A 115,343-nucleotide genomic window follows, 5' to 3' on the forward strand; every position below is an offset into this window, starting at 1 on the left:
AATAGCATGGACTTACCTTTGCCATATGCACCTACACTCATCGAAGCTATTCTACCCAACGTAAAGCGTACGTTGCAAGCGGTAGAGACGGTTATGTATAAGAAATAAGCTCGTAGCTTTACACAGTATAAAATCAAAAAAGCGTTGGCCAATGGACCAGCGCTTTTTTGATTTTGTTATAACCAAAAATACCCAGTCGTTTGAAGCGGCTGGGTATTGATTGGTGCAATTGTAGGTAAAACGCCCGAAGTATGATTTTAGTTTAGCCTTTGAAAAATAGTGAGATAGTTTTTCACTATAATCGTATTATGAATAAAGTGTGAATAAAACAGATATTCTCTTGGCTAAAACCAGCTTATTACGCCCTTCTGGACGAACGATTTATGAAGTAACTATTCAGTATACTGGCTCGTTAACGACCATTCGTCAGCGAGAGCCAACGGTCATCTTTTTTTCTAACCTCCGCAAAGCTGTAGATGCTGTTACAGCGGAGCTGGCTTTGAATAACTGGCCTCCTAAGATCAACTACACGGCTGTTTATCGGGGAGTGAAGCAACGCGATTTTTATAGCTGCGATTTCCACATGACTGATATGCGGGTCTTCCGGATTAAAATTGTTCCGCGCATTCTAAATCCAGCTTTGCCCCGATTAGGTATTGATGAAAATCCAGCGAAGTAAGATAGTGATGGGTATTGTCAAGGATGATCAGAGATAGTCAAGCGTTGTGGATAGATAAGGTCACGATCGACAGTCATCAATGTGCATCATTAACTCAACAAATAGCCGAAAGTGAGATGTTGATTCACGAGATGGCAATTTGAGATTGTAGCCAACTGCTACAAATATGATTTCACTTTTAAATAAGCAGGATTAGAAAACGGGCGATTTAAGAAACAGCTATATACCTTATCTAATGGATTCAGATGTTATTTTTTTGCTACGATTTTCATAAAGAGTTTAACCTCGTCCGAAATAGTTCCATCACCAGACTTAAAAAAGAGCTCTTCTGAACTATAACCGATACCCCAATCTGTTCGATCAATGACCAGCGTGCCATTCATCTCAACAGTTCCGTCCATTCCGTCCTTAAAATATATTTGGGCTGGAAAAGTAACGGCCTTCGTGATACCTTCAATAGTCAGGTTTCCTGTAACTTTTATATTTCCTTCATTAACTCTTATACTTCCATCATTTGGAACTTTTGTATTCCCATCATTCCCGGTTTCAACCTTCGTAATTGCGAATGTAGAAACCGGGAATTTTTTGACATCAAAAAATGCAGGTAATTTATTGTGTGGACCTGGAGTATCAAATTTTTGTTCGATTGTATTCATGTCGACTTCAGCTGTACCGCCCACTAAATGACGGTTGTCGATCAACAATTCTCCTTTTACTAGTTCGACGTCCCCTGTACCGGCATCATCACCACGGAACGTAGCACCTTCCCATCCGCCAAGTAACCTAGAGCCTTTCCAGATTACAACACTTTGCTTCGTATCTATGATGTATTTTTTCTGACCCTCTTTATTATAAAAGTCCGTGATGGTCTTTCCATCATACCGATACACGCCGGTCGCATCGCCAACCCAAATACTTCCATCGTTCGCTTCCGAAATCCCATAGAAAGCCTTTCCTGACATAATTTCGGTTACAATGGGCTTATTACTATACAAGGACTTTGCATCATAACGGGAAAGTGCCTGGACCGTCCAATTAGCAGGATTTACTGGACCAGTAGTCCAGATGTTTCCTTTTTTATCTTCGATTATTGCATAAGCACCTCTCTCCGATACCTTAGTAAAGGTACTACCGTCATAGCGATAGAGGCCACCGGTCTGGCTTACTTTAAAGCCATTGTAACCGCTGAGCCAAATAGTGCCTTTTCTATCTTCGATTATGCTCCAAACACCGAGAAAGGGTTCGCCTTTATGGGTTAACGTGGTAAATTTTTTCCCGTCATAAACAAAGGCGTCGCCCCTTGTGCCAACCCACAATTTCCCTGTTTTATCTTCGATGATTGTATTAATCTCATTATTCCAATGCCCTTCTTTATAAAAAAGCGGGGCGTTCGGAGAAGTAAAATTTCGAAACGATTTCCCATCGTAACGACTTATTCCACCTTCAGTGCCGAACCAAATAATGCCGGCTTTATCTTCATAAACAGACGTAACTCGATTATTGGCAAGACCCTGCGTGGTAGTGAAATGTTGAATGGATTTCCCATTGTCATAATAAACGCCTGAATCAGTAGAAGCGAACCAACTATTTCCTCGTCGATCTTCCAGGACATCCCAGAATATGTGCTGACCTAGTTTACTTGTAAGATTAGTAAACGATTTTCCATCGTATCGAAAAACATCACCAAATGATGAGTTGTTCGGGCCAGCAATCAAAATGGTGCCATTTCTGCCTTTTTTTATATTACGAACCATTATGTTAGGCCCTATGTCTTTAATCTCGGACTTGACATTATCTTGTGGTACGTTTGTTTGGTTTTGTCCACAGGAAGTGAGAAAAACAGAGAGTAAGAACAAAGCATATACGCGTGAGTAGTTCATCCTTTTTCCTTTTTTGATACCAACGAATTTCAACAAACCTACCAGTCTTTGTGCTGAGATATGTTGGAGGGCTCGTAAAAGAATGTTAACGAAACGTAAAAGCTGCTTTTACAGACTGCTGTAGATTTTTACCCCTAAGCAGGTGGGCATCTTGAATAAATGTTGCCTATACAACGGCCTCACGAAAACGCTGATTTTTTGTTAGCCTGGGAATCCAAAAAGGCTCGATAACTAACTGGTAGCCTTACCGGGTAGAAGTACTTAAGCCCTTTTTATCTAACATATAAGAGGTGATTTTTTGCGAATTGTTCACGTGAGCCGTTAACCAAAATACGCGTCTGGATACTTCGTTTACCGTGAAGATAGGCATGTAATCTGAGCTAATGACGTAGTAGTAGGTTTGTCCACGCTCAAAAGGAAGGGATTCGACCTGGTCGTTAACCAGCAGCCCTAAGCTATCGGCGTCGGTTTCAAGCAGAACGCACTCCCGACTCTTGATACGAATTGGGTTATCTGGATTCAAGCTTGTCCGTAGCATAATGGGTTTTAGCAGCCCACCACTGGTGATATTGAATAGATAAATTTTAGTGTAAGTTGGCGTCTGAGCGAACCCTACCTGAGCGAGCAACAGCAGCGTAAATAGCCCCACTTTGGTCAATCGATCCATAGTGATAGTCTATGTTTTAACGGGTGAACTAACGCGATTAGTAATGTAACGGAATTGTATAGGTTTTAGATTTGCTGCTAATTAATTTAATGTTTCTTTAAACGCTCCTATGTGAGACGAAGTGGATTCTGCTTAAATAAGGTACTCAGCCAGAAGGATGAGAAGCGATGACATAGCTCGAGTATTGGCAGATACTATATTGCGTTCACAAAGAGCTACAGATTATTCCTAGAAAGGCAAGGTTATCCCGCTATTTCAAGATTACATCTTTGATCTTAATGCGGAATAGGCCACCCGTGAACTGGGCCGTCTCTGGCATACCATTCTCTAGCCGGTTATAGACAGTCATATCTTCCTTAAAGGAAATAGCAAAGCGCCCTTCTACCACACCGGTTGCCTGATCGATCTTCGTCACTCTGATCCAACTAGGCTTTGCCCCCTGGTTGATATAGCGTTTCACTAGGCCGCCGGAATTGCCCACATACGAAAGGTTTGCCTGTTCATTTTTTATAGTGGTACGTTTATTTAGCTTGGCAAGGGTAGTGCGACCTTTTTTGAAGGGAATGTTATAAATCATCAAGATCTGGGTCCGGGTACAGTCGCCGTCAGCGCAACCCGTAGTCGTGTTAGGATTTGGCCCATTACCCATGCCTGGATAATCAATATCCGTATAGACCAGCAGGTTCAACTTCCTGACATTGTCGGGCTGTTGTGTCGATTCCTTGATACGCAACAGTTCACCGGTACCATACCAGGTAGAATCGTTGAGCTTACTGGTCACATTGAATGAACTGTTAGTAGAGAGCCTAGGCTGTCTGGCGCATCCGGCACCGATCAGAAAGAAGAATACGCAATAATTGATAGTCTTCATAGTTGCTTTCTTTGAAACAAGAAGAAGCATACTATTTAAAACTACTTATATAGTTATTGTTTTAGGTTAGCTTTACAAGAGTTAAAAACTCTGTAAATCACTATCTAAGTGCGTGTCTCCTAAAAGGCTCCTGTTTGAGACGAACTAGTTTTTAAGTATTAGCTTCTTAAGGCACGAAACGCCATCATGATGATAGGACTATTCAACCCCAACAAGATTAGATTCTATGTATTAAATGTCATAATCGCTTCCTCATCTGCCAAGCTCCTTTTAATTCTTCTTTAAAATAAGGTAAGTCTAGGCGCGTTTTTTCTTGTAACGAAAAACCGTTGCGTTCATAAAAGCGAATAGCTGCTTGATTCGTATCAATTACGTATAGGATCAATTCCTTTTTGCCCTTGTCTTCAGCTATATGAACGACCATATCCAAAACGGCTTTACCAATCCCGCTTCCCTTCTCGCTGGGCAACACATAAATTTTTTCCAATTCTAACCAAGGTTCCGTCAGCCTGCTGTAACCTAGCTTACAAAAACCAACGGGTAGCTTATCGTTAAAAATGAGATAATAATCAGTCTCGGCGCTTTTAATCGCTTGCCTTAGCTGATCAGGACTAAATTGCTGATCAAGGTACCAATCTAGCCCGCCCTCATGCCAATGATGGGCAAAATTTTGACTATAGGCATTAAGACAAATTTGTTGAAGTTGCTCTAGATCTCCCAATTGTGCTTTATGGATTTCTACTAACATTCGTATACCGTGTTGTTCTAAATTTGGCAATAGATTCACCTGACCAAGTAAATATAGGTTTTTGACTTATATGCTGACCTGCGGCTAGAGACGATTTTGCAGTTCCGCAATAGGTTGCTTTCGACATTGGGAAGTAGAGTAGGAAAGTGGTATATGGCCGGTTAGCAAGTAAACGGCTGTTGACTTAATCTCAACAAACGCTCCTTCGTCTTACAAAGGAGTGTTCATGTGTCTGCTCCTTAAATAGGGCGCTTGATAGAATACTACCGTATCCTCAAAAAGTAAACTAATCATTGACAGTCAACTGATTTATCCGTCAATTGATAGAAGATTTTTCTTTACTCGAAAGCTTCATGATCCGGCTCTACTTCTTCAGCATCTGTTTACTTTTTCTACCTGGCTTACTAGTAGCCCAAGGTAACTATGTGGCCAACACCGCCAGCGGCTCCTCAGCGGCCCCCTATAATACCCTGGTAGGGGTTCAGGCTGGAATAAATATCAACTCATCGGGTCAGGCCAATGTGTTTACGGGCTATCAGGCGGGCTATTCTACTACATCGGGTACGAATAATGTCTTTGTTGGATTAGGTACTGGGTACAATAATAAGACGGGCATTCAAAATGTGGCGGTGGGCCATCAGGCCGGTGTGGGTTCAGGATCAAATAATAACAACAATGTATCGATTGGCTATCAGGCCGGAGTAGGTTCGGGTTCGGTATCGGATGCGGTGAATATTGGCTTCATGGCTGGACATAATAGTACAGCAGTAGCCAATGTATTTATTGGCTCGGGTAGTGGCCAAGCGAATATAACGGGGACTAACAACGCTTTTGTCGGGTACCGGACTGGGTATTCCAATACAACGGGTGTTAATAACGCCTTTATGGGATATCAGGCTGGGTCTTCCAATACGGAGGGTTCTAACAACGCCTTTATGGGATATCAAGCCGGGTCTTCCAATACGGAGGGTTCTAACAATGCCTTCATAGGTGCTTATGCCGGGAATTACAATATGACGGGTAATGGCAATACCTTTATGGGTACTGAAGCCGGGCAGGTAAATACGACGGGGAGTAAAAATTCCTTTTTAGGATTTGGGGCTGGCTTGTCGAACACGACCGGAAACTTAAATGTATTTATCGGTACTCAAACCGGGCAGTATAATGACAAGGGGGAACAGAATACAGCGATAGGGGCCAATGCGAGCTTCCTGAACAAAAGCGGAAACTTTAACGTAATGGTTGGCGATTCAGCAGGATTCAATAACACGGTTTCAGGCAATACCTTCATCGGCTCCAAGGCAGGATACAATAATACCACCGCCACGAGTAATACCTTCCTGGGTTACCATGCGGGGTATAATGTCACCACCGGTAGTAACAATATTATTATTGGTCCCACCTCAGGCACTGCCATTACCAACGGCAACGACAACGTGCTAATGGGCTACAACAGTCAGGCCGATGAAGGCATCTTCAATGGCATCGCCATTGGCTCTGGAAGCCGGGTAGCCGCCAGTAATGCCTTGATTCTGGGCAATGGGGTGAATGTAGGGATTGGTACCTCGGCGCCAACGGATCGATTGGAAGTGGTGAGTCCATCACCCGATAAAAGTGGTATTAGAATGACCAGGCTGACGTCGGCCAGCTCCCCCCAGCGCACCACCGATCAGTTTCTAACCGTGGATGAACGGGGCGAGATTGTCAAAGCCAGGTATCAGCTCCGCATTAACAGTCCAACTGAATGGAGTGATCAGGTCTTCCGGGCAACTTACCCTTTGCGCTCCTTAGCGAATGTCGATTCCTATGTACAGCAGCATGGTCATTTACCCGGAGTCCCCTCTGCCGAGCAGATGGTTAAAGAAGGGGTTGATCTGGTAAGGCTGAACGCTACCTTACTGGAGAAACTGGAAGAGTTGACCTTGTATAGCATACAGTTGGAGAAGACGAATCAACACCTTCGTAAAAAAGATCAGCAGTTAGCATCTGAAAACAAGAAGCAACAACGAGAGATTGATGAATTAAAGAGGCTGATGGTACTAGTACTTCAGAAGAAGTGATGGAGGGTAATCTCACATAAACGCTCCTATTTACAGTACGTTCCGCTTCTCATCAGCCAAGTGAGGAATTGCCTACTCGGCATCGCAGTGGCGCTCCACCTCCGTCCCGTTCCGCTCAACTACTTAGCCTTTAGCGATCGGTTCAGGTTGGTACGGGCCTGGTTTACCGTGAAAACTAAAAGCAGGCCCAATACAGCTCCAGCCAGGAGAAAGGTTATCGATAGGTTCTTCATCTATTTCCATTGATTAGTTAAAAAGGTAACTCAAAACGGGGTTACTTGTTAGCGGTACATCTCCTTAAACGCTCCTACATGAGACGATAGAATCTTCATGTATCTGCTTCTTAAATGGGGCGTTTCAAGCGACACTACCATATTCTCAAAAAGTAGATCAGCTATTGATATTCAGATGATTTATCCGTCAATTGATAGAAGGTTTTACTTTAATCGAAAGCTTCATGATCAAGCTCTGCTTCTTCAGCATCAGTTTGCTTTTTCTACCTGGCTTACTAGTAGCCCAAGGTAACTATGTGGCCAACACCGCCAGCGGCTCCTCAGCGGCCCCCTATAATACCCTGGTAGGGGTTCAGGCTGGAATAAATATCAACTCATCGGGTCAGGCCAATGTGTTTACGGGCTATCAGGCGGGCTATTCTACTACATCGGGTATCAATAATGTCTTTGTAGGCCTGGGGACCGGTTATAATAGTACAGTTGGTATCCAGAATGTGGCGGTGGGCCATCAGGCCGGTGTGGGTTCAGGATCAAATAATAACAACAATGTATCGATTGGTTTTCAGGCCGGAGTGGGTTCGGGGACAGTTTCTGACGCAGTGAATATTGGCTACATGGCTGGGCATAACAGTACAGGGACTTTCAATGTATTTATTGGCTCAGGAAGTGGTCAGGCTAATATATCCGGGGCGCTAATTCCTTTCTAGGCTACGATGCAGATATGCCAATACAACCGGGGAATTTAATTCCTTTTTGGGCTATGTAGCGGGAGCTTTCAATACCACTGGAGGCTCTAATTCCTTTATGGGGGCTTTCGCGGGAAATTCCAATACCACTGGGATTAATAATTCCTTTGTGGGGGCTCACGCGGGACTTAACAATACCACTGGGATTAATAATTCCTTTGTGGGGGCTTACGCGGGATTTAACAATACCACTGGGATTAATAATTCCTTTCTAGGCAACCAAGCTGGCAGTAATGTCACCACCGGCAACAACAACATCATCATTGGCCCTAATTCCGGAACTGCCATTACTACCAGTGATGACAATGTGCTGATGGGCTACAACAGTCAGGCCGATGAAGGCATCTTCAATGGCATCGCCATCGGTTCCGGCAGCCGGGTGGCCAGTAGTAATTCGCTGATACTTGGTAATGGCGTCAAGGTGGGCATTGGAACTTCAGCACCAAAAAACAAACTGGAAGTGGTCGCTGATGAGACGGATAACAGCGGTTTGAGACTTTCTAAACTCACCAGTCAAAGCAAGCCAAGCCAAGCCACTGATCAATTCTTGACCGTCAATGAAAAAGGTGATGTGGTGAAGGCTCGGTATCAGTTACGGATCAATACCGCCAATGAGTGGAGTGATCAAGTCTTTTTACCTACATACCAGCTACGCCCCCTAGCCACTGTTGCTAGCTACATTGCCCAGCATGGCCATTTGCCTAATATCCCCTCGGCCGAAGAAGTGGTTAAAGTGGGTGTTGATTTGGTGAAGATGAACGCTACTTTGCTGGAGAAAGTGGAGGAATTGACCTTGTACAGCATCCAACTTGAGCAAGAACTGCAATTAACTAAGCAAAAGCAGCAGTCCGAGATTGATGAGTTAAAGCGGTTATTGAAACTGGTACTTGAAAAGAAGTGATATGTGATAATCTCAAAAAATGCTCCTGCCTGAGACAAAGAGCGATTTGACTATCTATAATTAGGGCATTTCATGATTCACGCTGCCTCATTCGTTGTTTCTGTCTGCAAGCTTGTTGGGCGGCTTACTCGACACACCACCAGCCGATTAGCGTCAAGCACACAAAGTAGAAACGTGGCTTCATTGAATTATAAGGAGAGGTTCCGCAAACCCAAAAAAATCCAGTGATGAAATATAGTTTAATCGCAGTTCTGCTTATAACGGTGGCCGGTACCCCGTGGTGGCCAGGTAACTCGAAGCTATCAGAAAACGCAACCGCGGTTGGTAATATCAATGAGCCGGACATGGTCACGGTGCATGGCGGTAGGTTTGCTATGGGTGGCCCTGAGAATAACAATGAAAAGCCAATCCATACGGTTACCCTAAGCAGTTTTAAACTAGCTAAGTATGAAACTACGCTGGCACAATGGCAAAACGTCATGGGCAGCAATCCTTCTGGTCGTACCGATTGTATGGATTGCCCGGTAACCGCTGTAGGCTGGGATGATATCCAGACATTTATAACAAAGTTGAATACCTTATCCGGTAAGACCTATCGCGCCTGCCTACAGAAGCCGAATGGGAGTATGCGGCAAGAGGGGGTATAAAGAGCAAGGGATTTGACTATGCCGGTAGTAATGATGTCAATGCGGTAGCTTGGACTTTTGCCAACAGCGGATCCACTATTCATCCTGTTGGACAGAAAGAGGCCAATGAATTGGGCTTATATGATAGGGCAATGTCTTTGAATGGTGCAACGATTGGTATGATGAGACCTATTATGCTAACAGTCCGGAACATGATCCCAAGGGTCCTGCAACAGGGCCACATCGTGTTTTCCGGGGTGGTAACCGGGCCAGCGAACCCGCTAAAAGCCGCGTAGCCTATCGCAACCCCTTCCGGTTAGGCTACGCCAACCTGGGGTTCCGGCTGGCTTCTTCGCTTTAGTATACCGAATACCTTTGGGCTTAAATGAGAGGTCTGCCTATCTAGGGCTTCTTGAAAGACAGGAAAGGAAATCGTTGAATTGTCTTGTCTCAATTATGGCTCCTGTCCAGAATTACTTTCCTTTCCCTCAATAACTTACCGTATCAGTGGTAAATGCTGATATACTCGCCCCTTGAATCTAGTTTCCATCGATATACAACCAACCTCATGAAGCGAACCAGTTTCCTCAAAGTCTGTTTAACCATGGGCACTTCCCTGGCCTCTCCTTTCTTGTGGGCTGCCCAAACCCTCCGAAACGTCCGAGTAGAGAAAGGCTTTAAGGTAGAGGCTGGTAAGGACCGATTTAATCAACCTATTTCCCTTTTTGATGGCGATACATTCATGACAAAAGTATCTACTAAAGATACTAACGCAGATTTATACGTCTACGAATCCCGACGGGTTAAAGAAGGTGGGCCTGCTCTGCATGTTCATTTCGATCAAGATGAATTGTGGTATGTGTTGGAAGGGGAATTTCTGATTAAGGTTGGCGATGTCATTCACCAGGTGAAAGCGGGTGATACCGTATTTGGCCCTCGGAATGTGCCCCATTGTTTTGCTAAAGTAGGATCAGGAGAAGGCCGTTTGTTAATGACCTTTCAGCCAGCAGGTAAAATGGAAGAGTGCTTCCAAAAGATCAGTGCTGGAGCGCTAAAAAACCTGAGTGAAGCCGATCAGGATAAGTTTCGGGAAGCGCATGGATTCAAGCGAGTAGGTCCGCCTATTAATCAGCTCAAACAGTAATGTTGATTGGACAGTACTCTCATCCCAAGCCCGAATCTAAAAACCATATTAAATCTTAACAAACGCTCCCCAAAGGGAGACGCGCGAATATTGGTTATATATATGCATCCTAAAATGGGGCGTTTGTTTTAGATGAGACTCTTCAAGTCGTGATCGCAGCCGCGGACCGTGATTTGTGTCCTTTTTTTAATCGCATACAATGTTCTCTTTTATCGGTTGATTCAACCCAGTTAGCCGATTACCATACTGGTGAGTAAAAAATCTTATACGTGGGCTGAGTGTCACACCTTACACGATCTCATCATTAAAACCGATAGCCCAAGGTCAGCCCAAAGCGGGGAGTAAAACCTTTCCGGCTCATCTGTTCGGGCAGGACTGCCTTGAGAGGGGGACTGCTGGTTGGTAGTTGATAGTGAAGTCCCAGAAACAAATCGACCACTACGCGCGGTGTGCTTGTCTGTACACCAGCCATTGCGCCGGGCATCCAGACGTAAAGCTGCTGGATAGCCCTGACTAATTTACCGCTCGGGTCTCGAATAAGAGTACCCTGACTGTCGAACTGATAGTCGTCGAGCGTGAGCCCGGAATAGCGACCGTATACGCCTGCGTAAAAGCCAGTGGGGGAAAAAGGACGCCGAGGGAAATAGTGCCGGTATTCCAATGTAACCCGCTTATAGTGAAATAATCTCGGCGAGGGGGTGTTGGCGTTGTGATATTCATACGTTTCCGAACCGAAGCCCACCCCACCCACCAGCGATGCACGTTTGGTCAGCATCCGTTCATAAAACACAGATACGTCGCCGACAATAAGACTCAGGGGGTTAATTTTCAGACTATTAGTTCGGTTGACTGCTGAGTCTGCCGTTAACTGGGCGTAGGCCCTACACAGGCTGATGGCACTAAGTAGAACAAACAGGGATATTTTCATTGCGAAATTTGGGTGTCCGTTATGGCCTGTCACCAACAAACTGACATCCGCTATTTTTTGCTGCCGTTGCCTGTTCTGCCCTTGCCAGCCTAACGGCTTCGTACTGGTTGACAATATTACCAGTTTTTGAAAGTTCGGCAACATTAACCTTCTTTAATATCAGCTCTATCCGTTGCGTGTGTTCAACCAGCGCCGACTGCGTAATGATGCGCGTTGAACTAGCAGGAATAAGTTTGGGGAAATGCATAGTGCTAGTTGGTCGCAGATGAATCCGTCTTCTTGGCCATCTTACAGGGCGGATTAAAAAGGGAGGTAGCCATTCTCTGTTTCGGCTTAGCCTTCTAACGACTAAGCCCGGTTACTGTAATTAAAAAAAGCGTTTTGTACGCCTATGCAGGTGCGATCGATACTGTCAGGTACCCAACTAGCAACACTTTTCCGGGGAAGTCTATTTTTCTTGGCGTACGTGCCGGTCTTTGTTCATGGACCGTACAGCTGGCTTAATAGGAATTAATCAATGCCGGCCACAGTTGACAAAAAATATAAAATAAGCATTCATGTGTTAGATATCTCTCTTAAAGGCTCCTTTCACAAGACATTGAATCATGTCAGACGACAAACTTACTCAAGATTATCATATACAGTCAGGAAATGATCAAGCATTGCCTTATGCATTCACAATTCTTGACAACATTTTACCTTTAATACGCTTTCAAGCTCAAATCGAGACTCTTGATTTGGTGAGTTAGGGCACCCGATGAAATAAAGTCAACGCCCGTTTCTGCATATGCCCTCAGATTAGTCTCATCGATACCACCCGATGCTTCAGTTACGAAACGGCCATTGATTAATCGCACCATGTCACGGATACCATCCGGAGTAAAATTATCGAGTAGGATTACGTCGACTTGCCCTACCCGTAATACTTCTTCGACTTCAGCCCGATTTCGGGTTTCTACTTCAATACGCAGATGACGCCCCGTTTCCTTTAGATAGGCAACTGCTTTAGTAATGGCAGCTTCGATACTTCCGGCATAATCAACATGATTATCCTTAATCAGGATCATATCATACAAACCAAAACGATGATTCACGGCCCCCCCAATTTTGGTAGCCATTTTCTCGCAGATGCGGAAGTTAGGTGTGGTTTTTCGGGTATCCAATAATTTGGCCCGTGTACCTTCCAACAGATTTACCAGTTCTCGGGTGTGAGTGGCAATGCCACTCATACGTTGCATGCAGTTGAGTACTAACCGCTCAGCAGTTAAGATATTCCGGGCGTTTCCGCTAACGGTCAGTACAATGTCGCCGGGTTTAATACTAGCGCCATCGTGCAAGAGTACTTCGACCTCAAAAGTCGGATCAACTTCGGCAAAAATAGCTTGGGCTACTTCAACACCTGCCAGAATACCCGTTTCCTTTACGAGCAAACGAGCACGTTTCTGGGCATCCGCTGGTATGGTCGATAAAGATGTATGGTCACCATCGCCTACATCTTCGGCTAAAGCCAATTGAATAAATTCGTGCAGATTCATGGGTGCAAGTTAGCCGTTTATTGTAAACCTTACCCGGCATAGGATAATAGACTACTTGAAACGACGGTCCGCTCAATAAAAGATTCTGTGGATTCTATCGATTCCAGGAGTTTATCGCCCCACCAATGGCTCAGCATTATCAATAGAATCTACAGAATCTTTTTTAACGGGCATTCTGCCTGACTAATGCACTTTCAGAATTCTCCTAATAGTTCGATCAGTACCTTGATTTATTTCAAGCAGATAAATTCCGTATGGGAGTGACGACAGATCGATCTTTTCGGAAAATGTGGTTTCACTTTTTTGCAGCGTAACCTGATGTCGGGAAACGCCCAGATTGGCATCAATCAGCTTGATAGCCACATCGCCTACATACGAGCTATTGAGCTGAACGGTTATATGATCTGTCGATGGATTTGGATAGACGCGTATCGATTCTGTGTCGGGTGAGTCGGCAGCTAATCGCGCGGCAATAGGATCGCCCGGAAAGACGAATATGGGTGTTTCGGTTAGCGTAAGCTTAACCTGGCTATTTGTAACTGGCACTACCTGCAAACCCATGGCATCATAGCCCGCCCTAGGGGTATATACCTTCGCAGTACCTGTTCCAATAGTTAGTGTATACTCACTTGTGCGCCCGACTTCATCTGGAACCCAGAGCACATAGATAGATTGCCCATTAAGTTCGTATCTATCGACGTTCGGATTTGTACTCAATGACTCCTTAAATACATAGTTGCCAATGAGTTTTTTTGCCTGATAGAAATAGTCAGCGGTGGTTTTGCGAGTGAAGTCAGGATTTAAAAAGCCCATTGAGCTGAATTGAGTGGAACTAGCTAGATTCAAATCATAGGTCTGATAAAAATCGACTCGAGCTACTCCTTCCCGACCATATAAAAGGGCCGTCCTCAGATTCCAATCGGCCTGGGTAGTTGTCACTGGTTTATTGCCAATGGCAATGGTGTGGAGTGGACTTCCCTGATTAAGGTCATAACCCGTTTCTGACACATAAACCGGCATATCGTAGCAGGCATCATGCGCTAGTTTCAGAACATTTCGGACTACCTGAGTCGCAACCGATAGTTCAGGCGCTGTTCCCCGTGCCGACGCACCGCTACCACTTTGCATAGAATTAGAATTATCTGGGTAGAGGTGGTAATTGATAACGTCCCAGCAAAGATTGACTCGCCCGTTTGATTTGTACCCCCGAAACTCTTTGCACCAGTCGATCATACCCCGAATATAATCGGTACCATTAGCTATCGAACACAGTCCTCCCATCACGACAGTCATAGTTGGGTCTGCATTTTTAACCCCAACACCATCACCCATTGTATTTTTATGCCCATCGTAAAAAGCCGACATATTAGCGGCATACTCACGACCAGTTTGATAGGCTATTCGCCCACGCCACCACTTATCCCGCTCATTGTCGCACTCAATAAAACTAATTAGCCCAAGACCAATTTTCACAACATTGGGCGGGTCATTGGTCCAACGGGGATTAGTATTTACTTTAACCAAAGCGGGGTTCACCGACTTATTTTTCCCATAGCGGGCAGCATACTGAAACGCCACTTTCGCTTGTTCGATATAGGAGAACGGGTCTGTATAGTCTTTACCATAACGAAGTGGTACATTATCACTTCCTTGCTGATCGGCGGGATAGGTTGCATTCATCCAGGGTGTCATATCTTTCAGGCAAGCCATAACCTGAATGCCATCCGTTTTGCAGCGCTCATACATAAGGTCATAATTCCAGCCACCAGAGTGGGTTGGATTAAAGGTATAATTACCCTCCGTCAACTCCAGTTTTTCCCAATCCATATAGTGACGCATCACCCCGAATGACTGCATAGCTTTCACTTTAGGGGCCGAAATACCCGATACACCTGTCTGATAAAAATCCCATTCAAATCCATTTACACCGATCAGATTCTTAAATGTTGGGGTCTTTTTTGGTAATGCGCTTGCTGGTGCACTACCAGCCTTATACGTTCCGTAGAGTTCGATTTCACGCGGCCATATATCAGTTGCATTGATGACCAGATAACGCGCACCGGTGATCACTTTGTCGAGCAGAAATTTAGCGTCTCCCGCTGTGTTTCGGGTAGGGTATGGACCTACCCAAGTCTCGAATTCCAGGCCCTGAAACTGAGTGAGTTCGATACGTTTCCAGTCGCTGGTGATGATAGACAGTCGCATTGGACTGGCAGAATTACTTCCATTGCCATCATATAACTTAATGGCTTTAATATCCATTGTCTCGCCAGCTTGTAAGGGATAGTAGGCATCATAATTAGACAGAACTTTACCCCAGCCCGATTGCACTTCGTTGGTTGTATTTCCATCAAATAGGGTAGCCAAACTACTGCCAGCATTGTTCAGTTGGTACCATCGACTGGCATCAATCGGAATTTTATCGCCCAATATGACAGGATCAGGCACATCATCAGCCGGGTGTCCATATACTCGAATTTTAATCGGTATTGCGTTACAATACTTATGAATTACGATGGCATCAGCTACTACCGTTGGAAAATTCAGCTCTTGCCATTTCAGGTATTCTCCTCCAGTAAAGGAACCAAGAAGCGTTTTCTGCGTGCCAAAGACGGCATAAATCAACGCAGGCGTACTCGAAAACTCATCTGTACCGTCGTACAACTCCAGTTTAGTCAGCCTGCTTCTGGCGGCTAACTTGAGTGTCAGATCCATCCATCTACAATTCTTATTACTCCAGTCTGCTTGCACCAGGCTAGTCATATTATCATTGAGGTAAGGAGCGTAACTCTGTGTAGTTGGTAGGCTCGATGCAACACTCTTTACAATCACCCGCTCCTGAGCGTACAAAATGGCGTCGAGCGGATCGTCGGGCAATACTTTTCCATACGCTCGAATCTTGACGGGTATATTATTTGCGTATTTATGAATTACGATACTCTCAGCAACCAGCGGCTCCTTCAATGGATAGGATACAAACTCCATGTATTTATCGCCCGTGAAGGTACCAATCAAGGTTTTTGTTTTCTCATTTAACGCATATATCTGGGCAGGTGCCGATTCAAACGTTCCTTCAGCATCATATAAATCCAGTTTAGTCAGTAAACTCTTCTTCGTGAATTTGACCGTAACATCCGTCCATTGAGAATTAGAAGGTTGCCAGTAGCTAGGCACCAGGTTATTTAGGTCATCGTTTAGGTAAGCCGAATAATCCTGACCAGTTACCGGCTTGTCCTTTGCTGAAGAAAATGTTAGCAGGTCGAGTGGACGGGGAATAGTAGTCGTTGTCGTAATGGGCTCGCCAAATGCTCTAATTTTTTGTGGAATATTGTTGCCATATTTATAAATCATAATAGCATCGGCCACAACCGGCTGAAACGGTGTGAGTGTTACCCAGTTCATATAGGTAGAGCCATCAAAAGAGCCAATCAGTACCCGTTGGGTGCCATTCATGGCGTAAAGCAAAGCGGGTTGATCTGGAAACGACCCATCGAAGTCGTACAGCGACAGGCTGGATATCAGACTTTTTTTCTCTAGCTTGAGTTTTACCTGCACCCATTTAGAATTGTCTGACCATGCGCTCTGCACCAGCTTATTAAGGTCGTCGGAGAGCCAGGGGGAATAATCCTGTCCCGTATTTTCGCTAGGAGTAATCGATACAATTTTGAGCCGGACAGGGGCTGGTGCAGTTTTTCCTACAATAGTGATTAACATTAATAAGGCAGCGAGTAGTAATCTAATCATATGGGTTAGTTTATGTTATCTATTTACCAATAAAATATACTCCAATAAACAGCAAACGCCTTGATAATCTGCCGGTTAAAAGCAATACATCAAACCTTGTAAATATAATGATTTTGCAATCCGGTTCTTAAAACCCATACCTCTTTTACTTGCATTCTTCCCAAATTGGTACGAAATTTGTCATCCGCTAAGGAAATTCATGAAGCAACCCCGTGTCATACAACGCCTTTCCAGTCTTGCGCTGGCGATCCTGCTGCTGTTCACAGCTGTTTGGGGTCATGGCAATGTGACCCAGGCTAAGATAGCGGCAGTCCACAAAGCAGTTACCGAACAGGGAAAGTCGGGCAAAGCGACCGATGCTCCTCCCGTTGCGAAACTAAGCGCGGCTCAATTTGAAGCAGTGGTTACACCTGCGATTCAATTGGGTGAGTCAGGCCAGAGCGCCTTTCTGCTTCCTGCACCTACACTCCTGATTTTGCTGCTGTTGAGCGTACCGCTATTGCGGTTTTTCACGTTTCCGCATTTCTATTTCTCTTATTTCAAGCACGTTTTTGGCCATCATATTGCCACAAATGCCCCTTAGAGTACGTGTTTAGGCTAAGTCCAAAGGCCCAACTTATTCCTTTCTTCGAGTCAACGTTTCCCACGAGTTGGCTCCATTAGTTATCACCTTAGTAATTTATAGTCAAATCACGGACGTCGTCCTGTGTATCTCAATGCAAAACAAAACCGGAATTCTCATTCTGACAGGCGTCATTGCAGCCATCTGCATCTACTTCCTGTCATTTACGTTCGTTTCTCGGAACATAAAATCCGATGCCGAGGCCTACGCTACTAACAAGGCGGGTGTAGTTGATCGTAATAAAAAACAGCATTATCTCGATTCACTCTGGAAAGAACCCGTTTATCTGGGAAGTACCCTCCAGGAAGTAACCGAACGCGAATTAGGCTTAGGTCTTGATCTGCAAGGTGGTATGCACGTTGTTTTGGAAGTATCGCCTGCCGATATTCTCCGTAGCCTGTCGGGAAACAACCGCGATCCTAAATTCAATCAGGCGTTGAAACAAGCACTGGAAGATCAGAAAACAAGCAATACCAGCTTTGTTGACCTGTTCGCCAGTGCGTTTAAGAAACTGGCTCCAGATACCAAACTGGCATCTGTATTTGCTACCAGCGCGAACCGGAGCAAAATCAACTTTCAGTCATCGGATACCGAAGTACGGAAGTTGTTGAACGATGAAGTAAACGGCGCTACTACCCGTGCGTTTCAGATTATTCAGGCACGGGTTGACAAATTTGGTGTAGCCAACCCAAACATCCAGCGATTGCCAGGTTCGGGCCGGATTCAGATTGAATTACCAGGCGTTGACAATCCAGATCGTATCCGTCGTCTGTTAACAGGAGCGGCTAAACTTGAGTTTACGGAAGTTTATCGTCTAAATGAACTGGCTCCGGCTATTGAAGGTATCGGTGCTTATCTATTAGCTCAGGAAGCAGCTCGCAAAGCGGCCATCAAAACGACGGCACCTGCTACAGGTTCAGCTGCTAAAGGAACATCGAGCCTCGAATCGCAACTGGCACAGGGTAGCAAGAAAGATTCGACCGCGAAGAATGATACGGCTGCCGCAGCTGCTCAGGGTACGGCTCTGACTCAGTTGTTTTTACCAGTTGGCCAGGACCAATTGGGTGTTTATTTGAAAGACACTGCTCGTGCCAATGCGGTACTGAATGCGCCTGAAGTGAGAGGTCTGTTCCCTGCCGACGCAGTTTTTGCCTGGGATCGGAAGACATTCAAAGCAACGGATGGCAAAGAAATTCTGCCGCTTTATTTTCTAAAAAAGGTTGGAGGCCGTGCTCCACTTGAAGGGGATGTAATCACTGATGCTGCCAATGATTACGATGATCGTGGCCGTCCGGAAGTGACAATGAATATGAACCCTGAAGGTGCCCGTAAATGGAAAAACCTGACGGCGGCAAACGTAGGTCGTCCCGTTGCTATTTTGCTGGATAACCTGGTGTACACAGCACCAAACGTACAAAACGAAATTCCAAACGGACGTTCGAGTATCTCGGGTAACTTCACCGTAGAAGAAACCAAAGATATGGCCAACGTACTGAAAGCAGGTAAGTTGCCAGCCCCAACCAACATCGTTGAAGAAAGCGTTGTCGGTGCTACACTGGGTTCTGAAGCTGTAAGTGCGGGTGTCCTTTCGTCTATTGTGGGTATTTTGTTAGTATTAGGTTTTGTAGTTTTCTACTACAATCGTGCTGGTCTTATTGCTGACCTTGCTCTCATCGTCAACCTGTTCTTCTTATTAGGCGTAATGGCCTCGCTAGGAGCTGTATTGACCATGCCTGGTATTGCCGGGATCGTACTTTCCATTGGTATGGCCGTTGATGCTAACGTACTAATTTTCGAACGGATCAAGGAAGAGCTAGCTGAAGGAAAAGGCTTTAAAGTAGCTGTTGCCGATGGCTTTAAGAATGCTATGTCGTCGATTATCGACTCGAACGTAACGACTTTCCTAACGGGTATCGTTTTGTTTATCTTCGGAACGGGTCTGATTCTTGGTTTCGCAACTACGCTGATTATCGGTATTCTGACTTCTCTGTTCGCGGCTATCTTCATTACCCGCCTGATTCTGGAATACTATATCCGCAATGGTCAGACGCTGACCTTCTCGTCGTCCTGGGCTAAGAATCTGTTTGCAGATTCTAACTTCGATTTCGTTTCGCGTCGGAAATTGTACTACACCGTTTCATCGGTAATCATCGCAGCTGGTATTATTTCGGCTGTTTTCAGAGGCTTCGGTCTGGGTGTTGACTTCAAGGGCGGTCGCTCATATGTTATCCGCTTTGAGAAGGCGGTAAGTACAGATGAAGTACGTAACTCACTGGAAAGTGTATTAGGCTCATCACCTGAGGTTAAAACCTATGGTGGTACGGGTATTGGTTCTAGCCAGGTGAAAGTAACAACGCCTTACCTAATTGACGATAATTCGCAGGGAGCTGACAAGAAGGCCGAAGCTACTATTTACAAAGGTCTGAGCAGCATTAAAGGCAATCCGGCTAAAATCGAGAGCTCACAGAAAGTTGGTCCAACCATTGCTTACGACATTTTAACGTCGGCACTTTGGTCGATTCTGTTAGCCGTAGCGGTTGTATTTATCTATATTCTGATCCGGTTCAAGAAGCTTGCCTTCGGTTATGGTGCGGTTGTGGCCATGTTCCACGACGTACTGATTATCCTGGCTATCTTCACCTTCTTCAACGGTCTGTTGCCATTCTCTCTGGATGTTGACCAGGCCTTTGTGGGTGCCCTGCTGACGATCATGGGTTACTCTATGAACGATACCGTTGTGGTATTTGACCGGGTTCGTGAATATCTTGCCGAAAACAAAGGCAAGAAAGAAAGCATCCCGACCATTATCAACAACGCGCTGAATAGTACGTTGAGCCGCACAGCGGTAACTGGTTTCTCGACCATTCTGGTCTTGTTAGTACTCTTTATCTTCGGTGGCGAAACCATTCGGGGTTTCTCGTTCGCTATGTTAATTGGTGTAATCGTAGGTACTTATTCGTCGCTGTTCGTTGCTACGCCGATTGTGGTTGATGCGCTAAGCCGCGATCAGGAAAAAGATACGGTTGTACCAACGATCAGCGAGAAGAAAACAGGCTTTGACGCAATCCCAGCTGATTTTACAACGGCTGCTCCTGCAACGCCTGAAGAGTTCACCGCTAAAAAGGAGAAGAAAGAGAAGAAGCCATTAATTCGGCCTTCGCAATCGTAATACAAAGGTGAAAGAGTGAAAGAACGAAAGAGTGAAAGAGCGGAGGCCGTTTGGCAATTTTTTCGCGCTCTTTCACTCTTTCGTTCTTTCACTCTTTATTTTTTGTATCTTTCCCAACGTTTTAACCTAAGATTATTTCTCCAAACGACACAATCACCAAACTCTATTTCCCTACATGGAAACTAAATTAAAACCTGTTGATACCAGTGTCTGGCGTAAAAAGCCCCTTGCGGCTTATGAGGCCGACATGAAAAAAAGTGAACTCAAGCGTGTACTCACTCGCTGGGGACTAACCTCACTCGGCATCGGTGCTGTTATCGGGGGGGGGATTTTTGTATTAACAGGTATTGCCGCCCACGACTGGGCTGGTCCAGCTTTAGCCTTGTCGTTTGTACTGGCCGGTGTAGCTTGTACGTTCGCGGCCCTTTGTTATGCAGAGTTTGCCTCTATCCTACCCGTAGAAGGTTCAGCTTATGCTTATTCTTATGGAACCGTCGGTGAAATTTTCGCCTGGCTTATCGGCTGGAACCTGATTCTGGAATACATGATGGGGGCTACAACCGTAGCGGTGAGTTGGTCGGGTTATTTCGAGAAGTTACTCCATCTCTTTCATATTGAGCCACCTATCTGGCTAATGAACGATCCTGTTACAGCGCAGGAAAAAGCAGCAGCGCTTCGTGCTGCGGGCGTGGCTGTTCCTGACTTCTCTTTCGCCATGAATCTCCCTGCTTTTCTGATTGTACTAGTCGTCACGTATATTCTGGTTAAGGGTATTAAAGAAGCCGCCAGCACGAATAACATCATCGTAATTGTGAAAGTAGCGGTCGTTATTTTCGTAATTATTGTCGGTGCGTTTTACGTAGATACCGCAAACTGGCACCCGTTCCTTCCTGAACCAGTTATTGACAGCACAGGGCAACAACACTACGGTTTCAATGGTATTGTGACGGCAGCCAGTATCGTATTTTTCGCTTATATCGGCTTTGACGCTGTTTCGACGCAAGCCGGTGAAGCAATTAACCCCAAGAAAGACGTACCCTTTGCGATTATCGCTTCGCTTGTTATCTGCACAGTGCTCTACATTCTCGTTTCACTTGTGTTAACAGGTATGGTGCCATTCAAGAGTCTTGATTTGAAAGCTCCCGTAGCGCAGGCATTTGCCGATAAAGGTTTAACCTGGGCCGTTTACATCATCACCATTGCCGCTCTGGGTGGTCTAACATCTGTAATGCTGGTAATGATGCTCGGTCAGACACGGGTTTTCCTGGGTATGGCAAAAGATGGTTTGATTCCTCCGGGCTTGTTTGCAGCCATTCACCCTAAGTTTAAAACCCCCTGGAAAAGCACGATTCTGGTCGGTATCATTGTGTCTATCGTTGCTGCCTTAACGCCAATCGATAAAGTATCGGAGTTAACCAGCTCGGGAACACTGCTCGCTTTTGCCATGATTTGCGGTGCCGTTTGGTTGTTGCGGGTTCGGGAACCGAATTTGGAACGGCCTTATAAAACACCCGTTTTACCCTTGATTGCTACATTGGGTATCTGTGCAAACCTGTATCTGATGTACAATCTGCGTACCGATACCAAAATATCGTTTGTGGTTTGGTGCATCATCGGCCTGATTGTTTATTTCACCTACAGTCGGAAGAATAGTCATCTGAATAAGCCACAGGAATAATTCCTGGTTTTAATAGTGCCATTTAATGAAAATGCCCGCTAGCTTTAAGTTAGTGGGCATTTTTCATTAGTCTATAGACTAAACAAGTGTAGTTTTGTTCTGCGATGAATGGACAGGAATTATTCGGGTATGCTTCAGCTCTGGTAGTAGGCTTAGTGATCGGTCTGGCCGGGGGCGGAGGTTCTATTCTAACCATACCCATTTTTGTCTATATCTTCAGCATTCCTCCCATTCTGGCAACGACCTATTCGCTGTTTGTTGTCGGGTCGACTTCATTGATAGGATCAATCAATCATATCTGGAAAAAACAGGTTGACCTCAACGTTACCGCTGCGTTTGCGCTACCTTCGTTCATCTCCGTCTACTTAAGCCGCCGATTTCTGGTTCCTGCCCTACCAGATCCCTTATTTCAATTCGAAAAGTTCCAGTTATCGAAGAGCGACGCCATTTTATACTTCTTCGCTATTGTTATGGTAATTGCTGCTAGAGCTATGATCCGTAGTGACCGCCCGGAGCAAGGTGAAGCCGCCGACGGGCATCCACGTTATGGCAGCCTGGCTCTGGATGGACTAGCGGTAGGCTTACTGACAGGAACTATTGGCGCTGGAGGGGGTTTCATAATTGTACCGATGTTAGTACTGATGGCTGGCTTGTCAATCCATCGGGCCGTAGCAACTTCTGTTTTGATTATTGCTGTTAACTCGTTCGTTGGTTTTTTAGGTGATATTCATCATACAGGCTTAAACTGGAATTTTCTTCTGCCCTTTACGGGTTTATCCATAATCGGGATTTTTGCGGGAATGTATTTAGCCCGCTTCGTAGCCCCTGACCGACTAAAAAAAGGATTTGGCTGGTTTGTGTTGGTGGTTGCACTATACATGATTAGCCGGGAGATTTTATAAAACTGTTCCAGGTTTCGTGTTCCAAGTTTAGACTAATCAATTGAGTCGATTACTCAGATGGAACTTGAAACCTGAAACTTGAAACAGTAATTCATGATCATCGAACAACTATACACGGGCTGTCTGGCTCAGGGAGCTTATTATATCGAAAGTAACGGTGAAGCCGCTATTATCGACCCACTTCGCGAAACGGCACCTTATATCCGAAAAGCGGAAAAAGCGGGTGCCAGAATCAAATACGTTTTCGAGACACACTTCCATGCCGATTTCGTTTCGGGACATATTGATTTAGCTAAGAAAACAGGTGCTACCATCGTGTATGGCCCCAATGCAAACACAAGTTATGAGGCTTATCATGCGAAGGATGGCGAAACCTTTTCACTAGGCGACGTGACCATAAAAGTGCTGCACACGCCTGGCCATACACAGGAATCCACCACTTATTTACTCATTGATGAAGCGGGAAAAGATCATGCTATTTTCACGGGCGATACCCTTTTCATTGGCGATGTTGGCCGCCCTGATTTAGCGATTAAAGGCGACCTAACCGAGCGCGACCTTGCCGGAATGCTCTACGATAGTCTGCATACGAAAATTATGCCCCTTGCCGATGACGTCATTGTTTATCCGGCTCACGGCGCGGGTTCGGCTTGCGGCAAAAATATGAGCAAGGAAACAACCGATAAACTCGGCAATCAGAAACGTTTCAATTATGCCCTTCGCGCTAAATCGAAGGAAGAGTTTATTGAAAAAGTCCTCGATGGACTAACAACGGCCCCAGCTTACTTTGCCGAAAATGCCCGGCTCAATAAAGAGGGTTACGAATCGATTGATCGTGTTATGCAACGCGGCAGTCAAGCACTTTCGCCCGATGCCTTCGAAACAGCGGTTAACGAAACGAGCGCACTGATTTTAGATGTTCGTGATGCCGCGGACTTTGCGAAGGGATTTATTCCCAACTCAATCAACATTGGTCTGAATGGCCAGTTTGCACCCTGGGTTGGCGCGTTGATCCTTGATTTAACCCAACCTATTGCACTTGTTACTCCCGTAGGTCAGGAGAGCGAAACCGTTCTTCGGCTAGCCCGCGTTGGTTACGATAACTGCATTGGTTTTCTGAATGGCGGATTTGATTCCTGGCAACAAGCAGACAAAGAAGTCGACACCATTGAATCCATTTCTGCTGAGGAGTTTGCGCAACGTTGGCAGCAAAACCCTGCCATGCAAATTGTGGATGTACGCAAACCTGTTGAGTTTGCTACCGAACACGTCAAGGATGCTGAAAATCTGCCATTAGACAATTTAAACGATCATATGGCTGCCATCAACCGCACTGAGCCGGTTTATGTACATTGTGCCGGTGGCTACCGGTCGATGGTTGCCAACTCAATCCTGAAAGCGCGCGGTTTCGATAATGTCGTGAACGTAGAAGGCGGGATGGGAGCTATCAAAAAAACAAGCGTACCGATTGTAGTCGATACGCCTGTTTCTCATTGATAATTATATTCCTACGAGACTACTTCTTCTCCGGCATCAGCACCAGCCGAATGTAGTTCGAGCCAAAATATTGATTGGCAGCCGCCTTAGTGCTTTCAACCGTTACTTTGTTGAGTTGTTCGCTTTCGTGCAGGACTTCGTCGGGAGCGTCGCCATTGTAGTACTGATTCTGGAGATAGCCGAGCCAGAATTGGTTGTCTTTCAACTGCACTTCGGTTTCCCGGCGAGTTTCGGCCTTGAACTTAGCGATGTCGGCTGGGAGCGCGCCTTTCTGTTTAAGGTCATTGATTAGCTCCTGCGTTTTAGCAATGAGCTTATCAACGTTTTCGGGGGCACAACCGAAGTTGATGCGGAAGGTATAACGGGGCACCGGATATTTGGCGTAAGCTGCGTTGGCACCAACACCGTAAACACCACTTTCCTCTTCCCGCAGCTTTTCAATCAACTTGATTTCAAGTACTTCGGCCAGCGCGTCTAACTGAGTAGCGGTTTCTGGCGACCAGGTGATGTCGCCTGTGTACACCAGCTGTACGGATGCTTTTGGATCAAGTCCTTTGTAAACGGTTTTGTTGATTTCGCCTTTTGGTGCGCGAATGCCCAGATCCTTGAATTTCTCAGGCTTATCGGTTGCGGGTAAACCACCCAGATATTTTTCGACCAACGGCTTTAGCTGATCTTCCTTGAAATTACCGACGAAATAGAACGTGAAATCACCCGCATTTGCAAAGCGCTCCTGATAAATTTGCAACGCACGATCAAGATCAATTTTATCTAAATCCTCTGGCTTGAGTGGTAATCGACGGGGGTTGTGATTGCCGAGCGTAACCGTTACCGTATCCTGAAACACGCCTTGTGGCGTTGGCGTATTAATTCGGTTTTGTAAGGCACTTCGTTGATTCGATAGAAAACCTTTTACGACATCAGGGTCTTTGCGTGGCTGGGTAAAGTAGCTATACAGCAACTGTAAAGCCGTTTCCAGATCCTTCGGCGCAGCACTACCATTGATGCCTTCGCTCAATTCACCCACATACGGAAATACACTCACCTGCTTGCCCGACAGAAATTTCCCCAACTGAATCTGATTATAAGCCCCCGTACCGCCCATAGCCGTAAGGGTAGACGAAAATCGCGCCGACTGGAAATCCTTCAGATCATAGAGTGACGTACCGCCAAAACTGCTGGCCGAAAATAGAATCTGGTCATTCTTGAAATCCGTGGGTTTCAAGATTACCCGAACACCATTTTTGAGTGTCCATTCTGTTACGCCGATGTCAGCTACTTTCTTTTCATTCACGACAGGCGAACCCGTTGGTTGCGTAGCCAATAGCGGACTATCGATCGTTTTGTCTTCGTAGGCTGTTAGGCCCTTCCCGGCATCATCAATGTAACTCAGAATTTGTGCTTCCGTTGGGAGTTTGGCTTTGTCTTTTTCGGGAGCCATCACAATAACCGCCCGGTTGTCGTTGTGGATAAATTGATCGACCAGCGCATTCACTTCGGGCAGTTTGATACCGTCCTGCTCTTTTTTCAGGAAATCATAATAGAATTCGATACTGGTATACGGCTCTTTATCCGTAAAATTCTGAACGTATTCGTTCACGAAATTGACCGACCGGGTTTTGTTCCGTTCGCTATACGCCTGCTCTACGTTGGTCATAAATTCCTGCTTAGCACGCGCTAATTCGGTAGGCGTAAAACCGAATTGTTTCACCCGAGCATTTTCATCCAAAACGGCCCGAATGGCTTTTTCTACATTACCCTCCTTAGCCACAGCAATGGATGTAAAGGCATCCAGATTACCAAGGAAATCACTGTAATTGCTATAACCGCCCAAAAACGGTGGATCGGCGCGTTGGGTTAGCTCCTGAATTCGGTTGCCCAACATGGTATTAAACAGACCACGTTTAATGCTCTCGCGAAGGTCGTTCAGGGTTTTTTCTTTGATTTCAGGGCGTTTGTAAATCACCTGCACCACCGTGTTGGGTTGTTCAGGATCAGTCACAATAACCACCTTCGTGTCTTTGTGCGCCGGAATCTCGTATTCGGTGCGTGGTTTGGCCGGGCCGCCGTTGCGGTTTTTTACGGCTGCAATCCGTCCGAATTTTTCGCGGATAATACCTTCTACCTGCTTTATATCGAAATCACCCACGGCAATAACCGCCATCAAATCAGGCCGATACCAATCTTTGTAATATTGACGCAGTACTTCGGGTTTGAATGTGGTCAGCACCTGTTCGGTCCCGATGGGCAGTCGTTTTGAGTACTGTGAATTATTCAGCAAAAGTGGAAAATACTTGTCGCGCATCCGCTGACCAGCACCTCGTCCAAGCCGACGTTCTTCCAGGATTACGCCCCGCTCTTTATCGACTTCAACAGGATCGATGGTGGCGTTATGCGCCCAGTCTTCCAGAATCTGAAATGCCTTCGAAAACACATTGGCCGAATCTGTTGGCACAGGCAATTGATAAACTGTTTCGTCGAAACCAGTGTACGCATTCAAATCGGCCCCGAAACGAACCCCCGCCGATTGCAGAAAATTGACCAGTTCATTCTTTGGAAAATTCTTGGTACCGTTAAACTCCATGTGTTCCATGAAGTGCGCCAACCCCTGTTGATTATCAGTCTCCAATACCGACCCAGCCCGAATAACCAACCGCAATTCAGCGCGATTTTTCGGCTCAACATTTTTGCGGATATAATACGTCAGCCCGTTAGGTAGTTTACCTACTTTAACCGCCGGATCGAGTGGAATAAGGGCATTAAGGTTAGGAGTTGCCGCTTGTGAGGTCGGCTTCGAAGCAGGCTTGGCAACGGTTGTCTTAGATTTAGGAACGGGTTGCGCCACTACCAGCGTAGCGCTCATGAACAAACTCAGTGAGAATGGAAAACGTACCATTTGGTCGTTTGAATTAGGTTATGATTTGGGGAACGAATGTACACAACAATAACGATTGGAGAAGGCGAATCGTTTAATGCTTCCAGATCAGGAGAATCGTAACGGCTAGGGAGGCAAGGACTGAAAACCAGCAGATAGCGATAACCCAACGGGTTGGAATTTCCCACATGGGCGCGTGAAGCATCTCTGTTTCCTCGTCAACTTCTACGGTGCCGTAGAAATTTCGTGTACAAAAGTTATCCCAATCGTCATAATCAACGAACTGAGCAAGCGTATCCAAAAAAGAAGCAGAGAGCACAACCGATGATTGCCAGAAGAGTTGTAATTCCTGAGCATCGACAAGCCGATGAGTGTGTTTACGAATAAGCTCACTTAGCTGCACAAAGTCGCGGGAACGCCAATGGGACGATTGTTCCCACCGCAAGACGCGCTCGATCTGCTGTTTGAGGTTATTCGTATGCCGATTCACACGTTAATACTAGTAATTTTTTGGTAATACTTAAAGAGTGAAAGAATGAATGAGTGAATGAGCGCAAAGCTGACGCAAGTTTTTTACGCTCTTTCACTCATTCATTCTTTCACTCTTTAAAAACTCCCGAATAGCTCTCGGGAAATTTGCGCCTTCGTGGCCGGAGCGACTTAGCTTAACCAGTGCAAATCGCTGTAAAACATCAAGTTGCAGCCATTGCTGAATCGTTACGGGACTACACTCCCATTCCAATGCTTTCTGTAAAACCTCATTAGGTACTTCGCCTAAACATTCCCAACTCGCATCAACTGTGCCCAGATCACTTACCTGATGATGGCATCGGGTCTGGATAAGATTGATCAGATCGAGTCGATATTGAGCAATTTCGGCGGGTGTATAACAGGGTTGCGTTGCCAATCGAGCTTTGTCATCAATGGTAAGCTTTACCCATTCTGGAAGCTTTAATTTGATGCCGCATGTATCCAATTTGTAGCGAACAACCATCGGGATGCACCGAAGTGATTCAACAAAGTCGCTCTCAAAAGCGAAGAAAATAGGAGCTATAGCAACTGGTTTCATAGAAAAGTATTTTTACCACAGAGACACGGAGAACGCAGAGAAATCCCGGATTTAAATGATCACGATTGCCCGATTTAATCCTTACTTGATCTGGTGCGACCCCGTTGGGGTCGAATGTTTATAGAGACTAATCCAACTATAGACATTCGACCCCAACGGGGTCGCACTCCAAAACAATCTGAATCAACGTACTCTCTAACACGTAAATCATCTGTGTTCTCCGTGCCTCTGTGTTTAAACAATCTATTTTTTAGCTTACCAACTCTACAGGTAATTCACGCAACTCAGCTTTGGGAGCGTCGCAGGTTGAACATTGATAATCGGCAGGCAACTGATCGAATCTTGTACCTGCCGGAATATTACTTCGTGTATCACCATATTGTTCATCGTAGACCGTAAAACAATGTGGGCATTGATAGATGCTTGTGGCTTTATTGGGCGCAGACTCGGTTTTCTCGGTATCAATCCGTACCGTTTCACTATCTTCTTCCTGCCGTCGGGCATTGAATTTCCGGCACAGGCGATTGAGTTGATTCGGCAAATGAAGCTTAAATAGTCCCTTTTCAAACAGTCGATACGTCCGACTATTGGGGTTAAAGTTTTCGGTAAAATAGATGTCGTAAACACTGAATAAGGCCAATTGTCCTAGCCGAAGCAACGGACGCTTGCGTACCAGAACCGAACCAAAAACTTCTGATTTTGGTCGGGTTTGAATACCAAAACATAAGCCAAACGTTCGGGTATCGTTTTTAGCAAAGTACCGCAGAACGTAGTTTTTTAGCTCGGTTCCTTCATCCGTATGATCTTCCGTTTGCCAGGCAAGCTCGTTGGCAGCGTGGCGCACATTGATATTATGCTTACCCAGCACATACGACCAGGCCGCACGATCTTTCTCAGAAATCCCTTTAATAATGAGCGACTTCCAGGGCGTAACGCATAACTCACCGATACGGGTTTTCAGACAGAGCGCACAAATATCCAGTAGAAAAGCAATCGAAAACTGTTCGTCGCGCCGATATAAACCTAACCACGAACGCTGTCCATACCGGTTAAAGCCTTCGTAATACGGTAAGGAAAACTCCGGCAATTCGACCTCTTCAACGGCAGGTTGTGTAATAAACGACTGCGATCCCGTAATGGCCCGATAAAGTGATTCTTCATCCTGAAGCCCCACTCCTAGCATGGCTTCCTCAACCGCCTTAGCCAGTCGGCCAATATCATTGGTATAGATTAGTTCTGGCCATCGAAAAAGCGTATTCGTTTGTTTCGGTCGGACATATAGATACCAGAAATGAGGATCGGACGAGGCAATGAAATTAAGGTTTCCGGTAAAAAACGGTGTAAAGCTCTGATTCGAATCGGAGAGGTTGACTTTTAGTCGTGGCTGATAATCAAACTGATCGAGCACGGTATGGTATTCACTTTCGCGCAACCACGCCCCCGTCCGAAAAACGTCCTCACCACAATAGGAACTGATAATATTCGGGTACTGCTCCGAATTTAGTTCATAGGCAATCTCGTGCTGCTTCAGGTCTTTTTCCAGAAACCGCATGTCTTCATAATGCACTGTCATGAGCAGCTGCTGACGCGCCCCAAAGCGTACAGTCCGCACCTTGGCTTCATACGCCAGTTTCAGCAGCGTTTGCAACGTACCGGGCGAAACAATCCCAGCGGGCAGATTGACTTTCAGGGTATAATAGTCGCGCATGGGTTTTAAATAGCGAAAGAATGAAAGAGCGAAAGAGTGAATAATGCGACGGGAGCTAATCCGATTATAACGCTCTTTCGCTCTTTCATTCTTTCACTCATTATTTCTAAAATACTCCGCACCTCCGGCCTACACGAACCACACCCCGTTCCGGCACCTGTTTTCTGGCAGAGCTGCTGAAAATCGGTGCAACCAGCCTGAATGGCTCGCTCCAGATTTCCCTGACCGACGGTATTGCAGGAACACACGAGTTTGCCTTCTACTGGATCAACTTTTTTGCTGGCTCGCAGGAGTTGAAGCCGCTTATCCGACAACTCAATGCCGTTGGCAATCAGGTCGCGGAATTCGGCAAATTCGTTTTTATCGCCCACCAGAATAGCTCCAACCAGTTTATCATTGTGAACGATGCACTTTTTATAATACCGTTTCGACTTGTCGATAAAGACGATTTCCTCAAAGTTGACCCCTTGTCCGGCAGGCACCTCGCTAATACCGATACTGCACAGGTGTAAGCCTTCCATTTTCAGAATATTCATGGATAGACTACCTCGATAGGGTTGCGAAATATCGCCCGCCAGAAAACGAGCGACTGTTTCGGCCTGTTGTTCGGCGGCTAACGTAACACCCCACATCTGACCGTTCCACTGAGCCACTTCACCAGCCGCAAAAATATCAGGATCAGACGTTTGTAGATAATCGTTTACCACCACGCCCCGATTACAGGCAAGTCCGGCAGCACGGGCGATTTCAATGTTTGGCTCGGTTCCGATGGCCATAACAACAACCTGACAGTCTAGCTTCCGGCCCGATTTCAGTTGAACGCCTTCTAGCCGATCGGTGCCAGCAAACGTCTGAATTTCTTCGTTGAAATAAACGTCTATGTCCCGATCCAGCAGCTCCAGATACAATAACTCGCTGGCCAGTGGGTCAAGTTGGCGCTCCATAAAACGGCCCGACCGATGAATTAGCGAAACTCGAACACCTAGTTGACGTAGGGAAGCGGCCAGTTCCAAACCCAGTAAACCACCGCCAACCACCACGGCCTGGGGCGACTCTCTGTTCAGAAAAGGCATGAGTGAGTCCGCATCGAGCCGCGAACGCATGTTAAAAATACCAGGCAACTTCGGTACGCCTTTCGGCATAAACGCGCGACTACCTGTGCCTAGCAAAAGCTTGTCATACGAATGCTCTATGCCGTTTGTATCAACGACAATTTTAGCTTTCCGGTCAATGTGGGAGATTCCTACGCCTTTATGAACTGTGATGTTTGTTTCGGCAAACTGGTCTTCACGCAGTTTGACGAGTTGCTCCCAAGTCTGCTCGCCACTGATGTAATCAGGAAGCAAGACGCGGTTATAAAATGGGTAAATCTCTTTGGAGAAAACATGAATTTCATCGTCAGTATTCAAGCTTCGGTACTGATTGATAAAACCCAATCCCGCTGAACCCGCGCCAATGATAATTATCTTCTCAACGGGTTTCCGATAAGGCACGACCTCAACCGCCGAAAACTTAAAATCGGGTTCTTTCGAGCGCGGATCAACGAGCGAACTGGTCAGGTTGTTAGCTCTGTTAAGGTTACTACTGAGCATCTTACCCCAATGCATCGGCAAAAAACATAAGCCGCGCCGAACATCGTCGGTAAGCTGTGCTTTCACCCGAACATCACCACGACGCCCCCGAACCTCAACTAGCTGCCCATCCTGAATTCCGCGTTTTTTTGCATCCTCAGGATGAATTTGCAGGAACGGCTGCGGAATATGCTGATTCAGTTTCGCCACCCGACCCGTTTTGGTCATGGTGTGCCACTGATCGCGGATACGACCAGTGGTTAAGACAAGCGGAAAGTCATTATCTGTCGGCTCCGACGTATTTCCGTCGGGTACTGCATGAATCTGGGCTCGTTTATTAAGCGTATAAAACTGGTTGTCTGTGAAAAGGCGTTTTGTGCCAATTGACCCCTCCGATACGTCGGACCGCCCCGGCCCCTCCCCTTGAACTAAGGGGAGAGGGGAAATACTCACGGCCCCATGCTCTGTACTTTGTGCTGCATAAGGCCACTGAACAGTCCGTTTTTCCTTCAATAGCGCATAGCTCACGCCTGTCACATCGACGTTCGTGCCTGCTGTAATTTGAGTGTATTCCTGATATACTTCTGATGCATTGGCGTAATTGAACTCATCACCAAAGCCCATTTTCTGGGCGAAACGCCAGATGATTTCGGCATCGGGCAGGGCTTCACCGGGGGCATCGAGTACTTTTGGTAAATACGCAATTCGGCGCTCGGCGTTGGTCATGGTGCCTTCTTTTTCGAGCCAGGCAGCCGCAGGTAATACTACGTCAGCAAACTGCACGGTATCTGCCCGATTCGATACGTCCTGAACCACGACGAAACGGGCGTTTTTTAACGCTTTTTCGGCCGCATTAACATCTGGCATACTCACCAGTGGATTGGTGTTGATAATCCAGATGGCTTTCAACCGATCATCGGCCAAGGCATCGAACATCTCTGTGGCGGTCAGACCTGGCTTAGCAGCAATCTTGACGGGGCTATTCCAGAACGCTTCGACTTCGGCGCGGTGGACGGCATTCGTTACCTCGCGGTGAGCGGGTAATATGTTGGCCAGGCCGCCCGTTTCGCGACCACCCATTGCGTTAGGCTGACCGGTTAAAGAAAATGGCCCGTTACCTGGTTTACCAATCCGGCCTGTAATCAGATGCAGGTTAATCAGCGACAGGTTCTTGTTCACGCCCACCACCGATTGATTCAGGCCCATTGTCCAAAGCGATAGAAATCCCTTTGAGCGACCTATCCAGTCGGTTGCGGTTTCGATACTCTCGGCAGAAACGCCACAAATTTCGGCAGCCTCTTCAACCGTACGGAGCATCACCTGATCACGGTAGGCTAGAAAGCCATCGGCATGATTGGTAATGAACTCGTTATCGATGTAATTCTTCTCAATCAGCAATCGCCCAACTGCGTTATTCAGGACAATATCGGTGCCGGGACGAAGGGGCAAGTGGAGATCCGATGAGCGGGCCGTGTCCGTTTTTCGAGGGTCGACGCAAATGATTTTGACATTTGGATTGGCCGCTTTGTGCGCTTCAATCCGACGCCAGAGAATGGGATGGCACCAGGCCGGATTGGCGCCTTCAACCAGAAAGAGATCGGCCTCTTCGATGTCGTCGTAACAAACCGGCACCGAATCTTCGCCCAACGACAGTTTGTAGCCCACAACCGCCGAACTCATGCAGAGTCGGGAGTTTGTATCGATGTTATTAGAGCCGATAAACCCTTTGATGAGCTTATTGACCAGATAATACTCTTCGGTCAGGCATTGCCCCGACACATAAAACGCCACCGAATCGGGACCGTATTTCTGGATAAATGTTTTAAAAACAGCCGCTGTTCGTTCCAGAGCAGCATCCCAACTCACCCGTTGCATCGGCATGTTTCGGTTGAATCGCATCTGTGGATACAGTAGCCGATCCGACTGGTCCATGACCGTGTAATGCAGATTCATGCCCTTCGAGCACAGCATCCCCTTATTTGACGGGTGCTGTTTATCACCCTCAACGGTCAATCGTCCGTTCGATTCCTGCTTGACTACGATTCCACAGCCAACACCACAATAGCAACAGGTCGTTTGATGAGTCATGACTTTTTTGAGTGAAGAGTTAAGAGTGAAAAATGAAGAATATCGTCTGTCGGTTATCCGTTTTTATTCTTCACTTTTCACTCTTAACTCTTCATTAATTATTACGCTGTTTGCAATTCAACATCTGCGGGTTCTATCACTGTTTCTTTACTGAAGTTTACCAGGAATAAGAGTAATCCGGCAGCGGCTACGACACAGCCGATGTACAGAAAGGCCTGCCCATAGCTGATGGATTGTGATTTAAACAAGAAGGCCATAAGCATACCACCGAGGTTTCCACCTGCCCCCACTACGCCCGAAATAACACCGACGGCTTTAGGATTCACAAAAGGCACAATGGCATAGGTGCTTCCATTCGACATTTTCAGGAAAAGAGCAAAGGCAATCATCGACAGAATAGCCATTGGTAGGCTTCCGGCCTGCGCAAACAGCATAATGCCAGCCCCTTCTAATACCAACATACCTGCCAACAGAACTCCCTTGCCACGCATGCCGTATTTATTCCCAACTTTATCGGCTACGATACCGCCAAGTGCACGGGCAAAAATGTTCATTCCCCCAAATAACATAGCCCAGAAGCCTGCCTGCGTTTCTTCTAATTTGAAATTGTCGAAGAAATAAAGGGCCGCTACACCATCAAAGGTGATTTCCATACCGAAGCAGCACGCATACGCCAGTGCAAGCGCCCATACACGGATATCAGCGCAGGCTGCCCAGAAACTTACTTTTTCTGCTTTGGCAACAGAATGCCCAATATCACTGTAGTTGCCAGCGGGAGTATCTTTCGTAAAGCGATAATAGATGAACGCCATCACGAGCATAAACACGCCCGGCACAATCATGGCCAGCCGCCACGCTTCGCCCTTTGTATAGCCGAACCCAACAATGGTTGCCATAATGACTGGCATAGCCAACTGCGTGATACCACCGCCAAGGTTGCCCCAACCACCTGCTACAGCATTGGCCGTGCCTTTGATTTTGGGCGCAAACATCATCGATGTATGAAACTGCGTGATCACGAACGATGCCCCAATCACACCAATCGCCAGGCGGAACAGCAGAAAAGTTGTGTAATCGTGCGCCAGACCAACGAACATAACGGGCAACGACCCAAGCACCAGTAACGCCGTATACGTTTTACGAGGTCCCCAGGTATCGCACAACTGTCCGATAACCAATCGGGCCAGAATAGTAGCTGACACAGCCGCAATAATGGTATTGCCAACTTGTGGTTTCGTCAGCCCCAAATCGGCGCGGATGGCAGGCATCAGTGGAGCTAGCCCGAACCAGCCGAAGAAACAGACAAAGAAAGTAAGCCACGTGATATGGAACGTTCGCATCTGGACACCCTTAAAACTGAAGATATTTAGCTTAGTAAGCGGTTGATTAGCAGTCAGATTCATGGTCTTTTGTGTTTAGAAAACTATAACTGATCGTTTTGGGAGGTCTATTTTTGGGCTGGCTTGGCAGCAAGGAAATCGGGCCGAATGTTGATCATCAGGTACGCCCAGGTACCCGTCTTGCTTTTCTGATCCATCGTACCCTGTTTGGCGTATTCGAGGCTATTCGTTCCATTCATGATGGAGTAGCCAAATTCTACGTTGGTGAACTTGTTCAGGGCGTAGTTGGCAATGAAGTCGTACTCCATACCTAGTTTGGCTGATAACAGCGTGCCTGCGGGTACGTCGGCCATTTTGTTGTAGGTCGCAGCGGCTAAAGCTAAATAATGTATATCCAGCCCCGTTGTCAGGCGCTTGCCAGTGTATTTGAATTTCAGGAATGCATCCTGCACACCTCCTGCGGGCGAGCCAGTTCCGGCGTAGAAATAATCCATCGAGCCCCGGAATTTGTGAGGAGTGCCGTACAATGGATCAAAGCGGCTGGTTTCGCCTGATTGAATTGTCGTGGCATTGTTGCCGGAAAGCACTTCATAACCAGGCCCGAAACTCAGCGAGCCTTTCTGAATCATGAAGTTAGCACCGTAGTGATAGGCGTTTTTGATCGTCAGTCCATCGCGATCTTTTCCGCTTTGTCCATACGCAAAAGCCTGCCACTGTACTTTCCCTTTCCCCAACTGACCAACTAACATAGTGCCGTAGGTTACACGGGAATTCACACCGGCAACGTCATAACGTCGCCCATATACGTAACCCTGCGAAGCGCTACCCAAACTGTCGATTCGGTACTTTTGGAAATCATCTTTAAAGAATAGTGCCGAGAATTTTGTGGTGTTAAACTTGCGCGTCAGATAGAGCATCTGAAACGATTTGAACTGCTGATTCTGGCCGTTCGTGCTTAGGGGGGTCAACAATACAGGTGCTCCCCCTTTGCCCGACGTTGGCAGAAAACCAGCCGGAATAGCGAGGGTTATATTTTGGGTAGACAGGGCCGACGTTGGCGCGTTACCAGCCGTGTAATAATCGCCCACTACGCCAAAAGCATCAGTATTCTGATTAAAGCCAACGCCTAAATCGAGCGCCCAGCCTTTATGCTGCCCTTTCAGGATGGCTGCATCGAATCGGCGTCCCTGCTGAAGCCAGTCCAGATTGCCAATCAGTCGGGAATCATCGTAAACCATTTCCTGGCGACCGATTTTCAACGATAGATTCTGAATCGGCCTGAATTTGATTGTTGTGTCAGCGCTGTTGGCGAGGGTAATGTCTGCCCAGGCTTCATGCACCATCAGCCGGTTTCCATCGGCGTTATTGATTGTAGCGGCATCCTGGCCCCACACCCGAATATCCTGAATAGATGTTTGAATCTGGACGCGCTCCCATTTGTAGCCGAATGTAAGTCGGGTTCGTTGCGAGGTAAAGAAGGCAGCTGGCGCATCTTTCGGAGCCAGATTACCAACACCATTTCGCAACTCGGTTCGCGTACGCAACTGCCCGATCAGAGAAAATTGCGCGAATAGTGTTGACTGGGCAGTCAGCAGAATAACACCTGCTATTGACGCCCGTTTGAGGATACAATGCATACGTAGAAAATGAAGAAAGTGAACGAGAACGGCACTAATGTGGTAGCCTACCCCAACGGAGTAAGTATCTGTAGAACAGACCGAAAGCAATGCCTCAGAAGGCGAGACGGTGAAGATCGGCGGGCAATTGCCCAGCCGGGAGCGTGAAGACGCTAATTTGCTTTACGTAGCTTTTTTCATTTCCTTTGAAGCGTTTGTGTTTTTCGCATAGACAAATCCCGTTTAGCCGATCCAAAGGTGCCCCCACACCGGATCGGCTTTTTTTAGTTATAGAGTTGTAGAGTTACAGAGTTTTAAAGTTGCTGGCGCATCCAAACTTTATAACTCTGTAACCTTACAACTTTAAAACTCTACAACCCCAAAACTACTTCGCATACATTCGGCCAGATAAGCCGGATGCAACGAAACAACTTCGCCGATGACTAGCACAGCGGGCGCCCCCACGCCTTGCTCTGCTGCCAACTGCGGTATACTCCAAACCTGGCCTATTACACACTGCTCATCGGCACGCGTACCGTTCTGTACAATTGCCATTGGCAAATGGCCGCGTCCGGCCTCACAAAAAATTGCACAGATCTCATTTAGTTTACGCATACCCATCAGCACCACAACGGTTGCTTTCGACTGAGCGGCCAGATGAAGATCTTCCGAAAGCTCGCCGTTACGCGTGGTACCTGTAATAACCCAAAAACTCTCACTAACTCCCCGACTCGTTACCGGAATACCCTGCGAAGCCGGAGCCGCTATACTACTCGATACCCCTGAAATTACTTCGGTCTGAATACCATATTGTCGGGTATACGCAAGCTCTTCGTAGCCACGCCCAAATACAAAGGGGTCGCCCCCTTTAAGGCGTACAACATGGCCGTACTCCTGCGCAAATCGGACAATCAACTCATTGATCTCTTCCTGGCTAAACGAGGCTTTTCCTGCCCGTTTTCCCACGTAGATTTTCAAAGCCCGTTCGGGCGCAAACTCCAGTAATGTATAGTTAGCAAGATCGTCGTATAAAATAACGTCGGCTTGCTGAAGCGCCCTGATCCCTTTTAAGGTGATCAATTCGCCGTCGCCGGGACCCGCCCCCACGAGTGTTAGCTTTGGCATCATTTGGCTTTCCGTTTAGTGATCAATAGTGGTATTATACTATTATTAACTAGTTGCCCTTATTGACGATTTATGGTTCAAAAGTAGAGATGAAATTCTTAAAAACAAGTATTTTTCAAAAAAATATGTTTAATAATCAATCTAAAACGGAATAATACATTAGGATTTACCAAAAACACCTTTTATTTTTGACTAGCCTTTTTTGGGAGGAATAAGGCTATTTTATTAGATAAGTACAATAATAAAACGGGGTTTTCACAATGTTATAGTCATAGTCAACTATGAACACAAACAAAAACAAGCATATCGTCGTCATTGGCAACGGTATGGTAGGCTACAAGTTCTGCGAAAAGCTAGTAGCCAAAGAAAAAAATGAGCACCGATTTACACTAACGGTTTTTGGGGAAGAGCCTCGTGTTGCGTACGATCGAGTTCACTTAAGCGCCTATTTCGATGGCAAAACGGCCGACGACCTGACGCTTGCCCCTCAAAGCTGGTATGCCGAAAATGGCATTACGCTCTACCTCACCGACCCGGTTATAGACATTGATCGGGAGCGAAAAGAAGTCCGTTCGCATCATGGCGTTGTAGTACCTTATGACTACCTGATATTAGCTACGGGTTCGGGAGCCTTTGTTCCACCTGTAGCGGGTGTAGAGAAAGACGGTGTCTTTGTTTACCGCACGATCGAAGACCTCGACCTCATTCAGTCTTACGCACGTAAGGCGCGCAGAGGAGCCGTGTTAGGTGGTGGTTTGCTTGGCTTAGAAGCTGCCAAAGCACTACTCGATCTGGGTATGGAAGAAGCCCACGTCGTTGAGTTTGCTCCTCGATTGATGCCCCGGCAAATTGACGATGCGGGTTCAGGTATTCTGCAACGACAGCTTGAATCGCTGGGGCTGAACATTCATCTGTCGAAAAGTACACAGGAAATTACGGGCGATGAGGCCATTACAGGCATGCAGTTTTCCGATGGTTCACGTCTGGATGTCGATATGCTGGTAATTTCGGCAGGGATTCGTCCGCGCGATGAGCTGGCAAAGTCGTCGGGACTGGATACGCACCCGCGTGGGGGCATTCTTGTCGATAATTTTCTGCAAACCTCCGACCCCGCCATTTTTGCCATTGGCGAATGTGCGGTTGTGCATCACATGATATACGGTCTGGTGGCTCCGGGTTATGAAATGGCCGAAGTAGTAGCCTCGCGCTTACTGGGCGAAGAAAAGGAATTCAAGCCCTATGACATGTCGACGAAGCTCAAGCTTATCGGCACCGACGTAGGTTCGTTCGGTGATCCGTTCGCTTCAGAACTCAACTGCAAAACGGTGGTCTATGAAAATAAGGCGAAGGGTGTTTATAAACGGATCAATATATCGGCCGACGGGAAAGAGCTGTTGGGCGGGATTCTGGTCGGTGATGCCGAACAGTATAATATGCTTCTGCAAACCTGCAAGAACAAGACCATTCTCCCTCCTGATCCCGAAGACCTGATTCTCGGGTCGCGAGGTGGCGAAGAAGCGGGCACTGGCGTCATGGGCCTACCCGACGATGCGTTGATTTGCTCTTGCGAAGCGGTAACCAAAGCCATGCTTTGCCATGAGATTGGCGAGAATGGCCATGATACGGTCGATGCACTCAAGAAAGCGACCAAAGCCTGTACGGGTTGCGGAGGCTGTACGCCGATGGTGAAAGATATTATCCAGGGCGTGTTGAAGCAAAAGGGTGTTTATGTCCGAAACATCCTATGCGAGCACTTCGATTTCACACGACAGGAACTGCTGGATCTCGTAAAAATCAATAGCCTGAAAACCTTCAATGCCGTATTGGATCACATTGGCAAAGGTGACGGTTGTGAAGTCTGCAAGCCCGCAGTTGCCTCAATTCTGGCAAGCCTCTGGAACGAGAACATTCTGGAAAAAGGTCGGGCTACCATTCAGGATTCCAACGACCGCTTTTTGGCCAACATTCAGAAAGGGGGAACGTATTCGGTAGTGCCGCGCATTCCGGGTGGAGAAATTACGCCTGATAAATTGATCGTAATTGGGCAGGTCGCCAAAAAGTATGGCCTCTACACAAAAATCACAGGCGGGCAACGGATTGATCTGTTCGGCGCATATGTCGGCGATTTACCCATCATCTGGGAAGAACTCATTGCCGCTGGTTTCGAGAGTGGTCATGCCTACGGAAAATCGCTGCGCACCGTAAAAAGCTGCGTAGGTAGCACCTGGTGCCGCTATGGTGTACAGGACTCGGTTTCGTTTGCTATTGAGGTCGAGGAACGTTACAAAGGCGTTCGGTCTCCACACAAAATTAAATCGGGGGTTTCGGGTTGTATCCGCGAATGCGCCGAGGCCCAGAGTAAAGACTTCGGGCTTATTGCGACTGAAAAGGGCTGGAATCTATACGTTGGTGGCAATGGTGGTTCCAAACCCCAGCACGCCCAGCTACTCGCTTCTGATGTAGACAAGGAAACCTGCATTCGCTACATTGACCGATTCCTGATGTTCTACATCAAAACGGCCGACCCGCTCACTCGCACCGCTACCTGGCTCAACAAACTGGAAGGTGGCATGACCTATTTGCGCGCTGTCGTCGTCGATGATGTACTGGGCATAGCCAACGATCTGGAACGAGAGATGCAACTACTAGTCGATACATTCAAATGCGAATGGAAAGAAGTGGTCGACAACCCACACCTCCGCGCACGGTTTGCTCACTTCGTAAATGTGCCCGAGCAAAAAGACCCAACCATTCAATTTGAGTCGTTGCGTGATCAGAAGCGGGCAAAAGAGTGGGTTTAGTAACGTGATGTCAGTTTCTTAAAACTGACATGGGCGGTTTCTTAAAACCGCGATGATTATACACGCGGTTTTAAGAAACCGCTCGGTGTCGGGTACTTCTACCCGACACCACACACAAAAATCTTTTTCATTCAATGGAAACACATACACTATATAAAGACGAATTGACCTGGCATCCAGCTTGCCAAACCGATCATGTTCCCGAAGATGGGGGCGCCTGTGTATTGCTTGGAGGTCGGCAGATTGCCATTTTTAACTTTTCCCGTCGGGGCGAGTGGTATGCAACTGATAATGAGTGCCCCCATCGCCAGCAAATGGTTTTATCCCGCGGCATGATCGGTAGTCAGGGCGATGAACCGAAGGTAGCTTGCCCATTCCACAAAAAGACCTTCTCGCTCAAAACGGGCGATTGCCTGAACGATGACGGGCATACAATTGCTACGTTTCCCATCAAAGTGGTCGACGGAATGGTGTATATTGGGGTTTAAGTAGCTAGGTAAATGTCTCAACTTGATCAACAGGTCGCAGGTCGATTAACACGATTTTATATGCTGGCACTCGCTGTCATTGCCGTATTGGCAGTGAGCGGCTTGCTGTTTATCAAGTATACCATCAGCACCCACTATGATGATAGCCGGATCGTGAACGTAGCGGGCCGACAGCGGATGTTGAGCCAACGTCTGACGAAGCTTGCTATGTTACGAATTGAGGGACTTACAACTGCCGATACCGTTTCGTTTGATTCGTTGCTCCGCTCCTGGAGTCAAAGCCATATTCAATTACGAAACGGGATGCTGCACATGGAAAAGGAGTATGTCGTTCGAAAGAGTAGCCGACTCGATAGCATGTTTACGCGTGTTGCTCCCATATTTGAATCAATTTACCAGAGCTTTTCCCGTATCAACGACCCAAAACGTACGTCTGATGAGAAGAAGGCAGCACTACAAATTATTCTGCGCGATGAGTTTCCGTTTATTCAGCAGATGAACGACATCGTTTTTCAGTTCGATACAGAAAGCTTTGATCAGGTAAAACGTCTTGAACAAATTGAATGGCTGCTCACCCTCGCAACCTTACTAACACTATTGATTGAAGGGCTGTTTATTTTTAGGCCAGTGGTTAATCATACCAGGCACGTGGTTCGTCGGCTTGCCCGATCAGAGAAAGCCTTACAGTTGGCCAACAACCATATGGAAATTACCAACCGGGAGCTGGAATCGACGAATCAAAATTTGGCAGCCTCAAACCGAAAACTAGTTGAAACGCAGCAGGAGCTACTTCGCACCACCGAAGAAAAGTATCAACTACAGTTGGCTGAAGATACGATTCGGTCGGCGGCACTGCTCGAAGGGCAGGAAGAAGAACGCCGTCGTTTTGCCCGTGAACTGCACGATGGCATTGGCCAGATGCTTACGGGCCTGAAACTCCATGCCGAAAAATTAAAAGCAACTTCGTTTACTGACGAAAAGCAACGAACACGCTTCGCCGAACTCTGCGACCTTATTGGCGACACAATTCAAACAACCCGGCAGGTTTCCTACAACCTGATGCCATCGACGTTAAGTGATTTCGGTCTGGGCCCAACGTTGCAGCTTCTGGCAGAACAAACAACTCGCTCATCTGGTATTCCAATTAGTTTTACGGGGCCTAATGACGCCAAGCGACTAAGTCCGGCCACGGAAATTGGCTTATATCGCATTACTCAGGAAGCGCTGCACAATGCCCTAAAGTATGCCGAAGCGCAAACTATAAAGATTATGTTGCAACAGAATGCCCATAAGCTAGTGTTAAGCATAGAGGACGACGGAAAAGGGTTTGCTCTGAAACCTGAACCAGCTAGCGAAAAAGCCCTCCCGAGCAATAACGGTCTTGAGAATATGCGAACCCGAACCCGATTGCTCAATGGCGATTTCGTCATAACGTCGAAGCCTAAAAAAGGAACGAAGATCCGCGTCAGTGTCAATTTATCAGATAATCTTAACTAGCTATGTCGATACGAATTCTCATAACCGATGATCATTCTGTGGTAAGAAAAGGGATTCGGATGCTACTGGAAGATGAAACTGATATACAAATTGTAGGCGAAGCCTCCGACGGAGATGAAGCCATTGACCTGCTTTCAAGCCTCCAGACGGATGTCTTGTTGTTAGACATAACTATGCCCCGGATGTCGGGCATCGAGGCCCTGAAGGTCATTACTCAGCAGTACCCCAGAGTTCGGACAATTATGTTCAGTATGCACAACAACCCGGATTATATCATCAAGGCGGTACAGCACGGGGCAGCAGGTTATCTCCTGAAAGACACTGGGTTAGAAGAAATATTACGGGCTGTACGAACCGTTTTTACGGGCGATTTGTACTATCCGCCCAATGCCTCATCGGTAATTATCCAGCATTTAGTTTTACCGAACAATACCCAACGCAAGGACGTCAAAGACCCCAAACGAACATCTATCTGGAATAAAATCACATCGCGAGAAGCTCAGATTCTAACCTGCCTGATCGATGGCATGAGCAGCCCTGAAATAGCTAACCGGTTTGGCATAAGTCCAAATACTGTTGCGAACCAACGAGCGAGCATTATTCGTAAAGCAAGTGTAAAAAACACAGTTGATTTGATACGTATCGCTCTGGAAGAACGAAGCAGGTAAATCGACTACTATTATTGAATACAACGTCCCTGTCTATTCCGATTGGGACGTTTCTGTTTAAGTGATGTGTTAATGACTATCCCAATTCGTGCATTAGGAATAAAATCACTTCACCTATAGCAAATCACTTTTATTTTTGGGACTATTTCATTCTATTTTGGGACTATTTAATGCATAGATACGTACACATATAGTTAATAGCATCAAAATTATCTTAACTTGGAAGGCTATAATTTTTTATAGGCCCAATTAAATTACCCCAAAGTCTATATTATCTCATCTTACCTCATAGCCGCCGTATCGTATGAAATGTGCATCTTTACCCCTCCTGCTGGCAATTGGGTTGATGCTTTGGCTTAGTACTTACAACCCCGTACTGGCCCAGACTCTCCCTCAGTCTAGCACGGCTCTTTGTGGTATTGTAGACTTAACACCCGACCAGGCCCAATCGTTGGTGAAGGAGGCTAATCAGGCTCTGCAACGCAAACGAGCCACCAATCCATCGGCATTTACATCCATAATGTATGTCCCTATCCGTCCACACATTATTCGCCGAAGTAATGGAACGGGGCCGTCGTTAACCATGACCGGGCTGAACCAGCAAATGGCCTATACAAATAGTCATTACCTGTTAAATGGATTTGGCATCCAGTTTTATTTTGCCGGTTCAACGCCCGATTATATTGATAACGATCAGTTATACGAAAGCTTCCCTTATGGTGAAGGTTCAGTGGTGGATGGGCGTGATGCTTACAATGCCATGAACCAGTATTACGTATATCAATTCTCCGCTTTTATTAGCGGCTACGCTCGCTATCCAACCAATGATATCATATCAACACGCTCGTTCATCGCAACAGGCGATGGATCAAGGTCCCAATTCTTGGGCAACCAGACGATTCCCCATGAGCTAGGACACAGTTTTAATTTATATCACACATTTGGCAATAATAACGGCACTGAGTTTACGGATGAACTAGTTACCAGAGGTGCCGGAGCAAATTGTAGCACTGCCGGTGATCTAATCTGCGATACGCCTGCAGATCCGTATACGCTTAACGATAACCCTTCGATACTTATAAATGGTTGCATAGTTTATAATCAGGACAGACCGTACCGCGATGCCAATGGCGATCCTTATTCGCCGTCGGTAACCAACATTATGTCTTATTATTTCAGTAATTGTGGAACCGATTTTACCCCTGGCCAATACGATCGCGTACAGGCGGGATTAGCCCTGCGTCAGACCCACACCGCTTATACCCTCGATGCTCCTCCTACACCCGTAACGGCCCCCAGTAACCTGACAGGTACTTTCAGCAATAACGCCATCATACTGACCTGGCAGGACAACGCCAACAATGAAATGGGGTATTTCATCGAACGCTCAACTTCGCCTACCAGCGGTTTTTTACCGATTGATGGGGTGGCCCCTGATGTAACGACTTTCACGGATGCTCAAATTGTACCTAACCTGGTCTATTACTATCGTATTCGACCATCCAATACCACCACTGGTAGCCTGAGCCCCACTGCAACTGTCACGGCAGCTCCTCCGCCATTAACTGGATTAACTACCACCAACATCAGCATATACAGTGCGCAGTTGAATTGGACTAGTGCTGGAGCAGGGGTTACTTACGATGTGCAGTGGCGAGTAGTTGGTAGCAATACCTGGAATACGATCAATTCAGTACAAACCAACAATTACATCCTCTATAGCCTAACCCTTAACACCAACTATGAATGGCAAGTCAAGACGACTTCCGGGACAGTCTATTCTGCTCCAGCGAGTTTTACTACCCCTTGTCCAACTCCAAACCCCTATAATTCCTCTATTACCCGAACTTCAGCCGACCTCTCATTGGGCGGCATTTACCCCCAAACCTATACCCTACAGTGGCGACCACAGGGAAATCCCAACTGGACAACCATCAACACTGGGATCAGCTCGTTTTATTCCCTAACGGGCCTCACCTCCAGCACGGTCTACGAATACGAGGTACAGGCAACCTGCCCCGGTACAACGCCTGTCACAACAGCCTATAGTAGTCCTCTATCCTTTACTACGCTTAGCTGTCAGACACCCACTGCTCCTGGAGCAGCTTATGTATATTCAACAGCGGCTAGATTAGGCTGGAATGTCCCTAATTTCGAACCGACAGCCACCTACAGCTTCCGCTACCGACCAGTGGGTCAGCCTACCTGGACGACGATCGACGGTCTGACCAGCACCTCGTATTCACTAACGGGCTTGTCCACCAATACGGCCTATGAATGGCAGGTGCAACGAGTCTGCACACCCACCGAAAGTTCGACTTTCACTGCCCCCGTCAGCTTCACGACCGGTTGCCGTATACCGACCAACTTAAGCAGCTCCCCAACAGCCTCGGCAGCTACCCTGTCGTGGTCAATCAGCAATTCGCTTGAGCCTGGGGCCAGTTTCGAAATTCAATACCGGGTTATAGGTAGCTCTACCTGGGCCACTGTTGTAAGTACTTACTATGGGGTTTCAACCATATGGGGAGGGGGGGTTAGCGGGTTAACCGTTGGCACAACCTACGAATGGCGGGTGCGTACGGTTTGTAACGCGACCAGCCAGTCCGATTATTCAGCCACAGCTACCTTCACTACCGTATGTAATGCTCCTTTAGCTTACAATCTCTCCGTCGACCAGCTCACCAGTACATCGGCTAGACTGTACTTGTCAACCACAAGCGACCCTGACACCCGGTTTGATATTCGTTTCCGACCCGTTGGATCAACCAACTGGGCGACCCTCAGTATCCCGGCGTCAACAGCTACCTCTAAATCGTATTCGCTAACTGGGCTGACCAACAATACCCAATACGAATGGGAGGCTCGAAGTGTGTGTTCCGAAACGCAAAGTTCAAGCTTTACTCCTGGCCCCGCCTTCACCACACAGTGCCGTATTCCTAGTGGTCTGAATACCACTATCAGGGCTACCTCTGCCCTTGTATCCTGGGCATCGGTAGGGATCGATGTCAGTTACGAAGTCCGCTACCGCACCACGGGAAGCCCTAACTGGATTACCATTAGCAATCTGACCACATCATTTGTGGACTTGACGAGCTTACCTACCAATACAGCCTATGAATGGCAGGTCAAAACGCACTGTAGCGATGGAGCGTCCTCCGATTTCTCGGAAATCAGCACCTTTACCACCTATAGTTGTGAGTACCCCACCAACCTGTTTGCCTTCGGACTCACACCCACATCGGTCCAACTGAACTGGGCTTATCTTCAGGCAGATACCCAGAGTCGATACGAGGCTCGGTACCGGCCAGTTGGAACCAGTGACTGGATAACCATCAGTAACCTGACTAGTATTGATCTGCATGGCACATACGTACTAACCGGATTGACTACGGGCCTTCAATATGAGTGGCAAATTAAAACGCTCTGTTCCCCCACCGAAAGCTCAGCCTTTTCCTATTCACTCTTTTTCTCCCCCTGTGCAGGGATGTACACGGTAAAGGCCGGAAGCTGGGATGACAATACGGTTTGGTCCTGTAATCGAGTACCGATGAATACAGATGTGGTGCAGATTAAACATATCGTAACGATCCCGGCCTATTATGTAGCCAATGCCCAACAGGTGAATGTCGATGCGGGACAAAAATTGACTTATAGTACTAACTCCCAACTAAAACTCGGGTTATGATTCAATTGGACTTTCGCAAAAAGCTGTGCCACGATCTACACCTTAATAATCACGTTTTTCCGATACATCCACCAGAGAATACCAAACCAGATCAGTACAAATGTGAGCGCTCCTGCCAATGATGCATTTTTAGGGTCGGTAAAATGTGGCGCAATAAAGGTTCGGTAGAGATATTCTTTTGAGCCTATTTCGGTGCCGTCGGGCTGAGTAACGTGAATCAGATTCATGATACGCGGAATCAGTCCCGACAGAAAAAACACGGTAATGGCATTCACTCCAAAGGCAACAAATGGCAACACGCCCCGCTTATAATGCTGAACATCGATTAGCCAATAGCACAATGCCAGACCAAGCATCGCCAGGCCACCTGCCAGCAGTACAAATGAACTAGTCCAGAGTGCTTTGTTAATTGGAAACAATCCGTCAAGGATTAAGCCACCTAAGGTTATTAGACAACCCGATGCAAAGAGCCAGGCGACTTTCTCGGCCACCGGCCGATTGCCTCGCAACCACGTTCCGGTAAGTAAACCCAAAAGACCTGTACCAATTGCGGGTAACGTACTCAACAAGCCTTCAGGATCCCAGACTTTCGCAGGTTTGTACACGTGCGCAGGCGTTAGAATCGTTCGGTCGAACCAGGCCGCCAGATTTGTCTCTGGCTCCAGATTGGCATAGCCCACGCCCGGAACCGGAATGACCGTCATGAGAAACCAATAGCCCAGAACCAGGCTACAGAAAATATAAACCTGCTGGCGAGGAGTTGTTTTTAGAAAAATAAGTGAGCAGGCCAGGTACACCAGGGCGATACGTTGCAGCACCCCTGGAATCCGAACCAGCGAGATATCGAACTTAGGAAAGAAGTTCAGAAATAATCCTAGCAAAAACAGCGTTACGCTTCGTTTTACAATCTTCCCGATTACGCCTTTTTCCATACCCTCAGTCCGACCAAGCGCAAACGTAATCGACACGCCGACAATGAATAGGAAGAACGGGAAAATCAGATCGGTAGGCGTCCAGCCGTTCCAGGGCGCGTGCTCAAGGGGCGCATAAATGTGGCCCCAATCGCCAGGATTATTGACCGTAATCATAGCCGCAACGGTCAGGCCACGAAAAAAATCAAGCGAGAGCAGGCGTGATGAACCAGTTGGGACAGATTGAGTATTAGCACGGCTTGTCGAAACGGAAGATTCCATAAGTCAGGAAGGTTTCCCCGAAGATACAACAAGGAAGGGAAAGGAATCAACTAAACACCTTCGCCAGCTTTTTCTCTAAATCTTTCTCCAGCTTCAACAAACCCTCGGTATTTGGCAGATAGGTTAAGGCGCGATGGTGCCGGAGGTCGAACGGAATGTCGCTGGTAGATTGGGTGATGGGAATCACCAATTTTCCCAGTGTATGAGCAACGCCCGTTTCGTAAAACACATTCGGATTTCGGTCGGTGAAATCGGTTATAACGGCTTTTGATGTAAAAATCAGATCAAATACATCCTGAATCAGGATGCTATTATCCCAAATATCGTCGGCCCGTTTGCAGTCGATGCCAAGTCGGGCGCACACATTCCGAATAGCCGTGTAGGTACCCGAAAATCGGCTTTCGAACGGCATCATTACTGACAATACATTCGACTCAACCGATTTAACCGGAATACGAAATACGTCAGGCGCAAACGTAATGACCCGTTCGGGTGTGATCGTCTGAACAGTTGAAATAAACTCCGGGATTTCGCGAACAGACCGATTCATCGTCGATTTTTTGACTTCAACAAATCGTTCGATTTCATATAGATTGCTGGTGCTTTCACTAATTAGCTTGGACAATACCTGTAAGCTATTTCCCTCATAATCATCATCTTTAAAATCCAGACTACGAAGTAATCGAGGGTGATCCTCAATCAACTCAAGGCTATCCGTCAAATAACCTACCTTGATCCAGTCAGATTTACTAAAATGATCCTGAATAAATTCGTGCAGAGCAAAAAGTCGAAATGTTCTCTGTTTGTTTTGTCTGGTCATAAGACTGAAAGAGAGGTTACTGGTGTTAGATTATAATATAACTATTATATAAAAATGCAATTATATTCAAATTTTATATTACATCAACTATACGGATAGATTTTTAACAGATTTGCTATTTTTTCGCGAATCAACCGCTCTGGATTTTTTACTAATAGACGAATTGGTAAGTGTGCAATCGATTCATTATCCCAACAGATGCAGCTTATTAACGGCAAGTGGTTATGCTTAGTAAAAGCGGCTCAGACGAGAAAGTTGAGAGATCATTTTTGTTAATAGTATTCTTCTCCACCTGAGGGCTTTAGTAGTTCATATTGCATATTGTATTTCTAATGAAGACTATGCATTGGCGCCAATCCTTTCTAAAAACACGTTTTGCTAAGCTTGGACTATTAGTCTGGTTTTCAGCCAGTGTTGCCCTTGCCCAGACGCCACTGGCTTCTCTGACGGGCCGGGTTCTCGACGCTAAAACAGGCGAACCGCTTCCCTTTGCTACCGTTTACCTCAACAATAGTTCTCAGGGCACAAATGCAGATCAAAATGGCGTCTACAAACTGGCATCTGTTCCATTGGGCAATCATGAATTGGTAGGTTCGGTACTCGGTTATCAGACCACTCGCCTGCCACTACGTCTGACAGACACACGCCAACGCACGTTAGATATCAAACTGGAACCCGCCGATCAGTCTTTGGCTAGTGTAACGGTTACGGCGCGGCACAATCAGAGTTGGGCGCGCCAGTTACGTACATTTAGTCGTGAATTATTGGGCAATCAACCCCAGGCCAGACAATGCCAAATCACTAACCCGAACGTACTGTCCTTTCAGGAAGAGAAAGGGCATTTGCGTGTTCAGGCGAGCGAGCCACTGATTATTGAAAACCGGGCACTAGGCTATCGACTGTACTATGACCTGCTCTATTTTGATCTTTATCAGGGTAAGATGCAGTTTGCCGGGGCAAGTCGGTTTGAGGAAATAAAAGCGCCCGATACTCGCCAACAAGCCCGCTGGCAGGCCAATCGGATGAACGTCTACCGGGGATCTCTGCAACATTTGCTGGCTAGTTTGCTAACGGGTACTCATGAACAAGCCGGTTATCTTGTCTACCGCACACCGTTAACGAATGAAGGCGTTAACCGGGCGCTACCCTTCGTAAAAACACGCGATCGACAATACATCAGCCGTGAACAAACGGCAACGTTGTTCAAACCAGGAGAACTTCCATTTGAACGACGATTAGTTTCCGATCAGCCGCTGGAAGTGTATTATAACCGGGTCTATGCCGCTAACTCACCCTATCGAGACTCGCCTTATGCGTACTCTATGCTGATTTTACCCAAAGGATCGCTCGAACTTACGACCAATGGGTGGATCACGCAGGGAAATGGGTTGGACGTACGCGGCTATATGGGCAATGACCGGTTGGCAACCTTATTACCAGCAGACTGGGCACCAACCGACGGCGAGATGCTAATTAGTGAAAGCGTCGCTGCGGGGCGGCCTGGTCGAGCCGATGCCAGACTGGATACCTTAGTCGCTAATCGCCGACGACAGTATGAGCGAACCCCGCCAGTCGTCTATGTGCAGACCGATAAAGCATTTTACTGCACTGGTGATCAGCTGTGGCTCAGCGCTTATGTAATCGACCCTGCCCGTCAGCTTCCTATAGCCGGACGTACCGGAACGCCCCTGCATCTGGAACTCGTTACGTCTGGTGGCCAACGAGTGCAGCATCAATGGCTGCGATTAATCGATGGGCGAGCTGCAGCCAGTTTTCGTTTGGCCGATACCCTATCGTCGGACACTTATTTCCTACGAGCTTATACAGACCTGGATCAACCGGCAAATGGACCGGCTTTTGAGTGCTCATTTCCAGTCTATAACCTTAGTCAACTCAACACTAAACAGTCAGTTGGCAAAAGCGACCTCGCCAAAGTCGTGTTCAAAAGCGCCGGGAAGCCGTTATCAGACTCGCTTGATGTACAGTTTCTGCCCGAAGGTGGGCGCTGGCTGGCGGGTGTTGTCGGGCGATTAGGCATTAAAGCACTTCGACCCAACGGGAAGGGCAGCTTGGTTAGCGGACGTATCGTTGATCAGACTGGACTCGAAGTAGCGCGGTTCAGTACCAATAGTCTTGGTATGGGACAAGTGTCTCTGAGTCCACAGTCGGGTCAGCATTACCGCGCCCTCATTGATCTAAACGGAGCTACACAGACCGTACCTTTACCCGATGTTGAATCAGAAGGCTGGGCACTGGCAGCCGATGCAGTTTCGGATAGTAGTCGTGTGATAATCAGCATCCGGGCTACAGGCCGTTACAGTCAGCAACCTGTCTATCTTACCTTGCAAAGTCGGGAACAACTAGCCTATCGGCAGAAATGGTTACTGACCAAAGGGGAAGCCAAATTTACCTTATCGACTGCGGCACTACCGCCAGGTGTATGTAGACTGACAGTCTGGGATACAACCAACCAGCCCCGCGCCGAACGTCTGATATTTATTCCAGAACGATCTGAGCGAATTCAGATGCGGGTCACGACGGCCAAACCCCAATATGAACCCCGGCAGGAAGTTGTCATCGGGCTTCAGTTTCGTGATTCGGAAGGGTATCCCGTAGCAGGAAGTTGGTCGGCGGCTGTGACCGATGCTGATCAATTACCGGCAGATACCAACCGAGTGGATTTACGAACGTACATGCTGCTAACGAGTGGATTGCGCGGTACAATTGAATCGCCGGCTTATTACATAGAGCCAGAACACCTGGGCGACCTGGACAACTTACTGCTTACTCAAGGCTGGCGACGATTACCCTCGGCTTCAGTGGTTGATTCTACAGGAGGCTGGACATTGAGTGGGCACGTCCGCGACAAACAGGGAAATCTCCTAACCCAAAAAACCATGCTGTTATGGCTGGGGAAGGGTGATCAACAGCAAATACGATCTGTCACTACAGATAATCAGGGGCAGTTCCAGGTAAGCAGCCTCTTGCTAACCGATTCGGTACCAGTGCAGGCCCGTGTTTTCTCCACTGGACTGGCAGGAGCTGCCATTACATTCGATACGCCTGGTGGGCATTTTAATACCCCTGTTTTGACGGATTCTTATTCATCTCTACCAACCAATTTACTGACTCAGGCAAGTAGTCGTCAGGCAGCATGGCCAGCTCTCTATCGTGACTCAACTGCGCGTCAACTAGCCGAAGTTACGGTGCGGGCAATGAAACCCCCTCCAGAGCGGCCCATTGACGTAGAGCGGTCTAGTTTGCATGCGGGTTACGATGCAGTCATTCGGGTAGATGAGAATAGTCCTTCGTTTGCAAATGTTTTTGAATTAATGATGGGTCGATTGCCCGGAGCCTCCATAATTCCTAATCCTATGGGGGGAGGCTATAGCGTTACAATTCGTGGTCCCAGTTCCTTTGGCAATAGTGGTCCGCTCTATTTGCTGGATGGTGTATATGCTGACCAGACTGTACTCTTACAGGTAGATCCTCGTACGGTGAGTCGGGTAGAGTTATTGAAAAACCCGACTACTGCTGGCATCTATGGGGCTCGTGCAGCCGGGGGCGTTATTGCTGTCTATACAAAAAAAGGAAATAACGATCAGCTGGCCAAGCCCAGTAGCACAGCAGTTACGGTATTTGGCTTTGTCACACCCCGCGAATTTTATGTACCACGCTACGAATCATCTCCCGTTGACACGCATCAGGATCGCCGGGATATGCTGTTTTGGCAACCATTGGGCCAGACGGATACCGACGGATTAGGCCGCTTAATTTTTCCGCTCAGCGATACAGCTAAACGGCTACGAATCGTTCTCCAAGGCCTAACCAATGAAGGAGTGCCCATGGCATTTACCTGGGAGTTACCGGTACGATAAGTAAGTTGGGACATCAAAGAAACAGCCCGCATATCGCTTCTGACAATATGCGGGCTGTTTCTTACATTTTGAGGGACTTAAAACCGCCAGCGTACGAATGCCTCCATAGCTTCGTACTCAGCTAATCCTAAGCGGTTATATAGACCGGCGGTGGCACTGTTGCGTTCTTCAGCCCGTTGCCAGAACTCGCGCGAATCGGTACCTTGGTATACAACGCCATCTTTCTGCGACTGGTGCTTGAAAATACCAAGCCGTTTTTTCATTACCTGGTCTGGCGACATGGGAACGGCCATTTCGATTTCGTGAATATCCCACTCGGCCCAGGCACCCCGATAGAGCCATACCCAGCAGTCTTTCATGAAATTCTTGTGCTTTAACCGGCGAACCGATTCCAGAATGGCATCTAAACAAACTTTGTGTGTTCCGTGCGGATCGGCAAGATCACCAGCAGCATAGATTTGGTGCGGTTTTACCTCTTCAATCAGCGCCATCGTAATCTTGATATCTTCTTCGCTGAGCGGCTTCTTGGCTACCGTTCCCGTTTCGTAGAATGGCATGTTCATGAAATGCGCGTTCTCAACCGGAATTCCTACAAATCGGCAAGTCGATTTGGCTTCACCCATCCGGATCAGGCCCTTCACGTAGCGTACTTCAGCAGTGTCCATTTCGGAGTCTTTTTTCTCACGTAACGAAGCAGCTGCATCCTGGAAAATCCGGGTCGCTTCGGGGCTTTTGATACCGAATTTCGTATTGAAATCCACTACGTAATCTGCGAAACGTAGCGCTTCATCATCGGCCACGGCAATGTTACCGGACGTCTGATAACCCACATGTACCTCGTGGCCCTGATCGCGCAGACGCTGGAAAGTGCCGCCCATCGAGATAATATCATCGTCGGGGTGAGGGCTAAAGATCAGGCAGCGCTTGTGAGCAGGCAAAGCCCGTTCGGGACGGTTGGTATCGTCGGCGTTTGGTTTACCACCCGGCCAGCCCGTGATGGTATGCTGAAGCTGGTTGAAAACGTCGATGTTAATATCATAAGCCTGACCATATTGGGCAAGCAGATCGCTCATCCCATTATCGTTGTAATCGCGGTCGGTTAGTTTCAGAACGGGCTTACCGAGCGTCAGCGACAGATAGGTAACGGCCTTTTTCTTCATCTTGTTGTCCCACACCACCGAATCTACCAGCCAGGGTGTTTTCATGCGGGTCAACTCCGAAGCTGCGGCTTCGTCAATCACGAACAAGGCGTTCGGATGTGTTTGCAGATACGATGCTGGATTTAACTCCGTTACCAAACCTTCTACTGCTCCACGGATAACCGGTGCTTTGCGCTCACCCCAGGCCAGCAAAACTACGCGCCGGGCGCCCAGGATGCTTGAAACGCCCATTGTGATGGCTTTACGCGGTGTTTTGGGGAGTCCTCCAAAATCAACCGAAGCGGCCGCCCGCGTCGAGTTATCGAGCATCATCAGGCGAGTATGCGAGTTAATCAACGAACCCGGCTCATTGAAACCGATGTGTCCATTGCCCCCAATACCTAACAATTGGAAATCCAGACCACCGGCAGCTTCAATTTCGGTTTCATACTGCTTGGCAAACTCAGCGACTTTATCGGTCCGCAGTGTGCCATCGGGAACGTGGTAATTGCCGACAGGAATATCGACGTGATCGAACAATTGCTCCCGCATAAATCGCCAGTAGCTTTGCAGGGAGTCAGGCTCCATTGGGTAATATTCGTCCAGATTGAACGATATAACGTTGTGAAAACTCAGGCGTTCCTCGCGGTGCATGCGAATCAGTTCAGCATAAACCGTTTTAGGAGAAGAGCCGGTTGCCAACCCCAGAATACAAGGCTTTCCTTCGCTTTGTTTCTGGCGAATCAGATCAGCAATTTCCTGAGCCACAGCCCGCGATGCATCCTTGGCATCAGCATAGATGTGGGTCGGAATTTTTTCATAGGTGATGGCCGACTGAATAGGGCCGCCGGTGGGTGATGTTCCTGGCAATTGGCCGTCCGAGTTGTCGAGTAGAGTGGACTCCGTAATCATGATGCGCTATGCGGAGAAAAGATGAGAAGCCACAAAGGTCGAAAAAAATTGGCTAGTTTTCAGGTATTTTAGTGTCTCTATCTAATATTCTAAATTTTTTTATTAACTCCTCTTTTCGCTATCATACAGATTGGTTACGTGCCATCCGATCAGCTTCTGTAGCAATCATCAGGGAATTGAGTCCATTTTGTTCTGTAATGATCCGATGCGATTCGGGGTAATGGATGGCCCTAATCTGGTCGCGGAACATCAGTCGGAGCAACTCGCTGTAAATGTGTTGTTTCTCATCTCCAAATCCGAAACGGAGTTCAATTTGCTGGTACGCGTCGAACTCTTTGTGCCGACCACGTAAGGGTCGGTCTTTCCCCCCGATATTGGCCGTTACATTCAGTTGAGCGCCCGGAAATAGCTCCATAAGTGCGCGGGTAGTTTCTTCATCAACTGCGCAGCGCATGATCATTCGGGTTGGCACCCATTCAAACAGCGTAATGTCGCCCCGCTCAAACAACAGACGCATTTCCTGCCGATCCATCCGCCCGGTTTGCGTAAAGCCATGATAGAAATTGACCAGTTTCTTTCCCGTCACCTCATCACCATATTCGACCGTAGCCTGAACTTGGTCCTCAATGTTGTTACTATTTGGCCGCTTAACTACTTGCGACGCTTTCAGCGTTCCATTGCCCAACCAGCCTGTAAACATGTCGAAGAAGTGAACGCCATGCTCAATAAAAATCCCACCCGATTTAGTCCGATCCCAGAACCAGTGTTCGGGCGAAAGGCCCTCATCACCCGCGTAATTTTCAAAATACCCATGTAAAAAATCGCCTAATAAGTTTTTATCAATCAGGTGCTTGACGCGAGCAAACATCGGGTTGTAGCGCTGCATCAGGTTGGTAACCATCAGCAGACCTTTCGCTCGGGCGGTCTCGATCATCTCGCGGCCTTGTTCGGGATTCATCGCCAGCGGTTTTTCGCAGATGACGTGTTTACCTGCGTTAAGGGCCAACATAGCCTGTTCGTAATGCAGAAATGGAGGAGTTGCGATATAGATCAGATCTACGTCTGGATGATTGACCAGTTCGTCAATACTTGCCAAATTTTCAGCCCCAAATCGCTTGGCAGCGACAATGGCTTCTTCTCGTTTTGATCCGGCAATGGCGATTAATTTTGTATGTGGGGTTTGCAAAAACTGCTGAACGGCGAACAGCCCAAAACCTCCCATACCCACTACCCCTAGTCCTATTGTGCGATCTTCCGACGCAGTTGTTTTCATAGCGTTGTCTGTTGTATTCACAAAAACAACTGCCAGAATGGGTTTATGTTAGGAAAATGAATCTCCTAAATTCAATCAGTGTGTAGCTTAATCGAGTGGTCGCGTCCAATAAATCATGGGTTTAGCGGTTTCGATTGTCTCGTTTCGGTCGGGCCAAACGAATTCACTTTGCAGGGTTTCGTCACGCTGGTAACCCCGTTTTGTCCAGAAATTATCAAGTGGTCGATAGTTCGCTGGACGAAGAGGATGCTCGTCGGGACGCTGCACCGCGCAAAAGCAAGTCAATTTGTACTGACCAAACTGCCGGGCATGCGTTTCGCGCTCTGTAAAGAATTGATGTCCAAGGCCAAGCCCACGATAAGCTGGTAACAAAATACTTTCGCCAAAATAGAAGACTGTATCAGGATCGTAGCCTGCTTTCAGGAAAGGGGCCTGCACCTCGGCGGTTTCGTTACGTAATGGCAAAGCGGTAGTCGCGCCAACCATCTGTTCACCATCGTAAACGGCGAACAGGAATGATCGGTCGGCGCGGGCATAGGTTTCCAAATAGATTTTCTCGTACTCAACCGATCCCTCATATAAATAAGGAAAGTCGTAAAAGACAGCGATTCGCAGGGCCGCTAGCTCATCGAAAACCGTTTGGAAAGCTGGCCCTGTTAATCGGCGGAAGATTAGGTTGATATTTTGCAATGGAAGACGTGAATTACAATTTGGGACGCGAGTAAATCGATTTGAATCCCTTAAATATCTATTAGCCCACAGCTAAGCTATGGGCTAATATTTCTTCAAATCAACTGACTTTATCCCAAAACCAGCGACTCCCAGAGCGGTAAATTGTAATACGTTGTAACGCGGGTAATGAGCCCATCGGAAACGTCAAGAAATGAACCGGCAGGCAGCACATACGTTTGACCAGTGGCGGCAGGCAAATCGCCATCCGTTTTTTTGTATACCCCGTTCACCACGAATTCGCAGGCAGCCCGAGTGCCGGTTGGCTCCGTCATCACGACAATATCGGTCAGAGTTTCGTCGTAGCAATCGTCCATATGCTGGAGAAACTGACGAAATATATCTTTGCCAATACGTGTAGCTCCCTGATTACTGTCGTGGCGAACTTCTGGGTGGAGCAGGCTAAGCATAGCTTCCCAATCTTTGCGATTAAAGGCGTCGTAGTAACGTGAAACGGCATCTAGAGCAGTCATAAAAAGCGTTTTTGGCAAAGATAAGATGTGGTTAACTAATTGTTCCCTACACAAAATTCAAACTCCCATTAATCAGAGCTTTCTGGTAATTCACCTCATCAAACTGATACAGGTACGGAGATTTGTGTGCTCCTCCTGTTCGGCGTTCGTCCAATCGAGTCAGAATATTTAATCCCGTTATTTTTTTATGAAAATTGCGGGCGTCCAATGATCGATCCAGAACCGCTTCATAGAGTCGCTGTAATTCGGGTATTGTAAATTTTTCGGGCATCAGATTCAGGCCAATAGGTTGCCAGTTCAACTGAAGCCGAAGTGTTTTCAGCGCCACGTCAATTATATGTCGATGGTCATATAGCAGCGAGGGTAAATCGGCTACATCCCACCAGCAGCATTCATCGGACATAAAATCGACCGCAGGGGTTACTTTGGTGTAGTCGACTAAAGCATAATAACCCATTGAGATAGTCCGGTCCGGCCAGTTAACCCCATATTTCATTGGCATTTTTAACCGCTGCCACGTATCGTCGGTATCGTACCGAACCGCATCGCCAAATAAATGAAACTGCTGCAGAAATAGTTGATCCAGGCCCGTTCGTTCACGCAACACCCGTCCGGCCGCCGTATCTACCGACTCAGTCTTATAAATGAATCCACCTGGTAGACTCCACTCATTCGTGTCTTTCCACTTCAGCAGAAGTACTTTCAGCCTTGTATCGTGAAATCCGAAAATAACGCAATCGAGCGATAGGCCCGATACACACTCTTCGGTTACTCGTTCATAGTAAGCCTTTAATTGGTCGATATAAGTCATGAGCAAATTAAAAAATTCTTTTCGCCGTTTTATCGTTGATTGCAACGAATCGTCATTGTGTATAATTTACGGTTTCATTGCGAATATATCTTCCTTTCCTAAATCTTATTCCTATGCGTCTCACTCGACTACTCGTAGCAGCTTGCCTGTTACTGGCCATCCGACTGGTTGGTCAGGCACAAAAACTTGCTCCCGGACCTCAGGTACTAACGTTTTTCTCCGACGTTGATGATACCGAGCAGCCTTATGGCTTGTATCTACCCAAAAACTACAATCCCAAGAAAAAATACCCACTGGTGGTTATGTTACACGGCGCAGGCTCTAACCATCGGTTGGAGCTACGACGGGTGTTTGGCAAGAGTAATGCGAATGGCGAAACCGACATTGAGGCAAGCCGCTATTTTCCAGAATGGGCCGATGTAAATTATATTGTTGCCTCTCCTTTTGCACGAGGAACTGCTGGTTATCAGGGTATCCCAGAAAAAGATGTGTACGACGTATTAGCGGATGTAAAAAAACGCTTCAATATTGATGAAGACCGGACGTATCTAACCGGCCTGTCGATGGGCGGTGGCGGCACGCTCTGGATTGGCCTGAGTCGCCCTGATATTTGGGCTGCCATTGCTCCTGTTTGCCCTGCTCCACCTAAAGGCACGGATGAGTTAGCTGCCAATGCGACAAATTTCCCCGTTCATTTATTTCAGGGAGATGCCGACCCGGCGGTGAAACCCGAAGGCACACGACAATGGGTCAAGAAGTTTCAGGATTTGGGGGTCAACGTCACGTATAAAGAATATCCGGGCGTTAAACACGACAGTTGGGTTCAGGCTTACGAAAATGAGTTTATCTTCGGTTGGTTCGATCAGTTCAAACGCAATCGCTTCCCCGAACGCGTACGGTTTTCAACCAAACAGTATAAATACACCAACGCCTATTGGGTTCAGGTAGATCAGTTAACACCCGGTACGTTGGCAAGTGTAGATGCCAAATTCTCCGGCTCAAATCATATCGATGTCACCACGACCAATGTAGGTGCCTTGACACTCAAACTAACCGGCCACCCAAATTTTAAAGTAAAAAAACCTGTCGATGTCGTCATTGATGGAAAAACGATTAGCACACAGGCAAGCGACAACCTTACATTAGTTAAGCGCGATGGTGGCTGGGAAGCAGCAACCGCCTATCAACCAACAGCCAAGCGAGCTGGTGCTGAAGGACCACTCAGTGAAGCGTTTGCCAGCAGACATTTGTATGTATACGGAACAGCCGATAATCCATCGGCCGATGAATTAAAAGCCCGCCAGGAAATGGCAACTCAGGCTGCCAACTGGGCCAATTACAGAGGAGAATTTCTTGGACGTATTATGGTATTCCCCCACGTTGTAGCCGATAAAGATGTTCGACCCAGCGATATAGAAAGCGCGAATTTGATCCTGTTCGGCACGAAGGAAACAAATTCGCTCGTTAATCAATACAGCAATCGACTCCCGATCCAATTATCGGCGACCTCGGCAAAAGAGTATGGCTTGTTCTACGTTTTCCCGATGAATAACCACTACGTTGCCGTTAGTTCTGGCCTTCCCTGGTGGTCTGGCGTGCAAAGTGCAAACTATTTTACCAACCGAATTTTTGACTCGATGTCGAGTTTCAACGACTTTGTTTTGTTCAAAGAGTCCAGCAAAACACCCGTCGTCACAGGTTATTTCGACCAGTCGTGGCACGTAGCTGATGCAGATGCCAAAACAATGGCAGCTACGGGCGCGGTAGTAATTCCAGAAGCCAGCACAGCAACCCGCTGATTACTAGAATTGGTTTACTAAAAATCGTATCTTTCCTGTTCAATCCCTATCCGTAATTGGCTATGTCATTACTAAAATTGACAATTAACAATCAGGCACATACGGTCGATGTTGACCCTGAAATGCCACTCTTATGGGCGATCCGTGATGTGGTTGGCCTCACTGGCACCAAGTTTGGCTGTGGTATTGCTCAATGCGGAGCCTGCACGGTGCACTTAGATGGTAATCCTACCCGCTCCTGTAGCGTGCCTGTGTCGGCAGTAGTTGGTCAGAAAATAACCACGATCGAAGGACTTTCTAAAAACGCTGACCATCCCGTGCAAAAAGCCTGGATTGAACATCAGGTGCCGCAATGCGGCTATTGCCAGTCGGGGCAAATCATGTCGGCGGTAGCGTTGCTGAAGCAGACGCCAAAACCAACCGATGACGATATTGATATCGCCATGCAGGGTAATATCTGCCGATGTGGTACGTATGGTCGGATTCGACAGGCGATTCATACCGCTTCTGCCGAAATGCAATCAGCCCCCAAAATGCCAAAATCCACACCTAAAATCGGGAAGCGATGAGCCAGAAACCTACTAGCAGCGACACAAATACATCCCGTCGGGCTTTCCTGAAAGCGGCTGGCCTGACCGGAGCAGCATTTGCCCTGGGGCTTCCTTCTGTCGAAGGCATAGCCAGCCCTGTACTGAATTTAAGTGCCTTACCTGAGTCTGTTGAGCTTACGCCTTATATTATTATCGAAAAAACGGGGCGGATTACATTGATGAACCCCCGACCCGAAATTGGTCAGGGAACGTATCAATCTGTTCCGGCGATGATTGCCGAAGAACTCGAAGTAGCCTTAGACAAGGTCGTTATACGCCAAACCGGGGGTGAAAGCAAGTTTGGGGGTATGTGGTCGCAGGCCGTGGGGGGTAGTGGCTCTATTCGGGGTGGTTACACGCAGATGCGCAAAGTTGGGGCATCGGCTCGTGAGATGCTTATCAAAGCAGCCAGTGACCAGTGGAGCGTACCTGTTGACGAGTGCTTTGCCGAGAATGCGACCGTCATTCACAAGCCAACGGGCAAAAAACTTACCTATGGTCAACTAGCCGAACCAGCCGCAAAACTCCCGGTTCCGAAAGAGCCAAAGCTGAAAGACCCAAAACAGTTTACGATGCTGGGCAAGTCGATGCCCCGGCCCGACGTACCACTGAAAGTAGCCGGGAAAGCCACATTTGGTATGGATGCCAAAGTGGCCGCTATGGTCTATGCTTCCATTGAGCGTTGCCCGGTATTAGGCAGTAAACTGGCGAGTTTCGATGCCAGTAAAGCGCTCAAAGTGAAAGGTGTTCAGAAGGCCGTAAAGGTTGAGCGCGTAGTTGGTAAAAATCGCTATGAAGGTGTAGCCATTATCGCCGATACGTACTGGGCTGCTTTGCAAGGTCGAAAAGCACTCAACGTAAAATGGGATCATCAGGGACATGATACTTTCCAATCGGCTGATTTCGAAAAAAATCTCCGTGAGCTAGCCAAAACCGATGGTGTTGTTGGCCATAATGCAGGCGATTTCGACAAAACGTTTGCCGACGCTCCCACTAAACTTGATGCGTTATACGAAACGCCCATGGTGAGTCACTCTCCTATGGAGCCCATGAATGCGCTGGCCCATTATCAGCCCGGAGACAAAATCGAATTGTGGGTATCATCGCAAGGGGGCGATCTGGTTAGAGACGAAGTCTCAAAAGTGCTGAAAGTTCCAGCCGACAATATCACGGTGCACGTTCTGTTCAATGGTGGAGGATTTGGTCGTCGGCTTACGCAGGATTTCGCCACCGAAGCGGCTCTGCTTTCTAAAGCGGTTGGCAAGCCCGTAAAAGTCGTTTGGACGCGGGAAGACGATACCCAACTAGGGCCATTTCGTCCTATGACTTACTCAGCGATGCGTGGGGCATTGTCTGCCGATGGAAAAGCCATAGCGTTTCAGCACAAAGTCATCTCGCCATCAATCGACGCGACGATGAACGAGAAATACGACAAGACGAAGCCTGATGGCACTATGCTCGAAGCCACCAATGAGCAGAAATATGAGATCCCAAATCTGAATACTCGCTACGTTCATGCCGAAACGCACATTCCGCTAACCTACTGGCGCTCAGTAACGAGTCCGACATTAGCGTTTGCCCATGAGTGTTTCCTCGACGAAATGGCTCATAAAGCCGGGCAAGACCCGTTAGCTTTTCGACTGTCGATGCTTACGAAAGAATCTGATGCCAAACGAGTGCTAACGAAGCTCAAAGAAGTCTCGAATTGGGATAAGGCATTGCCCGCCGGTAAAGGTCGTGGAGTGGCTCAATGGGAGTTTTTCGCGGGTTTGGCTGGTCAGGTTGTCGAAGTATCGAAAAACAAGGCTGGGGGCGTCACGGTTGATAAGGTTTATTGCGTAATTGATCTGGGCACGGTGGTGAATCCCGATACGGTAAAAGCACAGGTCGAAGGTGCAATTGCAATGGCACTCACAGCTGCGACTAAAGACAGTATTACATTCGAAAATGGACGTGCCGTGCAAAAAAATTTCGATGCCAACCGGATGTTACGTATTAACGAAATGCCCCCTATTGAGGTGCATATTTTGGCTGAAGGTGGTCCGACGATCAAAGGCGTCGGGGAACCGGGGTTACCACCGTTAGCGCCTGCTTTGGCCAATGCTGTTTTTGCCGCCACCGGCAAGCGTGTCCGCCGATTGCCATTTGATTTAGAGAAGGTATAAAATTGGTTCAGGTTCCAGGCTCCAGATTTATTGATCTACTTAAATCTGGAGCATGGAACCTGAAAACCTGGAACCAATACCGATGAAAGAAATAAGCCGTATCGTTGAGGTTTTTGAGCAGGTCGATTTCAGCCAGCGGAAAGCGGCTTTAGCAACGGTCGTATGGGTCGAAGGTTCGTCTTATCGGCGACCCGGTGCCCGTATGCTCATTACCGACGATGGGCGCTGGGAAGGCGCAATCAGTGGCGGCTGTCTGGAAGGCGACGCCCTGCGAAAAGCGCGGCAGGTGATGCTCGATGGACAACCCATTGTGGTCACTTACGATACGATGGATGATGGAGCCAATAGCTTTGGGGTCGGCCTTGGTTGCAACGGCATTATTGACGTACTGATCGAACCGATTGAAGCAGGCAGTCCACAAAATCCGATTACGTTATTAAAAGAGTTCACCCAGAAGCGCGACGTTCGGGCGCTGGCTACGGTTCTGAAAAGTGATGACTTGACAGGCTTAGTGCCTGGCAATCGGTTCATGCTCACGGAGGAAACAACTGAATCGATACCTGACTGGCTATATGATGACATGCAACGGGTGTTCAGTACAGGCAAGCCATTGACGCGCTCCTACTCTGTTTTGTCGGGTAATGCCGAGCTATTCATTGAGCGAATTGATCCGGGCATTGAGTTGGTCATCTTTGGTGCTGGTTACGATGTAATTCCCGTAGCCAAACTAGCCCGCGAACTTGGCTGGCAGGTAACCGTCACCGATGATTGCATAGCCCACCTGTCGCCCAAACGATTCCCAGCCGCTACCTGTGTCCTGTATGCTGATCGACAAGCGGTTATCGACCAACTTACCATTACCAATCGCACAGCCACCGTACTCATGTCGCACAATTTTAACTACGACAAGGCTGTACTGGAAAAGCTCCTCGCTACCGATGTGCCTTATATTGGCATATTAGGCCCACGAAAACGATTCGACAAGATGCAGGCCGAATTTGTGAAAGACGGACTAGTCTTCAGTAAATCATCTCTAAATCGAGTTCACGCGCCTATTGGTCTGGATTTAGGAGCCGAAACACCCGATGAAATCGCATTGGCGATTATGGCCGAAATCAAAGCGTTTTTCACGAAAGGAGCAGCAGGTTTCCTGAAGAATAAATCTGGCCCTATTCACGAAAGGCTGTCGGGCAATTCATTGAATCATGGTCGTCAGACGATGGTTGATTCCGATCCCATGAGCCTCGATACAGCCGTTTAAGCATGCACATTGTCACAATTATCCTGGCCGCTGGGGCGTCTACCCGATTAGGTGGCAAACCCAAGCAACTGCTTACAGACAATGGTACAACACTTGTTCGGCAAATTGCCGATGCGGCTTTATCGCTACAGGCTGGCCCAGTGATTGTTGTTTTAGGGGCAAATCAGGAGAAGATTCAGCCCGAGCTTTTTAATTTACCTGTTTGTATTGCGCTGAACCCCAGTTGGCAAGAAGGCATAGCTTCCTCGCTACGAGTCGGCGTGAATACGCTAGCAGATATAGCGGTCGATTTCTTTTTGGTTGTTCTGACCGATCAACCTTACGTGACAGCCAGTTTGCTCCGGCAATTAATTACCCGTCAGCAGCAGACAGGCCGGGGAATCGTTGCCTGCCGCTACGGAGAAGCTGATCACCTGGGCGTTCCGGCTTTGTTTGACATACGTTATGGTCCCGAGTTTATGAACCTATCAGGCGACATGGGTGCCCGTAAACTTATTAAACAGTATGCTGGCGATTGTGCTGAAATTCCATTCCCATTAGCTGCCATTGATTTAGATACAGTTCAGGATGTAGAAGCATGGCGTTCTGGTAGCTCGGTGCGGGGAGCACGAAGCACGGAATAAACTGAGATACAACGAGCTTTTTTCCCTGCACCAAGCTCCCTGCTCCTTGCCCCTTGCCAACACCCTTCGTACCTTTGCCTCTACAATGGCACGACTTCTGGCAATCGATTATGGCATGAAACGTACGGGTATCGCCGTTACGGATTCTTTACAACTCATTGCGTCGGCACTGGAAACAGTTTCCTCGCACGAAGTATTAAAGTTTCTGAAAGCCTATGTCGCTCGGGAGCCAGTCGAAGCTTTTATTGTTGGCCTTCCGAAAGGATTGGATGGTCTGGACACCGATAACACGCCCAGAGTCAGGAAGTTCGTGACGCATTTGCAGAACGCTTTGCCCGACATTCCGGTTTATTGGCATGACGAACGGTTTACGTCCGTTATGGCCTTACAAGCCATGATTGCGGGCGGAAGCACTAAAAAGGATCGACGCGTGAAAGGTAATATCGATAAAGTAAGCGCGGCTATTATTCTTCAGTCATATATGGAAAGCAAAAAGTAGTGAAGAATGAAGAGTGAAAAGTGAAGAATAAAATCAAGCGTCAGCCTATTCTTCACTCTTCATTCTTCACCCTTCACTCTTCATAAAGATTATGATTCTCCCAATTATTGCCTACGGCGATCCGGTTTTACGGAAGCGAGCCAAAGATATTGACCCCAATACCCTCGACGTGAAAACGTTGAGCGAGAATATGTTCGAGACGATGTACGCAGCATCAGGCGTGGGGTTGGCAGCTCCGCAAATCGGACAAAGCATTCGGATGTTCGTTGTAGACGGTGAGCCTCTCAATGAAGACGAACCCGAAGAAGACATTGATAAAAGTCTGATTGGCTTTAAAAAAGTGTTCATTAACCCCGAAATCATTGAGGAAGCGGGCGACGATTGGGGCTTTGAAGAAGGTTGCCTAAGTATTCCGGGCATTCGGGGAGAAGTGTTCCGGCCCGAAATTATCGTGATTCGCTACCTGGATACAGACTGGAACGAACACGAAGAGGAATACGAAGGAATGGCCGCCCGGATCATCCAGCACGAATACGATCACCTCGATGGTAAGCTATTCACCGATTACCTGCCAACTATCCGTCGGACGCTCATCAAGAAAAAATTAGCCGACATTTCGAAGGGCAAAACGGATGCGGAGTATAAAATGAAATTTCCTAAATAAGTGAAGTAGGTTTAGTGAGTGAAAGTATGTGGAGTAAGTATAATGAATCACTCGTATTGACACTACGGTAATGTACTTACTCCACATACTTTCACTCACTACATCTATTTTTACCAACTTCACCATGAACATTACGCTCCTCCAAACCGAACTTTACTGGCATGACCCTGTGGCCAATCGGGCAATGTTAGAGGAGCGTATTTTCAATCTATCGGAGCCTACCGATCTGATTATTCTGCCTGAGATGTTCACAACAGGGTTCACGATGGATGCTCGTGCTGTTGCTGAACCCATGAACCTGACGACCTTTCGATGGATGAAGCAAATGGCGGCTCAAACGGGCGCGGTAGTGACTGGTAGTTATGTGGTGCAGGAGAAAGGCGGCTATTTCAATCGACTAATCTGGATGCAACCCGATGGTCAATTCGATACGTATGATAAACGCCATCTGTTCCGCATGGCTGGCGAGGACAAAACGTATACCGCCGGAACACGTCGACTTGTAAAAGAGTGGAAAGGCTGGCGCATTTGCCCACTTGTTTGCTATGACCTCCGTTTCCCTGTCTGGAGTCGTAACCACCAGGCGAATTCTACCGATTTCGACTACGATTTATTGCTTTACGTCGCTAACTGGCCAGCCGCCCGGCGCAATGCCTGGAATATATTGCTACAAGGCCGCGCTATTGAAAATCTGAGTTATGTAGTTGGCGTCAATCGAGTTGGACAAGACGCTAACGGGCACCCCTATACTGGCGACTCTGCGGTTATTGACTTCAAAGGTGAAGTGCTGTTTCGGCAATCTGATACGGAAATCGTGCATCACCAAACCCTATCTCTGGATGAGTTACGAGCCTTTCGGGAGAAATTTCCAGCTAATCTGGATGCCGATAATTTTACCATTGAGTAGCGTTAGCAAACTCAGTCACCCATACTTCTTTTAATAGCTACTTAAAAGCTGGTTAATTTTTCATTTCGGCTGGTCAAAATATATCAAAATAGGTTTATTAGCATTATAAAGCTAATAAATCCTATACCATGAAAATCCTTACCTTACTCTTTTCCATTATCTGTAGTTGGTTAATGTGCAGTTCCAGTCTTGGACAACGCTCCATTATCTATAATAAAAAAGGTAGGTTAGTCACCACGGATACCATTAAAGGAATTACGTATTTGGGTAGCCCTTATTTAGGAGATATTATCTGGCATCAGGGTTATTTAATTTATAGAAATCAGCGTGAAATACCAGCTAAAATTGCCTACAATATTGTCTTTGACCAGATATTTTGGCGTCTGAACGATTCCACCGACGTAGTTCAGGCTTTACCCGATGAGTTTACGTTTGAGGGTCGACGATTTATTGCTGATCCGTATAAAGTCTTGAAGGTGAAACGAGTTACCTACTTTGAAGTTTTATATGATGGTAAGACCCGGCTATTCCGTAGATGGACTAAACGGCTGAGACCCATTGATTGGAAGCTATATACTTCTCGTGTTTTGCCTGAGGATCGTTTTGCTGCTGAGTACATTTTAACAGGCGATTTATATATCCAGAAAGAGGGGGAACGACCTAAGTTCATTATCCCTACGGAATATTCGCTTAGCCGATTTTTGCCCAATATGGGGTCGGATTTAGCCAACTTTATTGCCTCTCACGAGCTAACCGATCAGGTTTTAGTCGAGGCATTAATTCAGTACGATAAACGACCTGATAGCCTAACGCATTAGATTAAGTCCAGCAATTCGCGCACATTGCCCAACGTCGTAAACGATTTGCCCAACAATTGACTATCATCTACCCGTTCGTGCTCCCACGTAATGGCATAGGGTATATGTATAGCCCGCCCGCCAATGTGAACGACTGGTAGTATATCAGATTTTAGTGAGTTACCAATCATCAGGAAATCAGTGGGTTCGACATTATATCGCTGTAAAACCCGCTGGTACGCCTGCTCGTTTTTCTCACTAACTATTTCGACGTGCTTAAAATAGTGCCCCAACCCTGAGCGCGCAATCTTACTTTCCTGATCGAAGAGATCACCCTTGGTCAATACCATCAGGTCAAATTTTTGGGCGAGTATATCCAGCACCTCGGGCACTCCATCCAGCACTTCGATGGGAAAGTCGATTAATTTCCGTCCGACATCAATAATCTGCTGAATCTCAGAACCTGTTATAGCGCCATTAGTCAATTCGATTGCCGTTTCAATCATCGAGAGAATGAAACTTTTAGCGCCGTATCCAAATACATGGAGGTTTCTAATCTGCGCATCATAGAATCGTAGCGTAAGCGTTTCCTGATCAATATGGTGCGACAACAGTTCGCATAATTTCTCCTTAACATCTACGTAGTTTGGTTCGTTAACCCATAGAGTGTCGTCGGCATCGAAGGCAATTAATTTCATGGCAACCTATTGGCGTATAAGAAAAGGACAAAAGTAATGGCAGAATTGTGAATCAGGTGATTGGTGAAGTTGTATCTCATCTGATTTTACAGTAATTTGATTTGCGTCATATTTCTGAAATACCCAATTTGCCACCCGTTCCTAACGCTATTTTTCCTTTTTATTACTATGGCATTTACTGAGCAGGATCAGGACCAGATTCTGGTACAGGGCGTATCGCTCGACCAGATTGACCAACAGATAAACTATTTCGTCAATGGCTTCCCGTATCTAAACGTTATTAAAGCCGCTACCATTGGTGATGGTATCGTTCGAGTCGCTGAAGAACAAATACCAGATTATATTCATCGGTTCGATGCTGCTGCTCACGAACGCGATCTGGTCAAATTCGTACCGGCATCAGGGGCCGCTACCCGGATGTTTAAATCCTTATTTGCTGCTCTGGATGGCAAGTCCGACAAATCGGTCGATGAAGTATTCGCCCGAATTACTGACTTTGCTTTTTATGAAGACCTAAAAGCCGCGATGGCAGCCAAAGGCCAGGATTTAGACAAAGCCGTTGCGGAGAATGACCGAAAAACAGTCTTAACATTTCTACTAACCGACGAAGGTCTTGAGTATGGCAGTTTACCCAAAGGTCTACTCAAATTTCACCAGTATATCGATGGTCCTCGTACACCCGTAGAGGAACATTTGGTAGAAGGTGCTGCCTACGCCAATTCGGATGGGTTAGTTAAACTTCACTTTACCGTTTCACCAGAGCATCGCGACCGTTTTGAACAACTGATTCACGATCAGAAAGCCGACTATGAAGCCTGGTTGGGCGTTACGTTCGACATTACATTCTCCGAACAGAAAAAATCGACTGATACGATTTCGGTAAATCCGGACAATTCTCCTTTCCGGAATGCTGACGGATCGCTGTTGTTCCGCCCGGCAGGTCACGGTGCGCTGATCGAAAATCTGAATGATATTCAGGCCGACATTGTCTTTATCAAAAACATTGACAATGTTGTTCCCGATGAAATTAAGGAGCAAACGGTTACCTATAAGAAAGTATTGGCAACAGTATTGCTCGATGCCCAGCAGCAGATTGCCCGTATACAGGGCCTATTGGACAGCGACGACATAAGTGATGGGTATCTGGCCGAAGCGGATGAGCTTTTCCGCCGTACACTATTTACGCTCCCTCCGGAGGGATTCGAAGGTTTATCCAAAGAAGAAAAGGTAGACTACTTCCGTCGGAAACTCAATCGTCCCGTGCGCGCTTGTGGCATGGTGAAAAACGTTGGCGAACCGGGTGGTGGCCCGTTCTGGGCTAGGAATCAGGATGGTTCAGTCTCCTTGCAAGTAGTTGAGTCGGCTCAGATTGATTTAGGAAACCCAGCCCAGAAAGCCATTTTCGACGAAGCGACGCATTTCAATCCGGTTGATTTAGTATGCGGTTTGAAAGATCATAATGGTCGTAAATACGACTTACCCGCTTTCCGTGATCCGCTTACGGGCTTTATTACGGCAAAATCAAAAGATGGAAAGGATCTCAAAGCGCAGGAATTGCCCGGCCTGTGGAATGGCGCGATGGCCGACTGGAATACGATTTTTGTAGAAGTGCCGCTGATTACGTTCAACCCGGTTAAAACAGTTAACGATCTACTGCGGAAAGAACATCAACCAGCGTAAAAGTTATCGGTTATTAGTATAGTAAGAGAAATAGGTGGAGTAAGTGGCTGACGCGAGTGTATTGCTTTCGCGTCAGCCACTTACTCCACCTATTTCTCTTACTATACTAACTTTATGCAGTCATCCGATTAGCTGGAGACTCGACCAGTTCGGCAACGTTGGCACCAATAGCAATTTCTTTTGTTTCGAGCGAGTCAGGGTTCTGAAACGTTAACAACGTTGTATTTTCGTAAACTCCGAGGTTCGCATCCCGTACTCGTTCCATAATAGGTCGTAATGCGCAGGTTACCTCGTCATTGCAATCGTCACACTTCACATAGAAATTAAACGATACACAAGGAGTTGGTGCAATTGGCCCATCAATTACCCGCAACACCTGCGCCAGATTGACCCTTGCCGGATCAACACGTAACAAATAGCCACCGCCTTTCCCCTTTTGGCTTTGTAGAATACCATGATTACGGAGTTCCAGGAGGATAGCCTCTAAGAATTTTTTGGGAATATTTTCTTTCGCTGAAATGTACGAAATCAGGACGGGGCCTTTCCCGTACTCTTCAGTTAAAACTTTAAGCGCCTTGATGGCGTACTTCGCTTTCTTAGAGATCATTGTTACGGTGACTAGGTGAGTTGTAGAAATGGGTTTGCCAGTTACTTTGGCAGGTACTACTTAGATGCACGTGGGCAAATTAGTAAGTACTTAACGTTCAGCCAAAACTTATCGAATCTTCATTAAAAAATGTTTCGAATACAGTACCTGTATCAGGCCTACAAATACATATCCAACAAGTTTAATGCCGAACATTCGCAAACAACCTAAAAGTTCATCGACTTACTTGGGTATTGGACGTATATATAACTCAGAAGTAACATAGAATTTATTAACTCTGTGAATTTAACCACTCTATACCGCTCTTTTCGTGAATCAGACAAAAATTTCTGAGCAAGGTTCATTAACACTAGGTTACAGTTGGCAGTATGTCCTTAACAAATCCTTAATCATAGATCATCGTTTCATAACATTTGCCTAACAGACTGCGTAGGTATTTCCGTGAATTTTGCACCGAAATACACCAATTCATTCGCAAATGAAATTATTTGTTTCTACAGCTTTACTTGTATTCGTTCTTTTTATAAGCAGTTCGTACTCCTGGGCACAGGTAACAACCAGCGGACTTAGCGGCCATGTTACCGATGCAAAAAAAGAGGCCTTAGTCGGAGCAACCGTACAAGCGGTTTACACGCCAACCGGTACCAAATACGCAGCCGTTACCGATATTGACGGGCGTTACCGGATCAATAGCATGAACGCGGGTGGCCCTTACGAAATCGTTATCACGTATGTAAGCTACAAAACTGAAACCCGTAGCGATGTAATGCTCCAATTGGGAGAAACTACCAACCTTAATATCACGCTTCAGGACGCGAGCACACAACTCAGTGAAGTGGTGGTGAAAGCGAATCGCGAAGGCGAACGCCAGGGAGCAGGTCTTAACGTGAACGGTGAGACCATCCGTCGATTACCAACTATTTCGCGGAGTCTGACCGATATGACCCGCTTATCGCCCCAGGTCAATAATAACAACTCGTTTGCTGGTACTAACTTCCGGTATAATAACGTAACGGTAGATGGCGCTATCAACAACGACGCCATTGGCTTTAGCCCTTCACTAGGTGGCTCTACGGGTACATCGGGGCAACCGGGTTCCAGTACACGTACTAATCCAATTAGCTTGGACGCTATTCAGGACATTCAGGTTGCTGTGGCTCCTTTTGATGTACGGCTGGGTAACTTTCTGGGTGGTTCGGTAAACGCTGTAACTCGCAGTGGTACCAACGATGTAACGGGGTCTGTATACGGATTCACCCGCAATGCCGCTCTGACTGGTGCCTGGAATGGCGCATCGAACGCGAAAGAAAAACTCCCTAGTACCTTTTATGAGTATCAGACGGGTGTTCGGGTGGGCTTACCACTGATAAAGAATAAGCTGTTTTTCTTTACTAATGAAGAAATTACTCGCCGGCAAGACCCTGTTCAGTTTCAGGCCGGTTCGCCAAGCTCGCTTATTAAAGACGTAGCCGTAGCGCAACAAATCAGTGATTTTGTTAAAACGAACTACGGCCTTGACGCTGGATCGTACGGGGATTATTCGATTTATGCTAAAAGCACGAAGTTTTTCAATCGCCTTGACTGGAATATCAATGACAAAAACCAGTTAAGCATTCGTAACAACACGGTGTTTTCTGAAGCGACGAACTTAGAGCGTGATGCTCAAAACTTCCGCTTCGGTAGCATTGATTTCAAACAGACCAACAATCAAAGCAGCACGGTTGCTGAATTAAAAAGTCAGTTTGGTGGTCGGGCTTCCAACAGTTTGATTTTGGGTTATTCGAGTGTTCATGATTTCCGAAATACCTTAGCGAATGTTCGTTCATTTCCACAAGTTGAAATCGCCTATAACGGAGGTACGATTTTCTTAGGAAATGACCGGGAAGCATCGGTTTTTAACCTGCGTCAGAAAACGTTTGAGGTAACCGATAACTTCACATTCTACTTAGGAAAAAATACGTTTACAATAGGTACGCACAACGAATTTTATACAATCGACTACGGATTTGTCAACTCACCTAATGGACGTATTTCGTATGCAGGTACCGCTGCTATTGCGGCTTCGAATACACCTGCTCGAAACGGAGTTGATAATTTCTTACTCAAATTACCAAACCGAGTTCGGGGTTCTTATCCGTTCGGCGACGCTAGCAACGATCTGGATAATCAGTTTAACAATCCATACGCTCACTTCAATGTTAACCTGATGAGTTTCTATGTGCAGGATGATATTCAACTAAGTGATCGTCTGAAACTCTCGCCCGGTATTCGTTTCGACTACACAGGATTGCCAAACAAGCCAACACTTAGCTCACAGGTAACGGGCTCGGCGGGTGATCCAACCAACATGGGTACTACCTACAGCTTCACTCCCCTGAATCAGATCACGAACAATTACCTGAATAACGTTCAGATTTCACCTCGCTTAGGCTTTAATTTCGATGTGAACGGCGACAAGAGTGTGGTTATTCGGGGTGGAACGGGCTTGTTTACCGGTCGGATTCCGTTTGCGTGGTTAGGGTATGCGTTCTATAACAACGGTGTGGGTTATGGCGCATATGACTTCAACAACAATGCTACAGCAACGACCAAACTAGTGGGCGATCCGCTGGTACCAAACGGTGGCTTATTGATCAACAACAACCCAGCTAACGGCGGTGTAACCCGGACCCAGGTTGACTTGATTGACAACAATTTTAAAATGCCACAGATGTTCCGGAACAACGTCGCTGTCGATTACACGGTTGCTGGTTACAAACTCACCGTTGAAGGGTTGTATACGAAAGTGATTCAGGATCTGAAATTCCAGCAGGTCAACACCAAAGATGTGGTTCGTTACTACAGCTATGACACGCAGCACCAGCAGCCAATTTATGTAGCGGCAAATGGAACTGCCGGTGCGCAACGTATCGACAATAACTTTGCAAACGCTTATATGCTGTCGAACACCAATCAAGGGTATCGGTATAGTTTGACAGCTCAGATCCAGAAGAACTACGCGGCTGGCTTCGGTTTTTCAGCAGCTTACACCTACGGTAAGTCATACGACATCACCAATGGTATACGGAACTCAATGGAATCGAACTGGCAATTGAACCAATCGCTGAACCCAAACAATCCTCAGCTAGCTTACTCAAACTTCGACATTCGGAACCGGATTGTAGGTACGGTCAATTACCGCAAGATGTGGAATCCTCATAATGCAACGACCGTTACCTTATTCTACTCGCTGCAATCAGGCACACCATTTTCCTGGGGATATGTTAACTCAACTATCGATGGTACAGGACAGGCCAACAGCTTAGCTTACATTCCGAAGGACCTTACCGAAGCTCAGCAACTGCTGCCAACAGGAACACAAGCGGCTGACTTTATGGCCTTTGTTGAATCAGATCCGTACCTGAAAACGCGCAAAGGCACCTTTACCGAACGTAATGGCGGACGTACACCCTGGAACAACACGATGGATCTGCGCTTCCTGCACGAGTTTAAATTGAAAGGTCGTCAGTCGATTCAGATCAGCTATGACATCATTAACTTCCTGAATCTGCTAGATAAAAAATTGGGCTATTCCTACTTCTCGCCTAACACGTTTAACTCGACTGCCTCAATTGGTCTGACACGGGCAACCAACCCTGGCACTGGCGACCCAACCTATACATGGGCTGCCCCATCTGCTCCGTATTCGATTGATCCGCTGGGATCACGTTGGCAAATGCAGATTGGCGCACGGTACTCGTTCTAAGCTTTATCCCTTTCTCCTTACGCAAATCGCCCGACTGCTTAGTCGGGCGATTTGCGTTGTACTACCGGCCGGAACAGTCGGCAGTACAGCTTCTAAAAAAGAAAAAACCAGAACAAAGCCCTGGCCTTTCGTGCGACACCAATATGAAGAATTAGATAGATTGCTTCGATGTGCAAACTAATTTCCATCAAAGGTAGCCGTCTAGTATTACACCAATATTACGCCATTATTACGCTTGCATTACACCTAGTCGATCACACCATTTTGGCCGTCGCTCTGATTGGTTTTCCAGAAGCCATTGACGAACTGGTACTGAATCTTATTTCCTTTTTTAAGCAGAAACGTGGGTATTTGCTCCAATTCAAGCGGCTGAGCAGGCAGCTCTCCTTCATAAAGTAAATGCACTCCCTGACTGGGAAAATTGTCTTTTTGTGCCTTTCGTACCTTAAATGCCACCACACCATCACGTCGGAGGTTTGGTAGATCAAGCTTGGCCAAGTCGGCAGCAGAGTCAAGAGAATCAGCATAGACATAAGCCGGAACCAGCGTCAGGCCGGTGGCGTCGATTTCATCCAATCCATAAAACGTCGACAGATCGCCCAAGTCTTCAACGGTGCTTTTATAGTAAAATCCGTCTGCCGCTTTCGTATTGATCTCTTGGTGGTTGATACCTACATCCACGATTACAGGTCGGCCTTCGCGCATGACCGTGGCATTTCGAATTAGTACATCGAACAAAGCCCGGCCATTTTCGGGGATAGCCTGATACTGGGTAATTACTTGCTCTGCGCTGTTTTCCTGTTTATACGATCCATCGGCAATGGACTTCAGTGCCGTAAGAATCGCAACAAAGTTCAATCGTCGGATGGTCATCTTCTCCGGGTCACCTTTAAACCCACCCGACTCAATCAGGATTAGCGTGGTTCCCCATTTTTGAATGTTATCTCCGAAAGCGCGTGGTTCAAACTCATCGTCATACCGAGCGACCTGACCCGGTATAAATTGTTGTAAGGCCCGATTCATATCCACAATGAGCTGCATCGACCGCTGCCGAACGTCGTTGACATTTCGATCTTCATCATAGGCGGTTGCCAGAAACGATACAACAGCCTGCTTCCCGGTTTTACCAACACTGTAGCGTGGATTCTGATCGTGCAGATTAAAGCCAACGAGGGGCATAAGCGTCTGCTGAAGGTTTTTGAGGAGTGCCCCTTCGGGAGTTTGCAGGCGCAGGGCATCCCGATTCATATCGATGTCGGTAGCCGTTCTACGCTGAAAACGCTCAGCTCCGTCTGGGTTGAGCATCGGCACAAAATATAAGGTCGTGTTAGTCAGAATTGACTGCCGCAGCTCATCAAAACCATCATTTTTCGCTTGTAGAAAGTTGAAGATGTCGAACATCGCCATCGTGGCAGTGGCTTCATCGCCATGCATTTGGCTCCATAGCAACACGTTTGTTTGCCCTGTTCCGGCTTGCACTTGATGAATCGATCGCTTCTCCAGCGATTCCCCCACTTGACTAACAGACAGCGGTCCGCCTAATGAATTTAGCAAAGGCAGAATATCCTTGTGCTTAAATCGACGATGGGTAAACGTTTTTTCTTTGTACGTTTCGTGCGCATCATGCAGCTGACGCGATAACTCCTGGGCCTCTAAATCAAGTACACTCATGCGTAATAAAAATAGAATCGAGATCGAGCTGATGCGCCAGTTTGTTGTATAGAAAACAACCAAATCGGATAGCTTCTTCTCAATCCACGTTCTCATCGGTTTATAGTTTTTGTCCAATCCAAAGTCCACCTACTGAAGCCAATAAACAGAGTACGACATTTAGGCCGATATTCAGCAAGGCAGCACCAATACGGCCATTTTGCAGCAACACCACGGTATAGTAGCTGAAACTTGAGAAGGTACTCAATCCACCACAAAATCCTATGCCAATAAACAAACGGGCTTCCTCACTCACCGACCGATTAATTGCCCAGCCAATTACGGCACCTAACACAAAACTGGCCACCACATTGACAAACAGAATAGCATTTGGGAATGGCGAACTGGTGAGTGTTACCGGAATTAATCGCCCGGCAATATAACGCGCCAAACTCCCAGCACCTCCACCTACAAAGACCAGCACGTATGGATGCATCAGGAGGATTCTCATATCAACAAACTTACGAAAAAACAGAGTTGGCACGCAGATGACGCTGATATAGCGGATTTTCACAGATTTTATTCGCTATTATTGTAGAATACCACTCCTCTCCTACCCGCCGGATTATGGCCCAGAATCAACTCAAAAAATTGTTAGGCGTCGGTTTTGGCGTTGCTGTTACTATTGGTGGTACCATTGGTACAGGTATTCTTCGCAAACCTGGCCCTATTGCGCAGGATATCGGCAATCCAACGCTTATTATCGCTGTCTGGTTGATTGTTGGGGTATATGCATTAGCCGGTTCTCTATCGGTAATGGAGTTGGGAACGATGTTGCCAAAGGCAGGAGGCTGGTACGTATATGCCCGACGTGCATTTGGCAACTATGCCGGGTTTATTATTGGCATCAGTAGCTGGCTTGGCAGCGTGTCGGCAATGGCGTTTGGTGCAGCAGTCATGAGCGAATACACGGCCTTGTTATTCCCATCAACCGCTGATTATCAAAAGGTTGTTGCCATTGGCATTCTGGTAGCGTTTGTGGCTTTTCACTCTATTGGGGTACAATTGGCCAGCCGGGCGCAAGAGGTGATGAGTGTATTGAAAGGTGTTGGCTTACTGCTATTTGTGGTCGTATGCTTTGTTGTAACACCCGATCAGCCAGTAGCCGTTTCTGCTACGAATATTCGTCCACTAGCCGAAGGTGGTGTCTGGATAGGTATTCTGGCTGCACTCCAATCCATTTTTTACACTTATGATGGCTGGCATACAGCGGCTTATTTCACCGAAGAAGACGTTGATCCTAGCCGTAATCTGCCTCGCTCGATGATGAGCGGAGTTTTGCTCATTATCGGCATTTATATATTGGTCAATCTGGCCCTGCTGTATGTACTTCCTGTAGAAACACTGGCCGGTTCAAAGCTTCCGGCTGCTGATGCTGTTCAAGTCTTATTCGGCCCAGGAAGTGCGCAGGTCGTAACTTTCCTGCTGATGATCTCGATTATGGGCATCATCAATGCACAAATCATGTTTAACCCGCGCGTCATTTTCGCGATGGGACGCGATGGGCTATTTTTTCGGTTTGTTACGCATGTGAACTCAGGAGGTACGCCCACGTATGCTACTATTCTCACAGCAGGCGCGTCTACGCTCATGATTCTGACCAATACTTACAGCAAGCTCTCCGACATCGCTACGTTTTTCTTTGTACTCTGTTACGCATCGGCCTTTGGTGCGTTGATCCAACTACGCAAAACTGAACCTGAACTCGCTCGACCCGTTCGTGCATGGGGTTATCCCTTTACAACCTGGACATTACTTATTGCCTCGCTGGCCTTTCTGGTAGGCGTCGTTATCGGTGATTTTTCGAGTAGTTTATATGCCGTTGCCTTTATTGCCGTGAGCTATCCAATATACCAGCTTATCAAGCAATAATGGTATTACTGAGCACGATAAGATAGTAAACGAGTCATTTTAATGACTTCTGCGTTTTAGGTTTCCTTAAGCAACCTACTCAAACGTATAACTCGTTATGAACCTATTGTTTCTTCGGCTTACATCCCTCCTGTTTCTTTTTGTTCATTTTGTTGCCTTAGCCCAGGTCGATCATCTGGCCTCAACCAATAAACTCCCCGGTCACCCACGATTATTGTTGCTTAAAGGCGAAGAAGAAGCCATTAAGCGCACGATTGACGCCGATAAAACCTGGAATAATCTGCACCAGGCTATTCTTACGGAATGCGATGCGTTGCTGAATAAACCCACTCTGGAGCGAATAAAGATTGGGCGACGCCTGCTCGATAAATCTCGGGAAGGTCTCCGCAGGGTATTCTTTTTATCCTATGCCTGGCGGCTTACGCATCAGGAAAAATACCTGAAACGTGCGGAACAGGAACTACTCGCCTTATCGGCATTTGAAGACTGGAATCCAACGCACTTTCTGGATGTAGCCGAAATGACAATGGCCGTCTCTATTGGGTACGACTGGCTTTATAACGACTTATCGGAACAGTCGCGCTCCATCATCAAAGAAGCCATTCTGAAAAAAGGAATTGAACCCTCGTTGGATTCGAAATATAACAGCTGGCTAAAAGCCACTCACAACTGGAATCAGGTTTGTAATGCAGGTATGACCTACGGCGCCTTGGCTATTTATGAAGATCAACCCGAACTGGCTAAGACCATTATCAATAGAGCTATCGATTCGGTTGTGCTGCCCATGGGCGATTATAGCCCCAATGGTGCTTACCCGGAAGGGTACAGCTATTGGGGTTACGGCACCAGCTTTAATGTGATGCTCGTTAGCGCTGTCGATAAAGCTTTCGGAACTGATTTCGGCTTAATTAATCAACCGGGATTTCTGAAAACCGCTGGTTATCTGGAGAATATGACCGGTCCGTCGGGTAATGCCTTTAACTACTCCGATTCGGGTCTGAGTGGTGAGTTGCAGCCTGCGATGTTCTGGTTCGCTCAGAAATCGAAAGATCCTTCTCTATTGTGGGTAGAGCGAAATCGCTTGCAGACGAATGATCCAAAGAAGCACGTCAAAAATCGCCTGTTGCCAGCTATTATGCTCTGGAGCAACGGAGTAGGTATGAATGCTATTGGCGAACCCAAGTCTACAATGTGGGTTGGTGAGGGCCGAAATCCGGTGGCACTCATGCGTACTTCCTGGTCCGATCCGGCTGCGATTTATGTAGGACTAAAAGCCGGAAGTCCGTCGGTAAACCACGCCCACATGGACATTGGCTCGTTTGTAATGGAAGCTGATGGCGTGCGCTGGGCAATGGATTTCGGGATGCAGGAGTACGAATCGCTGGAATCGAAAGGCGTGGATTTATGGAATAGTAAGCAGGATTCGCAACGCTGGCAGATTTTTCGGTACAACAATTTCGTACACAACACACTTACGATAAACAACGGATTGCAACGCGTTGCGGGAAAAGCGGCCATCACAAATTACTCAAATGACCCGTTGTTCATGAATGCGACTACCGACTTAACGGATGTCTACAAAGAGTCATTGGCAAAAATAAACAGAGGTATCGCCATCGTGGACAAGTCCTATGTTGTCGTTCGGGATGAACTCGAAACGACACCCGCCGAAACCACCGTTCGGTGGACGATGCTCACTCCGGCTACGGTTAATTTGATCGGTGGCAACAAAGCCGAGTTGACGAAAGATGGCAAAAAGCTAATTCTCCAGGTTAACGAACCCGCCCATGTAGCATTAAAAACCTGGCCTACCGATCCACCCCACGATTACGATGCGCCCAATCCAGGAACAACGCTGGTTGGGTTTGAGATAACGCTACCAGCAACTACCAAATCAGCACTCACCGTACTATTAATCCCTGATAAAGCAGCCAATAAAGCCCAACAAAAAGTGCAACCATTAGCTCAATGGCCGCATTAAAATTTCTCATGAATCTCTTTTAATAACTCGCCAGTCCGTCGACGCATTTCGCTGACACTCTGAGTGAAATTATTGTGCATAATGCTGAAATAGAGAATTTTACCAGAACTAGTTAGTACGTAACCGCTTAAATTATATACTCCTGTCATAGAGCCTGATTTAGCGAAAATGTAAGGCTTACCATTCATAGCTAAACTTCGCAATGTACCCGACTGCCCGGCGGCTGGCAGCAAGGCAAATAACCGCTGCTGAGGCACTTTCGCATAAATTCGGCCGAGTAAATCAATCAATACGTTTGGTGTGAAAACGTTGTAGCGCGATAATCCCGACCCATCAACCCATCTGGCCGATGCAGCGGGTAAATGCAATATGCTATCTGCCACTCTATGTAGTTCTGCTGTCGGCATAAGATCTGGCAAACCTCGCTCGGCCGAAGCCATAAATAATACCTGCTCAGCAAACTGATTATCACTTACATACAACATTCGTTTGTAAAGCGAGTCCGTCGAAGAGCCACGTAACAACCGGGCTATCGGTGTTAAGGGGCGTTGTATAACGCTAATAGCTCGGTGCAATGTATCGGCTAAGAGTTGAGCCGTCAACTCAGCCGACCATCGAAACGGCACATCCTGTCGGCTCGGCTTAGTAGTAGTTGATCCCATATTCACAAATTGATTGCTAAATTCAGATCGTTTAACACCGTTAACCGCTTTAGCATCGGCAGAAATACGGACACTATCCACAAATAGGCGGGGGCTCACCGCAACGACGGACCGCGACCCATTTCGAAATCGCACAACATTACCATAAATAGGTAATGGCGCTAATTCAGGAGAATAATCATCGTTGTAATCATCCCACGCCCAACCAGGACCAAAACGCGGACCTGTATAATTCGTAGGGGAGAAAAATAGTTTTTCCCGGCGATTCCGCAGGAAAGCCAGCGCGCTCGTATCGGGTAAATCTGGGTGAAGTAGTAATGGATTTCCAGTGCCCCAGAAAATTAGCGAATCGCCATTCGTGACATAGCGCAGCACGGGTAGCGAATCGGGTAGCGATAATAGTCCGGCATAGAAACTAAATAGTTTGGTATTCGACGCCGGGGTAAAAGGCTTATCGGCATTGTACTGAATCAAAGCTTTCTGCCGAGTGGGATCAAAGAGCGCAACACCCGTAAAATGGTCGGTATAAATCGGATTTGTCTGCAGATTGCGGCTGATTCGGTGGGCAGGTGAACATCCTATAACAAAGCAGATAAAGGCGAGTGGCAATAAGACTTTCATACACAGACTTATGTGAATTACTTCGCAATAATAACCTTCTTCGTCAGTATTGAGTCACCCAATTTTAATTGAAACAAATACAAGCCCGTCGGTAATTGACTTAAATCGAGTTGTTCACTGAGCTGTTTACTAGTTGCCTTTAGGGTCAACTGTCGAATTGATTGTCCGGTAACGCTGATAATGGTAAGGCCCACTTCGGCAAAAGGTTTTAAGAGTTCAGCTTCTAGTTGCATAACACCGCTACTAACCGGATTTGGGTATAGCTTGAAAGAACCTTCCCGAATGGGTTCTTCAGCCAAAACTGGGGGCGGAGGAGGAGCCTGAATGAGCAAATTATCAATTGCCCACCCCCATCCGTACGATAGTTGATCGGCAAATAGCCGAAACCGAATCAGAATCTGATCACCCACCTTAAAACCACTTGCCTGATTTAGTAGCGGTATTTCACGGCGTCGATACATTGCTGGAAAGCCGCCCGCTTTTGAGTTTCGCTCATTATATAAACCAGTCACTAAATCGCTGTTGTAGGCAGTTAACCATTCAGGTCGAGTATTCGCGCTATAGGCATCCACCAGTGGTTCCCAGGTTTGCCCATTATCACTGGAGCCTTCAACAGTAACATAATCATAAAAATTAGTATCGCCCAGATGACTACCCGTACCACCCGGTTCAACCAGCACAATTTCATCGAATCGGATAAAGGCACTGTCGGGATTCGCTTTTATTCGAATTGGCGTTAACAACACATATTCGTTGTTGCTTTGGGATTGAAAATCATTGCCGTTTCGGTAGGGATGCTCCGAGTGAATTGCGCCATCACCGAAACTGGGTGGGGTCGTAATACTAAACCCAAAACCCGAGAAATCACTGGCGGTCGATGCATCATTAAACGTATTCACGTATTGATCGCGTGCAGCCTTTAGTGCTACAACCGTAAGTTGATAGAAACCAGCAGAAGGGTTAACAGCCTGATTTTTAGCACGAGAGTTGTCTTGCGCGACGATCCGGTATGCGACCTTATCCCCTATTTTAAGTGAGTTCGCTGGGAAGTTAATTTGGTTAACGTAAATACTATCGTATGTATAATTACCAATAGTCAACTGGTCATAGCGTAATGGAATTGTTGGCTGAGTCACGCCATTGATTTGATACTCGACATAGGCGCTGGAAATTCCAGCCCGGTCATCAGCAATACGAGCGTAGATGGGTAAACTGTCGGCGACGGTTGTCGAAAAAATACTGGTTTTCGATGGTGCATACTGAATGGTAGGTGGCACATTGTCTGGTCCAATCTGAACATGGTTCCAAATCTGTGCCCCCCAAAGTTGTTTACCAGGGTTACTAAACGTCCGACCCGACGCGTCCTGTGCCTGAAAATAATACCAGATACTCCCCTGCGCCTGGGCAGCAGGTAACGTATACTGGTAGGTATCGGTGGTTCCAACACGAGTTAGGCTAACGGCTGTAGCTACTGAATCCGTGGCTGTTGGCGCACTCTTTCGATAAAACAAACGCATTGAACCAGCGATCAATGTGGTATCACTAATGATGCGGGTGCTAAACACAAGATCTTTAGCGTCTTCGGTGCTTACTATCGGATCGTGCAACACCGATGTCGTTTTCCATTCCAGATCAGAGAAGAATTTCAGTACATTAATGCCAGGCGAATGAATCGATTCAGCAAGGCCTAATTTTGGAGTCATTAACGAGTTGACATCACCGGGTGGATAGGTATCTTCATCTAGGTGATAAATACTAGAGGCCCTGGAAAACAGGGCTTTCGCATGAATTCTAAGTTTCAATCCTCTTGTCTGTTGTAAAACCGTTCCATTCAGGAATAGGTCATTACCGGTTAACTGACGGTTTAGTGGAATAGAGTTATTTGGGAAATCATCCTGCGATGTTACCAATCGTTTTTTCGGGCCACCGGCTCCACCTGTTTCAATAAAACAGTCATAAACCGACGGCAAAGCGGCCAGGTATTGCCCGTCGTTCATATCGCCCGGAAAGTCGGTGACGTTGAAAAAACCAATGAAGCCTAATCCATGCGCCAGTTCGTGCAAAACCACGGTCACCATGTCCGTTTGTCCTTCGGGCGTTAGCCCATCAGTGCCGAAATACCATTCATTATTCCGGTTGAAATCGGCAATGATATCTGCTTCAGCGGGGTTGTTTAACTCCTTATGAGCTATTTTTTCAGCTAAAGCAATTGGATAAAACGCCGTCGCTTTCTGCCCTCCATCGAAATTATACCGGTATGAAGTCGGCCCAGCCGACCCTAATAAATTGGGGACATCTGATATCCAGTTAGCCTGAATTCGAATAGGGACAGAAGACACAATCAGTGTAGACCAAATGTCTACTGCGTACTGAAACGCTTTTTGCGCCTGAGGAGTAAAATTCGTGTACGTAACAATGAACTGAGCCGTTGGTATTGCTAATCGTCCGGATGGATCTTTCCTTTTTAGAAAAATGTCTGGTGGCGGGACTCTTGTAAATGAGTTGTGATCATCCTTGTAGTACCTGATTTTCGACCCTGTTGCTGAGAGACTGAGTGGATGAGCAACCAGTGTATTCGGTATATATGAACCATTTTTTTGCGCAAGCACCGGATTTGCCAGCAACCCAACTGCGAACAGCACTACCAGCCACTTCCTATGATTCATATAAAGTTAATCATGTTTCATCTGACGCAAATTTCACTTATCAACGACCATTAGCAAGGTATAAGCAGTTATGGCAAGGTAGATTCTTTTGATTCTATGGATTCTTCTGGCTCTAGCATACTGACTATCAAAAGAATCCATAAAATCAAAATCCATCTTATACTTATTCAGAATCAGCCGTTCGCTTCAATACGAGCGATACGGAGTTCAGACAATAGCGCATTCCATTGGGTGGAGGACCATCATTGAATACATGGCCAAGGTGAGCATCGCATACATTGCACAACACTTCAACCCGGAACATCCCATAGCTGTAATCTTTCTCCAGCCGAATCCGATCTTCCTCAATAGGCTCCGTAAAACTAGGCCAGCCGGTACCAGACTCAAATTTTGTTGTCGACTCAAACAACTCGGTACCACAGCAAACGCAGGCATAAATACCTGGATCATGTGCTTCACAGTATTCGCCAGAGAAAGGACGTTCGGTACCTTTTCCCCGGGCAACCCGATATTGTTCCGGCGTCAGAATTTTCTGCCATTCTTCGTCGGATTTGATAACTTTCTGAATCATAGTCGTCCCTGCTAATGATTGTTATTTACTTACAAACGTAAAACCCAAACTCTCTGATTTGTGTTTTCAGCCGTAAATTTGCCAATCAGTCAATAGTCATCAGCCATTGACCTTTTATGTTTCTGTTAACTATTGACTGTCGACGATTGATTAACGACTACTTCCTGTGACCATCCGGCAATTATTACAACAGTTTTGGGGATATAATAGCTTCCGACCTATGCAGGAAGATGTTGTCAATACTGTGCTGGCCCGGCAGGATGCACTTGTGTTGATGCCGACGGGTGGCGGTAAGTCCATTTGCTTTCAGGTACCAACACTGGCCATGAAAGGCGTTTGTATTGTCGTGACGCCCCTCATTGCGCTGATGAAAGATCAGGTCGAGCAACTCCGCAAACGAGGTATTCCGGCAGCGGCCATTTATTCCGGAATGCACTATCGGGAGATTGACACAACCCTCGACAATTGTATTTATGGCAATACTAAATTCCTGTACGTATCGCCCGAACGGCTTCGAACCGAACTAGTCATCGAGCGCGTCAAGCAAATGACCGTCTGCTTGTTGGCAGTTGATGAAGCACACTGTATCTCAGCCTGGGGATATGACTTTCGACCGCCGTATTTACAAATCGCTGAGTTTCGTGAGCTCATTCCCGACACACCGATTATTGCCCTTACCGCTTCGGCTACGCCCGATGTTCAGAAAGATATTGTTGAGAAACTGGCGTTAAAAGAGCCTGCTATCTTTCGGCAAACCTTTGCCCGACCTAATCTCTCTTACTCGGCTGTACTGGAAGAAAACAAAGAAGCGCGGCTACTCCGGGTTCTGCAAAACGTACCGGGCTGCGCAGTTGTGTATGTCCGCAGTCGCAAGCAAACGCAAAAAGTGGCACAATGGCTAGTCAGGCAAGGGATTTCTGCGGACTTCTATCATGCCGGACTAACCACCCAGCAACGCGCTGACAAACAGGACGCCTGGATTCAGGATCGGACTCGGGTTATGGTATCGACCAATGCATTTGGGATGGGTATCGACAAGCCCGACGTGCGCGTAGTGGTGCATTTAGACGTTCCAGATTCATTGGAGGCCTACTACCAGGAAGCAGGTCGGGCGGGTCGTGATGGCCAGAAAGCCTATGCGGTTATGCTTTACACGCCTGGCGACCTGGAAAATCTGCGCTTCCGTACCGAACAGCTTTTTCAGCCCATCGAGATGCTACGTCGGGTTTATCAGGCGTTGGCAAACTATACGGCGGTGCCCGTTGGTGGAGGTGAATTTGCTAGCTACGATTTTGACCTGGGCGCATTTTCTGCTACGTTTAGCCTGCCTCCACAGGAAACTCACTACGCGCTAAAGCAATTGCAACTGGAGGGATTTATTCAGTTAAATGAAAATTATTTCCATCCATCGCGACTAACTATTATACTCGACAATAGGCAGTTATATGAGTTCCAGGTACTAAACTCGCGTTTCGACTCGTTCCTTAAACTGTTGCTACGAGTCTACGGAGGTGAACTATTTACCGATTTTATAACCATTTCTGAGTCGACACTGGCGCGAACATTTCTGGTCAACCAAAGTGAAATTGAGCAGTTGTTAACGCAGTTGCATCAACGCAATGTGGTTATTTACGAAAAGCAGAAAGACAAACCGCAGCTCACATTTCTGACTCCTCGCTTCGATGCACCGTCTCTGCCTGTCAATATGCAGGAGTTAAATCGACGCAAGGAATTAGCCATGCGAAAGGTGCAGGCGGCTATCCTCTACACCGAGCATCCAACACAATGCCGTACCCGGTTGCTCCAGGCTTACTTTGGCGAAAAACCAGGAGAGGCTTGTGGTATTTGTGACAATTGTATCAAACGAAAAAAATCGGTAGAAACCGCCACAACAGCCGTGCGCGAACAAGTGCGTGACTATGTTGCTCTGGCGAATGGGCCCGGTGTCTCACCTAAGCAATTGGCTCACCATTTCGCACAAACCGACGCCGATACGCTTGCTCAACTAGTGAAACTAATGCTGGCTGAAGAAGAAATCAGATATACCAAAAATGGTAATCTGACCCTGAATCTGGGGTGATCGCAAATATTTTTTGACAGGATTTACAGGATGAACAGGATTTGTAATTGTCAGAAAAAATCCTGTTCATCCTGTAAATCCTGTCAAAAAACTATCTTAAACTTGTCATTTATCCCACAACCATGCTGTTTATCCCTTTGAGTTGCAGCGGTCGGTTAGCGACTTTTATGTTTGTGCTATCGAACCAAACGAACATAAACCAGCACGACTCATGAAAACGATTATCACGACTGCTATCACCATCGGACTACTTATTGCGAATCTAGCTAAACCCTGTCTCGCTCAAACCGCAACATCTGCTCCATCAGCTTCCGTTAGTGGAACCTACTCCCTGACAGTTATCATACACAATGTGAATACCCGATCGGGCAAACTTTATGTTGGCCTGGCAAATAATCAAGCCAGTTTCACGGGTGAATCATTTCAGAGAAAAGTAATTGATGTGACTCCCTCAGGAGAACTTACCACCGTTTTCGAGGGTTTGACAGCCGGAAAATATGCTGTTAGGTTGTTCCAGGATTTGAACGGGAATCAGAAAATGGATTTTTCGGGCCAGATGCCCTCAGAACCCTTTGGTCTCTCGAATGTGTCCATGCTTATGGGTCCACCCGATTTCGACCAATCGGCGATTGAGTTGAACGAGAATAAAAGCATTCGAATACGTATGATGGAGATGTAAAGAATTATTTCTTTGCGACCTTTGCGCCTATCCTTGCGTCTTTGCGTTAAAAAAATTAACGAAGCCTTGATCGGTATAAAACAAACGCTTTATATTTGTGACCCAATGCGGGGTGTAGCGCAGCCTGGTAGCAAGCTATTCCGTTTCAATTTGACAAAACGAGTTAGACACTCATGAATAATACGGTTAATAACAACATTTGGTGGTGGCATTCTTCTCAACAGGGATGAAGGTTGCCGCTATTGTTGTTTATCAACAAATTTCTCAAGGCTCACCGTCATCCCGGTGAGCCTTATTTTTTTGCTTGTCATTCCGAGGAACGAGGAATCCCGGACTTGACTACAACAAAGGCCTAAGATTCCTCCTTACCTCGAAAAGACAAAAAAATGACTACGACTAAACCGCAATCCGCCACCTACCGCGTTATCAGCCGCCACAAACGGATGCTGGCCGATATTATCACGCCAGTGAGTATTTACCTGCGCATCCGCGATCGTTTTCTAAATAGTATTCTGCTCGAAAGCTCTGACTATCACGGCAATGAAAATAGCTTTTCCTACATTGCCTTCGATCCGGTGTCTCGGTTTTCGTATGAAGGTGGCAAATTGACGGTTAACATGCCGGGCGGAGATGAGCAAACCAATGAGCTACCCGTCCAGGAAATGCGGGCTGCATTGCAACAATATAAAGATAGTTTCAAGCACGAAAAGTCGCCTTTCTCTTTTATCACCAACGGCTTATTCGGCTACTTTGGTTATCCCGCCGTGCAGAGTTTTGAGGATATTACGCTCCACGCACCGGTACCAACCGAAAACCAGATTCCGGCAGCAGTCTTTACCGTATATCGCTACGTATTGGCGATCAACCATTTCAAAGACGAGCTGTATCTGTTTGAACATAGCTACCTCCGCGATGGCGACACAGAACCCGAAAGTACTTTAGATTACATTAGCGACCTGATTACAAGCAGGAATTACCCCACTTACTCATTTAGTACTGCCGGGCCAGAGCAATCGAACTTTACCGACGATGAGTTTCGGGCAGTTATCCAGAAAGGTAAAGACCACTGCCAACGGGGCGATGTCTTCCAGATCGTTTTATCCCGTCGGTTTTCGACGCCATTTATGGGCGATGAATTCAATGTATACCGAACATTACGCTCGCTCAACCCCTCCCCTTATCTGTTTTACTTCGATTACGGCAACTACAAAATCTTTGGTTCTTCGCCCGAATCGCAAATTGTAGTTAAGAATCGTCAGGCTACCATTTATCCCATTGCGGGCACTTTCCGGCGCACGGGCGACGACATCCGCGACGCCGAACTCGCCCAGAAACTCTACGACGATCCAAAAGAATCAGCCGAACACGTTATGTTGGTCGATTTAGCCCGCAACGACCTCAGCCGAAACTGCGATGTAGTGAAAGTTGAGACATTCAAAGAAGTCCAATACTATTCGCATGTTATTCACCTTGTATCGAAAGTTGTGGGCGAATTGACCGAAAATGCTGATCCTCTACAAATTGTTGCCGAGACCTTCCCTGCCGGAACGCTCTCAGGCGCACCCAAGCACAACGCCATGCAATTGATTGATCGTTACGAAAGTCTGAGCCGTAGCTTTTACTCGGGCAGCATCGGCTACATGGGTTTCGATGGCGAATTCAACCATGCGATTATGATCCGAACGTTTATGAGCAAAGACAATACGCTTTACTATCAAGCAGGAGCGGGCATTGTAGCGAAATCAGTCGTTGAAAGTGAATTACAGGAAGTACATAACAAACTGGCTGCCTTACGGATGGCCCTTGAGCAAGCGAAACAATTGTAACGCGGACGGTCCGCTGTTGCGGTGAAAACCCGCATTAATAGACAAATCACGGGTTTCCACCCGCGTTACTTATGAAACTTTTAGTATTAGATAACTACGATTCATTCACCTACAATCTCGTCTACATTCTACGCGAGTTGGGGCTGAAACCCGATGTGATTCGGAATAACAAAATTAGCCTGGAAGCCGTCGAGCAGTATGACAAAATTATGCTCTCGCCGGGGCCTGGCATTCCATCGGAAGCGGGTATTATGCAGGACTTAGTCCGTGAATATGGCCCAACCAAGAGTATTTTGGGCATCTGCCTCGGGCATCAGGGCATTGGCGAAGTATATGGTGCTACGCTCGAAAATCTTGGCGATGTTCTGCATGGGGTGGCCCATAAAGCCACCGTCATAGACCGCTCCGAACGCCTGTTCGCTACTATACCTGACGAACTAACAGTTGGCCGCTATCACTCCTGGACTGTTGTTCCCGATTCAATGCCTGCCGACTTGCGCATTACCGCTGTTGACGAGCATGGTCGCGTCATGGGCCTATCGCACACACGTTTCGACGTGAAAGGCCTGCAATTCCATCCAGAATCGGTTCTGACGGAAAACGGCGTCAAGATGATTGAGAATTGGTTGAAAATTAAAGAGTGAAAGAGTGCAAGAGTGGCTGGCGCATCCATTTCACTCTTTCACTCTTTCACTCTTTCACTCTTTCACTCTTTATAAAATGAAAGCTATTTTAAACCACCTTTTCGAATACAAACACCTTACTAAAGACCAGGCGCGTGAAGTGCTGCTGGGTATTGGTCGGGGAGAATATAATCAGGCGCAAATCGCTTCGTTTTTAACGGTTTACATGATGCGGAGTCTTCGTCTGGAAGAACTGGAAGGCTTCCGCGACGCGATGCTCGAACTCTGCCTACCGGTGGACCTTGCCGCTTATGATCCCATGGACTTATGCGGCACCGGGGGCGACGGCAAAGACACGTTTAATATCTCAACGCTATCCTCATTCGTAGTTGCGGGGGCAGGCCAACGCGTGGCCAAGCATGGTAATCACGGCGTTTCGTCGCTGGTTGGTTCATCCACCGTAATGGAACGGCTTGGCTATAAGTTTACCAACGACGTTGGTGAATTACAGCGTAAAATGGAAACATCAGGGATCTGTTTCCTTCACGCTCCTTTGTTTCACCCGGCGATGAAGAACGTCGCACCCATCCGTAGAGATCTAGGCGTAAAGACATTTTTTAATGTACTTGGCCCGATGATCAATCCGGCAAAGCCTGCTAAACAGCTTGTTGGCGTTTTCAGCCTTGAATTGGCGCGATTATATGCGTACCTTTATCAGCAGACAGACAAGCGGTTTATGATTCTTCATGCACTGGATGGCTACGACGAGATTTCATTGACGGGTCCATTCAAAGTCATTAGTAATCAGACAGAACAAGTGCTGGAACCCGAGCAGTTAGGCTTGACGACTCTAACACCAGAATCACTGGCAGGTGGGCAAACGCTGGATGAATCGGCACAGATTTTCATGAACGTGCTGAATGACGAAGCGACTTCAGCCCAGAAGCAGGCTGTTCTGGCTAATTCGGCCATGGCATTGTTAGCTGCCGGGAAAGCAAATACCCGCGAAGAGGCTGTAACCATGGCTCGCGAATCGTTGGAGAGTAAACGAGCACTGGCATGTTTTAAAAAATTGATTGACTACTAGTTACTCTTTCGACCAATAACCCAATCGAAGGACAGGAAAATATAGAAAATGACGATTCTTGACGAAATAATTGCCCAAAAACGAATCGAAGTAGCCCAGCGAAAAGAAGCGACCCCTGTATCGGTACTGGAACAAATGCCTGACTTCAAGCGCATTTGCCTGTCTTCGCGCGACGCTATTCAGGACTTACGATCAACCGGTATTATTGCCGAGTTCAAACGCAAATCACCTTCCAAAGGCATTATCAATGATAAAGCCGACGTATCTGAGACAACTCAGGGCTACGTTCGGGCGGGAGCGGCTGTACTGTCGGTACTTACAGATGAACCTTTCTTTGGCGGCACTCCTGCCGATTTGCAAGCGGCCAGATTAGCGAACCCCAATACTCCGATTCTTCGCAAAGATTTCGTCGTTGATCGCTACCAGTTGCTCGAAGCCAAAGCCTGGGGTGCCGATCTGGTTCTACTCATTGCCGCCTGCCTAACACCAGAAGAAGTGACTGAGCTCAGTATGCAGGCCCATGATTTGAGTATGCAGGTGCTACTCGAAATCCACGATGAAGAAGAGCTGGATCGAAGCCTGAATCATAACATTGATTTAGTTGGTGTTAATAATAGGAATCTTAAAACGTTCACAACCTCGGTCGATACGTCGCTTCGGTTAGTTGAACAGATTCCCGATACGTTTGCCAAGATTACTGAAAGTGGCCTACACGATGCCGAAACGATGCTGACTCTGTTCCGGGCTGGTTTCGATGGCTTCCTGATTGGCGAAGCGTTTATGAAAACGGCCGACCCAGCCGCAGCTCTACAAACGTTAGTCACTGATTTTACTTCACGCATGCTCACTTCTTCAAACTTGTACAACTCATGAAAATCAAAGTGTGCGGTCTACGCGACGCCGACAACCTGAAAGAGATTGCCGCTCTGCATCCCGATTTTGTAGGATTTATTTTCTACGACCAATCGCCACGATTTGTGGGGGAAGACCTAGATGAAGCTGTCGTAAAAGCGCTTCCCCGGTCGATTCGGAAAGTAGGCGTGTTTGTAAACGCCAGCCCGGATTATATTCTCCGGTCGGTGAAGAAGTACGATTTTCAGTATGTGCAGCTGCACGGCAACGAAACGCCCGAATACTGCCGAAGCCTGCGAAATCGGGGCATTAACATCATTAAGGCATTCCGGGTCGATGAATCGTTCAACTTTTCGATGCTGAACAACTACAAAGCGCAGTCTGACTTTTTCCTATTCGATGCCAAAGGCGACCAACCCGGTGGCAACGGCGTTACGTTCGACTGGAGCATTCTGAGCCGGTACGATAACGAAAAGCCGTTTTTCATCAGTGGGGGCATTGGCCTGGACAACCTCGACCAATTAGACGCGCTGAAAGGCATGAAGCTCTACGGTGTCGATGTAAACAGTCAGGTCGAAATCCAACCAGGTGTGAAAGATGTTGCCAAAGTGAAGGAATTGATCGACCGCGTACGGCCGGTTGAAGAGGAAGAGACGGTGTAAGTTTAGCAAACTGGAGCTAGGCTACAGTAACCTGAAAAATATTCTTGATTACATAATTGTTGAGTCACAGCTTGTTTAGCTTTGTGGGTGGACATTTTCTACACCCAAAAGTATGAATGAACCCAGTTACCCATTTCTTATCTCTAACGACGCATTAGATTATCAATTTGAAAGTGTAAGTGAACAGCGTACTATTAACAAGGCAATTCAATTTACACCATTTCCGGACAATGCCATCCTATACAATTTAGCATTAGGTGATTTGCAGCCAGATGGAACCCTCAGTGATTCTGTGGTAAGTAATAATCACGATATGAATCGGGTAATGGCAACAGTATTTCAGGCATTGCTAACTTTCTTTGAGCATTATCCATCGAAATTGGTTTATTTTCAAGGAAGTGATGGGGAAGGAATTCGCACACGTTTATATCGAATATTAATTGCCCGTCAACTTGATCAAGCAACTGACCTGTTTGCCATTTACGGGCGTCGTGCTAACAATTCTGTTGAGGAATTCGAACCAAATCAAGACTATACAGGATTTATTTTTCAACGAAAGTCGAGCTGATTATGGAAACGACAAAGAAATCTAGCCGAGGAAAAAAGGCAATTGAATCTAAAAAGTCTTTAGGCCGCTATCAATCAATGGATGAATTATCTGCTGCCAAAATGGAGTCGTCAAAAGAGTTCATTGCCAATCTTGATATGGCTCTTTTTAAGAAGAATGGTCATATCGAATAGTTAATTACCATGCAAACTACCCTAGAACCCCAAACCTCATTTGAGGTATCTGATAAAGGCTTTTATGGCCACTTCGGTGGAGCGTTTATCCCTGAAATGCTCTATCCAAACGTCGAAGAATTACGCCAGAATTACCTCAATATCATAGCCGATCCAGCTTTTCAGGCTGAGTTCTGGCAATTGCTTGAAGACTACGTTGGTCGTCCGACACCCTTGTTTCTGGCAAAGCGGTTATCTGAAAAAGTTGGCGGAACGGTTTATCTCAAGCGCGAAGACCTTTGCCACACAGGAGCGCATAAAGTTAATAATACCATTGGCCAGATTCTGGTAGCAAAGCGACTCGGCAAAAAACGCATTGTTGCTGAAACAGGTGCTGGTCAACATGGTGTAGCAACGGCAACGGTTTGTGCGCTGATGGGTCTGGAATGCATTGTCTACATGGGCAGCATCGACATGGAACGTCAGAAACCCAATGTAGACCGGATGCGGATGCTTGGTGCAACGGTCGTTCCGGCAACGTCGGGCAGTCAGACACTGAAAGATGCCACCAACGAAGCCATGCGCCACTGGATTAATAACCCAGTCGATACGCACTACATCATCGGTTCGGTAGTGGGACCTCACCCCTACCCGGATATGGTAGCTCGGTTTCAATCTGTTATTTCGCAGGAAGTCAAGAAGCAACTGCTCGCAAAAACAGGTAGCGAAAATCCGAACTACGTAGTGGCTTGTGTAGGTGGTGGTAGCAATGCGGCTGGTGCTTTTTATCATTATCTCAATGAACCATCGGTACGTTTGGTAGCCGCCGAAGCTGCTGGTCAAGGCGTTACGTCGGGACATTCAGCCGCAACGACGGCACTTGGTAAGCCAGGTGTATTGCACGGAAGTCGCACAATTCTGATGCAGACTGAAGACGGCCAGGTAATTGAGCCTTACTCTATTTCGGCGGGTCTGGATTATCCAGGCATTGGCCCCCTTCATGCTCACTTGTTTGAATCGGGTCGGGGTGATTTCTACGCCATTACGGACGATGAAGCGCTACAAGCTGGCTTTCAACTCAGCAAGCTCGAAGGCATTATCCCAGCTCTGGAATCAGCCCACGCACTGGCTGCACTGGAGAAAATGGATCTTAAGCCGAGCGATGTTGTCGTGGTCTGTTTATCAGGCCGAGGAGATAAAGATTTAAGTACCTATTCAAAATATTTGTAGTGTAATGCGGACGGTCCGCCGTTGCAGTGGAAACCCGCGCCTAGTAGTTACTGACCAGAATTGCGGGTTTCCACCCGCGTTACAGATGACACAAGAACTAACTCAAAACCGCATCACCGATCTGTTCACTCGCAAAAGCGAACGGTTGCTGAATGTATATTTTACTGCGGGTTTCCCAGCTCTCAATGATACGGTGTCCATTCTGCGTGGCTTGCAAGCGGCCGGTGTAGATATCGTCGAAATCGGGATGCCCTACTCCGACCCCGTTGCCGATGGCGAAACCATTCAGCAGAGTAATGAAAAAGCACTGGAGAATGGCATGTCGCTGAAAACGTTGTTTGCTCAGTTAGCAGACTGCCGAAAAGGAACGGACGGCGACCCAGTAACCGTGCCCATTCTATTGATGGGCTACATAAATCCTGTGTTACAGTATGGAGTAGAAAAATTCTGTCAGAAGTGCCAGGAAGTGGGCGTCGATGGTGTTATTCTGCCCGACCTGCCGCTTGATTTATTCCTGGATGATTACGCACCAATCTTCAATGAATATGGCATTCTGAACGTCAATCTCATTACGCCCCAAACATCGGAGGCCCGCATTCGACATATTGACAAAGAATCTGACGGATTTATTTACATGGTTTCGTCAGCCAGCATTACCGGTTCGGTAAAAGGAGTTAGTGATACCATGCAGGCTTATTTTGAGCGCATTGCAGCCATGAACCTCCGTAATCCTCGTCTGATTGGCTTCGGTATCAATAACCACGAAACCTTCGACACGGCCAGCAATTATGCAAATGGCGCTATTGTTGGGAGTGCATTCATCCGTCATTTATCCGAAAAAGGAACATCGGCAGAGAGCATCCAGGCATTTGTGCAGACGATTCGGGCGTAACGGCTTACCTTTGTAGCATGAATTCCGAGATTAATTTCGATAAATCGCCCGATGGGCTTATTCCAGCCGTGATTCAGGATGCCGAAACGGGTAAAGTCCTGATGTTGGGCTATATGAATCGTGAGGCTTACGACAAAACCACTGCCGAAAACATCGTAACATTTTTCAGTCGCAGTAAACAACGGCTCTGGACCAAGGGCGAAACATCGAACAATTTCCTCCATGTTAAGGAGATTTTGGTAGACTGCGACGGCGATACGTTGCTCATTAAAGCCAATCCCGCTGGGCCAGTTTGCCATACGGGTGCCGATACCTGTTTCGAAGAAGTTAATACTGGACAGGGTCAATTTTTGAATTACCTCCAGGGCATTATCCACGATCGAAAGGTCAATCCATCCGAAAAATCGTACACCACTACGTTGTTCAATCGGGGGGTTAATAAGATCGCTCAAAAGGTTGGTGAGGAAGCTGTTGAACTGGTAATTGAGGCAAAAGACAATAACGACGACCTGTTCAAAGGCGAGGCTGCCGATTTGCTATTCCATTTTCTGGTGCTACTGGAGCAGAAAAATATTGATTTAGACGATATTGTGGCTGTGTTGCAGGCACGCCATGTCAAACAATAGATTCGGCTTTGCGGTTTGTCTGTTCAACGCGGGTATGGCATCACAGTGATGTATATTCAAAGTTTTCACCAAACACTCACTTTTCTATGGGACTGATTATTCGTATTCTTATCAGCGCAGTAGCCGTTTACATTGCCAGTCAATTTATTCCGGGTATTTACATAACTGGAGGAGCCGGTACGTATTTAATGGTTGCCATTGTACTTGGCTTCCTGAACGCCTTTATTAAGCCAATTCTGACGGTTCTGACCATTCCAATTACCATTATCACGCTCGGCATTTTTCTACTGGTATTGAACGTAATGATGGTTTATCTCACATCTTATTTAGTACCACACTTTCACGTATCGGGCTTCATCGCTGCTTTACTATTCAGCTTTGTCGTCTCCATAGTGACGGCATTGATCGACGCAATCGTCTAATTATCACTTTTGATCGACATACGAATGCCGCGACGTTACGTTGCGGCATTCTTCATTTTTCAGGGTCGCTATTTTTCTGTAGGTTTCGCCATAAACTCCTTACCCCCATGTCCGAATCTACATCCCCTTACGATGTCCTGGTAATTGGTGCAGGCTACGCAGGCTTGACGGCTATGCATGAGCTCAGAAAAGCTGGCAAAAACGTACTACTTCTGGAAGCCCGTGACCGTGTGGGAGGGCGTGTCTGGACGAAACGGTTTGATGATGGCGCCTATGTCGATCTTGGTGGTGCCTGGATCGGGCCAACGCAGGATCGGCTCTACGCATTGGCACGGGAGTTTGGTGTCGAAACGTTCAAGACTTACGACGAAGGGAAGAGTACCCAGTTTTTTCGAGGACAAGTAAAGCGTTACAAAGGCTTAATTCCTCCCCTACCAATTGGCTCTTTGCTAAGTCTCGATGCGGCTATCAAAAAAATGAATAAGCTGTCGAAAACGGTTAATCTCGCCGAACCCTGGTCGACACCCAATGCGGGCCAGCTAGATTCGATGACGCTGGCAACCTGGATGAACCAACAGATGAGTTTTGATGTAGCCCGTCAATTTTTCAAAGTTGCTGCCGAAGCTATTTGGGCCGCCGATCCGGCAGAAATTTCGATGTTACATGCGCTATTTTACACAAAATCGTGTCGGGATTTAGATACGTTAATGAACATAAAAAATGGAGCGCAGGAAGAGCGCTTTGCAGGAGGAGCCCAAACCATCGCCGACCGTTTGGCGGCTACCTTTTCTGATCGAATTATTTTTAACGAACCAGTAAAGGCAATTACCCAGGACGGCGAACAGGTGAGCGTCATAACCAAAACAAAAACTTACCAGGCTAAACGGGTTATCGTAACCGTTCCGCCCGCACTCCAAAATCGAATTGATTTTCAGCCACTCTTACCGGCACAACGGGCGCAATTGATTCAGCGGATGCCAATGGGCTCTGTCTGGAAATGTTACGCCATTTACGACAAACCGTTCTGGCGCGAACAGGGACTGAATGGCCTCGCAGCCACACCCGATGGCCACGTAACCGTTACGTTCGATACCTCTCCTAAAGATGGTAGTCAGGGGATTATGATGGGCTTTGTATTAGGGAATCAGGCAAAGGAGTTTTCGGGCCTTTCCGATGAAGATCGTAAACTGTCGGCATTACATTCCTTCGCGACTTTCTTCGGACAAGAAGCCCTCAAACCTGTTCGCTACTTCGACCATAGTTTTATGGACGAAGAATGGTCAAGGGGATGTTATGCGGGACTAATGGGGCCAAATGTATGGACAACGCTGGGTTCGTCGCTACGCACACCTGTCGGCAGAATTCACTGGGCCGGTACCGAAACGTCAGACATCTGGAATGGCTATATTGATGGGGCCGTACGCTCGGGAGAACGAGCAGCGAAGGAAGTTATGCACTAACTGGTGCGAACAAATGCTCGCACCAATTGGCACTTTACTAAAAAACATAACCCTATGAACTTTATACAAACGCCAGACGCACCAGTACCGGGCGGCCATTATTCACAAGCAGTTGTTCACAATGGCCTAGTTTATCTATCAGGAATTCTACCTATTACACCAGCTGGTCAGAAGCTAGCTGAGGCTAGTATTGCGGAACAAACCGAGCAGATTCTAGCAAATCTTGATGCGATTCTAGCAGCATCGGGGAGCAAACGGGAGAACGTATTGAAAGTGAGCGTTTTCATCGCAGACATCAGTGCCTGGGGTACAGTGAACCAACTGTATGCCCGGTTTTTTGGTGACCATCGACCAGCACGTTCGGTCGTGCCCTGCTCTCCACTACATTATGGTTTTGGTATCGAGTTAGAAGCTATTGCTTCCATTTAAGTGCGTAGTTATCACTAGATTAAAATTTAATTAATATAATCGCAAACGACTGATTCTTCGTAGGTTTGATAGTTACGGCGTAGTAATCGGCATGACTTACGAGGAATTTATACTAGTTTTTCTGGGCGGTGTTGGCATGATGACGCTGTACATTGGAGCGCAGGCTCTCATGACCGGCGAGAAAGTCTATCGCTATTATACGGCCTATGCTCTTTGCTGGATAAGCTACTTTTTCTTTAAGGTAACCTGGACGTTCAGTGATGTCCATATTGAGTCGGTAGTCTATCCTTTTGCCAGAATTGGCTTCCCAATGCTGGCTTATGTCTTTTATTATCGGTTCGCCGATGCCTTTTTAGATTTACGCAGACTACTTCCCCGCATCTTCTGGTTATTCCGCTGGATGGAATACGTTCTGCTTACCTATGTAGTTGCAGAATTAATAATCTGTCTGTTTTTCAATAGCTGGACAAATTCGCTAGCTCACGAGTGGGTACATACCGTCGCGCGTCTGGGCGTAGCCGTTGTCTCTGTCTATGGCATAACGAAAGCCTGGGGACAGCGGAATCAGTTGGTTTACTATTTCGTAACCGGGTCTGCCTTATTGCTCATTTTTGGGCTGGTATCAATGGCACTCTCATTCACCTCGTTCAGCGATGATGATCGTTTAGTTGGTCCACTATTTTTCCTCAACATTGGCATTTTGCTCGAATTGCTTTGCTTTTCGCTGGGATTGAGCTACAAGAATAAACAAACAGAAATTCAGAAAATTACGATTGAACAGGAAGTCGTTCGCGAACGGGAACAGCGTGAGTTGGCTCAACTTAAAACGCAGTTTTTTACGAATATCTCGCATGAGTTTCGCACACCACTTACCCTGATTCTGGGGCCATTAACAGATTTGCTGCAAAAAAAACCAGCCTATCCGACTTATCAGCTTATGCACCGGAATGCGTCGCGGTTGCTGACTTTGGTAAACCAGTTACTCGATCTGAGTAAGTTAGATGCGGGGCAGCTTCAGCCAGATATAAAACCGGGCAATCTCACGGAATGGCTCCGATTATTAACCGGTTCATTTTCTTCGCTAGCCGAAAGTCGTTCTATAGAATTAGCCTTCCTAGCCCAAAGTAATCAGTTCGATCTGGCTTATTTCGACCGGGACAAGGTCGAGAAAATCGTTACGAACCTATTAGCGAACGCCTTGAAATTTACCCCTACTGGTGGTTCCGTTGTTGTCCAACTATCTGCTTCGGCTACTAAACAGGCTATTATCCAGATTCAGGATACAGGAATTGGTATTCCAACCGATCAGCAGGCACGGATTTTTGAGCGGTTTCATCAGGTAGCCGGTAATTCCTCGGCAAATGTAGAAGGAACAGGTATTGGACTTGCGCTGGTACGTGAGTTGGTTAGTGTCCTGAGCGGTTCGGTTTCTGTTGAGAGCCAGGTAGCACAAGGGACAACATTTACCGTAACGTTACCCGTCGATGCTGATACCTGGGCCAGTTCGGCAAATTCAGTTATTGAACGTACTGCTGAGCAAAACAGGATCAATGGCAATTTACCTGAATCCGAGCTGGAGGCACAGGGTAATTCACCAGAAGCCGTTTTTGACGATAGCGATGCTAATCGAATCGACTTACCACTATTATTAATCATCGACGACAATGCCGATGTCCGCCAATATATTAGTCAGATAATGATGCCTACTTATCGCATTATCGAAGCAGTAGATGGACAGGATGGATTAACTAAAGCAGCAGACACTATTCCGGATATTGTCATCTGCGACTGGATGATGCCGATTATGAATGGTGTGGAATTCTGTAAAATTCTAAAAACGCAATCCACCACCGACCATATTCCGGTCATTATGCTTACAGCCAAAGCAGCCACTGAGAATCGGATTGAGGGCCTCAGCGGTGGTGCGGATGATTATTTAGCAAAACCTTTCAATCCTTCAGAGCTCCGCGTTCGAGTCGAAAACCTGCTGACACAACGACAAAAACTTCGCGAACGATTCAGTCGGGAATTATACCTGAAGCCAACCAATGTTCAGGTCTCATCGACTGAGGAAGTCTTTCTGCAAAACGCCATTCGCATCATTGAACACCACTTGAGCGAGAGTTCATTTTCGGTAGAGCAACTCGCCGACGAATTAAATCTCAGCCGGATGCAGCTTCACCGAAAATTGAAATCGCTTACGAACCAGTCGGCAACCGAGTTCGTGCGGGATGTTCGTCTGCAACGGGCCGCTAACTTATTGGCTGCTCGCTCAGCGACTGTCTCCGAAGTAGCCTTTACTGTTGGATTTGAAAGTCTGTCGTATTTCTCAAAAAGCTTCAAAGAGAAGTATGGGGTATTGCCAAGCGATTATGAACCAATCACTCAATTAGTCAGCCCAACCGATTGAAATAGGCCTATTTTTATACGTTGTTACATACCAGCAAAACAATGTTACATGGGCGTTTATAGCTGGCTAAGCCCATATAGTATGTTTGTATCAATCAACTCTGCCATCTTTAAAGCTACAATGAAAACGTTATTCACTTTAGTCCTCGCTACGTTATTTATCAGTCCGACTTTCGCTCAATTCGGCAATATTCTTGACCGGGCGGCTAACGCTGCTACGAACCGCGCTAATCAGAAAATTGACCAAGGGATTAATAAAGGCCTGGACAAAGTCGAAGAAGGCGTCAAGAATGGAGGGAAGAAAACAACCGGAAGCACTCAGGCTCCAACGACTAACCCCGACGATCAGGCAACCGCCAATCCAGCCACAGCCAGCGGTAACGGACCAGCAGCAGCTGCCAAGCCCGTAAGCATGCGGTCCTATGCGAACTACGACTTTGTACCCGGTAACAAAATTATTTTTGAGGACGACTTTCATACCGACCAAGATGGTGAGTTTGCCGAGCATTGGGATTTGTTAGCTGGACAGGCTATTCTCAATAAAGTAGGCGATGGACTGGTCATGAAAATTACCGATGGTAACTACGGCAAGGTTACTCCGTTAATGAAAAACAAAAACTATCTGCCTAAAGAATTCACACTGGAGTATGACTATTACCAAACACCGGGCGCTTATGGTTTACGTTTTTGGTTTGAAGACGCTGAAGGCCATGAAGTGATTCAGTGTCAGGCAGACCGCGATGGGGCTGCGGCTACCTATATGGTCAATGACGAGTCCAGAACGCTGGGAGGCAATATGCCCGAAGAATTAAAGTCTGCGAACTTTGACGATCGCTGGCACCACGTTGCGTTTATCCTGAAAGGTCGTAGCATCAAAATGTATATCGATCAGTTTCGGGTATTAACAGTACCTCAAAATACCGCAGTACCTACCCGATTCATATTTGGTGGGATCGCGTCGCAGAATGAGCCACTCATTTTCAAAAACTTACGTATCGCTGAAGGCGGTGGTGCTAATTTGATTGGCCAAAAATTTGGCGAAGGGAAATACATCTCGCACGGCATCAACTTCGATTATGGCAAGGCCATTATCAAACCCGAAAGCATGGGCGAGATCAACGCAATCTACAAGTTTCTGAGCGAAAATAGCGGGTCAAAATTTGAAGTAGGTGGCTATACAGATGCCGATGGATCGGATGCCAGCAATCTTACACTCTCCCAAAAACGTGCCGACGCAGTTAAGACACAACTTGTCAGCATGGGTGTCGATGCCGGTCGCCTAACGGCAAAGGGTTATGGAGAAACCAAGCCCATCGCCGACAATACTACGTTCGAAGGCAAAGCTCAAAATCGGCGAGTTGAGTTTGTAAAACAATAATTTCTTTGTCAATCTTCTGGCAGATTTAGTCATCCGAGCCTGCCAGAAGCATCTCTCATTCCTAACAACATATTCTTTTCTTATGAATTTCTGTAAACTGCTTCTGATAGTAGCTTGCCTCACTGTGTCCGTAAAAACCGCAGCAACCCCACCAGGCCGCTCAGTGGATGGCTCAGATATTAAAGTCATTATTACAGGTGGACCCAACGCCGGAACGTATAATTTGACATCCAGCGAAACAACCTGTTCACGTAACGCGACAGGTGCCAACTCCTTTGGCAATCAATATTCTACCAAAGCCGCGTCAGGTTTAACCAGTGTGCAGCTTATTATTAGCGACGCCAAAAAAGCAGCATCTGGCGGCACATCCGACTGCTATTTATCAGTACGTTTCGGTAAGTTGATTGGCGGAACCAAGTATGAGTTTGGGAAATTACCTGCTTCCTTTGGTGGTGCCGATTCAGGGGGTAAAGGAACTGCCAGCCTTTCGGGCTCAGGAAACAACACTACGTCTACCATTGAGGGCACAACAAAAGCGGGCGTGAAAATACGGGTAACGATTCAGTGTCGATCCGTACTTGACTTAGGAAAGTAATTTTAGTTATCACTTCCTACCTGCATGAAAAAGCTACTGATTCTTAGCCTGATAGGATTATTTGCCTATCGGACTACTGACGTCCTGTCAGACATTGGTTTGACCCACCCCGATGCCCAGCAAACCATATTTACCAGCATTACGTCAGGGTATATCGCGATCCCGTCAGCTTGTCGTAAACTAGCGGTTTCGCAACGGGCAACTGTTATTAGTGGTGTTGTCAATTTTGCAAAATCCTATACCAAAACAGACGATTTTAAAAAACGGTATGCGACCTGGCGAGCTGACGCGAAACCTACTTCCGATGCGAAAAGCTATGACCAGGTTCAACGAGAGCAAAAAGCCCAGATTGCCGAGATGAAAAAGGGGCTGACCGAGACGAAAGCGTCGATGGCGAAACTGGATGCTGCTACGCAAAAAGCCATGCAGAGCGCGATTCAACAGCAGGAAAAAATGATTGCTGAAATGGAAGCCGGCACAAGTCCTATGCTGATGAAGCGTGAATCCGTAGATCAGCTCAACAAATACGCAGAAGCAGAATATCAGGAGAAATTAAAGAAATGGGAAGCGGAGTATCCTGCCGATCCCGCGACTGTGATTCATAAGCAGCTTACTGCTTTTCTTGAGCAGTCTGCCGGGGTGGATTTTGCCGCTAAACTTACAGATCGTAACGGTAAAAAGTATTTCACAAATCCCGCCTACGAACAGAAATCCGATAACTGGAAACGGTGTTTTCGTGCGGGTTTGGAGGCAACCTCTACGGCTCAGCAACTCGCTAAAACCTGGTTATTCGAATTAGAGAAAAAGTAGTTTTAAGTAATGTGATGGGCCTACCGAAATGGCAGGCTCACCACATTACTAGTTCACCTTTACTCGCTCGCCAGCTGAGTGGGCGGAAAATTCTGGCGCATAGAAACACTGCACCGTAGCAACACCCGCGGAGAAATCGCCGGTTTGAGCCACCCGCAAATCATACTCAAATACGTGCGTGCCGACAGGTAAGTAACTCATAAAGAAATCTGTACTGGCATCTCGGGGTGATTCATAGTAGCCTAAGCCATTTTGGTATTTATAACCAGACAAAGCAGCAACCGGCTCAAAACCCGATGCCCGACTATCTTTCAGGTGAACATACTCCATAGCCCGATCAGTCTTTAACACCAATCGAACCTTGATAAGGTCCCCAGGCTTCAGGCTCGTTTGTGTTGTTACCGGCGAGATGAGTGGGCCATTAGGCGAGTCACGTTGTACGTAAAGCGTTTTCTGAACCGATAAGCCTGCGCTGCCGGGCATGACCTTATCCAGTGGCTCAAAATGCTGCCAATATAACGCTCCCCAGGCGGGACTAGTTGTTTTTTTCGTGATTTGAATCACTCCCATTTCGGGCTTGATTTCAGCAGCAGCATACGTCACTTTTTCGTAGCCCGTAATAGCATCGGCCTTCGCAACGCGACTTTCTATGGACTGCCCTCCTAAGCTAACCTCAGTACTTACACTTGTACCAAGCCAGTCACTTCCCCGAAGTAGTAAGGCATAAATAGCTTCAGTTGTTGCTTTTGTCGATGACCACGACTGTGTTTGTTTCTGACGAAGCAGCCAACGTTTCATGTCATCGATTTCAGTTTGAACCGGTTTGATTTCGCCGAAAGCTTCAATGATATACGCCTGTGTTTCGATAGGCGTCTGGTACCAGTACAATCCGCTTTGATTATCCGGCCAATACGTACCCAATTCTTCTGATTTCCGCGACCGTTCATGGAGCGAAGCCAGAATTCCATTAGCCGTTTTTGTGTCGCCAAAGCGACTGAGGGCCATTGCGGTTAGCGCTTGGCCTTGTAAACTTTGTTTCTGCCATTCATCGGCCACACGCTGCTTCAGATAAGCCAGCACAGCTTTATCGACAGGTTGATTCAGATAAAAACTGCGGGCGTAGAGGTATTGCGTCGCCGAAAAATACCAGGAGCCAATCAGTTTGTTCTTCTTTTGTTGGTCAGCCTTCTTCTGTTCATCTACCCATCGCTTCATTTCAGCGTCGACATAGTGGATAGCACTGGTTTGCATCTCCCTCAAGTCAGACTGCATATCGTCAGGGAATTTGACCGCCAACTTCTGCAAATGACCAAATCCACTCAAAATGTGTAGGGTTATCGACAAATTGGGTTCCATACCACCAAACCATCGAAAGCCTCCATCTTGTGTTTGCAGTTGTTTTAATTTTTCAAACGCCTTTAGCTGCTCGCTAACCATGCGATTGGCATCCAGCAGTTGTCCTAGTTTTGCCTGCCGTTCGCTCTCAGAGCGGGCATCGGCCAGCCAGGGCGAATTTTCCAGCGATACAGCTTTTAATTCCTCATTACTTTCTAAGGGGTTTTGGGGTGGATTTTTTTGCCACTCAGCAATCACCTGTTTGAACGCGGGTCTACTACCAACAATATGCGTAGCTAAGCGATTGGCATACAGTCGACTAAACAGCTGTTCAGCGCATTCGTAACGGTATTCCATCAGGTATGGCAACGATTGCAATGCATACCAGCTTGGGTTACTCGTTACCTCCACCGTCAACCGCTCGTGTTGAACAGGTAACTCTGGATTGAGATTCGCTAATGGTTTTAATTTGAATTCTTTCGTCTCCCGGCCATTGACCCAAAATGGCTGCGTATCAGTCACAAGCATTCGGTTGGGCAGCACCGGTACAGTAAACTCTTCTCCATCAGTGAACGTACCCGATTGAGCAGTCAGGCGACAGGTAACGGCTTCCAGGTTAGCTGGTACAATCAACGTCCAGCCAACCGCCTGTCCTTGTCCGGCGGCTACCGTAATCACGGTTTGTCTACTGGTGAGTTTAAGTTTCTGATTGATCGGTTCGCCTGTGAGGGCATCTAACAGTGTAAGGCTTGCCGTTACGGGCAATGCTTTATCGCTTAAGTTGTTGACGCGGGCCGTTACCCGAATCGTATCCCCTTCACGTAGAAACCGAGGTGCGTTAGCCGTAATCATCAATTCTTTCTGGGTAACAATTTCGCGCTCTAACGTACCCGTTTTCAGATCTTTCGTGTGCGCGAACGCCATTAGTCGCCAGCGGGTGAGTGCTTCGGGCATAGTGAATTTCAGCACAACCCTCCCCTGCTCATCCGTTTTTAGTTGGGGTAAGAAAAATGCTGTTTCGTTGAAATTCTTACGTGGATTGACAATCGGATCTTGAGTTGGTTGGGGTTTCGAGGGAGCATCTGGTTCAGATGAAACGGCATTTTTTAATTCCTCAACTCCCTGTCGACGAGCTGCTGCATCCTGCATGGGGGCTGGGGCCGCCATAGCAAGGCTCATTTTAGCCATAGCTCCACCCCTGACCGCACTACCAGGTGCATAGGCTCGTCCCTGGTAGTTATAGGTTATATCTTGTCCTTTTAGGCCGCCCGTTAATCGGTCATACTTTCGGTTGGGTACCGGTGGTTCCGATTTATAGCGATAAAAGAGTGTATTACCCGATTGAATACCAAAACTACCGGAGTGCCATTCGTAAAAAATAGGCGAATACGTCTGATAAAACGACGTTGGCCAGTCGAGACGGTCAAACACATCCAGCGAGGCATCGTACAACGTAGCAACTAGTTCGGCTGGTGCCTTATCTAATCCATTGATTTTTAACGTCCACTCTTCGCGCTCACCAGGTTTGAGTTTATTACGGAAAGTTTGCGTTTCGATATGGAGTTCCTTGTTGGTAAAGGGTACCGTAATGGCCTGCGATTTCTGATAAAGCCGACCATTTTGAACCATCGTGAACTGAACCGCAAAGCCACCTCGCTGCTTTTCCATGACGGGTAAAGTTATGCGCCGGGGACGCCCATCTGTTTTCAGCCACTCCTGCCGGGTAACCTTCTGGTCTTCTTCAACAGTCATCAGTACCCAGCCAGGCTGACTATTACCTACCCAGAAAACTGCCTCTTCACCCGGTTCGACAATGGCTTTGCGAACCTGCACCCAATTGTCAATCCGTGCCGAAGCGGTTGGTTGGCCGTCATTTACAAAAGCAAAAAACGCCTGCTCTTTGGTGGATTCGCCAATCGCATTTACAACGGTCAGTTCGGCAACGTATTCGCCCGGAGTAAACCGGCTCAAGTCGGGCTTAATAAGCGAATCTGCCGGACTAGAGATGGTTTGCTGCTGCACGACTTCTCCCTTCGGCCAGGAACGCGGATCGTTTTCGTTGGCGAACAAGTCGTTCGGGAATAATTTTTCGAATTCGGCTTTGCTCAACAACTGGCGATCAGGGCGACTCCAGAGTCGATTCCGTAAGGGACGAGTTGGTGGCTGAAGGCGATAAATTTTCAATTGGCCTGTTGCTGATACGTTCTCTCCCGATTGATTTGTGATATGTAGGGGAAAGGTCGTTGGTATACCACTCTCTATCTGCGCAGGAATGGCTAAACTAATTTGCAGGGAAGAATACCCAATCCGTAACGTTTTGGTCGTACTACGTGTCTCACCCGCTTTATCCGTTACGTCAATCGTTACCTCAAAATCAAAAACAGGGTTGTTTTCCCGAGCCTGATCACGATCAGGAATGGCTGTAAACGAAATACTTACATTACCCTGCGCATCTGTTTGAGCCGTGCCACTGGCAATTTCTGCCTGATTAGTATTTCGCGGGCGATACCACCATTCCCAACGAGGCCGGAGCCTCCGTACAACCCTATAGCGAACGGTTGCCCCATCGACAACGGCACTCGAATAGGTTTTGACTTCGGCAGCTAGTGCAACCGTTTGCCCAAGTTTGAATGACTCTTTTATGGGCAAGGTTTTCACCTCAAAGGTTGGGCGTTTATACTCTTCTACCCGAATGCTGGCGCTACCATAGGGTGTCTGCAAATTCATCATTCCCGTCAATCGACCAACGGGTGCCGTGAAGCTCGTATTAAATGTGCCAAACTCGTTTGTTTTCAGGGTTTGGGTGGCAATACGTTCGCCGTTCTGATCCATGAAATCGAGTGTGACATCTTGATTGGATCGAACCGCAAACAGATTTTCCTTACCCCCATATAGCAGGCCTTTCACATAAATTGGCTGGCCAGGGCGGTAGATCGCCCGATCGGTAAACAGTTTGACGTAGGTCTGTTCCTGTGCATCTTGCCCATCGCCGTACCGATAAAAATATTGCCGATCAGATAAAAGCGTATCGTTTCCATCTGCAATCAGGTAGTAAAAATTTGCCTGCGAAGGCATATCTCCTGGCAGAATCTTCGTCCGCCCATCGGTATCGGTTATAAATCGTCTGCCCCCAACTGAGGACAAACTTGCGCCATCAACGATAACAACGGATGCCCTTTTGGCTGGCTCTCCCGTTAACCGATTGGTCACCGCTACAGTAGTAAGCTGTTTTGATTGTGCAGTAGCAAGCGGTGCTACCAGATAGCCTAGCGTCGATGCAGTAAAGATTGTGTATTGAACCGACTCTGTTTTCTCCTGAAATTTATCATCCGATGTAGCCAGCAGTAGATAATGTCCAATGGGTAACCCCGCAAGCGGCATCTCAACTGAATGACGATTCAGGTCACCGTCATCAGGCAAGGCAACACTTTTTTCTACGATGACAGGTCGCTTTAACCACGCGCTGAATAGCTTTTTTTTCTGCTCCTCTTTAGGATAATTATCCCGATAAGTCTGGACTTCGGAGGTCGATACGCGCACAATTCGATACGTGATCTTCGCAATATTCTGGTAACTCACCAGCGCTCGGAACGGTTGCTGGGGCGCGTTGACTTGTTCTACCTGAACTGAATAAGTTGGCAACAAAAGGCGGTTCAGCAGTTGAGCCGCTTGTTTACCGGATAGCGTTTTCGGAAATCGCTTGATCAAATCTCGACAAATATCAGCGGCCTGCTTGTGGTTCCAGCGAGATGGATTCGGTTTAGCAGGCTCCGCCATTGGCTCTTCGCTATCGTCCAACGGACGAACGGGAGTGCCGTAATTTGTCAGAAATTCAGCCAATTGATACGCATAGACTGCTTCGGATGGCTGGTTTTTAAGTTGGACAATTCGCGTTTCGAGGGCTTTTCGGTAAAGCGAATCGCGCTCAGGTAAACTACTATATTGATGCACGAAGGCTAATCGCAAAACGTCTGCGTCAACAAGTGCGTCGGGTGTAGCATCTGGCAAATGAAAAGTCAGCAGTTGCTGATAGATCAGCAAAGCCTGATAACGACCCGACAGTGAATCGCGGCTCGGAATCGTCAGCTTGGTAAATACGTCAGGCTCCGCAAAGTAAGCTAGCTGGTCTAGCTCGAACCGGAAAACCGGCTTTAGTAAATCAGGTTCTGTATTCTGGAAGAAACTAATAGCGCGATGCGCCAACAGGTCGTACAGCGTGGGCCGAAGCAGTCGGGCATCAGGATCACCTTTTTCCAGAAGTGCATCATAGGCGTCTATAGGCGTTTTCTGAAGCAATTCTTTTGGCTGAACAGAAGCAAGATAGGCTGACGTGACTGCTTCCACTAAGTGCCAGGCATCCCAGCTTGTGAAATCGTTAGTCGAATCTGCGGAATTCGTTGGCCTCTCAGGTAAACTATTCCCCGTTGCCGTTTTTCCTACCGTGGCCCGGCCTACTGTGGCGCGATTATAAAATTTGTAGCGGTTTTGTTGAAAATACTGCCAATACACGTCGCCTAATGCCGATTGCAACACCGATTTAGCCGGTTCGGGTGTGTCCTGGATATCGGTTCGAATTGACCGAATCAGGTCAACATAGGCATCTTCATCAGAAGAGTTACGAAAAATCATGCGCGCAATGGCGGCTTTGGCCACCTGCGGATAATTTTTCTGAGCTTTTGCCTCTTTATATATCCGGTTGGCAATTTCTAGCGCAGATTTTGGTAACCCTTTGTTGGCCAGCGAGTCGGCACGTTTCCAATCCCGGACATAATCGAGCTGCGGCTTAGGTTGTTCTGGAGAGGCCAAGGTAAATAGGGCTATAAAAAGTGTCAGGAATGGATGCATAGTTTGTAATGAAAAGCAATCGTTGGGATAGATGAACGAAAAGCTGTTTTTCCACAACGTTTGTCACTATGACTCTGGTTTAGTAGAAAGGGTTTAATCTAGAACTGATTAAGTATACTTTTCTCTATACATTTGGCGATGATCTCTTTCGACCAAAATGGGAATCTAACCCCCTATTCGCTTGTCCGTCTAAAAACAACCGACGTTTTTAAGCACTTTGTCACCGACTTTCCTCAATCGACAGCACGCCCGATTCTTTACGAGCATTTTTTATCCTACGTTAACGATCTAACTCATCTTCTGGATCAATCGATTCATCAATGGCTTGGGGGTAGTTTTATTAGTTCTAAAGTAGATCCCAATGATATAGATTGTGTAAATTTGATTGTATTCAACGAAAGTCTGGAACAGTCTATTGACTCGTTGATACCTTACTTATTAATCGGTGGTTCTCGTGATACATATTATGTTGATGGCCATTTGATTGCGATTTATCCATCAACTGATGAGCGATATGAAGCAATTACCCTACCTTCAATAGATTATTGGCGAGCTTTTTTAATGAAAGATAGGCAAGACAATCCTCGTGGTATTATTGAACTGATTGATGCTAACTAATATGCAAGAACCTCGTCAACCTGATACATTAGTAGCTGAACTTAGCGAATTAAATAGTTTGCTTGATAAACACCGCCAGATGCTAGTAAAACATCCGTCTGACGCTTTATTAGCGCTATCGCTCAAACAATATGAGCACCGCCGAACCCAGTTGTTAAAAGAACTGCATTTAAGCCTAAGCTTATTTTTTACAGAACATATGGCATCCTAAATTTTTATACTGCACATCAACTTCAATTCTATGCCAAACATTTTACTATTCATCGCTTCTCTCTTTACCCTATTTGCTTCGCCAAAGCCCGAAAAAACCTACCCGATTGGTCAGATTAAAACCGATAAAGGCGAAATCCTTTTCTGGCTTTACGACGAAACGCCAAACCATAAGGCGAGTTTTATGAAACTGGCGAATCAAAACTATTGGGATACACTCACCTTCAATCGCGTTATCAACAACTTTGTCGCACAGGGTGGTTGCCCCGATACGCCAGCAGGCTTCGCCGATTCTCCTTATCTACTAAAACCTGAGTTCAGGCCAACCATTCGGCACATCTATGGAGCCGTAGGGGCAGGGCGCGATAACAACCCAAAAATGCTCTCAGCAGGTTGTCAATTCTATATTGTGCAAAACAAAAAAGGCGAACATCGTCTTGACGACAAGTTCACGGTATTTGGGCAAGTGTTTAAAGGTATGGATGTAGTCGACGCGATCGTTGCTGTTAAAACAGATTCTACCGATACTCCTCTATCGCCTATAAAGCTGGATGTAAACGTACTTAATCTTACAGCGGCAGAATTGGCAAAACAAGGGTATACGATCAAGTAATTGATTTGTTGTCTTTGTGGTATCAGATGCTTCCATTTGATACTTTTAGGTTTCTCAAAACCTATCGGTACAAACAGTAGGTTTTGAGAAACCTAAAAGTGTCGGTTATTAGTAACCGACACCACGGCCACCACGGCCCGAACTTCCTGTTCTCTGTGCCTTTGTGCTTAAACCTATTATTGTTTTAGCAAGAATGCGGTTAAGTCAGCTAGTTGCTGATTGGACAAGCCTAAAGCGGCAGGATCAGGCATGAGGCTGGTTTTGTACTGTCTTCGTGAGAAAACAGCATCGGCCGGAATTGTATGTTTGGGCCCTTTGATGCCTTTAATAACCACCGCCTGCTCGTTGTCGCTCACTAAAAAGCCATAGTACGTATTCCCCTTCTTCGTTGTAATGAGCCAGGGTTCATAGCCAAAGGCAATGCCTGCATTGGGATGAATGATGGCATCTAACAAGCCGTTTTTATCGAATTTCTGATGAATTTGGGTCAGTTCAGGGCCAACATCAGCGCCCTGCTGACCATGTCGATGACAGGTAGCACAGTTAGCGTTGAAAATGGTTAGGCCGTTTTTCCCATCGCCAGTTAACATGGCAACTTGAGCAATAGCCGGGTCTGAACTACTGGCAGTAGCTATAACGGGAGTTGTAGGGGTTGTAGGAGCTGTAGACGAAGTTGTAACCTGCACAGCAGGGGCTTCAACAGGTGCTGGCTCTCTACTTACTGCAACCTCTGGTTTGGTCGAAAAATAGTCTTTTGCCATTGCCCGAACAGTCTGATCTGGGTTTTTCAGAATTGTTGGGGTAACGGCTTTGATTAACTTATCTGAGAGTTTTTTATCGGCAGCCAACCCAACCAGGATTTTACCCCCTTCAGAATCGCGCGCCATCTCTAAAGCAACTTTTCGCTTTTCGGCATCAGTCTTGTATTCGTCTAACAGCACCTGCCGATTGGCGAGCATCTTTTGTTCTTCATCCGAAACTTTCGTGGGCATCACTTCTTCCCAATTCAGAAGTTTTGCCCAATCGTTACCACGCCTGAAGCCCATCCAATACAATGCCTGATCAGCCACATCTTTATCTGTCGATTTCGACAGTTCGACCATTGCCTTAGCAGCGGCTTCACTTTTAATAAACCCTAGCGTTACAATAGCCTGTTTGCGGGCTGCGGCCGTTAGTGACGAAGCATCAGCCCGTTTCTTCAGCATGGCTACAGCCGACGGTGGATGAAGCTCCCAAACAAGGTTGGCCGTTTTCTGATCCCATTCGATGGGGTTTTCGGGCATGGTCTGGCGCAGATTGAAAAACAGGGCTTCTTCTTTACCGTCAGCAGCCTCTCCCAGTGCATCTAAATACCAGTTATCCTGACCATCATAGCCTTTCACTAAATTCATCAGCATAAACCGGCATTCATCATAAGGGACATCGCGCAGCGCAATGGCCACTTCCCGCCGAACGGCTGCACTCCGATCAGCCGCCAGATTACCCAATAAGGGTAACAGTGCTTTTTGAGAAGCGGTAAGGGCTGGAATTGATTTAGAATTTTCTGGTGTGATACTTCGCAATGCTCGTAGTGCTATCAAACGAACAGGCGCATCAACGGCTTTCAGGAGTCGTTCTACTTCAAATTGGCCTTCGGCACCAAGTTGGGCCAGTAGAAAAATGGCGCGTGCCCTATGAAACTGATTAGGTGAAGCGAGTAAAGCCATAACTGGCTCAACAACTTTTTCACCCTGTTCGCGTAAAGCCTCGAAGCCTAGCACGCGCACATTAACCGCCGGATTAAGAAGGGCTGCAATTTGCCCCTGCGTTGTACGAAGGTCTATTTTAGGCACTTTCAGGTTCTTGCCTTTAGGTGTAATTCGATAAATCCGACCATAGCCTTTATGATCCTGCATTTGGTGACCACCGACAATTGGGTCGTACCAATCGGCAATGTAAATGGCACCATCTGGCCCAACAGCTATATCGCTGGGTCTAAACCATTTCCGCGTATCGTTGATAACTGAATCCCATTTATAGTTTGGGTCTACTTCAGGAAACGAACTGATAAAATCGGTTCGTGGCAGGCGATAGCCCGCGCCCATTGGCTCCGGCTTGTAGCCAAAAATTACATTACGACCAGCTTCAGCACTCAGCAACATGCCTCGGTATTGCGGACCAAGTTCATCGCCTTCGTACATGACCATACCTGTGGGCGAACCTGCTCCTGTGATATCTCCAGCGGGCATAACGCCAGGATCTTCCTGGTGCCAGTGAGCGATCGGTATTGGCTGACCAGGCCGCTGATCACCCTGCCAGTAACGGGTGCCATCACTACTAAAATAACCCGCGTTTGCTCCTTCCATCAACCAACTGGTGCGGCAGGCCACTACCTGATCGTCATTGTCGTTCTGCCACATATTTCCGTACGAATCCAACGCTGTTTCGTAGTTATTCCGAAAATTATGGGCCATTACTTTTAAGCCTGAACCATCTGGATTGACACGCAATGCCATCCCTCCCGTCCAGACACGGCCATCATCGCTCACCTGACCGCCATGATTCTGTTTATTGTAAGGCGTTCCGCCCACATACAAACTACCCGAGCGGAGTGTCCAGCCATCGGTGTCCGTAACTACGTGCGGACCCGCATTTCCTGTATTGAAATAATATTTCCCGTCGGGTCCGGCAACCACGGCATGCAACGCGTGATCATGGTCTAAACCACCGAAACCGGTTAGCATTATTTCTTTTTTATCCGGTTTATCATCGCCATTTTCGTCAGTATAGACAACCAGATTAGGCGAACATGAAACGATTACTTTGTTGCCTATTACCGCAATGCCTAAAGGCGATACCAAATCGGGATCTGTTACAAAGACTTTACTATCATCAGCTTTGCCATCGCCATTTGTATCTTCCAGAATCATAATTCGTTCACCTTCAGGATGATCGAGCCGACTCTCAGGTTTATTATTGAATTTTCGATAATTGACAGCTTCCGTAATCCAGACCCGACCTCGTGCGTCGATATCCATGTTGGTTGGATTGTAGAACATGGGAGCCTCTGCCCAAAGTGTCGCTTCGAGATCAGCGGGTAGGTAAAGTGTATTAGAATCAGCAACTGCCGCGACACCTCTGTGCTGAGTTAGCTCAAAGCCTGAAGGCATATCCTGTTGAGGATTCGATTGGAACGTTTGTCCTGCCAGAAATAAAAAACCGACCGTTGTGAGCGCGAAGGGATTCAGCGAAAAAATTGTTTTCATTCGTTATTACAGACTTCCGTTTCAAGTTCCAGGTTTCGCTTTTGCGTCAGTCAACATAGAACCTGAAATCTGGAACTTGAGACAATAAATAATCAACTAAACAGAGATCGAACAGTCTTATTATTTTCAATATAGCTTTCTAACATCGGTTTTCCTTGGGGAACAGCGCCTTCTATATGCAACCAGCCAGTATAGCCAATATCATCTAGTGCCTGCCGAACTTTCGGTAAGTCAACGATTCCCTGGCCCAACAAGTGATCATTTTCTTTTAGGTGAACTTCGCAGATTCGGCTTTTGCCAAGCACCCGAATTTCGTCAAAGATGGGATACCCCATAACCGATGAATTACAGACATCGTAATAAACCTGTACCGCCGGTGAACCTACTGCATCCAGAATAGCGATATGCTCTGCTGCCGATAACCACGATTCGATACCTAAAACTACGCCAGCCTTTTCGGCTTTTGGGGCAACAGCTTTCAATCGATTAATGACAATCTGCGTACCTTTCGGATCATTACGCAGGTCATTGTTGCTAAAAAAAGCTAATAAAACGTTTTTAACCCCTAACGAATGAGCTACGTCTATGCTGTCTTGCACCCACTGCTCAGTACGCTCATCTGATTTGTAGGGGATCTCATTCAGCAAACCAATGGCAAGACCACCAATAGCAACACCCGCTTGTTGAGCTGCCTGTTTGAAAGCACGCTGCGTTTCAGGGCGACGTAAATGCTCATGATCACCTTTGGTGTTTAAACTAAGCTGCACGCCATCGAGTCCAATTTTTTTGGCAACGGTGAACGTATTTATATCACCTGCTGGACCAATAGACCAGTCGCAGGCACCAATTTTGACGTGATTTTTAGCCTCAAATGGATGCGCAAAGCCTGGATAGACTAAAGTGGATAATCCAACGCTCAATGAGTAACGCAATGCATTACGACGATTCATACGTTTTTATTCGCCAAGGGATTTTACCAAAGATACGTATCTATAAAACACTCGGCATTAATTATCGTAGAAGGTATATAATTGTAAGAAGAAAAGAGATTTTTTTGCGTCAGCTTCCAACTGTTTGTTTGTGATTGAGGTCATAGGGTTGTCAACGTTGCTATGCAGGATGAATACCAATTAGTCGAAGGATGCCGACGGCAGGACCGGATTGTGCAGCGACAGCTCTATGAGCGGTTT

87 protein-coding genes and 2 pseudogenes (2 of these 89 running past the window's edge) are annotated in these 115,343 nt (G+C 47.0%); 56 read left to right on the top strand and 33 right to left on the bottom strand.

The features are described from left to right. A protein-coding gene (locus tag GO755_RS07060; RefSeq protein WP_157584011.1) for a pyruvate dehydrogenase complex E1 component subunit beta crosses the window boundary here: on the top strand, nt 1-108 show its final stretch. Its footprint begins 873 nt before the window's first position; the window shows 108 of its 981 coding nt (coding positions 874-981); its start codon lies off the left edge, out of view; the stop codon is at nt 106-108. A gap of 211 nt (nt 109-319) precedes the next feature. After that, a complete protein-coding gene (locus GO755_RS07065) occupies nt 320-679 on the top strand; it encodes a hypothetical protein (RefSeq protein WP_317165811.1) in 360 nt (119 codons plus the stop codon). Between the two features lie 248 nt (nt 680-927). Here the strand turns inward: GO755_RS07065 and GO755_RS07070 are convergent, their stop codons facing one another. The 4 genes from GO755_RS07070 to GO755_RS07085 form a co-directional block, all read right to left on the bottom strand. Next, entirely contained in the window at nt 928-2,559 is a 1,632-nt protein-coding gene (locus tag GO755_RS07070) for a YceI family protein (RefSeq protein ID WP_157584012.1), read from the bottom strand. 244 nt (nt 2,560-2,803) lie between these two features. Beyond that, nucleotides 2,804-3,226, bottom strand: coding sequence for a hypothetical protein (locus GO755_RS07075; protein WP_157584013.1), 423 nt, complete (start codon nt 3,224-3,226; stop codon nt 2,804-2,806). Between the two features lie 250 nt (nt 3,227-3,476). Continuing rightward, on the bottom strand, nt 3,477-4,097 hold the full coding sequence (locus tag GO755_RS07080; RefSeq protein WP_157584014.1) for a hypothetical protein: 621 nt from the start codon (nt 4,095-4,097) through the stop codon (nt 3,477-3,479). A 238-nt stretch (nt 4,098-4,335) separates the two neighbouring features. Continuing rightward, entirely contained in the window at nt 4,336-4,845 is a 510-nt protein-coding gene (locus GO755_RS07085) for a GNAT family N-acetyltransferase (protein ID WP_157584015.1), read from the bottom strand. Between the two features lie 353 nt (nt 4,846-5,198). Between GO755_RS07085 and GO755_RS07090 the strand changes: the two genes are divergently transcribed. From GO755_RS07090 to GO755_RS07110, 7 genes and pseudogenes are all read left to right on the top strand, one after another. Next, a complete protein-coding gene (locus GO755_RS07090) occupies nt 5,199-6,905 on the top strand; it encodes a hypothetical protein (RefSeq protein ID WP_157584016.1) in 1,707 nt (568 codons plus the stop codon). A 457-nt stretch (nt 6,906-7,362) separates the two neighbouring features. Next, the gene (locus GO755_RS41365) at nt 7,363-7,845 is read left to right on the top strand and encodes a hypothetical protein (RefSeq protein WP_227686879.1); all 483 of its coding nucleotides are present in this window, start codon (nt 7,363-7,365) and stop codon (nt 7,843-7,845) included. 97 nt (nt 7,846-7,942) lie between these two features. After that, nucleotides 7,943-8,785 (top strand): hypothetical protein, encoded by an 843-nt coding sequence (locus GO755_RS41370; protein ID WP_227686880.1) that lies wholly within the window; start codon nt 7,943-7,945, stop codon nt 8,783-8,785. 227 nt (nt 8,786-9,012) lie between these two features. After that, entirely contained in the window at nt 9,013-9,432 is a 420-nt protein-coding gene (locus tag GO755_RS41805; RefSeq protein WP_157584017.1) for a formylglycine-generating enzyme family protein, read from the top strand. After that, nucleotides 9,429-9,497 (top strand): annotated as a pseudogene (locus tag GO755_RS42150) (hypothetical protein); the annotation flags it as partial. The gene GO755_RS41805 and the pseudogene GO755_RS42150, both read left to right, overlap by 4 nt. A 74-nt stretch (nt 9,498-9,571) precedes the next feature. Continuing rightward, nucleotides 9,572-9,772 (top strand): annotated as a pseudogene (locus tag GO755_RS42155) (formylglycine-generating enzyme family protein); the annotation flags it as partial. 207 nt (nt 9,773-9,979) lie between these two features. Beyond that, nucleotides 9,980-10,555, top strand: coding sequence for a cupin domain-containing protein (locus tag GO755_RS07110; RefSeq protein ID WP_157584018.1), 576 nt, complete (start codon nt 9,980-9,982; stop codon nt 10,553-10,555). 304 nt (nt 10,556-10,859) lie between these two features. Here the strand turns inward: GO755_RS07110 and GO755_RS07115 are convergent, their stop codons facing one another. The 4 genes from GO755_RS07115 to GO755_RS07130 all read right to left on the bottom strand — a co-directional run bounded on the left by GO755_RS07115 (nt 10,860) and on the right by GO755_RS07130 (nt 16,762). Beyond that, nucleotides 10,860-11,483: a hypothetical protein gene (locus GO755_RS07115; protein ID WP_157584019.1), complete on the bottom strand. Its 624-nt coding sequence runs from the start codon at nt 11,481-11,483 to the stop codon at nt 10,860-10,862. A 19-nt stretch (nt 11,484-11,502) separates the two neighbouring features. Beyond that, nucleotides 11,503-11,730: a hypothetical protein gene (locus GO755_RS07120; protein ID WP_157584020.1), complete on the bottom strand. Its 228-nt coding sequence runs from the start codon at nt 11,728-11,730 to the stop codon at nt 11,503-11,505. Between the two features lie 454 nt (nt 11,731-12,184). Continuing rightward, nucleotides 12,185-13,018 (bottom strand): carboxylating nicotinate-nucleotide diphosphorylase, encoded by an 834-nt coding sequence (gene nadC / locus GO755_RS07125; RefSeq protein WP_157584021.1) that lies wholly within the window; start codon nt 13,016-13,018, stop codon nt 12,185-12,187. A 183-nt stretch (nt 13,019-13,201) separates the two neighbouring features. Beyond that, nucleotides 13,202-16,762 (bottom strand): T9SS type A sorting domain-containing protein, encoded by a 3,561-nt coding sequence (locus tag GO755_RS07130; protein WP_157584022.1) that lies wholly within the window; start codon nt 16,760-16,762, stop codon nt 13,202-13,204. A 199-nt stretch (nt 16,763-16,961) separates the two neighbouring features. Between GO755_RS07130 and GO755_RS07135 the strand changes: the two genes are divergently transcribed. The 5 genes from GO755_RS07135 (at nt 16,962) to GO755_RS07155 (ending at nt 24,630) form a co-directional block, all read left to right on the top strand. Beyond that, nucleotides 16,962-17,345 carry a hypothetical protein gene (locus tag GO755_RS07135; protein WP_157584023.1) on the top strand — a complete coding sequence of 128 codons (384 nt, stop codon included), beginning with the start codon at nt 16,962-16,964 and terminating at the stop codon, nt 17,343-17,345. 133 nt (nt 17,346-17,478) lie between these two features. Beyond that, nucleotides 17,479-20,553: a protein translocase subunit SecDF gene (gene secDF / locus GO755_RS07140; protein ID WP_157584024.1), complete on the top strand. Its 3,075-nt coding sequence runs from the start codon at nt 17,479-17,481 to the stop codon at nt 20,551-20,553. Between the two features lie 175 nt (nt 20,554-20,728). Then, nucleotides 20,729-22,231 (top strand): APC family permease, encoded by a 1,503-nt coding sequence (locus tag GO755_RS07145; RefSeq protein WP_157584025.1) that lies wholly within the window; start codon nt 20,729-20,731, stop codon nt 22,229-22,231. Nucleotides 22,232-22,335: 104 nt separating this feature from the next. Beyond that, nucleotides 22,336-23,133: a sulfite exporter TauE/SafE family protein gene (locus GO755_RS07150; protein ID WP_157584026.1), complete on the top strand. Its 798-nt coding sequence runs from the start codon at nt 22,336-22,338 to the stop codon at nt 23,131-23,133. A gap of 93 nt (nt 23,134-23,226) precedes the next feature. Further along, nucleotides 23,227-24,630, top strand: a complete 1,404-nt coding sequence (locus GO755_RS07155) for an MBL fold metallo-hydrolase (protein WP_157584027.1) — start codon at nt 23,227-23,229, stop codon at nt 24,628-24,630. Nucleotides 24,631-24,649: 19 nt separating this feature from the next. On the opposite strand, the gene GO755_RS07160 is transcribed toward GO755_RS07155, so the two are convergent. The 8 genes from GO755_RS07160 to cobA form a co-directional block, all read right to left on the bottom strand. After that, complete coding sequence (locus GO755_RS07160) at nt 24,650-27,526, bottom strand: M16 family metallopeptidase (RefSeq protein WP_157584028.1); 2,877 nt, start codon at nt 27,524-27,526, stop codon at nt 24,650-24,652. Between the two features lie 73 nt (nt 27,527-27,599). Beyond that, a complete protein-coding gene (locus GO755_RS07165) occupies nt 27,600-27,995 on the bottom strand; it encodes a hypothetical protein (protein WP_317165812.1) in 396 nt (131 codons plus the stop codon). 93 nt (nt 27,996-28,088) lie between these two features. Beyond that, on the bottom strand, nt 28,089-28,574 hold the full coding sequence (locus GO755_RS07170; protein WP_157584029.1) for a nitrate reductase associated protein: 486 nt from the start codon (nt 28,572-28,574) through the stop codon (nt 28,089-28,091). Between the two features lie 250 nt (nt 28,575-28,824). Further along, nucleotides 28,825-30,282, bottom strand: a complete 1,458-nt coding sequence (locus GO755_RS07175) for a rubredoxin domain-containing protein (RefSeq protein ID WP_157584030.1) — start codon at nt 30,280-30,282, stop codon at nt 28,825-28,827. Nucleotides 30,283-30,287: 5 nt separating this feature from the next. Continuing rightward, nucleotides 30,288-33,941 (bottom strand): nitrate reductase, encoded by a 3,654-nt coding sequence (locus tag GO755_RS07180; RefSeq protein WP_157584031.1) that lies wholly within the window; start codon nt 33,939-33,941, stop codon nt 30,288-30,290. A 101-nt stretch (nt 33,942-34,042) separates the two neighbouring features. Next, complete coding sequence (locus tag GO755_RS07185; RefSeq protein ID WP_157584032.1) at nt 34,043-35,344, bottom strand: NarK family nitrate/nitrite MFS transporter; 1,302 nt, start codon at nt 35,342-35,344, stop codon at nt 34,043-34,045. A gap of 44 nt (nt 35,345-35,388) precedes the next feature. Further along, nucleotides 35,389-36,918 (bottom strand): alginate export family protein, encoded by a 1,530-nt coding sequence (locus GO755_RS07190; protein ID WP_157584033.1) that lies wholly within the window; start codon nt 36,916-36,918, stop codon nt 35,389-35,391. 342 nt (nt 36,919-37,260) lie between these two features. Continuing rightward, complete coding sequence (cobA, locus tag GO755_RS07195) at nt 37,261-38,025, bottom strand: uroporphyrinogen-III C-methyltransferase (protein WP_157584034.1); 765 nt, start codon at nt 38,023-38,025, stop codon at nt 37,261-37,263. Nucleotides 38,026-38,303: 278 nt separating this feature from the next. Here cobA and nirB point away from each other — a divergent pair, with 278 nt between their 5' ends. The 5 genes from nirB to GO755_RS07220 all read left to right on the top strand — a co-directional run bounded on the left by nirB (nt 38,304) and on the right by GO755_RS07220 (nt 47,161). Continuing rightward, nucleotides 38,304-40,823 carry a nitrite reductase large subunit NirB gene (nirB, locus tag GO755_RS07200; protein ID WP_157584035.1) on the top strand — a complete coding sequence of 840 codons (2,520 nt, stop codon included), beginning with the start codon at nt 38,304-38,306 and terminating at the stop codon, nt 40,821-40,823. 134 nt (nt 40,824-40,957) lie between these two features. Further along, on the top strand, nt 40,958-41,311 hold the full coding sequence (gene nirD / locus GO755_RS07205; RefSeq protein ID WP_157584036.1) for a nitrite reductase small subunit NirD: 354 nt from the start codon (nt 40,958-40,960) through the stop codon (nt 41,309-41,311). Between the two features lie 12 nt (nt 41,312-41,323). Beyond that, nucleotides 41,324-42,808 carry an ATP-binding protein gene (locus GO755_RS07210; protein WP_157584037.1) on the top strand — a complete coding sequence of 495 codons (1,485 nt, stop codon included), beginning with the start codon at nt 41,324-41,326 and terminating at the stop codon, nt 42,806-42,808. Between the two features lie 2 nt (nt 42,809-42,810). Continuing rightward, nucleotides 42,811-43,476 carry a response regulator transcription factor gene (locus GO755_RS07215; protein WP_157584038.1) on the top strand — a complete coding sequence of 222 codons (666 nt, stop codon included), beginning with the start codon at nt 42,811-42,813 and terminating at the stop codon, nt 43,474-43,476. 304 nt (nt 43,477-43,780) lie between these two features. Beyond that, nucleotides 43,781-47,161 carry a fibronectin type III domain-containing protein gene (locus GO755_RS07220; protein WP_157584039.1) on the top strand — a complete coding sequence of 1,127 codons (3,381 nt, stop codon included), beginning with the start codon at nt 43,781-43,783 and terminating at the stop codon, nt 47,159-47,161. Between the two features lie 35 nt (nt 47,162-47,196). Here the strand turns inward: GO755_RS07220 and GO755_RS07225 are convergent, their stop codons facing one another. Both GO755_RS07225 and GO755_RS07230 read right to left on the bottom strand, forming a co-directional pair. Further along, a complete protein-coding gene (locus GO755_RS07225) occupies nt 47,197-48,354 on the bottom strand; it encodes an acyltransferase family protein (RefSeq protein ID WP_157584040.1) in 1,158 nt (385 codons plus the stop codon). 46 nt (nt 48,355-48,400) lie between these two features. Continuing rightward, nucleotides 48,401-49,174 carry a hypothetical protein gene (locus tag GO755_RS07230; protein WP_157584041.1) on the bottom strand — a complete coding sequence of 258 codons (774 nt, stop codon included), beginning with the start codon at nt 49,172-49,174 and terminating at the stop codon, nt 48,401-48,403. 341 nt (nt 49,175-49,515) lie between these two features. Between GO755_RS07230 and GO755_RS07235 the strand changes: the two genes are divergently transcribed. Next, nucleotides 49,516-53,052: a carboxypeptidase-like regulatory domain-containing protein gene (locus tag GO755_RS07235; RefSeq protein ID WP_198174772.1), complete on the top strand. Its 3,537-nt coding sequence runs from the start codon at nt 49,516-49,518 to the stop codon at nt 53,050-53,052. A 77-nt stretch (nt 53,053-53,129) separates the two neighbouring features. Here GO755_RS07235 and nagB read toward each other — a convergent pair whose 3' ends face one another. The 5 genes from nagB to GO755_RS07260 all read right to left on the bottom strand — a co-directional run bounded on the left by nagB (nt 53,130) and on the right by GO755_RS07260 (nt 58,389). Continuing rightward, entirely contained in the window at nt 53,130-55,103 is a 1,974-nt protein-coding gene (gene nagB, locus GO755_RS07240) for a glucosamine-6-phosphate deaminase (protein ID WP_157584043.1), read from the bottom strand. A 121-nt stretch (nt 55,104-55,224) separates the two neighbouring features. Continuing rightward, on the bottom strand, nt 55,225-56,376 hold the full coding sequence (locus GO755_RS07245; protein WP_157584044.1) for a Gfo/Idh/MocA family protein: 1,152 nt from the start codon (nt 56,374-56,376) through the stop codon (nt 55,225-55,227). 87 nt (nt 56,377-56,463) lie between these two features. After that, nucleotides 56,464-57,066: a GNAT family N-acetyltransferase gene (locus GO755_RS07250; protein WP_157584045.1), complete on the bottom strand. Its 603-nt coding sequence runs from the start codon at nt 57,064-57,066 to the stop codon at nt 56,464-56,466. A 110-nt stretch (nt 57,067-57,176) separates the two neighbouring features. Continuing rightward, nucleotides 57,177-57,578 carry a ketosteroid isomerase-related protein gene (locus GO755_RS07255; protein WP_157584046.1) on the bottom strand — a complete coding sequence of 134 codons (402 nt, stop codon included), beginning with the start codon at nt 57,576-57,578 and terminating at the stop codon, nt 57,177-57,179. 46 nt (nt 57,579-57,624) lie between these two features. Further along, a complete protein-coding gene (locus GO755_RS07260; RefSeq protein ID WP_157584047.1) occupies nt 57,625-58,389 on the bottom strand; it encodes an NUDIX hydrolase in 765 nt (254 codons plus the stop codon). Nucleotides 58,390-58,502: 113 nt separating this feature from the next. On the opposite strand from GO755_RS07260, the gene GO755_RS07265 reads away from it, so the two are divergent. The 9 genes from GO755_RS07265 (at nt 58,503) to GO755_RS07305 (ending at nt 67,715) form a co-directional block, all read left to right on the top strand. Next, a complete protein-coding gene (locus GO755_RS07265; protein WP_157584048.1) occupies nt 58,503-60,188 on the top strand; it encodes a carboxylesterase family protein in 1,686 nt (561 codons plus the stop codon). Between the two features lie 62 nt (nt 60,189-60,250). Beyond that, the gene (locus GO755_RS07270) at nt 60,251-60,757 is read left to right on the top strand and encodes a (2Fe-2S)-binding protein (protein ID WP_157584049.1); all 507 of its coding nucleotides are present in this window, start codon (nt 60,251-60,253) and stop codon (nt 60,755-60,757) included. Continuing rightward, complete coding sequence (locus tag GO755_RS07275; protein WP_157584050.1) at nt 60,754-62,943, top strand: xanthine dehydrogenase family protein molybdopterin-binding subunit; 2,190 nt, start codon at nt 60,754-60,756, stop codon at nt 62,941-62,943. Before GO755_RS07270 ends, GO755_RS07275 begins: the two co-directional genes overlap by 4 nt. A gap of 52 nt (nt 62,944-62,995) precedes the next feature. Next, on the top strand, nt 62,996-64,204 hold the full coding sequence (locus GO755_RS07280) for an XdhC family protein (protein ID WP_227686881.1): 1,209 nt from the start codon (nt 62,996-62,998) through the stop codon (nt 64,202-64,204). A 2-nt stretch (nt 64,205-64,206) separates the two neighbouring features. After that, nucleotides 64,207-64,827: a nucleotidyltransferase family protein gene (locus GO755_RS07285; RefSeq protein WP_157584051.1), complete on the top strand. Its 621-nt coding sequence runs from the start codon at nt 64,207-64,209 to the stop codon at nt 64,825-64,827. A gap of 85 nt (nt 64,828-64,912) precedes the next feature. Further along, complete coding sequence (ruvX, locus tag GO755_RS07290; RefSeq protein ID WP_157584052.1) at nt 64,913-65,326, top strand: Holliday junction resolvase RuvX; 414 nt, start codon at nt 64,913-64,915, stop codon at nt 65,324-65,326. A 91-nt stretch (nt 65,327-65,417) separates the two neighbouring features. Continuing rightward, nucleotides 65,418-65,990 carry a peptide deformylase gene (gene def, locus GO755_RS07295; protein ID WP_157584053.1) on the top strand — a complete coding sequence of 191 codons (573 nt, stop codon included), beginning with the start codon at nt 65,418-65,420 and terminating at the stop codon, nt 65,988-65,990. A gap of 124 nt (nt 65,991-66,114) precedes the next feature. Further along, entirely contained in the window at nt 66,115-66,897 is a 783-nt protein-coding gene (locus GO755_RS07300) for an amidohydrolase (RefSeq protein WP_157584054.1), read from the top strand. Nucleotides 66,898-67,025: 128 nt separating this feature from the next. Further along, nucleotides 67,026-67,715, top strand: coding sequence for a hypothetical protein (locus GO755_RS07305; protein WP_157584055.1), 690 nt, complete (start codon nt 67,026-67,028; stop codon nt 67,713-67,715). On the opposite strand, the gene GO755_RS07310 is transcribed toward GO755_RS07305, so the two are convergent. Beyond that, a complete protein-coding gene (locus GO755_RS07310) occupies nt 67,712-68,392 on the bottom strand; it encodes an HAD family hydrolase (RefSeq protein WP_157584056.1) in 681 nt (226 codons plus the stop codon). The genes GO755_RS07305 and GO755_RS07310 overlap by 4 nt on opposite strands. A 168-nt stretch (nt 68,393-68,560) precedes the next feature. Between GO755_RS07310 and GO755_RS07315 the strand changes: the two genes are divergently transcribed. Further along, nucleotides 68,561-70,072 (top strand): DUF4301 family protein, encoded by a 1,512-nt coding sequence (locus tag GO755_RS07315; protein ID WP_157584057.1) that lies wholly within the window; start codon nt 68,561-68,563, stop codon nt 70,070-70,072. Nucleotides 70,073-70,184: 112 nt separating this feature from the next. Here GO755_RS07315 and GO755_RS07320 read toward each other — a convergent pair whose 3' ends face one another. After that, a complete protein-coding gene (locus tag GO755_RS07320) occupies nt 70,185-70,679 on the bottom strand; it encodes an RrF2 family transcriptional regulator (RefSeq protein WP_157584058.1) in 495 nt (164 codons plus the stop codon). Between the two features lie 478 nt (nt 70,680-71,157). Here GO755_RS07320 and GO755_RS07325 point away from each other — a divergent pair, with 478 nt between their 5' ends. Beyond that, complete coding sequence (locus GO755_RS07325; protein WP_157584059.1) at nt 71,158-74,424, top strand: TonB-dependent receptor; 3,267 nt, start codon at nt 71,158-71,160, stop codon at nt 74,422-74,424. A 246-nt stretch (nt 74,425-74,670) separates the two neighbouring features. On the opposite strand, the gene GO755_RS07330 is transcribed toward GO755_RS07325, so the two are convergent. Continuing rightward, on the bottom strand, nt 74,671-76,095 hold the full coding sequence (locus tag GO755_RS07330) for a M14 family zinc carboxypeptidase (protein ID WP_157584168.1): 1,425 nt from the start codon (nt 76,093-76,095) through the stop codon (nt 74,671-74,673). Between the two features lie 100 nt (nt 76,096-76,195). Further along, nucleotides 76,196-76,585: a fluoride efflux transporter CrcB gene (gene crcB, locus GO755_RS07335; RefSeq protein ID WP_157584060.1), complete on the bottom strand. Its 390-nt coding sequence runs from the start codon at nt 76,583-76,585 to the stop codon at nt 76,196-76,198. A gap of 116 nt (nt 76,586-76,701) precedes the next feature. Between crcB and GO755_RS07340 the strand changes: the two genes are divergently transcribed. Both GO755_RS07340 and GO755_RS07345 read left to right on the top strand, forming a co-directional pair. Beyond that, nucleotides 76,702-78,006 carry an APC family permease gene (locus tag GO755_RS07340; RefSeq protein WP_157584061.1) on the top strand — a complete coding sequence of 435 codons (1,305 nt, stop codon included), beginning with the start codon at nt 76,702-76,704 and terminating at the stop codon, nt 78,004-78,006. Nucleotides 78,007-78,103: 97 nt separating this feature from the next. Beyond that, nucleotides 78,104-79,987: a heparinase II/III domain-containing protein gene (locus tag GO755_RS07345; protein WP_157584062.1), complete on the top strand. Its 1,884-nt coding sequence runs from the start codon at nt 78,104-78,106 to the stop codon at nt 79,985-79,987. Here the strand turns inward: GO755_RS07345 and GO755_RS07350 are convergent. From GO755_RS07350 to msrB, 3 genes are all read right to left on the bottom strand, one after another. After that, nucleotides 79,984-81,270, bottom strand: a complete 1,287-nt coding sequence (locus GO755_RS07350) for a D-alanyl-D-alanine carboxypeptidase/D-alanyl-D-alanine-endopeptidase (protein WP_157584063.1) — start codon at nt 81,268-81,270, stop codon at nt 79,984-79,986. The two genes, GO755_RS07345 and GO755_RS07350, sit on opposite strands and share 4 nt — an antisense overlap. Nucleotides 81,271-81,287: 17 nt before the next feature. Then, nucleotides 81,288-83,936: a T9SS type A sorting domain-containing protein gene (locus GO755_RS07355; protein ID WP_157584064.1), complete on the bottom strand. Its 2,649-nt coding sequence runs from the start codon at nt 83,934-83,936 to the stop codon at nt 81,288-81,290. Between the two features lie 163 nt (nt 83,937-84,099). After that, nucleotides 84,100-84,507, bottom strand: coding sequence for a peptide-methionine (R)-S-oxide reductase MsrB (gene msrB, locus GO755_RS07360; protein ID WP_157584065.1), 408 nt, complete (start codon nt 84,505-84,507; stop codon nt 84,100-84,102). Between the two features lie 166 nt (nt 84,508-84,673). Here msrB and GO755_RS07365 point away from each other — a divergent pair, with 166 nt between their 5' ends. The 19 genes from GO755_RS07365 (at nt 84,674) to GO755_RS07455 (ending at nt 103,287) form a co-directional block, all read left to right on the top strand. Continuing rightward, nucleotides 84,674-86,587, top strand: a complete 1,914-nt coding sequence (locus GO755_RS07365) for a RecQ family ATP-dependent DNA helicase (protein WP_317165813.1) — start codon at nt 84,674-84,676, stop codon at nt 86,585-86,587. A gap of 211 nt (nt 86,588-86,798) precedes the next feature. Then, nucleotides 86,799-87,266 (top strand): DUF2141 domain-containing protein, encoded by a 468-nt coding sequence (locus tag GO755_RS07370; protein ID WP_157584066.1) that lies wholly within the window; start codon nt 86,799-86,801, stop codon nt 87,264-87,266. 386 nt (nt 87,267-87,652) lie between these two features. After that, nucleotides 87,653-89,092 carry an anthranilate synthase component I family protein gene (locus GO755_RS07375; protein ID WP_157584067.1) on the top strand — a complete coding sequence of 480 codons (1,440 nt, stop codon included), beginning with the start codon at nt 87,653-87,655 and terminating at the stop codon, nt 89,090-89,092. A gap of 71 nt (nt 89,093-89,163) precedes the next feature. Continuing rightward, nucleotides 89,164-89,736 carry an anthranilate synthase component II gene (locus GO755_RS07380; protein ID WP_157584068.1) on the top strand — a complete coding sequence of 191 codons (573 nt, stop codon included), beginning with the start codon at nt 89,164-89,166 and terminating at the stop codon, nt 89,734-89,736. A gap of 76 nt (nt 89,737-89,812) precedes the next feature. Further along, nucleotides 89,813-90,802 carry an anthranilate phosphoribosyltransferase gene (trpD, locus tag GO755_RS07385; protein WP_157584069.1) on the top strand — a complete coding sequence of 330 codons (990 nt, stop codon included), beginning with the start codon at nt 89,813-89,815 and terminating at the stop codon, nt 90,800-90,802. A gap of 48 nt (nt 90,803-90,850) precedes the next feature. Continuing rightward, entirely contained in the window at nt 90,851-91,675 is an 825-nt protein-coding gene (trpC, locus tag GO755_RS07390; protein WP_157584070.1) for an indole-3-glycerol phosphate synthase TrpC, read from the top strand. After that, nucleotides 91,672-92,316, top strand: a complete 645-nt coding sequence (locus GO755_RS07395; protein WP_157584071.1) for a phosphoribosylanthranilate isomerase — start codon at nt 91,672-91,674, stop codon at nt 92,314-92,316. The genes trpC and GO755_RS07395 overlap by 4 nt, the downstream gene beginning before the upstream one ends. Before the next feature lie 112 nt (nt 92,317-92,428). Continuing rightward, nucleotides 92,429-92,884 carry a DUF6934 family protein gene (locus GO755_RS07400; RefSeq protein ID WP_157584072.1) on the top strand — a complete coding sequence of 152 codons (456 nt, stop codon included), beginning with the start codon at nt 92,429-92,431 and terminating at the stop codon, nt 92,882-92,884. 2 nt (nt 92,885-92,886) lie between these two features. Further along, a complete protein-coding gene (locus GO755_RS07405; protein ID WP_157584073.1) occupies nt 92,887-93,057 on the top strand; it encodes a hypothetical protein in 171 nt (56 codons plus the stop codon). 9 nt (nt 93,058-93,066) lie between these two features. Further along, nucleotides 93,067-94,266, top strand: a complete 1,200-nt coding sequence (trpB, locus tag GO755_RS07410; protein WP_157584074.1) for a tryptophan synthase subunit beta — start codon at nt 93,067-93,069, stop codon at nt 94,264-94,266. An 85-nt stretch (nt 94,267-94,351) separates the two neighbouring features. Then, nucleotides 94,352-95,158: a tryptophan synthase subunit alpha gene (gene trpA / locus GO755_RS07415; RefSeq protein ID WP_157584075.1), complete on the top strand. Its 807-nt coding sequence runs from the start codon at nt 94,352-94,354 to the stop codon at nt 95,156-95,158. A 17-nt stretch (nt 95,159-95,175) separates the two neighbouring features. Beyond that, nucleotides 95,176-95,784, top strand: coding sequence for a bifunctional phosphoribosyl-AMP cyclohydrolase/phosphoribosyl-ATP diphosphatase HisIE (hisIE, locus tag GO755_RS07420; RefSeq protein WP_157584076.1), 609 nt, complete (start codon nt 95,176-95,178; stop codon nt 95,782-95,784). An 86-nt stretch (nt 95,785-95,870) separates the two neighbouring features. Continuing rightward, the gene (locus GO755_RS07425; protein WP_157584077.1) at nt 95,871-96,206 is read left to right on the top strand and encodes a phage holin family protein; all 336 of its coding nucleotides are present in this window, start codon (nt 95,871-95,873) and stop codon (nt 96,204-96,206) included. A 107-nt stretch (nt 96,207-96,313) separates the two neighbouring features. After that, nucleotides 96,314-97,666 (top strand): flavin monoamine oxidase family protein, encoded by a 1,353-nt coding sequence (locus GO755_RS07430; protein ID WP_157584078.1) that lies wholly within the window; start codon nt 96,314-96,316, stop codon nt 97,664-97,666. A gap of 54 nt (nt 97,667-97,720) precedes the next feature. Beyond that, complete coding sequence (locus GO755_RS07435; protein ID WP_157584079.1) at nt 97,721-98,095, top strand: RidA family protein; 375 nt, start codon at nt 97,721-97,723, stop codon at nt 98,093-98,095. Between the two features lie 91 nt (nt 98,096-98,186). Then, nucleotides 98,187-100,505 (top strand): ATP-binding protein, encoded by a 2,319-nt coding sequence (locus GO755_RS07440; RefSeq protein WP_157584080.1) that lies wholly within the window; start codon nt 98,187-98,189, stop codon nt 100,503-100,505. 120 nt (nt 100,506-100,625) lie between these two features. Further along, complete coding sequence (locus GO755_RS07445) at nt 100,626-101,882, top strand: OmpA family protein (protein ID WP_198174773.1); 1,257 nt, start codon at nt 100,626-100,628, stop codon at nt 101,880-101,882. A gap of 82 nt (nt 101,883-101,964) precedes the next feature. Beyond that, complete coding sequence (locus GO755_RS07450) at nt 101,965-102,477, top strand: hypothetical protein (RefSeq protein WP_157584082.1); 513 nt, start codon at nt 101,965-101,967, stop codon at nt 102,475-102,477. A gap of 24 nt (nt 102,478-102,501) precedes the next feature. After that, entirely contained in the window at nt 102,502-103,287 is a 786-nt protein-coding gene (locus tag GO755_RS07455) for a hypothetical protein (RefSeq protein WP_157584083.1), read from the top strand. A 48-nt stretch (nt 103,288-103,335) separates the two neighbouring features. Here the strand turns inward: GO755_RS07455 and GO755_RS07460 are convergent, their stop codons facing one another. Continuing rightward, nucleotides 103,336-109,467: an alpha-2-macroglobulin family protein gene (locus GO755_RS07460; protein WP_157584084.1), complete on the bottom strand. Its 6,132-nt coding sequence runs from the start codon at nt 109,465-109,467 to the stop codon at nt 103,336-103,338. Nucleotides 109,468-109,605: 138 nt separating this feature from the next. Here GO755_RS07460 and GO755_RS07465 point away from each other — a divergent pair, with 138 nt between their 5' ends. From GO755_RS07465 to GO755_RS07475, 3 genes are read left to right on the top strand one after another with little or no spacing between them, the layout of a single operon-like run. Beyond that, nucleotides 109,606-110,085, top strand: a complete 480-nt coding sequence (locus GO755_RS07465; RefSeq protein ID WP_157584085.1) for a DUF6932 family protein — start codon at nt 109,606-109,608, stop codon at nt 110,083-110,085. A 1-nt stretch (nt 110,086) separates the two neighbouring features. Continuing rightward, a complete protein-coding gene (locus tag GO755_RS07470) occupies nt 110,087-110,296 on the top strand; it encodes a hypothetical protein (RefSeq protein WP_157584086.1) in 210 nt (69 codons plus the stop codon). A 30-nt stretch (nt 110,297-110,326) separates the two neighbouring features. Next, nucleotides 110,327-110,908, top strand: a complete 582-nt coding sequence (locus GO755_RS07475) for a peptidylprolyl isomerase (RefSeq protein WP_157584087.1) — start codon at nt 110,327-110,329, stop codon at nt 110,906-110,908. 176 nt (nt 110,909-111,084) lie between these two features. Here GO755_RS07475 and GO755_RS07480 read toward each other — a convergent pair whose 3' ends face one another. Together GO755_RS07480 and GO755_RS07485 are read right to left on the bottom strand one after the other, a co-directional pair. Next, nucleotides 111,085-114,153 carry a PVC-type heme-binding CxxCH protein gene (locus GO755_RS07480; protein ID WP_157584088.1) on the bottom strand — a complete coding sequence of 1,023 codons (3,069 nt, stop codon included), beginning with the start codon at nt 114,151-114,153 and terminating at the stop codon, nt 111,085-111,087. A 92-nt stretch (nt 114,154-114,245) separates the two neighbouring features. Then, complete coding sequence (locus GO755_RS07485) at nt 114,246-115,103, bottom strand: sugar phosphate isomerase/epimerase family protein (RefSeq protein ID WP_157584089.1); 858 nt, start codon at nt 115,101-115,103, stop codon at nt 114,246-114,248. Between the two features lie 162 nt (nt 115,104-115,265). Between GO755_RS07485 and GO755_RS07490 the strand changes: the two genes are divergently transcribed. Next, nucleotides 115,266-115,343, top strand: partial view of an RNA polymerase sigma factor gene (locus tag GO755_RS07490; RefSeq protein WP_157584090.1) — the 5' end (the start) only. Its footprint extends 489 nt past the window's final position; 78 of the gene's 567 nt are visible here — the first part of the coding sequence; its start codon is at nt 115,266-115,268; the stop codon falls past the right edge of the window.

This window comes from Spirosoma arboris (assembly GCF_009754945.1).
GTDB classification, from domain to species: Bacteria; Bacteroidota; Bacteroidia; order Cytophagales; family Spirosomataceae; genus Spirosoma; species Spirosoma arboris.

What these genes read in the sequence shown, in the direction of transcription:
- GO755_RS07070 (WP_157584012.1), bottom strand. Translation starts at nt 2,559, where the DNA reads ATGAACTACTCACGCGTATATGCTTTGTTCTTACTCTCTGTTTTTCTC.
- GO755_RS07075 (WP_157584013.1), bottom strand. Translation starts at nt 3,226, where the DNA reads ATGGATCGATTGACCAAAGTGGGGCTATTTACGCTGCTGTTGCTCGCT.
- GO755_RS07080 (WP_157584014.1), bottom strand. Translation starts at nt 4,097, where the DNA reads ATGAAGACTATCAATTATTGCGTATTCTTCTTTCTGATCGGTGCCGGA.
- GO755_RS07085 (WP_157584015.1), bottom strand. Translation starts at nt 4,845, where the DNA reads ATGTTAGTAGAAATCCATAAAGCACAATTGGGAGATCTAGAGCAACTT.
- GO755_RS07090 (WP_157584016.1), top strand. Translation starts at nt 5,199, where the DNA reads ATGATCCGGCTCTACTTCTTCAGCATCTGTTTACTTTTTCTACCTGGC.
- GO755_RS41365 (WP_227686879.1), top strand. Translation starts at nt 7,363, where the DNA reads ATGATCAAGCTCTGCTTCTTCAGCATCAGTTTGCTTTTTCTACCTGGC.
- GO755_RS41370 (WP_227686880.1), top strand. Translation starts at nt 7,943, where the DNA reads ATGGGGGCTTTCGCGGGAAATTCCAATACCACTGGGATTAATAATTCC.
- GO755_RS41805 (WP_157584017.1), top strand. Translation starts at nt 9,013, where the DNA reads ATGAAATATAGTTTAATCGCAGTTCTGCTTATAACGGTGGCCGGTACC.
- GO755_RS07110 (WP_157584018.1), top strand. Translation starts at nt 9,980, where the DNA reads ATGAAGCGAACCAGTTTCCTCAAAGTCTGTTTAACCATGGGCACTTCC.
- GO755_RS07115 (WP_157584019.1), bottom strand. Translation starts at nt 11,483, where the DNA reads ATGAAAATATCCCTGTTTGTTCTACTTAGTGCCATCAGCCTGTGTAGG.
- GO755_RS07120 (WP_157584020.1), bottom strand. Translation starts at nt 11,730, where the DNA reads ATGCATTTCCCCAAACTTATTCCTGCTAGTTCAACGCGCATCATTACG.
- nadC (WP_157584021.1), bottom strand. Translation starts at nt 13,018, where the DNA reads ATGAATCTGCACGAATTTATTCAATTGGCTTTAGCCGAAGATGTAGGC.
- GO755_RS07130 (WP_157584022.1), bottom strand. Translation starts at nt 16,762, where the DNA reads ATGATTAGATTACTACTCGCTGCCTTATTAATGTTAATCACTATTGTA.
- GO755_RS07135 (WP_157584023.1), top strand. Translation starts at nt 16,962, where the DNA reads ATGAAGCAACCCCGTGTCATACAACGCCTTTCCAGTCTTGCGCTGGCG.
- secDF (WP_157584024.1), top strand. Translation starts at nt 17,479, where the DNA reads ATGCAAAACAAAACCGGAATTCTCATTCTGACAGGCGTCATTGCAGCC.
- GO755_RS07145 (WP_157584025.1), top strand. Translation starts at nt 20,729, where the DNA reads ATGGAAACTAAATTAAAACCTGTTGATACCAGTGTCTGGCGTAAAAAG.
- GO755_RS07150 (WP_157584026.1), top strand. Translation starts at nt 22,336, where the DNA reads ATGAATGGACAGGAATTATTCGGGTATGCTTCAGCTCTGGTAGTAGGC.
- GO755_RS07155 (WP_157584027.1), top strand. Translation starts at nt 23,227, where the DNA reads ATGATCATCGAACAACTATACACGGGCTGTCTGGCTCAGGGAGCTTAT.
- GO755_RS07160 (WP_157584028.1), bottom strand. Translation starts at nt 27,526, where the DNA reads ATGGTACGTTTTCCATTCTCACTGAGTTTGTTCATGAGCGCTACGCTG.
- GO755_RS07170 (WP_157584029.1), bottom strand. Translation starts at nt 28,574, where the DNA reads ATGAAACCAGTTGCTATAGCTCCTATTTTCTTCGCTTTTGAGAGCGAC.
- GO755_RS07175 (WP_157584030.1), bottom strand. Translation starts at nt 30,282, where the DNA reads ATGCGCGACTATTATACCCTGAAAGTCAATCTGCCCGCTGGGATTGTT.
- GO755_RS07180 (WP_157584031.1), bottom strand. Translation starts at nt 33,941, where the DNA reads ATGACTCATCAAACGACCTGTTGCTATTGTGGTGTTGGCTGTGGAATC.
- GO755_RS07185 (WP_157584032.1), bottom strand. Translation starts at nt 35,344, where the DNA reads ATGAATCTGACTGCTAATCAACCGCTTACTAAGCTAAATATCTTCAGT.
- GO755_RS07190 (WP_157584033.1), bottom strand. Translation starts at nt 36,918, where the DNA reads ATGCATTGTATCCTCAAACGGGCGTCAATAGCAGGTGTTATTCTGCTG.
- cobA (WP_157584034.1), bottom strand. Translation starts at nt 38,025, where the DNA reads ATGATGCCAAAGCTAACACTCGTGGGGGCGGGTCCCGGCGACGGCGAA.
- nirB (WP_157584035.1), top strand. Translation starts at nt 38,304, where the DNA reads ATGAACACAAACAAAAACAAGCATATCGTCGTCATTGGCAACGGTATG.
- nirD (WP_157584036.1), top strand. Translation starts at nt 40,958, where the DNA reads ATGGAAACACATACACTATATAAAGACGAATTGACCTGGCATCCAGCT.
- GO755_RS07210 (WP_157584037.1), top strand. Translation starts at nt 41,324, where the DNA reads ATGTCTCAACTTGATCAACAGGTCGCAGGTCGATTAACACGATTTTAT.
- GO755_RS07215 (WP_157584038.1), top strand. Translation starts at nt 42,811, where the DNA reads ATGTCGATACGAATTCTCATAACCGATGATCATTCTGTGGTAAGAAAA.
- GO755_RS07220 (WP_157584039.1), top strand. Translation starts at nt 43,781, where the DNA reads ATGAAATGTGCATCTTTACCCCTCCTGCTGGCAATTGGGTTGATGCTT.
- GO755_RS07225 (WP_157584040.1), bottom strand. Translation starts at nt 48,354, where the DNA reads ATGGAATCTTCCGTTTCGACAAGCCGTGCTAATACTCAATCTGTCCCA.
- GO755_RS07230 (WP_157584041.1), bottom strand. Translation starts at nt 49,174, where the DNA reads ATGACCAGACAAAACAAACAGAGAACATTTCGACTTTTTGCTCTGCAC.
- GO755_RS07235 (WP_198174772.1), top strand. Translation starts at nt 49,516, where the DNA reads ATGCATTGGCGCCAATCCTTTCTAAAAACACGTTTTGCTAAGCTTGGA.
- nagB (WP_157584043.1), bottom strand. Translation starts at nt 55,103, where the DNA reads ATGATTACGGAGTCCACTCTACTCGACAACTCGGACGGCCAATTGCCA.
- GO755_RS07245 (WP_157584044.1), bottom strand. Translation starts at nt 56,376, where the DNA reads ATGAAAACAACTGCGTCGGAAGATCGCACAATAGGACTAGGGGTAGTG.
- GO755_RS07255 (WP_157584046.1), bottom strand. Translation starts at nt 57,578, where the DNA reads ATGACTGCTCTAGATGCCGTTTCACGTTACTACGACGCCTTTAATCGC.
- GO755_RS07260 (WP_157584047.1), bottom strand. Translation starts at nt 58,389, where the DNA reads ATGACTTATATCGACCAATTAAAGGCTTACTATGAACGAGTAACCGAA.
- GO755_RS07265 (WP_157584048.1), top strand. Translation starts at nt 58,503, where the DNA reads ATGCGTCTCACTCGACTACTCGTAGCAGCTTGCCTGTTACTGGCCATC.
- GO755_RS07270 (WP_157584049.1), top strand. Translation starts at nt 60,251, where the DNA reads ATGTCATTACTAAAATTGACAATTAACAATCAGGCACATACGGTCGAT.
- GO755_RS07275 (WP_157584050.1), top strand. Translation starts at nt 60,754, where the DNA reads ATGAGCCAGAAACCTACTAGCAGCGACACAAATACATCCCGTCGGGCT.
- GO755_RS07280 (WP_227686881.1), top strand. Translation starts at nt 62,996, where the DNA reads ATGGAACCTGAAAACCTGGAACCAATACCGATGAAAGAAATAAGCCGT.
- GO755_RS07285 (WP_157584051.1), top strand. Translation starts at nt 64,207, where the DNA reads ATGCACATTGTCACAATTATCCTGGCCGCTGGGGCGTCTACCCGATTA.
- ruvX (WP_157584052.1), top strand. Translation starts at nt 64,913, where the DNA reads ATGGCACGACTTCTGGCAATCGATTATGGCATGAAACGTACGGGTATC.
- def (WP_157584053.1), top strand. Translation starts at nt 65,418, where the DNA reads ATGATTCTCCCAATTATTGCCTACGGCGATCCGGTTTTACGGAAGCGA.
- GO755_RS07300 (WP_157584054.1), top strand. Translation starts at nt 66,115, where the DNA reads ATGAACATTACGCTCCTCCAAACCGAACTTTACTGGCATGACCCTGTG.
- GO755_RS07305 (WP_157584055.1), top strand. Translation starts at nt 67,026, where the DNA reads ATGAAAATCCTTACCTTACTCTTTTCCATTATCTGTAGTTGGTTAATG.
- GO755_RS07310 (WP_157584056.1), bottom strand. Translation starts at nt 68,392, where the DNA reads ATGAAATTAATTGCCTTCGATGCCGACGACACTCTATGGGTTAACGAA.
- GO755_RS07315 (WP_157584057.1), top strand. Translation starts at nt 68,561, where the DNA reads ATGGCATTTACTGAGCAGGATCAGGACCAGATTCTGGTACAGGGCGTA.
- GO755_RS07320 (WP_157584058.1), bottom strand. Translation starts at nt 70,679, where the DNA reads ATGATCTCTAAGAAAGCGAAGTACGCCATCAAGGCGCTTAAAGTTTTA.
- GO755_RS07325 (WP_157584059.1), top strand. Translation starts at nt 71,158, where the DNA reads ATGAAATTATTTGTTTCTACAGCTTTACTTGTATTCGTTCTTTTTATA.
- GO755_RS07330 (WP_157584168.1), bottom strand. Translation starts at nt 76,095, where the DNA reads ATGAGTGTACTTGATTTAGAGGCCCAGGAGTTATCGCGTCAGCTGCAT.
- crcB (WP_157584060.1), bottom strand. Translation starts at nt 76,585, where the DNA reads ATGAGAATCCTCCTGATGCATCCATACGTGCTGGTCTTTGTAGGTGGA.
- GO755_RS07340 (WP_157584061.1), top strand. Translation starts at nt 76,702, where the DNA reads ATGGCCCAGAATCAACTCAAAAAATTGTTAGGCGTCGGTTTTGGCGTT.
- GO755_RS07345 (WP_157584062.1), top strand. Translation starts at nt 78,104, where the DNA reads ATGAACCTATTGTTTCTTCGGCTTACATCCCTCCTGTTTCTTTTTGTT.
- GO755_RS07350 (WP_157584063.1), bottom strand. Translation starts at nt 81,270, where the DNA reads ATGAAAGTCTTATTGCCACTCGCCTTTATCTGCTTTGTTATAGGATGT.
- GO755_RS07355 (WP_157584064.1), bottom strand. Translation starts at nt 83,936, where the DNA reads ATGAATCATAGGAAGTGGCTGGTAGTGCTGTTCGCAGTTGGGTTGCTG.
- msrB (WP_157584065.1), bottom strand. Translation starts at nt 84,507, where the DNA reads ATGATTCAGAAAGTTATCAAATCCGACGAAGAATGGCAGAAAATTCTG.
- GO755_RS07370 (WP_157584066.1), top strand. Translation starts at nt 86,799, where the DNA reads ATGAAAACGATTATCACGACTGCTATCACCATCGGACTACTTATTGCG.
- GO755_RS07375 (WP_157584067.1), top strand. Translation starts at nt 87,653, where the DNA reads ATGACTACGACTAAACCGCAATCCGCCACCTACCGCGTTATCAGCCGC.
- GO755_RS07380 (WP_157584068.1), top strand. Translation starts at nt 89,164, where the DNA reads ATGAAACTTTTAGTATTAGATAACTACGATTCATTCACCTACAATCTC.
- trpD (WP_157584069.1), top strand. Translation starts at nt 89,813, where the DNA reads ATGAAAGCTATTTTAAACCACCTTTTCGAATACAAACACCTTACTAAA.
- trpC (WP_157584070.1), top strand. Translation starts at nt 90,851, where the DNA reads ATGACGATTCTTGACGAAATAATTGCCCAAAAACGAATCGAAGTAGCC.
- GO755_RS07395 (WP_157584071.1), top strand. Translation starts at nt 91,672, where the DNA reads ATGAAAATCAAAGTGTGCGGTCTACGCGACGCCGACAACCTGAAAGAG.
- GO755_RS07400 (WP_157584072.1), top strand. Translation starts at nt 92,429, where the DNA reads ATGAATGAACCCAGTTACCCATTTCTTATCTCTAACGACGCATTAGAT.
- GO755_RS07405 (WP_157584073.1), top strand. Translation starts at nt 92,887, where the DNA reads ATGGAAACGACAAAGAAATCTAGCCGAGGAAAAAAGGCAATTGAATCT.
- trpB (WP_157584074.1), top strand. Translation starts at nt 93,067, where the DNA reads ATGCAAACTACCCTAGAACCCCAAACCTCATTTGAGGTATCTGATAAA.
- trpA (WP_157584075.1), top strand. Translation starts at nt 94,352, where the DNA reads ATGACACAAGAACTAACTCAAAACCGCATCACCGATCTGTTCACTCGC.
- hisIE (WP_157584076.1), top strand. Translation starts at nt 95,176, where the DNA reads ATGAATTCCGAGATTAATTTCGATAAATCGCCCGATGGGCTTATTCCA.
- GO755_RS07425 (WP_157584077.1), top strand. Translation starts at nt 95,871, where the DNA reads ATGGGACTGATTATTCGTATTCTTATCAGCGCAGTAGCCGTTTACATT.
- GO755_RS07430 (WP_157584078.1), top strand. Translation starts at nt 96,314, where the DNA reads ATGTCCGAATCTACATCCCCTTACGATGTCCTGGTAATTGGTGCAGGC.
- GO755_RS07435 (WP_157584079.1), top strand. Translation starts at nt 97,721, where the DNA reads ATGAACTTTATACAAACGCCAGACGCACCAGTACCGGGCGGCCATTAT.
- GO755_RS07440 (WP_157584080.1), top strand. Translation starts at nt 98,187, where the DNA reads ATGACTTACGAGGAATTTATACTAGTTTTTCTGGGCGGTGTTGGCATG.
- GO755_RS07445 (WP_198174773.1), top strand. Translation starts at nt 100,626, where the DNA reads ATGAAAACGTTATTCACTTTAGTCCTCGCTACGTTATTTATCAGTCCG.
- GO755_RS07450 (WP_157584082.1), top strand. Translation starts at nt 101,965, where the DNA reads ATGAATTTCTGTAAACTGCTTCTGATAGTAGCTTGCCTCACTGTGTCC.
- GO755_RS07455 (WP_157584083.1), top strand. Translation starts at nt 102,502, where the DNA reads ATGAAAAAGCTACTGATTCTTAGCCTGATAGGATTATTTGCCTATCGG.
- GO755_RS07460 (WP_157584084.1), bottom strand. Translation starts at nt 109,467, where the DNA reads ATGCATCCATTCCTGACACTTTTTATAGCCCTATTTACCTTGGCCTCT.
- GO755_RS07465 (WP_157584085.1), top strand. Translation starts at nt 109,606, where the DNA reads ATGATCTCTTTCGACCAAAATGGGAATCTAACCCCCTATTCGCTTGTC.
- GO755_RS07470 (WP_157584086.1), top strand. Translation starts at nt 110,087, where the DNA reads ATGCAAGAACCTCGTCAACCTGATACATTAGTAGCTGAACTTAGCGAA.
- GO755_RS07475 (WP_157584087.1), top strand. Translation starts at nt 110,327, where the DNA reads ATGCCAAACATTTTACTATTCATCGCTTCTCTCTTTACCCTATTTGCT.
- GO755_RS07480 (WP_157584088.1), bottom strand. Translation starts at nt 114,153, where the DNA reads ATGAAAACAATTTTTTCGCTGAATCCCTTCGCGCTCACAACGGTCGGT.
- GO755_RS07485 (WP_157584089.1), bottom strand. Translation starts at nt 115,103, where the DNA reads ATGAATCGTCGTAATGCATTGCGTTACTCATTGAGCGTTGGATTATCC.